This is a genomic window from Limnobacter alexandrii, assembly GCF_005871185.1.
Classification (GTDB): domain Bacteria; phylum Pseudomonadota; class Gammaproteobacteria; order Burkholderiales; family Burkholderiaceae_B; genus Limnobacter; species Limnobacter alexandrii.
Genome location: NZ_SWKN01000010.1, coordinates 57,180 through 170,622, shown reverse-complemented (window position 1 = coordinate 170,622; position 113,443 = coordinate 57,180). Strand labels below are relative to the sequence as shown.

Genomic DNA, 113,443 nt, shown 5'->3' with positions numbered 1-113,443 from the left:
GGGCTGGTCGCCATACGCCAGCGAGTACACAATGCCTGCTTCATCGGCCTTGCGTTTTAGCAAGGGGCCTGCAAGTGCGTCAGCCTCCACATTCACCATCACAATGTGTTTTTTGAATTCGCAACAGGCCAGCACATGGGCAATGCCCACAGCGGGGTTGCCAGTGGAATCGATGATGATGTCGACAAAAGGCGACTCAATCAGCTTCATGCCATCTTCAATGATTGCTGTATTGCCTTGTTTCGCAGCGTGTTCCAGGGTGGCTGAGTTGTAGGCCTCCTCTTTCCAGCCCACGTTTTTCAGCGCTGCACGCGCTCGATCGGGTGACAAATCTGCAATGCCCACCATCTGAATGCCGGGTGAACGTGGCACTTGGGAAAGATACATAGAGCCGAACTTGCCCGCACCGATCATGCCGACGCGCAGGGGCTTGCCCTCAGCAGCACGTTGCTGAAGCTTGGAGAATAAATTCATGAATGCCTTGTGAATAGGGTGAACGCGCTAAATGAATTCAGATTACCTCGAGTGCTGACGCCACAAAACCCGAACTATCCCTAATCACGGTTTGAGCATTTCCCACAACTCGAAGCCCACAGCCCGGGACAGTTTTTCCATGTTGTCCACCGAGATATTTCGCTCCCCGCGTTCAACCTGCCCAATGTAGGTGCGATGCAGTTCAGCGCGTTCGGCAAGAACTTCTTGGGAAATTCCCAGGCACTGACGGGCCTCGCGCAAACGGAGCGCGAAGACCAGACGAGATTGGAAAGGATGCAATTTGGAGTGCTTGGACCGGGATTTTGCCATGCACGAAAGGTTCTATTTCTGACCAATTTGGGTCTACAGACTTTAAGTAGCATGTGGTAAGTTAAAGGTTCATGGTTCCGTTCTGTTGGTCATGTCAAACCCACGCCAATATAGGCAATTCCAATGAAGCGCATTTTGATTCTTGAAGACCATCAACCCCTTGCTCAAGCGCTTGCAGACCTTCTGCACCATATGTACAAACCGGTATCCATTCAATTGTTTGAACGGCTTGAAGACCTGAAGGCGAATGGCCTGGACGCGGACCTCTTGATTTCTGATCTGCGCCTGCCAGACTCTGATGCCATCGACACCGCACATTTTTTACTTGAACACGCCCAATCCATTCAGATTGTTTGTCACTCTGCCGCGCGACGTGAGGGCTTGCTCCTGAGCAGAATGAGCCTGGGCTTGATCATGTTTCTCGAGAAAGGTGAAGACCAGGATTGGGCGAAAGAATTGATGAGCCTGCAGGTTTGAGACGGGCCTGACTGCCCGCCCTGTGTTACTTGGCTGCTTTCTCAATGGCCTTGTTCAGCATTTCCACATTCGGCTCACCCGAGAAAAACTGATCACCGACCAACATGGATGGCACGGCCTGAATACCCACGCGTTGCGCAAGTTGAAGGTCTGCATCGTGCCGGGCATTCGCCTCAGGGGAATTCACGAATTCATCCAGCCCAGCAGGGTTCAAACCCAGGTTTTTCAGAATACTTTTCAACACTTCATCTTCACCGATGTTCTGGTCTTGCTGGAAGAAGGCCTTCATCACTGATGTGGCGTAAGCATTGCCCTTGCCCTGCTGCTTGGCATACTGCAAACCCAAAAATGCTTTGCGTGTGTAGGGCTGTGGCGACACCGTGGGCAGTTTGATGGGTACACCAAGACGCTCTGCCATGGGGTAGACCGACGCTTTCCATACACGCGGCAGGTATTCATCTTCAGGCTTTAAGGTGGGGGTAGGAAAAGGGCGCAACTCAAACGGCATCCACTCCAGTTCAACATTCGATCCTTCAATGGCTTTCTCGATGATGGTTTCACCAAGCAGGCAGAACGGACACACGAAATCGGTCCAAACCTGAATTTTGACGGGTTTGGGATTGGGGGTAGACATGGGGTACCTCTCTGTAAAACAGCTTTGTAGATTTTAGCCGAGAGACACCCAGAGGAACGCTTGACTTCACCCCGCTGAACCAATACTGGCTGAGGGTCACTCAATCTCACAGTTGAACGACAAAACTGATCGAGATTTGCGGCTTATCGCAAATTTACTTCCAACTTGAAAAATATCCGCAACTTACGTACACTTTAGATGAAAGCTGTTTTTGTTGAACTACCGCCGTTTCAACGCCAGAGAAGTAGTTATCTGACTGACGATGAATTCAAATTGCTGCAAACGTTTTTACTCACCAGCCCAGAGGCCGGAGTAATCGTTCAAGGCACTGGCGGTTTACGCAAATTGCGCTATGCAGACTCAAAGCGTAACAAGGGTAAACGAGGCGGCTTGCGAATAATCTATTTCTGGTGGGCGGAAAAGAGTCAATTCTGGCTCTTTACCTGTTACAACAAAAACGAGATGAATGATCTAACTGCTCCCGAGAAGGCTATTCTCAAGGCGATGTTAAAAGCGGAACTCGAGGTGAGAAAATGAGCAAACGAAGTTTATTTGCTGAGCTACAAGAAGGGCTTGAATCGCTGGCAAAGGAGCGAGCAGGCAAAAAGACTTTACGTACCCACAAAGTCGAATCTCAATCTACGCTGAATATCAGCGCCGGAGAGTTAGTGGCCCTGCGTGAAAGTCTGAATCTGTCCCGTCCCGTCTTTGCGAGTTATTTGCGAACCAATCCTAGAACCCTGGAAAATTGGGAACAGGGGCGTGCAAAACCAAATGCGCAAGCAACATTGCTGATTCGGTTGGTTGAAAAATTCCCGGACACTGTCGATAAATTGGCTGAAGTATAAAAAACCATGCCACTCCTGCGCGCCGCTTACGCGTCACTGGTAGTGTCAATTCTCCCGGCTTTTCGCTCACAGGCGAAAAGCTTCGAATCCCCCACGCAAAGTCCACTGGGACTTTGCTTCTCCGCCGCCCTGAAATGAAAAAAGCCCTGAACCAAGTTCAGGGCTTTTTAGAATTTCTGGCGGAGAGAGGGGGATTCGAACCCCCGATAGGCTATTAAGCTAATGACGGAATAGTCTTTTTTATCAATATATCAATAGCTTAGCGTTTTATTTTTCCTATTCATTGTCAGATGCAAAGCAGAAAAAAGCCTTTTAAATCAATGACGGTGTTTTCTGAATAGGAAAGTTTTTGACAGCTTTCGCCGCGATCGACTAGCATTCAATACTGTTCATTTGATCAGTATTTTTGTGGCTAACGATTTCCAAATTTTCAATGGTCAAGACTATTGGAAGGACCGCCCTGGTACCTGCCAGTTCTGCACCCACGCCCGACCTCAATTCAACAGCAGGGAATACGGCGGCGAACAGTTGCTGAACTCATGGTGGTGCGATCTACACAAGTACAGCACAGTCAATCATGGCTGCCCCTGGTACATGCGCGAACCAGGCATTGAGGGGTAGGAACTTTCGAACCAGCAACTGCACTCAGTTTGTGACCACCCGTCAGATGGTCATGGAGGCCAACCGAAACCCATACTCAGTTGGTCTCCGCCCAAACTACTTTCATCTGCCCTGACGCAATAGCGCCTCACCACCACCAGCGGCAACACACATCGACGTCCAAGTTTTTAAGTCATAGTTTTGAACATTGAACTTTTGATAATCAAGCTCGCAGTGCGCTCGAACATCCAAACCACGCCACAATCCAACGTTCAAGTCAGCAAAAATAAAAGCCAAGCCAGCACACAGAACTACAACCATCAAATAGCTGGATTTCATCCAATAAAACATCCAATCTCTCATTTTTAGCACAACGGTTAGTCGATCACCTATCTAATGTTGCTTAGATCAAATCAAAAAGCAATAAATTGAGCAAGTCATTCAGCAGTACTGGCGTCGGTCAGCGCGTTGGCTGAACGCCATAAAATTTCTTGATGGGCAGTCCAAGACTCGAGGTACTCTCAACATCCCCATCGCCGAAAGTACCCTGGTAAAAACCTTTACCCAATAGTGAAGATGGAAACTCGGAAGGTTTTTCCATGATCGCCATAAAAAAATCTCTGGCTACGCAGTAACTTATAAAATCAGCCACTTCTAAAAGAAAGTGTGAGCCTGGACGCACAAAAGACGGCTCAAGGACAGCCGAACCCGAAGAAAGCCAACAGAATAAACGTGTGTACTGCAAACCCAAAAATCGCTCCGAAGCCCATCCTTCAATTTTATCTCCGAGGCTAGTATCTTGAATATTATCGAAGATCCACCTAACACTTTTATCTTGCCTTCTAAGCTCCACTAGAGTGCCCAATATAGACTCAGAAAATAATGTTTCCTTCTGATGCTTTAAAAGCGATTGCCTCTGACCTTTTTCCTCGGGATCTACAAAACAACTTGAAAAATTAAAAGACACTAAATGAGGGCGAGCCTCCCTCACCACTTTAGCAAATCGCTTTGCGTATTCTATTTTTTCTTTTTTAGAGGAAAGATTAAATTGATTGGACTCAGGTTTACTGTCCCAAATCCTGGTGAAATGATGTGCCCAAGACTCCGGATCATCATTTGGTCGGATCAGCCTCTTAAGATTCATAACCTGTTTGCGCACTCGATCATGTTTGGAAGCATGCAAACCAACAAGGGTAATGCAGTAAAAATTTAGTGGCCTCGAAGAGTATTTAATTGCAGGCTGGGTGATATATCTACCTGCCTCATCCCCATACAACGACCAGCGATTGTGGTTTGGCAAAACAGGGATCTTGACCTCAAAAACTTTATTACAAACTAATGATGAACAAGTTAGGGGAAAGCTGACAGGAGCCCAGTAACAATTTCCATCATTAGATTTTATGGGAAATTTAGGAAACTGCAATTTTTCAAGCCAAGGTATTTCAGTCTCACAATTACAAAATGGACAAACTTTTTTCAACCCGATTAGTTCTTCAGGTATTAGCCCAGGATGTGATCTGTGCGGTCGTTTACTAATATTTTTCATTAAAAGTTAATACCTTGGAACGAATAGCGCAATAATACACAGTCAGTTCACGAACACCCTAGAATTTAATTCAAGTGTATGGCTGCCCTACACTGCGCAGTCACTTCATCGGCTTTTCGTGCGAGCTGTCGAAGATCCGCTTCAACTCGTTCTGGAAGTACAACGGTTGGGGCAGTTCCTTTTGCAATGCTGGGTTCATCTGGGGAGCCGGTGGGCACGGGATCTGGATCACAGACTGACCGGGGGAGGCGCAGGCGGTCAGTGCGAGTAAGCTCACGGTACCGGCTGTCGACTTTAGCCATTTCGGTAAGGTATACATCAATCACCTCTTTATCTCGTTTGCGTTGGGCCACGATCTTGGCCTGGTAGTTTTCAAAGGCCTTGGCCAACTGGGTGGTGTGTTGCTCCTGCAGCTCCAACTTTTCCTTAGCAGCGGCACCATCTTCCACTTTCACGCCGGCGTAAAAACCCAGCAGCAAAAGCGCAACGGGTATGGCCATGAACACCACGGCCGTGAACGAGCTGGGCAGCTTCATGATGTGACCACCTCAGCAGGTTCAGGTAAGGGCATGGGTTTTAAGCACAGCGACCGCTCAGCCTCTCGACGGTTGGCCAAGCCCTGAACCCGTTTCCCGCCTGCATAGACCCAGCGGCGAAGCTCATTGCAAGCCCCGGTGTAATCGCCCTGGTTCAGCTTTCGAACCAGTGTGCTGCCACAGTAAGCACCCACCCCCACGTTGTAGGTGAAGGAAACCATCGCATCGTACTGGTTCTGGTTGAGCGGCACTTTGGTGCACTTGAGCACACCCTGACCGTGTTGGGTCAGTTCCTGCACCAGCAGCTGATCGCACTCGGCCTTGGTGTACACCTTGCCAGGCACAATGCCGGGGCCTGTGTAACCCTGACACACGGTGAGCACTCCAACAATGTCGCGGTAAGGCACATACTCAGTGCCCTCCCACATGGCCACGGTGCCCACCAGCGTGGCCGAGGCAGCTAACACCGCCCCACCCGCCTTCTGTTTGAAAGTCAGCGACTTTTTCATTTGTCGGAAATCGCTTCAGTGGTGATGGCACGCAGCACCAGGAATGCGCCACCCAAAGCAGTGACAATTAAGCCAACGTTTTCACCACCCAAGGTGGTCACAAACGCTTTGGTTTGATACTCCACCACGCCAAGAATCATGGTGAACACAGCAGCCTTCACCGTGCGCGAGCGCCAGTACTTCTTCAAGGTATCAATCATTTTGATTGCTCCATAAAAAAAGGCCCCGAAGGGCCTTTACTTGGTTTTGCTGCGGCGTGCAGCGTTGGGTTTTGGTAGTTGGGGCGATGCAGGCGGCTTTGTTGCAGCTGGCTGATCAGCTCCGCTTGGTGCATTTTTCTTTTGGTTCTTGGCAGCTTCTCGAGCTTGGTCTTGAGCTTGAATCTGACCGGTGATTTTGGCGTAAATTGGCTGGGTCACCACCATAGGTTGCGGTACGGTGGCAATCATATCGACCAAAAACTGTACTTCCCGAGGCTCAAGGCCGCCGAGTGTGTACGTGATTTTTTCTGGCATTGCTTCGTTTTGAGCTTGAGTCATTTCGCGGTTTCCTTTTCAGGGTTGAGGGAATGGGTACTGCTGTGGATAAAACAGGTTTGAGTCAGGCTGAAGCTGACTCCAATGCGGCCACACGGGCAATAATTTGCTGAATCAAATCGTCAGCCTGAACCTTGGCTGCCTCAAGGCTTTCAATGCGCTGCTGGCATTCTTGAGTGGTGCGGTGATACTGCATGGACACAACTGAGTACTTTACCGACTTGGTGAATTCGCCGTTTGGCTCCCACTCTGTGTACTCCTCATCGACCATCACCTCGTCGTAGATCACTTCACCAGTCTCTTCATCGACCACGGGGCTTTCGTTTTCATCGAGACGAACGATCTGCACTGGCACTTGGCGAACTTTGGTCACCTCAACAAGATCAGGAGACTCATCTACAACACCCGGGGAAATGGCTGCTGCTTCTTCCGCATTGAGGCCAAGCATTTTGAAAGTGTGCTCTGTATCCGATTTCAGGTAGTACTCAATCCAGTTGTACTGCTTGGTTTTTTCCCAAGTTGAGGATTTGGGACCAATGATGTCTTTGAGCTTGGGGTCAGAAATCGCACCGTAGCTGTTGTTGGTGTTCTGTACGTTGCCGTTGGCAAGGACTTGGTAAACCACAGTGGTATTGTTGCTAGTACCTCGAAACAACTGCCCCGCTGCTGCAGTTGGTAAGTCTGCGACATAGCAATATGACCCAACTGCTGTGGATGTGGAACTTGATACAACGACTGGTGCCGCCGCATTGTTTAAAAAGAGATGCTGTGCTGCTGTACTGAGATCCGTAGCATTATTTCCAATATAGCTGCCGGTGTTCGATGCTTTAACGTAGCCCGCTGAACTGATTCGCGCGCGTTCAATGCTGTTGTTGATAAATTCCAATGTTGGCGCCGGCCCGGCGTTATTCCTACTAATAATTGAAGCTGTGTTTGTTGCGCCGATAAAAAACCGCAATCCAATATTTGAAGCCGAGTTACCACCCTGATCGTTGTAAAAATCAACATTGGTACTTCCGGCAACGGAACCAGTAAACCTTGCTATAGCTGTTGCAGCGCCCCCATTAACTACCAATCGACCACCGGCATCAGTCGTAGTACCGACCAGCAAATTCCCGCCTTGCGTGACCATCATTGCTTGAGTAAACGTAATCGGGTTTCCTGCTGTGCCGGAGGGAGCATTGAACCACCTATGGGCACCTCCAAATTGCTGATAAGCGGTTGCGAAAGTGGAGTTGATGTAGACTCCGTTGCTAGCTGTACCGGCAGGGTCGCCCGAAAAATACAAGTTGTCACTTAGATATACACCGCTGCCTCCCGTTCTCCCAGAAAGGGATGCAACATTAGCCACCTGAACCGCTCTAACCAAACCACTCCAGGCATTCGGATTCACCCCAAAGCCTATGTGGCCTACTGTATCTTTTACTAGTTGCCCACTCCCAATATTGATCACCCCAGTCCCACCTGTGAGGGTTCCCTGATATTGCAGAGCTCCCGTCACAATCAAACTGTTAACGGTCCCGCCATTCACGCTAGCGGTTTGCCATGTAGTGCCATTCCACACCCGGGTCTCTAAGGCTGCGGTATTGAAGTACATCGCCCCAACCAACAGCGCATTCCCGTCATTGTCAACGGTCGGGTTGGACGCCTTCGGGCCCAGGTAGCGATCATCAAACTGGTCATACAGCGTGGCTGCCGAGGCAGCACTGCTTGCTGCGCTCGATGCGCTGGAGGAGGCTGCAGATGCACTGCCAGCAGCGGCACTCGCACTTGCCGCAGCGTTACTCACTTGCCCAACCACAAACCCGGCCACTGCAACGGTTTGCTGCAGAGTTGGAACAAAGCGGGTCAGGTAGCCGCCGTTACGCAGGCCCGTGGTTGGGTCTGTGTCATCAGACACCACCAAGCCACTGCCGCCCAGTTCAATCGGGAAGGTTACAGTTGCCATTAAATTTGCTCCTTGATTTCAAAGGCTGTTGCTGTTTTGTCGAAGTACGGCACTTCAATGGGAGAGAGCTGGCGAAGACGGCCGAGAAATGACCGGCGCAGCACATTGATTACGTCGTCTTGGTCCCACATGTAGAACACATCACGCGTGGTCAGTTGCTTGCGCATCAAGTCAAACGCTACCTGCCAACCTTCAGCGTCTTCCATATACGGCAGGCTGAAGCGCGCAACGCGGGGGGCTGGTCGTTCTTCAAAAAACTCAGCGCCACCAATCGATTCATCAATCAAATCGCGCGGCTCGTAACCCATTGATGCACCGGTGTCCATGTTGATCACGGGTGTCCAGGCGGGCCCAATGAACAAACGACCAGCTTGCAAGTACTCTGCAGGGTTGCCACTGTCCATTACATCCAGCTTCCAGTAGCGATCTGTAATTTGCTGATCAAGCACCAATACCAATGTGGCTGCTAGACCCTCTCGCTCTTCAGCACTTATGGTCAAATCCCAAAAATTGCCGCTGTCCCAGTCTTCAGACACCTCACTGAACAGCACACGAAATACTTCCTGCTCGCCCGAGTCATATTGCAAACTGGTCAGGCCTGCATCGCTGTACATGCGAAACCGAAAGCGGGCTCCAGTGGTGAAGTTGTGATTTACCAAGGCCACCAGCTTCACTGGCCTAAGCTTGCCGAAATCACCAATCACCGAGAAGGAACCATCTGCCGCATTTGTGGTTCGGGCAAATCTTTTAACTCGCCGATTTTGAAGGTTGGCCAATGGTAATGAGGCAGACCAACTGCCACCGCTCAGCGTGCATTCGTCGCCACGGTTTGGATAAGCCAATATGCAATTACCCACATCAACCCCACAAAGTTAAAGAAGCGCGATTCACCTGGGCGTCAAGCTCCAGGCCAATCACCACAAAATTTTTCGGGTTCAGGCCAAACCGGTAATAATCCACAGCCAAGGTCACACCAATATCAAGCTGATTGATTAAGCCCTCATCCAGTCGAACGCGCACATCAAACACCTCGCGTCGCACGCTGTACAAAGCCAACAATCGGTCGGCCTCATCTTCTGCATCGGTGGAATCAATCAGGTGGGTGGTACGGTTCAGTTCCGGCGCCAGTTTGTGCTTATTCAACACGCTCAGGTCTTCGGCAACCACCTTGCGGTATTCAAGCTGCAGCTCAGCCAACCTGCTTTCTGCAACACTGGCCGCCAGCGTGCTTTGGTCTTGCAGGGTGTAGTTGCGCTGATAATCCAGATTCACGCGGTACACAGGAATGCCCTGCTCGGTATCACGGCTAGTCACCTTTTCGATTTCAAGAATGTTCACTTCATCCAGCGTGGCAATGGGCGTGCCAGGTGCCTCCAGTCGCCCTACCCTGAATTTGCCAAAACGGTCAAAACCGTAATAACCACCTACCGAAGCTGCAATCTCATCCATGCATTCAGTGCCAGGTCTATCTGCATCAATGAACAGCTCACACTCAGCTGAATTTACAAAGTCCAGCGCATCAATCGACACATCATCAATATCGCCAACATCAATATTCAGTTGCAGGGCCATGCGCCTTAATATTTGCCCTGCAGTGTTATCCGCAGCCGTAGCAATTTCCACGGCATCGCAAGTAAGCACCCCCACAGGCCTTGACCCCAAACGGAAGTAGCCACCAAAGCGGCGATACTGCCCGGCACTGGGTGGCGTGCTCAGCATGGTGGCTTCGTCGGGGTAGTCCGCGCCTTGCGCCAATGCCACGCCTTGGTCGTACACATCGGGAATACTGGCAATCGTGTTGCTGGCCACCTGATAAATAAACAGGGTTGGGTTTACAGTTACCGGGATCACGTTGAACACCTTGCCGTACACCAAGGGCTTCACGCGCCCTTTAATGTCCAGCCCATTGCCTTCAAGCCCACCTGTGCCCGCGTAGCGAACTGTTTGAATCGGCTCACGCAACTCTGCTTGCCTGTCGCGTACACGAATGGTCAGGTCTCGCTGGGTCACCTCAACCGAATCCATGGTGCCCACCAAAGCCTCAACAAAAGCGCTGTAAGGGTCGGTGTCTTCCCCCACCAGCAAGCGCAGCTGCTGCCCATCAAACCCATAATCGGCCAGTTCATCCAGTTCACCGTCTTGATTGGCCAATACCAACTCACCAATTCCCACCTGGCTTTCGCCATAGGTGGTACCGGGCCTGAACATATCGCGGCGCACCAAGGCGGGTTGCTTTAACCGTGCTTCATAGTGCGCATTCGCAGGCGTTTCCGATGGCTTTGTGGTGTATCCCTTGTCGGAATACCTCAACACCTCCGTGGTACCCAGCGCATCCACCTTGGCCGTTATTTCAACCAGGTAGACCCTCACTTCACGGCCTCAAGACTCAGCTTTTTGCGCAGCATGCGGTTTTCATCAATCAGCATGTCGATCTGCTTGCTTTGCTGCATCATGCCGGCAGTCAGCACACGCACCTGGGCGGCAGTGTCGCGAGCAATCATATCGAGGCGCTCCTCAATACCGCGCGTATCGAATGGACGGAACATGTCATTCAGGCGATTGTTGGGAATAATGCGGCTGGCACCCGTCAATTCAATTTCAGGGCCCCGCTCGCCCACCATGCGAATACCACCACCAAACATGCCGCCGTTGGCAAAGCCCGGAATGGGATTGCCTTGGATGGCCGCAAGCACTGCTTCAAGGCGAGTACTGGTGGCCATTTTGCTTTCATTGATTGCAGCAACAATCAGCGCTTCCGCACTTTTGGTGTTGGCCTCAATCAATTCCAGTGTGGTGTCGATGGTGTCAAGCAGGCCCAGCGATTCCATCTGGTAATTTTTGGGCTGCAGGCTTTCCAATCGATCGGCAACAGTGAGCGCCTGGCTCAGAATTGCTTCCTTGATCGCCTGGAACTGCGGGCCGCTGGCGTACACCTCGGCAGCCTTCTGCAAGATTGGATCGATCAAGCTGGTAATGGTGTTTCCATAACCAGCAAGGCTTTCACCACTTGCGCCCTGTGCTGAGGCAAACGCCTGCGCAAAATCAGCCTGCAGGCTTTGCAACTGCTGAACAGCGTTCATGTCGCCAAATCGAACCTGGTCAACTGCACCTCGCAGCCCACTGGCACTGCTGCCCATTAACTGGGCCAAACGCTCTTGCGCTTCGTAGTACTTCACCGTTTCTTCACGCAGGCGTGAAAGTCGGGTTACCGCCTTGCCAGCATCAACCACAAATTCTGAAATTTGGTCAGCAAACGCTTCCTGAGCTTTCACCCGCTCCATTTCGGCTTTCGCCTCAGTGTCTGCAGCCAACTTCACAAGCCGGTCGATATCACCTTGCGCTGTTGTAGGGTTTGCTTCCAACGCCTTGCGGTAATCGTTGATTGTCTTGGCAGCAGCAGCGCCCAAAGCATTGGAACCATTTGCACCACCGATCAATACCCTATCGACAATGTTCACTACATCGCTTGTGTAGCGAACGTTGTAATCACGAACAAACTTCACAAGGCCATTTTCAAGCTCTTCAAGCCGGTTATTGAACTTGGCACCGCCTTGTGGAAGGTTCAGCAAGTACCCGCCTTGATAACTACGAACTTCCTGATTTTTCATGTCAAACGCAGCACGCGCATTGGTCGACTTCAACAACAAGTCGGCCTGCTTCTGGGCGATGGCACTTAGCTCGGCATTGCGCATGGCCTGTTTGGCCTGCGCCTGGGCGGCGAAGTTGTCTGCTTGCCCGGCCAACGAATCTGCCAAGGTGTAATCCAATGTGGGCAAAGCCCCCAAAGCCGACGCCTGCGCAATCTCAGCCCGAATTTGCGCCGCAGTCATTACACCCGGGCCGGTACCGCTGATGGTGGCGCGAGCATTGCTCACAGCCAAGCGCTCAGACTCAATGCCGGCGAACAATTCTTGGGTCTTGGCCAGCACAGCCCCCAGCATTTCAACTTCAGCCTGGTAGCGCTGGAAGATCAAATCCGACAATTGGCTTTCCAGGGCAATCCGCTGGCTGGGGTCGGTGGTCGATGCCAACTGATTGTTCAGCGCCACCATTTGGTTGGCCACCTGCTGCAGCGTGGTTTGTGTCTGCCCGCCCAGAATTGCAAGGTACTGCTCAGTCTTGGTTCTTGTGTTGTCGAATGCCGCTTGCAGCTGGTCTTGCGCATTCACCAACTGGGCAAACTGCTCAGCCAAGTCCAACAGGCCAAGGTAAGTGTTGCGGCCAGAATCGGTGGTGCGGTCTTGCGCCAGAATCAACGCCTTGAACTGGTCGATGTTGCTGGGCATTTGTTGGCCAAGCTGCAGAAACTGGGTGTTCAAGTTCCTTTGCGCAGCCGCCAGCTTTTCTGTGTCGGTACCGAATAACGCTGTGAAACGAGCCTGTGCCTCGATCAATTTGTTGGCGGTTTCAAGCACCGCCTCCAATTCTTTAATGCTGGCAGTGGCCACATTTACTGAGGCAAACAAGCTGCGGAATTCAACATCCAAATTGCTGTTGGCCAAGGCTGCTACCAGGTTACGCTTGGCGTAATCCTCAAGCGCAGCCTGCAGTTCTTCGCTGCTGCGGCCAATGCCACCACGGCCCAGCGCTGCGACCAACTGGCCATCGATGTAAGTGCTGAAGTACGCATCGCTTGGGCTGTCGCCGCCCACATCGGTTTTCACACGAATGTAGCTGGCAATATCGTTCGGTAAGCCACCAAGAGTTTCAACAATTTGGCGGTACTGGGCTTCAAAGGCTTGGCCGAAGGTGGCAATGGTGCCGTCATAATCCGCTTCGCCACGGAAGCGGGCCTCAGTGCCCACGTTCATGCCAGTGCGGGTGTCGAAGGTACCGAATGCGTTGCGACCGCCACCACCACCGAAGCCAAAAACCTTGTCAACAAAGCCACCAACAATGTTGCCCAAAGTTGCGCCAATAGTGCCACCCAGCGCGTAACCCACGCCGGTACCAATTGCGGTCACGTAGCGGCCATCCTTCAAAGCATCGAAGGCCGACAAGGCGGTGAAGGCCACACCAGCCGCTTGGCTCAACTGGCCGAGCGTCTCTGCGTTGTTGAAAACCGAGGTGCCGAAATCGCGAAGGAAACCGCCCTGAGCAGCCAGATCAAACCCAAAGTCGCTGATCAAGCTGGTGAACTCTGCGGCTGAGTTTGCAGTCAACAGGCTTGCGCCCTCGGTCAGCGCGGAATATGCCGATTTGATTGCGCCTACCGGGTCCGAAAGGAAACTGTTACCCGCCCCACCAAGGCCACCAAACCCGCCCATTTCAGCTGCGTTGGCCGTACCGGCACCAGCCACACCCAAAAACCCACCAATGCCGCTGGTGATGTACTGCACCGGGATTTTGACCAACAGTGATTTGGCGTAGTTTTTCAGGTAATCAAAGAAGCTTTCAACCAAGCCCTTGCCGTTGTCGAAACCGCGAATCAGCGCATCGGTCAGGCCGGTGGATATGTCCGCGAAAATCTTGTTGAACGATTCCTGAACAGTGGCCGCTTGGTCGACCACAGCCTTCTTGTCGTAGTAGCCTTCTTTGGCGGCTTTCAGGTCGCGCAGCGCATTGATTTCTTCTTGATAAGCCGCGAGCAGTTGCGCATTACCGCCATCGAGCATTGCCCTTGCTGAGGCCTGCTGCACGGTTGCAATTTGATCATCAAGCTTAGCCAGCTCAAGGCGGCGAAGCTCTTTTTCGTTGGCACCGTAGGCGAATGTCTGTTCACGCACCTGACGTACTTGCTCACGAATGGATTCAGCGTTTTCAAACTGCTGTGCAATGTTTTGTCGTGACAGCGTTTCGGCCTCCATCAACGCGTCATTCATTGCTTTTTGCTTCTTTGCCAATTCGTCTAAGGCATTTATCTGCTCCTTCGTAAGCTTTATTACCTTACCAGCAGGTTTATCTGAATTTTTCCAACTTTCTTCAAGAACTTTAAGTTCTTGAGCTATATCTTCCCAAGCTGATGAATCAGCAACAGCCTCAATTTCTCGCCGCGTACCCGCGATATTGGCCTGGACTGCTGCCAGCTGGTCTCCGAGATTCTTACCTCCAGTAAAACCAACAAAATCAGCACCGTTCTCAGCAATCTTTGCTTGCAACTCAGCTTGCGTTTGCAAAAGTCGATTCAATCGTTCCATGGGCTGCTGTGCTTTTTTACTGGCACTATCGATGTAACCAATCGCAGCTGCAGCAGCCACAATAGTCGCAACAATTGGCCCAAAAGTTAAAAGCGCGGGAAGGAGTCTGGTTGTTGCAGTTGTTGCAACCACATTCATTATTGAATTCAACGCAAGGAAACCACCAACCACAGCCCCGCCAGCAAAGAATGGCTCCAGCACTGGCATGATTGTTCCAATTTGCTTGATTGATTCCGCAACGCTGGTAATGCCGCCTGCTACAGCACTCGATGCACCATAGGTGTTGTCCAACTCACCCACCGTTTGCATTAATGCATCTTTAAATACCTGAGTAGAACCAGAAATAGTCACAAAGCCCTGAGCTTGATCGCGCAGCTGAGCAAGCAAACGATCATCGCCAAATGCCTGGGTAAGCACTTCGGTGGTCAATTTACCCTCGGCAGCCATTTCCTTTAACGCGCCAGTGGGTACGCCAAGCGATTCTGCCAATGCACGCAACAAGTTGGGAGCCGATTCGCTAATGGCACGAAATTCCTCACCAGCCAGTCGGCCTGAGCCAAATGCCTGGGCAAGCTGCAACATGGCTGATGCTGACTCCGCTGCGTTAGCTCCCTGCACCTTCAAGGCCAGCGAAACGACTTCAGCAACATCGCCGGTTTCCGCTTGCAGCTCTTTGTTGTCCCGCAACGAATTGTTTAAACGTGAATACAAAGTTCCAACTGCTGATAGCGAACCTTGACTACGCTCAGCAATTTCAATTGATCGCTGATAAGCCTGACGGTATGCGCTTTGGGTGTCAGTCGCCAATTCCAACTGAGCAGTGAATTTTGTGTACTCATCGGTCATTTGTCCCACAGCTCGTATCGTTTGAACCGACACAAAGCCAGAGGCAATTCCACTTACCACATTCATTGCGCGCTGAACACGGCGCTCAATCTGCGCCATACCACGGTCAACAGTCGAACGTAACTGGTTTACATCCCTTTGCAACCGAACTACATCGGCGGCCATTTTGATTTGCAACTCAGCAACAGTGGTCATTTACGCTTACTCGCCTTTATCAAAGCCTTAAACTCAACTCGCAATTTGCGGCTGAGCCAGCCTCGATCAAAAATCAGGGTTGGACTTCCATACGGTGCGGGACAGTCTTTTTCACGCCCAGCCACTAGCTGGTTGCAGTAGTCTCTCGACGCTCGAAGCAAAACCTTGAACTCCCATGGGTTCAATGGTGTTGCTGACATTTCAGACCACGCTTTTACTTCTGTAGGGGAAAACGCTGTTGGCCCATCCATAGAGCGACCAGATTGGCCAAGTTCGTCCCAAATACATATCAGGTATTTTTCTTGGCCAATTGGTGGCATCAGTGGCTTCCCACCCAGGTCAATAATGTTTTGACCCCGGGTCTTACCCTTTAGGTGCTCTGGGCAGGAGTGAAACCAGGCAACTTGCCTGGCATACAACCTTATTGCGTCTTCCCGCCCTTGAAAAAATTTTCAAGCTTCTGTAAACCAGTTCGTGCCTGGTTAGCCATGTAAAGCAATCTGCGAGTGCTGTACACGCCCTTTGGCCCACCAGGGAAGGGGAAGTTATGAATTTCCTTTGTCACATCAACCAAAAATTGAAGGTTGGCTGCCTCTTCTGCCTCGGCTTGCAGATCAGGATCAGGTTTGTCCTGAACCTGCATTGACTTCAAGTAGGTTTCACTGGCAAAACGATTTAGCTTTGCAGATGCGCGTGCATGCTGCTCTGTGGCTGGTCCAAACAATTCAATTCGAACCGGTTTGCCTTTAAAAACCATGGGGGTCTTTTTACCATCCGGCAAGTGAATATCGATCATGGCAGTTTCTTCTAGGTAGAACTGCTCAAAATCATCCACCTGTAGTTCAGTGTTGCTTGGTACATCCAATTTTTCTTTACTCATCACTTTTTCCTTCGCGGTTAAAATGCCCGTGCCCCGCGCTGCCCCACCGCGAAAGTGGGGTCAAGCGCAGGGTCGGTGCCGGGTTGCCATTACTGGCGAAAGTTAAAATCAGGCTGCAGGAATTTCTACGATGCCTACACCACCAGCGGTGGTGGTTAGGGACAACATGCAACTTGCATTAGTCATGGAATCCACATTGGAAAGAACCGTCTTGAATGACATCACCTTGGCTGCAAAACAATACGCATCGCCGTTTTGCAAAGTCACTTGAAAGTACGCATCGTCATCCAAGTTCAAAGCGGTTTTCATGTCAATCTGGCCAAGGTCTTCGTTATCCAGGGCCATTTGCAAACTCATTTGCCCTTCGTTGAATGAACCTTTGAACTTTTGAGTTCCACGTGTGGCCACTGGGTTATGAGTAACCTCGTTGTACTCTCGGCCAAATTCACCAAAATCAGTGATTTCACCCACCACTGGTTTGGCAGGAGGGCCATCGAACAATGTGCCGTAGCCAGCGGCATCAAATGTTGCTGGCGCTACCAGCGAAATTTGCAGAGTAGCCCCTGCGGTGGTCTGTTTACCCATGATTGCTTCCTCTCAGAAAATAAAAAACCCGCAGGGCGCGGGCATAAAAAAAGCCACCCGAAGGTGGCTGAATGCTTGAAGAAAAAACCTACTCGTAATACCAAACTATGTAATCAATGGGCTGGGTGTAAATAGATGCATCATCGAGGTCCGGTTCTATCGGGCCAACGTTATCCAGTCGCGAACTTACCACCTTGTTTTGCCCAACCATCACTTGGTGCTTAAAGTCCATCAACTGCCTTATGGCAGCAGCAATCAATTCAACGTCTGTAATTTTCAACGCCATGGGATTGAACTGCACCCGGAACCTCGCCAACTGCGGCCCATTTTTGTAATCCACATTGGGCTGTGGTTTACCAGTGATAATTTGATAAACCAGCGCTGGGTAAGTCGAACCCTGCTTTAATCTGCCCAATGCCTTACGTGAACCGACGATGTCAGTAATGCTGGAATCTTGTAACCAAGTGGCAATGAGGCGTTGAGGGGTCATATTTTTTTCACCTTCATGGCTTCTTTTTCTATGCGCAACTTCAGGTAATCACGAACAGCAAACAATGCTTGTTCCATGCCGCTATCGGCAGCTGGCCGCATGTATGGGGCAGGTTTTACCCCAGGGTGAATTATTGCCGTAAAGCTTCGCTCACCCATCTTTAATGCCTTTTTGCGGCGTGCTCGAATTTTGTAAGGTGCGCCCACAGTACTACCTGAACCCTGGTAATAGCTTGCTGTGCCGTATTCAACCCAGTGGGCGTAATAAGCAAACCGGTCACCTGCGGTAAGTACCGCGCTTGCAACGCCATTTTTGCCACTCGTTTTAATTTTCAAGCTTCGACGTAGATCGTCCATCACCGGTGAAATATTGGCCAAGGCCAGTTGCTGAAAAACCTTTTGGCCAGCACGCAACCCACCGCGCAAAATATTGCGCTCTATGTTGGCGGGCAGTTGCTGAAGCATTTTATTCAGCTCGGCCAAGCCAGCGATTTTTACCTCACTTGCCATCAACGGAACCCTCAACACACGCCAGAATCAGAAATCTGTGAGCCTCTTCGTGATCACGGCAACCAACAATGTTGAATATTCGGCTTCCGTATTTAACCCTCATTGCTGCCACCACCTTGGGGTCGCTCAAGCTGGCGCGGTAACGAATCGCAATCGTGTGCGTCACATTGCCTGTCATTGCCATAGCCTGAACCTGCTCGCGAACATTAACTGGCTTTACATTTGCCCACACCCTGCAAAACAACGACCAATCACCAGTGTCCTGCCCGTAAATGTCTTCAGCTTCACTCAGCGATTCGATACTTATTCGCCTATCAAGGCGCCCAATTTCTATCATCACAATCTCATGTTGATTCTGTGGGGCGTCATCAAGAAAACCGAGCCCATTGGTAACTCCAATTGACCGCCCGATCTTGCTGTGTGAATCACATCCTGTCGGTTTTCATACAAGTGCCCAATGATCAAAAGCATCGCTTGCTTCAGCGTTTTAGGAATTGGAATGACATCATCAAACCCGGCATCAAATAGCACAGTGACCGCATTTTCTTGGCTTTTGGTTTTTGGCCAACTGCCCACGGCTGGATACAACCGTGCAGGCCTGCTCACGTTGTCCAAGCGATACTGCCCACTGCTTAGAAGCTGAATGTCACCGTTTTCATCCACATAGCTCACTTCAGTTATTGCCGTAACTGGCCACACCTGAAGGTCAATATAGGAGCAGGGAAACTCATCCAGAGAAAAGCTGTGATCACGGTTAACCAAGCTCAACCCGGTAAAGTTTTCGGCATGCTCACGCGCCGCCGATATCAACACACTCACCAAGGCATCGTCTGGGTGCAACGCTTGTTCGCCCTCAAGCTCTGCATCCAGTTTTAAATGCAAGCGTGCCAAGCTCAGGGTCAAAGGTTCTTGACCCTCTGTTGGCTCAAGCTTCAAAACATGCTTGGCCATGTTTTTATAACTCAGGGTCTGGGTTTACTGGTGGAGTTTCAGGCTTTTCTTCCTTGCCTTTCGATTCGCTCTTACCCGCCTGCTTAGCCCATTTTTCCTGCGTGGCCACTTTAATCAAGTCTTCGTCTTCGGTTTCGATTACCTGGTCTTTTGAAAACTCTTCAATTCGCACACCAGCATGCGCCCAAGAAAAACCTTTCAGTGCAACAAGCTTCATGATTTACTCCAATAAAAAAGGCCCCACTTAAGGGGCCTTTGTTAAACATCAAATTAAGCTGCTGCAATTTTTAACAGCTTGATTGCCTGGGTGTTACGCAGTTTTCCACCTACGCGCTTGCGCACATAGAATTTCACAAAACCAGGCGCAGTGATCTCGTCGCGTGTAATGCGCATGCCAACACGGTCGGCGATCAAGTAACCCTCACGGAAGTCACCAAACGCCAAGGGGAAAGAATTGGCAGCCACGGCTGGCATGTCTTCAGCTTCGGTAATTGGGTAGCCCATGAAAGTAGGAGGCTGGCCAGCAGCTACAGCGGGTTGCCACAGGTAATGCCCATCAACTGTTTTGTACTTGCGCAAGGTTGCCAACACCAGCTTGTTGGTTACCCAACGCGCATTATTGCGGTAGCGGGCACGCAGGCTGTAAACCAGGTCATAGAACAAATCGGGATCGGTTGGCATTGCTGCAGCTTGAGCAGAAGCAACATACTGCAAAGTGCCAAAAGCACGCGCAGCGTCAGCTGTTGCCACTGGCGCAGGGCCAGCCAAGAAGCCTGTGGGCTTTTTAGTACCATCCCCAGCAACAAAGGCTGCACCCTCACCTTGGGTGATGGCTTCAACAGCGGACATGATCAACCAGTTTTCAACATCGAAGAACAAATCATCAAGCGATTCTTCAGAAGCTTGAGGCTTTGCGCTGGCCATACCAAAGGTAGGGGCAACTTCAGCCAGGTCAGGTGTATTGGTTTGATTTCGGGTATCGGTCTCACCCACCCACTCAAACCCAGATCCGTTCACATCAAACAATTCTTTGTAGTCCGGGCTACCCACTGTGCGCACAGTTGCAATCTGACGAATTGGGCTGATATCAACAGACAAACGCGCAATTTGCCGCTCAATTACTTCAGGCAATGCAAAACCACCGGCAGAACCTGTGCCAGTTACGGTTTGTGCAGCACGTGTTTCCCAGCCATCATCGCCACCAAAGGCAGCATCCTGAACCTTCTTCAATTCCTTGGAACGCTGCTGCAAAGCCATGCGGCGCTCGGGGTCAGAGGGGTTACGCATCCAGCTCATGAATGCATTGCGATATTCAGCAGCTTCGCGGCTTTCACCGTCTTGTTTCTTGCCGTCCATGGCACCAGGACGTGCCAGTTTAAGCTCAACTTTTTCCAGTCGGCCTTTGGCCTCATTCAAGCCGTCAATTACGGCATCAATTTTGGCCAACTTCGCATCCAGATCTTCGGTACCTTTACCAGCCTTCACGGCTTCAAGGCGAGCATCGTTTGTTTTCTTGTATTCCTCAAAGGCATTGGCAATTTTGTCCAATGCTTCGCCAACAGACTTAATTGAGGGTTCATCACGCTTTTCGTACGCACCAGCCACAAGTTGAGCTTTTGCAGCGAACGCAGCCATGTGCAAGGCCATGACGGCCATAATCGAATTTTTCATCATAGTTTCCTTAGTTTTTGAGAAGATTGATCAGCCGGTCAGCTGACTTCATTACCGTTGGAATTGATTCAGCAGACTCTCTCCGCGATTCACCCATACGCATCACGCGCGACACAAAAGCTGTCGCATCTTGTTTGCTAAACCCGGCATCACGCAGGATTCGCTCAGCACCCTTTGGAGTCGCCAGATCATCTGACGACTTCACATTTGTCACTCTCGACTTACCATTGGCGGGGAATGTCACCAGAGACACTTCCCACAAATCAATTTCAGTCAACACCCGAACGTCGGTGTCACGGTCGTAAGTGGCCTGCTTGGTCATAAAGCCAATGGACAAGCCGTTAATGGCACCCATCTTCAACAAGGAATAGGCCTCCTTGCCCTTGACGGTATCCAAAGCCAACTGGCCTTTAATGCGCAGCCCTTTGGCGTCTTCGACCATTTCAGTCCAAATTCCGATTGGATAATCCGAACTGTGCTGCCAAAGCATTGCGGGCATGGTTCCAGCGTCGCGATGCTCTTTGAGCGATTGAAGAAACGCTCCGGGTGCAATCACATCGTCATAGCTGTCACGAAAGTTGAAAACCGAACCGTATCCTTCCACCGTGCCATCATCACCAGCCACTTTGATTTCAAGCGCGAAGGAACGAACCTCCCGCCCACCACCCGTGTCCTTTTTCTCAGGCGCACTCATCGGGCTTGCTGGCCAAACCGGCTTGTTTGGGTTCTTTGTAGCCTGGCGTTCAGCTGGGTTTTTCGTCTTCGTTTTCATCATTGCTTCCTTGAGTCTGGCTGCTGGACATATTCATTGGCTTTAGGTACTCATCACCACCAGGGCGCGGGTCTCTGCCCTCTTCATCGCGGTATTCATTGGCATTAAGCAAGCCCATTTCAATCATCGTTCGAGCGTACAAAGCGCGGTCTTTAATAGAACCGGCGCGCATGTAACGTGTATCGAACTCGGTAAATAAAGGGCCGGCACCATCTAAAAGCATTTCGTCAAAACGCTGGGCCCAAGCTGCATGCCATGGGGCAAGGCAGTGAATAAGGTGCGCAGAGAAAAAAGCTTCAGAACTGGCAAATGTGGCAGATTTGTCCGAGTGCCCCACCATGATTGGAAACACGCCGTAGGATCGGCAAATTTCCTCAACCTGCAATCTGCGCGTCTCAACGTGCTGAGCATCAACACCGGATATCGCGGTGGACAACCACTTTGCTCCCTTGTCGAGAATTAACGGGGTACCAACTTTTGATGGCCCAGATTTCTTGTCAATCCACTCTGTAAGCCGCTGATGTTGCTCAGCAGTTAAAGTGCCATCTACTGAGTAAACACCGCTGGTACGTAAGCCATTTTTATGCATGGCTGACTGGCTTTTCTCAGTTGCAATGGCCAGGCCGATTGCGTGCCGCGCAAGATGAACAGCGTTCAGGCTGGAGCACCAATCCCACTGAACACCATTTAACAAAAACACATCATCGGGCTCAAATTCACCAATTAGCCCAAACTCATCCCAGCAGCGGTACCGCAATTCATAGCGGCCAACCTTGGTAACATCCCAGCGTCCTGGTTGTACCGGAATCAATTCTCGAACTCGACGATTGTCGCCGCGCACCTTAATTGAAAGGCCGGTACCCGTTAAGGCTGCATGAATGGTCATTTGTCTGCGCCATTCAAAACTGGTTTGCCATTCATTGGGGCGGCGCGAGAGCAAACGATACTCAGGAATATTGGTGGCCTTTTCCCGCGTCATGTCAGACTTTTCTCTGAACACATGAAGCTTTGGAGTAGCGCAACCATCGGCAATGATTTTCACGCAGGCCAACACAGTTGAAACTTGCAATGCGGTTTTGTCATTCACCGCAACACCAGCCACCATGCGCTCGCCTGTGCCATCAATCAAATCAGCAATCTGATCGTAGGTAAGCTCGCGGGCTTTGCTCTCAAAAGCCTTTGAAAGAAGTCCCATTAACGCTCACCTTTCGCAATCAATACACCAGCGACCAAACAAAAGGCACCCATACACATCAGGCCCAGCCGGTCATCGAACAGATAAACCCCGTAACTGAGCAGAGAAGCGCCGCCCAACAAAAACGCATCGGACACATAAGCCTTAAACACCCGAACAACAACGTTCATTTGTCGCGTTCCTTTTTGTTTTTGGAAGCGGACCATTCACGAATAATCTTGTCGCGAATAATCACGAAAATTTGAAATGCCAAATAAATCAGCGTTCCTATGTAGACCCAGTCCTGCATGGTCACGCCCCCTGCGGTTAGGCCAGACACAGTCAATGGCGGGGCAACTTTAAGCGATGCGCTTACAACCTCTTCTTTCATGCTGAATTTTTGTGATGTCATGTCAATAAGCCCGCCTGGAGCGGGGTGAGTTGATCAGCTATCCCAGAACGAAACTTCCGAATCCTGTTGGGCTGTAATGGAAACCCCTGCAGCCATAATTCCCGCGACAATTCCGTCGCAACGGCCAGTTGCCTTTTCCTTTGCAACTTTTCTATTTCCGGCTGGGTCGCTCATCACAACAGCATTGGCCGCGCACCAGGTCATAACCGGATTACCCCTATGTGCCAACTCACCACCAATCAAGCGACGCTCGTATTCATCCACAGCCGGGGCCATGTCTTTAAAACCCTGGCCGAAGGGCTGCAAAGGCAAATCAATGCCTTCCTGCTCGCAAATCATGACAAAGTCTTCAATTCGCCAACGGTCAAAAGCCAAGGCTTTCAAGTCATAGATAGAAGCAATTTCAGCGGCTCTTCGAGCCACCGCAAGTTTGTTGATTGCCTTACCAGGCAGCGCTTCAAGGTGCCCCTCTTGCCTCCAGCGGGTATAAGGCACGCGATCTTTGTCACCCTTTTCATGCAAGCCATCACCTGGCAGCCAAAACCACTCCAATTGCCGCCAGCGCGGGTCATTTTCTGTTGGTTCAAAATGCAGTACCAAGGCGGTTAAATCTTGGGTGCTGGACAAATCCAGCCCGCCGTAGCACTTGCGGCCACGCAGGCTTTCTACATCAAAGTCGCTGTCTTTACAGGCAAACCAAACATCGCCACTTATCCACGGCGATGAAGCCTCTACCCACTGGCAAAAGTTAAGTCTTCGAACAATGCTTTCCTTGCTGGGCATGCCACGCGCCTGCGAAACCTGCTCGCGCAAGTACCTCAGGCCTGGTAAACCAAACCTCAAACTCGGGTTGGCCTTGTACCAGCACTTCTCGTCTTTAAATGGATCGTCGCCTTCATCCAGCGAGCAGATGAATGCAAAAAACGTATCGTCTTGCAGGCTACCGGCGCTAACCTTGGCACCGTACTCGTGATAATCCCAACACACTGTTTGCTTGTTGGTACCGCTGTTTGTGATCGCGAGCTGCAAAGCCTGCCTTCGGCTTTTCTGCCCAGCCTTCAGCATTTCAATGACATAAGCATCCTTGTGCTCATGCAATTCATCCAAAAGCGAAATGTGTGGGCGCGGCCCAGACTGACCATCATCAGACGCTATCGGCTTAAAAAAACTACGTGTCTGCAGCCAGGCCAAATTCCAAACATTCAGACCAGTGCCCGATTTTGTGATTCGAGCAGACAGCTCCGGCGAATGATCAACCATGGCCACGGCATCGCGAAACAAAACCATGGCCTGGTCTTTTTTGGTCGCCGCTGCATAAATTTCAGCGCCCGCCTCACCATCGGCCATTAACCCATACAAGCCTATGCCAGCAGCCAGTGGCGATTTACCTGAACCCTTAGCAGTTTCAACGTAAGCAACGCGAAATCGACGGTAGCCATCGGGGCCCATCCAACCAAACAGCGAGCCAACAATGAAGCACTGCCAGTCAAGCAATTCGTAAGGCTTGCCTTCGTACTCGCCCCCATTTAATCGCAGCACATCAGCAAAAAAGCCAATCGCCCTGCTTGCAGAATCCGTATCAAACTTCAGCCCACGGAGGTGGCCTGTATCAAGGTCTTTCAGGTGGCGACTGCACGCTGCGCGAACATGGGGACCAGCAACAATTTTTCCAGCAACAACTTTTTGGGCAAAGGCGGACGCAGGATCACGTCTGGAAGTACTTGCCTGCTTTGCTTTGCGAGTTGTCATTCGGGAATAAACTGCCTTGCGGGTTCACCGCGATTCGAGTGCGCGCAGCTGGGGACATTCCAAACTGCTGAAAAATCACCATGGCTTGCTTAAATGTCATTGATTGAATCAATGCCCACGGGTTGATGTGTTCTCCAACAACCACTTCTTTGCCTTCATCGTTCAGTTCAACTTTCGACTTGATCAAGTCTTCGCCTGTTTTGGCCACCGCTGCCCGATACTGCGCAATCGCCACGCAGCCCATGGCCAGCGCCTGGACATCAACCTCGGTCAATAGTTTTGCGCGCGAAAGTTGCGGCGCCACTTCTTCCCACACCAACTTGGCACGGGCAGGCAGCCATTGCGGCGCGGTGAGGTCAAACAGATAATCTGGATCGGGTTCTTGCTTGGTGGTGGCGCGCTTGCCGCGATTACCTTCCACAAGTTTCAATGCGGATGGCTTGGGTGGTCTACCTGCCATATCCTTCTCCAATTCCTGAGGGGGTACCCCCTATTCATTTCGCGGTTGTGCAAATAAAGGTTCGGGATCGGTCTACAGCCGAGAGGTCTTAGAGATTGAACCCGCCCCCCCTGCCTACTGCTTGTTCCAATGATGGCCGGGATCAAACGGCAACCCACTTTCATCGCACCCAACCAAAACGCCCGACTTTTCAAGCCGCTGCTTGTGCCTGTCATGGCATGGTTTGCAAACCGCCTGATGATTCTTTGGATCCCAAAACAGCGATTGATTACCCTTGTGAGGAATAATGTGGTCAACAACTGTGGCCTGTACAACGCCACCAATTGCCAGGTGCATTTGGCACAGTGGATGCTCTCGAAGAAAGGTGAGCCGATACTTTTGCCAAGCCCTGCCATAACCTCGCGCTGCGGCTGACTTTCTTTCTTCATGCATAACCGATTCCAAAAAAGAAAACCCCGCAGAGCTAGGCTTTACGGGGTTTTCAACACTTTGCTTCAGCTTGCGAAAACAACTTCAAGGAGGAGGAGACAAAGCTTTCGCGAAGCATAGCTGATTTAATCACAAAGTGTATTAATCGCCGAAACTCTTTTTTTCCCATCGCGGGAAAAACTTTCTTTTCTTGCCCGCATATTGGACCACCAAACTTCAACGCCACGGCACAAGTCATCAACCCGTACAGGCACAGTGGTGGTGCTGCAGCTCAGCTTTTTTGCGCACTGACGAATACTTAAGCCCTCTACATACCAGGCCATGGCTATGCGCTGAAGCTCAATGGGTAGCGACCGCACAGCATCATCGATACGGCTGGCATCTACATCGTCAATCGGAATAATGCAGCCTGCCTCGGCCCGCTCACTTCGGCCCATCAACCCGGCCAGTTGACTGTTGCGAAAGCCCAGCCCGCCTTCCTTGCCCTTGCGCATCCATTCGCCCCAGTTCTTCAGCTTTTCATCAAAGTGGTTCGCCCGCAAAATTTCTCCCCCTTCTGTTTTCTTAAATAATTCGTTTAATCACCTGCTTGGTTTAAAACCATTTGCCTCGATGGAAGTGAGGGAGTAAAGCGGCATAGCTCCCCCAAACCCGCACGGCAAGTTGCAGGTTCAGGCGTGCCGCTTAAAAAATCGTTTGCCCGTCAGTCGGTCGGTCGATTTGCGGGTAATGGCAGCGTGTTGGCTCCATTACTGGTCCAGACTTTTGGAGGCAAAACCCTCCCCGCGCGCGCTCTGGACCTTCGCCCCCACGCTTGCACCTTGCGCTCTTTTTAGTGCGTACACCCGCTGGAAAAATGTGTCGAGCCCGTAAAGCCAGCAGGCGGTTTGGCTGCGGCTTACATACGGCCTCCATGGCTTTGCTGCATTCCCTTGCCTTTCAGCAAGGCTCGTGCATGCGCCAGGGCGGCGCTGCCTGCATCAGTACGCACCTTCTCAGCAGGGCCAACTATGCGCGGTACAGCTGGCGGCAAAGCGGGCAGAACGCCCTCCTCTTGCTGGGTAAGGCAATCGTGATAAATACCTGTGAATTGCGCCTTGGCAGCAACCCAGGTGGATTGAGCCAGTGCGGCCATGCCAAAGCGCTGTGCTGTCCAGTACTCCACAGCACCGGGCCATGGCGTTGCATGGTCATGCAGGTGCCTGGCTGCAAGGCTTGCGCACTGCATGAATGTGGTTTCAATGCTTTGAGTGGGTCGGCACAACTGGATGAATTCGGGGCGGGACACTGGGAATGTGCATTCCTCCTTAATGCGCCTTGCACCCGTTTTAATCTCATCAATGGTTAACTTGTGCAGGTCGCTGCACCACTCGTTTTTCATTTGAGCAACATCAAGGCCGGCCCACTTCGATGAGAATGCAGAGCCCCATATGTTGATCATCCGGTCGAACAACCAGTCGACCACGTAGCGCATTCCCACAGGGCTGCGCTTTAGGTGCTCAATCAGTTCATTGGCTGGGCATATGCGTGTGGCGTCGTGTTGCTGCAAAAACATGATGTGCAGTTGCGACATGCTCACCTTTCCTTCCCTACGCCTGGTGCGCACAGAGCGGCTCAATTCCTTATTCAGCCAGTTGGTCATAAACCGTTCATACCGGCTTTTAACTGCACCAGGATTGGCCTGCAAATAGGCTGTGGCTTTGGCTACTTCCCTATCAATGGCAACACCAGGGTATGCACGCTTCCATGCAGCCAGCTTTTCAGGGGACAGGTTGGTGAACTGTTCACCATCCCACCCCACCAAGCGGCCAGCATCGACGGCGATCTGTGTTTCAATTTCCTTGCGCAGGCTTTCAGCGCGGGAACGCCCGTAGATTTCTTCAAACTCTTCAAGGGCCTCGCGCCGGTCATTGTCGGGCAACGCTTTAATTTGCTGCACCAGCTGCGCTTGCGCTTCGCGATCAACAGCATCGCTCATGCAGCCTCCTTGTCCTTATTGCGCTCCCACCACTGCGGTGTGGCATACAAGGCAACTGGCTTGCGGCAATGAGCAAAACGTTCTTTCTTTAAAACCAAAACCCGCTCGGCATATCTCAAACGATTAATCAGTTTGTCAGCAGCCTTATATTCAATGCCCAAATCACGTGCAGCTGCTGCCAAGGTGGCCGGTTTGGCATCAAGGTAGTCAATCAACTTTTTTGCGTGATCTGAAAGCGGGCGAGCCATGGGTTATCCCCTGCCCTTGCGGATTTTGGCGGTAATAGCTTTTCCTTTGCCGTGAAGGTCAACAACCCGCTGCTTTAGCTGATCGTTCATGTGAGCGACAACAGCGCGCAATTGGTTGGCCTGCTGCACCATTTCACACAAGTGCTCATCGATTTCACGAAGTTCGTTATCGGTTACCCGGCTGTCAGCCACAGCGTCTGATACCGAAGTAAGGTATCCAGAAAACTCTTTAACCGTATCTGCAATGCTGGCCAGTACGTTTTCTTCTTCAGCCTGGTCAACCTTGATAGCCACATGGCCAAGTTCACGGGCCATGCTGTGAAGAATTCGATAATCTTGCGATAAAGCCTGTATGTCAGTGGCCTTTTCAATGCTTAAGTGAAACTTTCCCACATTGTTTGGGTTCACCTGGTGGCTCAATGTCATGCCATTTACGCCCATGCGAATACCCAAGGCCATGGCACCGCCTGGGTAATCGTGAACCGTGTGGTAAGCCGCATCGCGAACCGACAAGCCATGGTTTACATCGTCGATATTCATTTACTCCCCTCCAAAACTTAAAAAAACTTAAACGCGATGCATCAACACCAACTTCTTCAAAGAAGAATCAATCGAAAGCAAAATTTCTCGATCGCTTGGTTTTGATTCCTGTTTAATAAACTGCGCCAACTGATTGGGGTCATTGCGGATAAGCTCAAGTTGTTCAATTTGGCGTGTAAGCGCGGCACATTGCTCAAGCAAGGCTTGTCTGATTTTCAGGAAATTAAATTCCTGCTGAAGCTCAGTGAAAGTTATTTCCTTTCGTTTTCTGCTTTGATTATTTGGAACTTGATCTGACATCAATATCTCCCTTGGTTTGAAGCTGACATTCAAAAGTGCTTGAGCCAAACTGAGCCCATGCAAAACTTAAAAAAGGCGGTAACTCCATGGCACACTGGGAACACCACACCCCTCAATGCACACAAGGAGCTACCTGTGAACGATTCAGAAAAATATTTAGCCTTGTTAGATTTAATGGAAAAGCAGAACATTCGGCTGCTCGCCCAGGTATCGGCTTTACAAGTACTGACGACCTTCATAGCTATGCAGGTTCCTCGGTTAAACGCTGTCATTGCCGGGCTACAAATACACCTCGAATCCATCGAAGAAGACGATTCCAAGGCCGATTACGCTGCCTCTCTTCGCGCATTAATCGACACATTGAACGCTGGAGCTCAAGATGGGAATCACGATACTTAAGCCCTTGTTCTCGTAGCCTAGAATTCATCAAATCAATCCTTGAGCGGAATTCCAAATCAGATTGGGTTGGCTTTTTCAAACATTTAATTGTTGGCTCAAGCGCTGGAACAAACCTTTCTGCGTATCGCTTAGCCATGCTTAGCCTCTTTTTTCTGGAGGGTCTTGATGAGAGCTTCGATTTCTGGATTAACCTGGATTCGATATGAAAGGACTGAATCACCCTGCATTTCCGGCTCAGCCATGACCATCACGTCAGAAATGCAGTTGAATCTTTTTCGAAACTCAATTTTTTCTTCGGGAAACAACTCGAAAAGTCGCGTCAGCTCTTTGAGAGTCGAAATAACCGCCTCTTCATCCAACTGCGGCTTTAGCTTCAGATCTAAATCAGCCATGCCCTACCCCTTGAATGTTGATGAACTCTTTTGCGGAGCTGAGACTTTCTCCCTCGGGCAAATTGGGCACCACGGCGGACAGCCAGTAGGCAAACAAGCCGTTCTCGACCTCGCCGGTGTTGATGAGTTTTGCGTAGCCAATTGGCTGCCCGCTGGATGTGAAATCGGTAACCAATTGAACCCACACGCAGTGCAGGTCGCAACGCAACCAGAACCACAGGCCCATGCTGGCGGTTCCATCAGGCTCGATAACAAATGCGGACTTGGCCGGGCTAAAAATCGAAATCAAGGCTTGACTAGACAAGTGAGGAACTCCTTTCCGGTGGATCCATGGCGACATTTTTCAACTCTGGCCAAATTAAATGCCACTCGTTAGGAAACAACTCCTTTCGAGATGAAATGCCCTTGCTTTCACACATCGCAGCCAGACAGATGAGCCGGTCTTTTGGGATGCCGTTCGATCTCCACTCAGAAACAGAGGGTGGACGAATTCCAAAAAAACTGGCTACTACGGTCGTTCCACCTAGTTCATCAATAATTTTGTCTGGGCTCATTTGATGATTTCAATATTTGAACACCCACAAATATTAGGCATGCCTATCATTTATGTCAAGGGCATACCTAATCCTACATACGTTAGGATTACCTAATGAAATCACTAGCAGAGCGTTTGGAACAAGCCAGGCTTGGCCCTCCAAGGAAAACAAAAAAATCAATAGCTGACGCCGTAGGTATTAGCACGCCATCGGTAAATGACTGGTTTTCTGGCAAAACTAAAACCATTGAAGCCAGCAACTTGATAAAAGCTGCACGATTTTTAAATGTGACGCCTGATTGGCTGGCAACCGGAAGAGGCCCAATGCGGCTGGGCACTGAACATATTGATCCAATCAACCACGTACACCAAGATCTAACACAAAACCTTATTAAGGCTAGCTGTGCCGAGCATTCGGGAAAAATAGAAATACCGGTTCTCGCAGCGATGCCGTCCATGGGGGGCGGTGAGCCATTAAATTACGATGGCGATCAGATAATCGATGTCCTACCAGTGAGTCGATATTGGTTAGAGCGCAACGTAAAGGCCAGGCCAGACAACCTAAGAGTAATCACTGGAGCTGGGGACAGCATGCAGCCAACTTTTTTAGATGGCGATTTGCTTTTAGTTGATGTTTCAAAATCCAAAATAGACATTGACGGGGTCTATGTACTGAGTGCACATGAGCGGCTTTTTATTAAAAGAGTGCGACAACGAATGGATGGCAGCTTTGAAGTCAGCAGCGATAATCCAACAGTTAAAACCGTAGACGTGCTTAATGGGAATCACGAGGTTACCGTGCACGGTCGGGTGGTATGGGCGTGGAACGGTCGAGCACTTTAGAGGACTTCATGTTGAAAAAAACACTTGTTTTTATTGGATTCGCTTTTTGGATAAATGCAGCTTTGGCTCAAAGTGCTTCCGAAGATTTTAAAAAATTACAAAGCATGCTTTCTAGCACGAATGTGCACAGTCGAGATGCAATAACCGCTCAGGCAATGCTTGTCAGAGATAGGTACCCTGGAACTGAAGAGGGCGGGAAAGCTGCCAACATCGCCAATTTGCTTCTGCAAGGAAGTAGCATCGAAAGCATATTAAATCCAGTTGCCAATGTTAGACCTGCACCGTCCAAAAATAGCCTAGAGCTTTACTACCAAGATCCAATTACAGATTCAAAATTCTACAGACACAAAGATGTGCCAAGCCTTTTCTATGCCCTTGAAATCAAACTTGAAACAGTAAACGGAAAACCTAAGTTTTATCTCAGCACAGGATATACCGGCGAAAGCTGGATTTTTTTTAAAGAAATTCACGCTAGATGCGGAGAGAAAACTTTTGTACTTTCTTTACCTTACAAGGACGCATACCGAGACGTCGGCAGAGGTAGTGTTTATGAATCGATTGACGTTCCCCTTAGCGGCAAAGCTAGGGAATTGGCTACCTGCATTTCAAAAAACCCCGATAAGAAAGTGGTAAGACTAAGTGGCAAATACTCTGAAACAACGCATATCAGCGATGACGCAGCGCATGCCTTAGCTGACATGCTCTATTTGCAAAAAAATTGGAAAAAGATCAATCTCGATTAATCTTTTGACAAAACTAAAATATTAGGCTTACCTATTGACTTTAAAGTAAGGCATGCCTAATAATCTGTCTCACATCAACGCATGTGAGACATCGATGCCTTCAAACCAACTTAAAAACTGGCTTTCAGACTGCGCCTTTGCAGAACTGAAGGCAGCCAACACCATTGCAACCAACGGCATTCGTACGCTCACAGTGCAGCAGCGCCAGCGCTTGGCCGAGCAGTGCGTGCACGAAATGCCAGCAGACGGAACCATCGGGTATTCATTTCGCCGCCAGGAAGCGATCAACCGCATGGAAGCCATGCGCCGCATTTACCTACGCGACACCATCCGGCACCTGAAGCACTGCCACAAGCTGATTCAAATGACGCTCAACTTGATGAGCGACGAACAGAAAACGGCTTGGGCTGTAGCCAATGAACGCAGCGGAATTGTTGGGCCAAGGCACACAAGGTCGCATGAACGCTTGGCCGTACTGGCGAAGTTTGAAGAACTGAAGCCCACCCTCTACCCCGAGAAGGTGGCTGCATGAAGATCAAGAGAGTCACCGTGATTTTTTACGTTTTGGTAATGGGCTTTGCCATTGGCTACTGGGCTGGGCAAGAGAATGCCCAGGTAGAGGGGAAAGTGCAGACAGTGAGACTGAGCAAATGAATGATGCTGCCCTATTGTCTGGAAATCCGAACCTTTTCAGGAAGCGTGTAGAGATAAATCAAGAGGTACTTGGTCAGCAGCGCCATTTGCTCGACTTCATGAACCTCGGGCTTTTCAAGGTCATGCAAACCATCGTTGCCAATCAAACGAACATCGTGGGCCCAGTCTTTCAAAGACTCAGTAATTTTGCCTTGCGAAAAAAGCTTATCGATTCTCTTTTCAAGCTTGAAAGCCTCTACGTCAGGAGTGTGCACCTTGAGAGCCAACTCAAGGGCCTTACGGTAACTGGCCGATGCAGACTCGAGTCTTTTATCAGCGCGATTGTCTTCAGCTTCTTTGAAAAGTTCAGCCACTCGATCAGGGATGTGCTCAGGAACATCAACCGGATTCACTTGTGGCAAAACCCCCCTAATTTTCACCAGAGGATCAAGATAAATCGCGCCCGGAATGAAATGCACATTCTCGTAGTTAGCGTGTGTAGTGGAGTAAGAAACAAAAATCTGACCACCACAGTTGGCACATCTAAAGATCGCATCAACGTGAATTTTATCTGTGAACCTTTCATTCTTAGAACAAGCAGTTGCCATGAAAAGGCAGCTACGGGTTTTGCAATGCGGGCAGTCATGTTGAAAGGTGGCGGCCATGTTTGAAGTCTCTCGTGTTGACACAGGGCGTTTGATCGTAGCCCAAGATAAGACCATTCGCCAAGCCCTCAATTTTGGGCATGGGCCAGAATATTTATTACGGTACTACCAAGCACTCACAGATGAACATCGACTTGAATTTGTTGCCGCACTAGCAGCGATGGTAAGTCTTGAGCACCAGCGCAATAAGGTCAAACCGATAGCGGGTGAGTCATGATCAAGCCCAAAAAGCCATTGCCCCACCCAAAGTGCCCACCCTGCAACCAAAACTGTAATCAAAGCGACACCTGCCCTGGCCGCCTTGAGCGCGAACAAAACCTGCGCAGCCTTGACCGCGAACTTAGTTTTGCACTGGCCATTGTGATGCTGGTGTGGGGTGGGTTTGCTGTGTTTGTGAAATCGAATCTTGATGAGGAGAAACCATGCGAACCCCTTCAATCACAGTCAGCGGATACACAAACCCACAGCACACCGATGTGCAAGCCACTTGGCGCAAGTTCGGATGGAAACCGCAAAGCGAATTGAAGGCGGGCGTGAAAGTGATCGACATGCCTGTGAAGCTGCTGTTGATCAACTTTGAGCGCGCGCATGCGAACGACAAATACATTGGCCCGGTGCCAAGCAACGTGAAACCACTACACCGCAAAGGGGAAATCCATGGGATCTGAAAAGAAAAGCGAATCGGCCTGGAGCCAGCGCGACGAAACGAATTTCATCAACGGCTTGGGCTCGCACGCAATTGTCGAGGGCAATGTTGATGTGAACACCATCGAGACGCTGCTGAACCGCTACCGAATGGCGCTGTGCAAACGTGCGGCAAGTGGCGTGGCCGGTTTCAACATTGATGATGCATTGAATTTGGTGGACCGCCGCTTGAATGAGATTCGGGAATTGCGGGATCGAATCGAATGTTCTAGTGCAGAGTTGCGAGCCGCCTGATGAATGCCGCATTGCTTTTCGTTTCAACCTTCGTACTGGTGTTGGCCTTGGGCCTGCAAAGCCAGTTCGTTAACAACGGGCACCCCTTCATGGCCTTTGCAAATTCGCTGGTGATTGGTGCCAGCAACCTGGTGTTGTTCAAGCTTGCGCCCGATGCATCGGGCCTTGAAATTGCGGCCTATTTGCTGGGCGGGCCATTTGGAATTTGGACCAGCATGATTCTTTTCAAGCGCTACGCAGGCTGGGCCCGCAAGCGCAAATTGGGAGCATTCAATGAACAGACAAATGAGGCGTGAAGCCGCACGCGCCAAGCGCATGGAAATGAAGCCACGGCGCAACTGGGCCAAGATCAACCGCCCCATGCTGCACGAAGTTGAACAGGTGTTTGCACCCATCGACAGGTTTCTTCGCCAGTTGATTACAGGCTTTGTGTATTGCACCAAAGCTGGTGCACCCGTGTTCAGCGACATGGAAGGCGACCTGTACGAAGCCACGCCAGCTGTGCGCGGTTTTGTTTCAGCGTTTGAGCGGATTACCGCGCACTACCAACTTGAGATTGACCTGACCCCTGTGTTGAAGCTGTGTAACAAGCTGGACGCTGGCATGCCAGTGAACGAAGCGCATGTGGACCTGTGCCGCAGCCTGATCGACCAGTGCCGCACGGCCTACCGAAACATGGATGTGTACCAGGTGAAGTCGCTGGTGAACACCGAGCTGATTGACCTTGAGTTTAAACGCCTGAAACCAGAGCAAGCCATTCGGGCCGGTGCCCGAGCCGACGAAGCTCACATTTAAAACCCACTGTACGCGAGGCCCAAATTGGAAAAGCAAGAATTGAAAGAAATGACCATCGACACGGTGGGCACATCCCTGATGAAGCTGTTTATTCAACATGCACAAGATCTGAAAAAGCCTTGGGCACAAATGAGCAAGCACCAACAGGATGACACGCTCGATGCAATCCGCGCAGGCGTGCAGGAACATGTGAAACAGGCTGTCGAGCTGATTGCTGCCCGCGACCGCGTGCATGTGATCGGCACCTTAGAGCAAATCACAATCAAGAGCGGTGTTCGCGCAGGCGTAGTGATCGGCAAAAACTGCCCCGGCCTTTCTCGCCTTTTTGAATGCCAGGGCGAAGCTGTGGCTTTGGTGGTTGCCAATGCTGGTGAAGAACTGAAAGGCATCTTCGACATTAAAGGCCAAGACGATCAGCGTGGGCTTGACCTTGGCCATGAATACAAACCGAACTCGGACGGTGAAGGAATGGAAGGGGCAGCCGATTGTGCGGATGGTGCTGAAGGTGCCAGTGGCTTGCCTGACACAGACCTTGAAGACGAAGCCATGCCCGAGGAACTGACCGAGCTTTACGACCAAGCTGTTGCTGCGGTTATCGCTGAAGAACGGCCCTCAGTGAACTTCCTGCAAAAGCAGCTGGGCATTGGTTCAGAAAAGGCCAAAACACTGCTCGATTTCATGCAGATGAATGGCGTGGTGACCGCGCCTGATGAGCGCGGGTTTAGGCAACTGGTGGGTGCGGAGGCGACATGATGCTGGACCGGAAAGACCAAGCTGCATTGGATGACTTTATTAAACGCAGTGGTGCTCTACCCAAATCTGGCTTTGCGGAAACAGCCACTGAAGCATGGGCTGCCTGCTGCGAACACCGCGATCAAGTTCTTATGGAACTGCTTGTAAAAGCTCGTGTGCTGGATGCAATCACCGAGGTACTGAGTGACGAACGCAAGCAGCGTGTGAAGTCGCTGCTTGAAGACGCAAGGCAATTTGCGAAACACCAGGCGATTTGAATGAGCTCAATTGTGAAGCTACTTTTTCAGCTTTTTCTCCACTGCCTTTCTGGAGGGGCCGGCTTCCTTTTGGGCCTTTTTTACAGCGTCAACACTGACTTTGAGCTTTTTAGCAACGTAGTCAATTTCATGTTTTTGCTTGGAAACCAGCTTGGAATCCTGCTTCTTCTTTTTTGGATCATCGGCCATCAAAACACCCTTTCAATTCTGAAAACACGAGATTTAATCATGACGGGACTGTTTTTGGGCGTCAACCAGCGCGTGAGGTTTTATGCGTAGTATTTCACTGCAAAAGCACACTTTGTATCGCAGCAACCCGCAAGTCCCATTCAATTTCGATGAACTAATCATCGACAACTTTGCAGGTGGTGGCGGTGCCAGCATGGGCATTGAAATGGCTACTGGTCGGCAGGTGGATATTGCGATCAACCATGACATCGATGCGGTGCGCATGCACGAGGTGAACCACCCTCACACCAGACACTTCTGTGAATCGGTGTGGGATGTAGACCCGCTTGAAGTTTGTCAGGGGCGACCAGTTGGGCTTGCGTGGTTTTCGCCAGACTGCAAACACCACAGCAAAGCACGTGGTGGTAAGCCTGTTGAAAAGAACATCCGTGGGCTGGCTTGGGTGGTTCGGCGCTGGGTGGCCACGGTAAAACCTCGGATTGTCATGCTGGAGAACGTTGAGGAATTCCAAGACTGGGGGCCACTGTCACCCAGCCCCGAAGGTGACTTCTACCCATGCCCAAAGCGCAAAGGCCGCACCTTCAAAAACTTTGTAAAGATGCTCAAAAGCTACGGCTACCAGGCGGAATGGAAAGAACTGCGTGCATGCGACTACGGCACACCCACCATTCGCAAACGCCTGTTTCTGATTGCCCGATGCGATGGCATGCCAATTGTGTGGCCACAGCCCACCCATGGTGACGCCGCAAGCCCCGAAGTGAAGGCAGGCAAACTGGAACCATGGCGCACAGCGGCTGAGTGCATTGATTGGTCAGTGCCCTGCCCTTCAATCTTTGAACGAAAGAAGCCACTGGCCGATGCCACATGCAGGCGTATTGCGAAAGGAATTATGCGGTACGTGGTGAACAGCACCGAACCGTTCATTGTGAACACTGCCAATTCGAAAACTACCGGTCGGGGAAAAAACGCTTGGACTCTCAATGAACCACTACGCACGGTTACATCATCGCCCGGCTTTGCCGTAGCAGCCCCGACATTAATTCAGGTTGGATATGGCGAGAGAGAAGGCCAGTCGCCCCGCGTACCGGGTTTGGATAAACCATTGGGCACAATAGTGGCCAGTGGAGGCAAGCATGCGCTGGTCGGTGCGTTTATAGCCAAGCACTACACAGGCGTAGTTGGTAGCGATTTGAATGACCCTTTGGGCACGGTTACCGGCGTAGACCATCACAGTCTTATCACCGCATTCATGACCAAGTTCAACACCGGCAGCGTAGGGTTTGAATGCTATAGCCCAATGCACACCATTACGGCAGGTGGCGAGCAGGCCCGACCAGGTACGGCGATCACGCAAGGCGTTGTGGCAGTCAATTTAGTTCACCTTGGCCACGGCGAAGGTAAAAAAGGCGGAAAACGATTTAGTCATGGGGTTCGTGGCGTTGGCAAACCATTGAACACAGTGACTGCAAGCGGCGCGACCGCTGGCCTTGTCACCAGCCATATGGTGAAGCTGCGTGGCGACAACGTGGGCAGCGGGGCCGATGAACCTCTCCACACGATCAGCGCCCAAGGCACCCACCATGCCGAGGTGCGAGCGTTTTTGATCAAATACTACGGCACCGACCAAGACCCCGAGCTTTGCCAACCCTTACACACCATCACAACAAAGGATCGATTTGCCCTTGTAACAGTGCGCGGTGAACTGTACGCCATCGTCGACATCGGCTTGCGCATGCTGACCCCTCGCGAACTGTTTACAGCACAAGGTTTTCCTTTGGATTACGTGATTGAGCACGATGGCAAAGGAAAGATATTCACCAAAACCGCTCAGGTCGCCCGATGCGGCAACAGCGTTTGCCCACCACTGGCCGAGGCGTTAGTGCGGGCCAACTATGTGGAAATGAGAAAGGAGATTGCAGCGTGAACTTTTCATTAAAATCAGCGCTAGTTAAGAGAGCCAATTCGAGAAAAAAATTGATTGACTCTCGCAAGCATCGGATTTGGTCTCAGGTCTTTTTCGATTTTATCCAAAGCTCGGTCGCATTCCACGATCACATCGTGAAACATCTTACGCTGTTGCAGGTAGATCTTAAATACAAATTCATAACCCTGCTCTTCTTCGATAGCTTGCCCAACGGCGCTCTTAAGCATGATGAAACTTCTTTGAAGAGCTGTCCCCATCACGGCCATACCAGGCACTGGCAAGTCTGTCGCTCCTACGGAGCTCAAGAGTCTAATCTGAGATTCGACTACATGCTCAACCTCCTTCAATATTATTTCCGCCGACTCAGTTTGTTGATTTACTCCATAGGCCATTCTGAAAGCTTGACGACGCGACAAAACATCGCCCATAGCGATCACGTGAGTATGAATTTCCCTAATAGAGAGTTTAAAAATTCGCACTATGGCAAGGCCGTTTTCACGCCGATCCGCAGCTTTTTGAATTCTAGGCATGAACACAGCCAAAGCCAGTGCAATTACACTCGCTGCGGCTTGAACTACCGTTGCCCAATCCGATCCATTTTCCATGATTTCCTTTTTTGTTTAATACACGACAACAAATTAAACACCATCAGGAGGACAAGATGTTCCTGACTGAAGAAGAAGTGGAAACACTGACTGGCCGGAAGAACCCGAGCTCACAAGCAAAGCAACTGCGACAAATGGGAATAACCTACAAGGTCAACGGGCGTGGCAAACTGATCGTGGGCAGCGCCCACGTGGAAGCTGTGTTGGGTTGCGACCCCGCCAGCCGCGAGAAACGCAAGACCAGCCCTCGACTTGAATTGGTGAACTGACATGGCACCCAGAAAGCGCAATATTGAAAACCGTGGCCTGCCCAGCCGTTGGCGCATGAAAGGCAAGGCCTACTACTACCAGGTGCCCAAGGGTGCGGAGCATCACTGGGATCACAAAACGGAATTCAAACTCGGCAACAGCCTTGAAGAGGCGCACCGAACATTTGCGCTGAAAGTTGGCCAGTCAAACGGCAGCATCCAGACCGTTGCGCAGCTGCTGGACAAGTACTTGATTCGGGTGATGCCTGGCTTGGCAAAGACTACGCAGCGATCACAGCAACACTACTTAACAAGAATCCGCAAGGTGTTTGGCGACATGCTGATCAGCGATCTTGAGCCAATCAACTGCTACCAGTACCTGGACAAGCGAACTGCCAAGGTATCGGGCAAGCATGAAATTGCGATATTGAAATCAGCCCTGCAGTACGCAATTGGCTGGGGGGACATTCGCATGCATCCATTGAAGGATGTGAAGCTTAAGGTGGGCGTATCCAAGCGCGACCGCTATGTAACCGATGAAGAAATTCTGGCCCTATTGGCCCACGAAGACAGCAGCCACTACGGCACAAAAATGTGCAAGGCGTACATTAAGCTGAAGTTGCTCACAGGCTTGCGCAAGGCCGACATGCTGCGCCTTTCAATGAGCGACATTCGCGATGATGGCTTGTTCAGCCCGACTCACAAAAACGGCAAAGGTATTCTGTTTGAATGGACCCCGCTGCTGCGCGAGGCTGTTGATGAGGCATTGCAGGCCCGGCCAGCATTGAGCAAGTACTTGTTTTGTACCAGGCGCGGGCTGTGCATGGTGAACGAGGTTGGCCGTACTGGTGCCTTTGATAGCTTGTGGAAAGATTTTATTGCGCGGGTGAACGAGGAAGAGACGGTGGTGGAACACTTCACCGAGCATGATTTGAGGGGCAAGGTGGGTAGCGATGCTGAGTCTGATGAGCGTGCTGCCCAGCTTTTGGGGCACTCAACAACAGCGGTTACGAGGAAGCACTACAGGCGCAAAGTCGCGGTGATAAAACCTGCGAAATAATAACCAAAAGACAATCTTTTTCTTATTAAATAAAACTCCCGATAGTGCTTTGATGATTTGCTTTGTCTTTGTTTCTTTGTTTTACAACTCGCGCAAAAGCTCGAATTTGCAAAACCCAGCTTAATAATTTCAAACTAAGAAAAACTAAGATTGAATATATAAAACCACACAGAGCTGGCAGATATGGCAAAAAGTCGTCGCTTACAAGGGCCTTGAATGCCTGGCTATAGGTGATGTAAAAAATGATTCCAAACAATAAGGCAATCAAACCCATCACAATGACTTTTGGCCGAAGGGAGTTCATTAACACCCTTGCTCGTAACTGCTCTCTAGAACTTAGACCCTCAAGATCCTCAATGCCATCCATTTCTTTAATTAAAAAAATGGCACCTGCCCACATAGCCGCAACTATCAAAAGCAAAAAAGAAAGTGTTTCACCGTCAAAGATATCAGGCATATACTTTCCAGAGAGGTGGAATACCCCAGTTACGATCATCACTAGAAAAGCGCCCAGAAAAACCTGAATCATCCAGTAATTGCCCCATTCTTAGCCAACTCAGCTAACCAATCGTGCATCTGATCAAAAAGCAAACTTTCTACAACAAGTTTCCCAGACATCTGCACATTAAGAACAGAACTCAGCTTCAACTCATGACCCCTGACAATACTTCCATCAGTCAAAGTAAGCCTAGCCTCGTCCCCCTCCAAATCCCTAAGCGACAAGGCCAGATTGTCCAGTAGTTTAATTGCATCCAGTTCCTGCGACCTAGTTCTTTTAGGATATCTAATTTCAATCCAAACCTCTAGGTTCCCATCGAGGATACTATTTTCGAGTTGTAAATCTTTAAATGCACTTCCAGCGATATCCTTGATCATGCTGATCATAGGACCTGAAGGAATAAATTTTGTTAATGAATTTGTCTTTTGAGGATCTGGATTGGCTATTTGCGTTTCCTCAAGCAAGGGCTTTCCAATCTGAATACTTTTTACGTGACTTTTGCGAATTTTTTCTTTGGTTGCTTTTTGCGGCTCGTCGATTAAAGCAAAACCGACTGTCTTTGGAATTAACGAACAACAGTCCCTTAGAAACCAAGCCAGGTGATCTTCTAAGGCGGCAGCCCTCAAACCCAAGCCTTGCACAATCGCCACGTGATTATCAACCACCACAAAATAAAGACTCCCCACAGCTAATTGCTTACCTGTGGGCACAGACATTGCCTCCAGTGTTAGCGTTTGCGCTTTAGGATTCTTATCTAAAACCGCAGGAACCGCCTCGTCATCTACGAAGTTCAAGCGAGCGATGAGCGCTTTGTTTTTAGCTCCTTTATAAGAAATCAACCTAAATGATGAAGCACTTGGACCGTCAGCCTGCATTCGATCCTCAACCAGTAACTTACTCGACAAACCTCTGGTCAACATATCTTGCAAGGTTGTCTTCTGCGGTGCTGAAAACTCTGCGCGACGATACAAAACAGTTTTTTTTGAAGTGCTGTTAGACATTTATTATTTACATCCCGAACGATTTAAGCTTGCCCGATGATCTACACATAATCATCATCTGTCAACGCGCGGACAGGGACTCAAATTGGGGGGAACCAAACAATTACTTTAGGCAGCCAATGGTGTCTGATTGAACTTGAGAGTTGCATCAGAGAAAGGATATTTGTACTAAGAGTCGAGGCAAAAAACCTGCGAAATAGCAATTTGAATAGGAAAGAATTGCACTTATAGGAAATTGGATTTCTGAAACTGCCTTGAAACCCGCATGGATACTGTGGCGGAGAGAGGGGGATTCGAACCCCCGATAGGCTATTAACCTATACACGCTTTCCAGGCGTGCGACTTAAACCACTCATCCATCTCTCCGCGGTAAGCGCGAGAGTATAGCAAAGAATCACCCTGGGTATCCAGTGCATTCTCTGCGCTTTACACTTTTCCTTCCGATTCAGGCAAGCGGAGCACACGCATTACACCGGGCGCTTCATCCTTGCGACCACCCGCCAAAGAAGCCACAACCATGGCCAGCGCACTTAGGGGAATGGTAAACACCCCACTGGCCACACCGCTTAAACCACCAATTTGCACCGCATCAAGGTTAAACAGGGCCATGAACGATGAATTGGTCAGCGCCAAACAAAGGCTTGAACTGACGAAGCCGGTGCCCATGGCCCACAAGGCACCACGGCGTGTGGCACCGCTCCAGAAAATACCTGCTACCAGGGGCACAAACAGGCTTGAAGCCGCCAAAGCAAATGCAGAGCCCACCAGCACCACAATATTGCCGGGTTGCAAGCTGGTAATCCAGGCAGCCATCAAAGCGGCGCTCAGCAGCGCGATTTTCGACATGGTCACACGGCGTTGTGCCGTGGCTTCCGGGTCTAGCACACGGTAGTACAGGTCGTGCGAGAGACTGCCCGCAATCGCCAGCAACAGGCCGTCAGCGGTCGACAGTGCAGCAGCCAGGCCACCGGCTGCAATCAAGCCGGAAAGGAAGAACGGCATGCCTGCAATTTCAGGCGTAATCAGCACCAAAATATCGGGGCTCAAGCCAATTTCAGCGAATTGCACTACCCCGTCCTGATTCACATCCTGCAAGGTAGCCAAGCCGGGTGTAACCCTTGACCACGCAGCAATCCAGTTCGGAATTTCGTTGTAACTCAGGCCCACCAGGTTTTCATACACCACCACTTTGGCAATCACGCTCAGCCACGGCGAGGCCAAATAAATCACCAAAATACAGCCCAAGGCAAACACCACCGACCAACGGGTTTGGGATGCATTCGGCGTGGTGTAAAACCGCATAATGATGTGTGGCAACGCCACGGTTCCGCACATCAAAGTGAAAGCCACCGCCAGAAAACTGACCAAGGCCCGTGAATTCGACAAACCTGAATCATCTTTCACCGAGCCAAAATGCGGCACGCTGGCTTTGACCTTGTCCAGGTAACGTTGCTTTTCCTGACTCCATTTTCGCTTGGCGTCCTGAGGGTCTTTGGGGTAACTGGTCAGCACCCGCTCAGCCGCCTTGATTTCCTGAAAAGTCGAGCCATCGTATCGGGCCAATTCCAGATTCTTGCGACGCGCTTCATACCCTTCTGCCCAAGACGACGGCAGGGTATCAATCAACAACTGATAGCGGTCTGCCTCCCGCAGATAAACACTGCGAACTTCTGCCTCAGCAGGGTCTGCAAAAAACTTGCGCTCCTGCGCACGCACATATTCAGGAAAGCTGGTGGGCCCGCCATCCACAAACCGTTCACTGCTGCCTTTGCCCGTAAAACCGATCAAGGCCACCACGCTGACCATCATGGCCACAATCATGACAATGTATTGCGCAACCGCAGTCCAGGTTACCGCACGCATACCGCCCAAAAACGAGCACACCAAGATACCTGCAAGCCCGAAGAACACGCCAATGCCAAATTCAACGCCCGCAAAACGCGATGTGATCAAACCCACTGCATAAATTTGCGCAATCACATACACGAAAGAAATACTGACTGTGACCAGCACGCAAATCAACCGAACTGTTCTGCCCTTGTCAGCCCCCGCATAACGCGCCGCCAGAAAATCGCCCACCGAGAAAAACGCGAACTTGCGCAGGTAAGGCGCAATCAGCAAGGCGATCAAAACAAAACCGCCGGTCCAACCCACCAACAGCGCTAGTGCTTCAAACCCGCTGTAAAACAGCGTGCCTGCAACGCCAAGAAAGGAAGCTGCGCTCATCCAGTCGGCGGCTGTGGCCATGCCGTTGTACACCGCAGGCACCGTTCGCGAGGCCACAAAATACTCATGCATGTCCGAGGTGCGGCTGAGCAAGCCAATTACGGCATAAGCACCCAGCGTGACGAAGATGAAGAAATAACCGATCCACTGGCGGCCAATGCCATAGTCTTCCATGATGGCCGCACCGGCAATGCACACCAGAAAGCCGAAAGTAAGCACCGAGAAAAACCGGGTCAGGCTGAGCGTGAAACTCATAAGTGCACTCCAGTTGTCTCGATGCTTTCAAACGAAAAAAACCAGTCCACCGAAGTGGAACTGGTTCGAAGAAGAGGCCGGTTCAATTAAAGCGGTTTGCCCAATTGATCCAGAATAGCCGGGTTCTCCAGGGTTGAAGTGTCTTGCGTAATTTGCTCGCCCTTGGCCAGGCTGCGCAGCAAGCGGCGCATAATTTTGCCTGAACGGGTTTTCGGCAAATTGTCACCGAAGCGAATTTCCTTGGGCTTGGCAATCGGGCCAATGTCCTTGCCCACCCAGTTGCGCAAGTCCATGGCAAGTTTCTGCCCTGCTTCGCCAGTGGGGCGGTCGCCCTTCAACACCACAAAAGCCACAATCGCTTCACCGGTCACATCGTCTGGGCGGCCCACCACAGCAGCCTCGGCCACCAGTTCATTGGCCACCAGGGAGCTTTCAATTTCCATGGTACCCATGCGGTGTCCCGACACGTTCAACACATCATCGATACGGCCCATGATGGTGAAGTTGCCACTTGTCTTGTCTCGCACTGCACCGTCGCCAGCCAGGTAAAGCTTGCCACCCAATTCTTCCGGGAAGTAGCTTTTCTTGAAACGCTCGGGGTCGCCCCAAATGGTGCGGATCATGGAAGGCCATGGGCGCTTCACCACCAAAATACCACCCTGTCCATTGGGCAGGTCGCCACCCACTTCATCCACCACCGCAGCCATAATGCCAGGCAAAGGCAAGGTGCATGAGCCAGGCACCAATGGTGTTGCGCCGGGCAGCGGCGTAATCATGTGGCCACCTGTTTCTGTTTGCCAGAAGGTGTCTACGATTGGGCACTTCTCGCCACCCACATTCTTGTAGTACCACATCCAGGCTTCCGGGTTGATGGGCTCGCCCACCGAACCCATCAAGCGCAGGCTCGACAGGTCATAGCTCTTGGGATGAACTTTCTCGTCCGCCTCAGAGGCCTTGATCAATGAACGAATCGCTGTGGGTGCGGTGTAGAAAATGGTGGCGCTGTGGCGCTGAATCATTTCCCAGAAACGGCCAGCGTTGGGATAAGTGGGCACACCCTCAAACACAATTTGTGTCGCGCCTACTGCCAATGGGCCATAGGTAATGTAGGTGTGGCCGGTAATCCATCCAATGTCCGCCGTACACCAGAACACATCATTGGGCTTGATGTCGAAGGTCCATTTCATGGTCAACATGGCCCACAGCAGATAACCTGCCGAGCTGTGCTGCACGCCCTTGGGCTTGCCTGTCGAACCTGAAGTGTAAAGGATGAACAGTGGGTGTTCGGAATCCACCATTTCAGGGGCGCACACATCACTTTGCTTGTCAGCCAGTTCATGCAAATACACATCGCGGCCAGCTTGCATGCCCACATCGGCACCGGTGCGCTTGTACACAATCACATTTTTCACGGCCTCGCAGCCGCCCAGGCTCAGCGCCTCATCCACAATCGCCTTCAGCGGCAACTGCTTGCCACCACGCACTTGCTGGTCGGCGGTGAATACGGCCACTGCGCCGGTGTCCACGATACGGTCTTGCAAGGCTTTGGCTGAGAAGCCACCAAACACCACAGAATGCGTGGCGCCAATGCGCGCGCAAGCCTGCATGGCTGCAACGCCTTCCACACTCATGGGCATGTAAATGACCACGCGGTCGCCTTTTTTCACACCCAGGCTTTTCAGGCCATTGGCAATGCGGCTTACCTTGCCCAACAGTTCCTTGTAAGTCACCTTGGTCACTTCACCGCCGTCGGCTTCGAAAATCAGCGCAACCTTGTCGCCCAAGCCAGCATCCACATTCTTGTCCAGGCAGTTGGCCGACACGTTCAGCTCGCCGCCCGTGAACCATTTGTAAAACGGGGGGTTGGATTCATCCAAAACCTGGCTGTAGGCTTTGGCAAACTGCAGGTTCTCTTTGGCCAAACGTGCCCAGAAACCTTCGAAATCCGTTTCAGCTTCCTTGCACAAGGCCTTGTAAGCATCCATGCCGCCAATTGCAGCACTGCGCTGCCAGTCTGCACTGGGCTCAAACACACGCGTTTCGTGTGACACTGATTCGATCGATGACATCCTGTCCTCCAAGGGTTACTTAGTTTTCTATTAATTTATTTGCATAAACAATAGGCAAAAGCTCTTACTCTCACCTTACACCATGGCGCACCACAGCAATTCGCGTTCCAGCTTGGTGGGAGTAGCGCCAGCCTGACTTGGTTCTGCTATAGTTTGCGCCATCATCCGATCAACCATTGTTGCACTGCACACTTGTCACAAAATGGAACAACACAAAAAACTTCCCCCTCCTTTGGCGCGTCTCATTTTCATGAGCCGCTGGCTGCAACTACCCCTGTATTTGGGCCTGATCGTTGCGCAAGCCGTTTATGTGTACCACTTCCTGATTGAACTGTGGCACCTGGTCGGCGGCGCGATCGAACACACCTTGTCGGAAGCCGGCATCATGCTGATCGTGCTTGGGCTGATCGACGTGGTCATGATTTCCAACCTGCTGATCATGGTAATCGTGGGTGGCTATGAGACATTTATAAGCCGAATGCACCTGGAAAACCATCCCGATCAACCCGAGTGGCTGGACCACGTCAACGCGTCGGTGTTAAAAGTAAAACTGGCCATGGCAATTATCGGGATTTCGTCCATCCACCTGCTGAAAACGTTTATCAACGCTGAGCAGTACGACGAAAAAACCATCATTGCCCAAGCCTCGATTCACGTCATTTTCCTGCTGTCTGCTGTGGCAATTGCGTACTGCGATAAGCTGCTGAATGAATCAGCACATCCCAAAAGCCATCTAAAATAAACAGACAAGCACACCAACCGATCAGGAGCAGTTCATGACCACCATCAAGCAAGAAGACTTCATCAGTTCAATCGCTGATGCCTTCCAGTACATTTCCTATTACCACCCGCTTGATTACATTCAGGCCTTGGGCAAGGCGTATGAACGCGAGGAAAGTGCTGCTGCCAAAGACGCGATTGCTCAAATTTTGACCAACAGCCGCATGTGTGCGGAAGGCAAACGCCCAATTTGCCAGGACACTGGAATTTCTGTGGTTTTCTTGAAAGTGGGCATGAACGTGCGCTGGGAATCCACCATGAGCGTGACCGACATGGTCAATGAAGGCGTACGCCGCGCTTACCTGCACCCTGACAACAAGCTGCGTGCCTCTGTGTTGCTTGACCCCGCCGGCGCGCGCAAAAACAGCAAAGACAACACCCCGGCTGTGATTCACTATGAAATTGTGCCTGGCGACGATGTTGAAGTGATTTGCGCAGCCAAAGGTGGTGGTTCCGAGAACAAATCCAAAATGGTGATGCTCAACCCCTCCGATTCGATTGTGGACTGGGTATTGAAAACCGTGCCCACCATGGGCGCTGGCTGGTGCCCACCCGGTATTTTGGGCATTGGTATTGGCGGTACGCCCGAAAAGGCAATGTTGCTGGCCAAGGAAAGCCTGATGGCCCCCTGCGATATTCATGAATTGCTTGAACGTGGCCCCAGCAACCGCATCGAAGAACTGCGCCTGGAGCTGTACGACAAAGTGAACTCCTTGGGCATTGGCGCGCAAGGCCTGGGCGGCCTGACCACTGTGCTGGATGTGAAAATTCTGGATTACCCAACCCACGCCGCATCATTGCCAATTGCAATGATTCCGAACTGTGCGGCCACACGTCACGTGCATTTCCATTTGCATGGTGACGGCCCCGCCAAGCTGGAAGTGCCCAACTTGGCAGACTGGCCACAAGTCAGCTGGACAGCCGATACCGAAAAAAGCAAACGTGTGAATCTGGACACGCTTACGCCCGAGGAAGTTGCAAGCTGGAAGCCTGGTCAAACCCTGCTGCTGAACGGCAAAATGCTGACCGGGCGCGATGCCGCCCACAAGCGCATTGCTGACATGCTGCAAAAAGGTGAAAAACTGCCTGTGGATTTCACCAACCGCGTGATTTATTACGTGGGCCCGGTCGACCCCGTGCGCGACGAAGCCGTGGGCCCGGCTGGCCCCACCACGGCTACCCGCATGGACAAATTCACCCGCATGATGCTGGAAAAAACAGGCTTGATTGCCATGATCGGCAAGGCAGAGCGTGGCCCAGTCGCCATTGAAGCGATTCGCGACAACAAATCAGCGTATCTGATGGCCGTGGGTGGTGCTGCTTACCTGGTTTCGAAGGCGATTACCAATGCGAAGGTGGTGGGTTTCGAAGACCTGGGCATGGAGGCCATTTACGAGTTCGAGATCAAGGACATGCCAGTGACCGTTGCCGTGGACAGCACCGGTATTTCCGTGCACAACACCGGCCCCAAAGAATGGCAAGCCAAGATCGGAAAAATTCCGGTCAGTGTGGCCTAAGCCTGCAAACCTAAGTACCGCTGGTCTTGCGCCACCACCTTGGCAAGGCGCAGACCAGCACCGCAACAGTCAACAACACCGAAACTTCGAATCCGTGCAGGGTATCGCCCGCATAGCCACCTTCTGTGTCAGAGGCTGGCCAGCTTTCTACTGCCGCTTTCACTGTAGAATCAATTGAATCAATTGGCTGGGTGTAGCTAGGCACCAAGGCTGCCAATACCTCGGCATCGCTTAACTGCGTGGCCAAATCACCGAAAGTGCCCGAGAAATCTTCGGCTTGAATCGACTCTTTTCCAGACTTTATTTTTGCAACTCGCAAAGTACCTTCAGGGTGCTGAATACTCTTGGTTTCACTTAGCAAAAACGAAGCCCCGGCCACAGGGTCATGCCCCAGCCCCAACACCAGCTGGGCGCCCAACAAATCAGCCTCCAACTCCATTTCACGCATCAGCTTGGAATAGTCGCGCTTCATGTCAAACGACAACATGAACTCGTCAAACGTCGAATTCACGCCATACTGCTGCTGAATTTCAAGGGTTTTTTGAGGGTGTTTCAACACCAGGTGGCCGTATTCATGCGCAATCAGAAAAGCCAGTTGATCACTGTTCATGAATTGGATTCGATCAAGCCCGATGGTTAAATTCGCAGCGCCCTGTTCATCAATCCAGGTGCCAACCATGGTGCTGTTTTCAATGAAATGGACTTGCGTGGGTGCACCATCGAAAAAATGGTTGTCGAACAACACGCTGAGCTTGAGCACTTCCAGCGAATGATTTGCCATTCAGTAGCCCTCCCTGAAACGGCCAGTGACAAACCATTAAAACATGTTTTAAAACACAGCACAAAACTGAAACAAGCCCGATTTTACGGGCTTGTTTGAGTGCTTCACACCTGTTCCCTATTCAAACCATGGCGCTCTTGATTTGTGCAAGTGCAGTGGGGTCTTCAATCGTGGTCATGTCGCCAGGATCACGGCCCTCACACACGGCCTGAATCGAGCGGCGCAACAGTTTGCCTGAACGGGTTTTCGGCAATACGTTGACAAAGTAAACCCTTGCTGGCCTGGCCACTGCACCCAACTGTCCATCCACCACTTTCATGATTTCCGATTCCAGCGTTTTGGCTTGTGCGTCATCCACCGCATCAGCCGACTTCAAAATGGCAAACGCCACTGCAACCTGTCCTTTCACCTGGTCAGCCACACCCACCACGGCCACTTCCGCCACAGCCGGGTGCGAAGAAATACTTTCCTCGATTTCGCGAGTGCCCAAGCGGTGACCAGCCACGTTAATCACATCGTCGGTGCGACCAAGAATGAAGAAATATCCATCTTCGTCGCGAATACCCCAATCAAATGTGGAGTACACCTGCCGTGTCTTGAAGCTCGACCAATAGGTTTTCACAAAGCGCTCATCGTCGCCCCACACCGTTTGCATACAACCGGGTGGCAGTGGCCCCTCAATGGCAACCACACCCTTTTCATTGGCTTTGCAAGGCTGCGCTGTGTCTTCATTCAACACATTCACATTGAAACCGAACACGGGCACACCCGGGCTACCCAGCTTGCCCGGCATTTCTTCCACGCCACGCTGTACTGCCAAAATAGGCCAGCCCGTTTCGGTTTGCCAATAATTGTCCACAATCGGTTTTCCGATTGCGCTTGAGATCCAGTCCGACGTGGTTTCATCCAAAGGTTCGCCCGCCAAAAACAACGCTTTGAGCGAACTCAAATCATATTTGCTCAGGTACGCCGGGTCTTGCTTTTTCAGAACCCGAACGGCGGTAGGTGCCGAGAACAACACCGACACTTTGTGATCTTGAACAATCTTCCACCAAATGCCAGCGTCTGGCCGAATGGGCACGCCCTCGTACATCACCGTGGCCATGCCTGCAATCAAGGGGCCATAAATAATGTAGCTGTGCCCCACCACCCAGCCTATGTCGCTGGTGGCAAAAAACGTTTTCCCTTTTTCCCCCATGAAAATGTATTTCATGGACGCAGCCAATGCCACTGCGTATCCACCCACGTCGCGCTGCACACCTTTGGGTTTTCCTGTGGTGCCACTGGTGTACAAAATGTAACTGGTGTCAGTCGCCTGTAGCCAGGTCACGGGCACTTTCGCCGTGGCCAGTTCCTTTCGCAAGCTGGCGTAATCGTGATCGCGTCCGGCGACTGAAGTGAAAGGCACCAAGCCTCGGTTCACCATCAGCACATTGCCTGGCTTGTAACTTGAACGCTCAATGGCCTCATCCAACAGCGGTTTGTACGCCACCGCTTTGCCTGCGCGTGACCCCGCGTCGGCTGACACAATCACTTTCGGCTTCGCATCTTCAATTCGGGACGCCAAACTGTGCGATGCAAAACCGCCAAACACCACCGAATGAATGGCACCAATTCGTGCGCAGGCCAGTATCGCAAAGGTCGCTTCGGGAATCATTGGCATGTAAATCAACACCCTGTCGCCTTTTTTAACACCCATTTTTTGCAGCATCGCGGCTGCTATCTGCACCTCTTGGTGCAATTGGCGAAAGGTGTACACCTTTTCCTGATCCACTTCCGTGGACACGTAAATGAGGGCTGGCTTGTCGCCCAACTGGTCCAGGTGCCGGTCTACAGCGTTGTAACACAGGTTGGTTTCTCCACCCACGTACCAGGCAGCGAAAGGCGGTTTGCTGTCATCCAGCACCTTCTCAAACGGCTTTTGCCAATGAATCAAATCCGCCTGTCGGGCCCAAAAACCCTTGGGATTGCGAATGGATTCATCATACAAATTCTGATAAGTCCCGTTGGACTGGTACTTCGCTTGCTCAACCACAGCACTGTCTCCTCATTCTTGTTGCACTCAATGTAGAAACTCGCGCTTACGACACTCTGACTACCAACAAATTTATTGTTAAACGAGAACACTTCTTGTTACATAAATGATTTCTATTTGCTAGACTATTGAAGTCAAAAGTAACCCAACCACTCTCAGGAAAGTCCTTATCACCATGAATAACACTTTCAAAAAACTGATTTCAGTTTCCATCGCCAGTTTGATTGGCTTCGGCGCCGTGGCCCAGGCCGATGACAAGGTCATCAACCTGTATTCAGCCCGCCATTACTCAACCGATGAGAAAATGTATGAAGACTTCACCAAGCAAACCGGCATTGCCATCAAGCGCCTTGAACTGGGTGATGAGGCCCTGCTGGAGCGCATGCGCAGTGAAGGTGCGCGCAGCCCTGCCGACGTGGTCTTGCTGGTGGATGCAGCCCGCCTCGCCACTGCGCAACAAGATGGTCTGTTTCAACCCGTGAAATCCAAGGTACTTGGCGACAGAATCCCCGCTCAATTCACCGGTGAAAACGGCCTGTGGTACGCATTCTCAGCTCGCAGCCGCGTCATTGTGTACAACAAGGCCAACGTTGACCCCAAATTGGCCCAGAACTACGAAGACTTGGCCAAACCAGCCTTGAAAGGCAAAGTATGCACCCGCACCGGCTCGCACCCCTACATGCTTTCATTGATGAGCAGCATGATCAGCCACTTGGGCGAGAAAGGCGCTGAAACCTGGGCACAAGGCGTTGTGGCCAATATGGCACGCAGCCCCAAGGGTGGCGATACTGACCAAATTCGCGCAGTGGCCTCCGGTGAATGTGGCGTGGCCTTGAGCAACAGCTACTACTGGGTTCGCCTGCTGAACTCCTCCAAACCCGAAGACAAGGAAGTGGTGTCCAAGGTTGGTTTCATTTGGCCAAACCAAAGCAGCTATGGCGTTCACATGAACGTGTCTGGCGGCGCTGTGGCCAAAAATGCCCCCAATCGCGAAGGCGCCATCAAGTTTCTGGAATACCTGGCCAGCGACTCGGCCCAGAAGTACTTCGCCAACGGCAACAATGAATGGCCCACAGTTCCCGGCGTGAAGGTAGACAACCCTGCTTTGGAGTCCTTGGGCCCCTTCAAGCAAGACGTTACACCTGCCAAAACCTTGGCTGCCAACACAGCCTTGTCACAGCAAATCATGGACCGCGTGGGCTACAAGTAAGGCAAATCTGCAACTTACCTACAGTCCCTCTGTAAAAAAGCCCCACACTTTTTGTGGGGCTTTTTTTGTTCACAAAACTGAAAGAAGCTTGTTACACTTCAAAACGTCAATGTAACCGGCTAGTAAATTGGTGAAAAAAGCGAACGACAACAATAAAAACGCAGCGCCTACCCTCGAGACCAAACGCCTGGGCACACGAAAGGTGCCCAAAGAACAACGAATGAGTCAAATTCTGGATGTTGCTGGCTCAGTGTTTTCTCGCCACGGATTCCACTCCACCAGCATGGAGCAAATCGCCGAAGGCGCAGGTGTCACCAAGCCGCTGCTCTACCGCTACTTTGGCTCCAAAGACGCGCTTTACCTCGCCACCATTACACAGGTCGGCAATCACCTCATGTCAGGTTTAAGCTTGCTGATGGCCAACCCCAATCCAAAAGAGCGACTGAAACTGATCATGCTCAGCTTCTTGACGTTTGTAGAACGCCACAGGGATGGTTGGTCGGTGTTGTACAACGAAGCATTGACCAGTGTGGGTCCGGTTGGCGAGAAGGTGGCCTTTTTCCGAAACAGCTTTATTGAAGCCTCGGCCAAAACCATCGAAGAACTCAACGACCCACCCAAAGGCAAGAATGGTGACAAGGCAGGCATTCAGGCCGTTGCCCTGGCCAACATCATGGTAGGGGCGGTTGAAGCGGGTGCCAGGTGGTGGATTCAACACCCGGAAATTCCGATTCGGGACATGCAGAAAATGATCGAAACCAGTTTGATGCCGGGACTTTCCGCGCGATAGCGGTTGTTTCAAAGTTGGATTTGTCGATTGCTTAATGGCATCTGCCAAGTCGCATGCCCTCCCCCGCCTGAAAGCCTGCCCGTAGTTAGTGGAGTGCCAAGGCTTTGCAGCAGCGTTGCATCATTGCGCCGATTCAAGATCAAGTCGCCCGGTTTGATTCGCAGCGAGGGGCGGATCCGCGAGGATCCGATGCGAACACACTTTTGTGTTTCGCATGCCCCAAGCCAGAGTCAAGAAGGGGAATTCGACTTGATTAAGGCGCAATGAGTAACGCGATGCGAAGCCGACACACCGCACCAATCAACTTACAATACTTCCCACCATCAGCACTTTCGAATCACGCTCAGCCAGCACCTCAAACTTCGAAGCACCATCCGCTGTTACGTGCTTCACCGAAATGCCAGACGGCAAAAACACCGGCTGCTTAAACGACAAATCAAACTTGCTTGCGTGCACACCCAAAGCAGCTTCAACAATGCTCAAAGTTTTTGCAGCAGTCCACATGCCATGCACAATCGCTTGCTTGAAACCAAACATTTTCGCGGTTTGCGCGTACAAGTGAATCGGGTTGTAATCGTTCGACACCTTGGCGTATTTACGGCCTTGGTTCTCGGGTACTGTCACAGCAGCATATTGCGCACCAACCGCACTCAATGGCTCAACAGGTGCTGGCTTGGTTGCCGGCTTTGGCATTCCTTTCACACGGCACAAAATGGTCATCACGCTGCTCCAGTGCACTTCTTCACCCACCAAAAACTGCGTGTGCACATCAAATTCCAGGCCCAGTGAAATGCTGCGGGTTTCACCCACAGTCACCACCACATCGTAGGGCACACCGTATTCCAGCGGCTTGCTACATTCAATTGAATTGTGCAAGTGAACCATGCCCAACATCGGCATGGGGTGCTCTGGACGGCTGAGCAAATACATGTGCAATGGGGAAGCCACCACCTGCGGTGCTGTCAAGGAAATTTCATCTTCCTTGAAACCACACACCGCGTTGTACTGGCGCACCCACTCACGGTCGATAAACACTTTCTTCACCCGTGCACCCAGGCGGGCCGCCTGCGTGTCGGGTTTTGGTTTTTTGTTGGACGTGGTGGCAGCCTTCAGCAGCAGCGCCTTGCCATTTGGAAATTCAGACAGCTCGAAAAATTTCGCCGCTGCTTTCAGGGTGTCATTCACGCTCATGATTTCACTTCTCGATAATTGCAGTTACACCGATACCACCGGCTGCACAAATGGAGATCAAGCCTTTGCCGCTGCCTTTCTCATTCAGCAGTTTGGCCAGTGTCGCAATAATGCGGCCGCCTGTGGCTGCGAATGGATGACCCACCGCCAAGGAACCACCTTTCACGTTCAGCTTGCTGCGGTCAATTGAACCCAGCGCGGCATCCAGACCCAGTTTTTCCTTGCAGAACTTGGGATCTTCCCAAGACTTCAATGTACACAAAACCTGCGCGGCAAACGCTTCATGAATTTCATAAAAATCGAAGTCTTGCAGCTTCATGTTGGCTTTCTTCAACATGCGTGGCACCGCGTAGGCCGGGGCCATCAACAAACCTTCTTTGCCCGACACGAAATCAACACCAATCGTTTCGCTGAATGTGAGGTAAGCCAATGGCTGAATGCCACGTGCCTTTGCCCAGTCTTCAGAAGCCAACAACACGGCAGACGCGCCGTCGGTCAACGGTGTGGAGTTACCGGCAGTCATGGTGCCCTTGCCGCTCTTGCGGTCAAACGCGGGCTTCAACCCTTGCAGGCGTTCTACTGAAGAATCGGCGCGCAAGTTGTTGTCGCGGGTCAAACCATTGAAAGGTACCACCAGGTCATCAAAGAAACCTTCTTCGTAGGCCTTGGCGGCTTTCAAGTGGCTGCTTACAGCCAACTCATCCTGCTCTTCGCGGGTAATGCCCCAGGTTTGCGCCATCACTTCACAGTGCGCACCCATGCTCATTTTTGTACGGGGTTCAGCGTTGGCAGGTGGCAGTGGTGCCAGGTGCTTCGGGCGAATTTTCAGCAGGGCAGCCAATTTGCCTTTGGTGTCGCGGGCGCGGTTGGCTTCCAGCAAAATTTTGCGCAGGCCTTCGCTCACTGCGATTGGTGCATCGGTGGTGGTGTCTACACCACCAGCCATGCCCACTTCAATTTGACCCAAGGCAATTTTGTTGGCCACAACGATTGCAGCTTCCAAACCAGTGCCACACGCCTGCTGAATATCAAATGCAGGTGTCATTGGGCTCAGGCCTGAACTCAATACAGATTCACGGCACAGGGAAAAATCGCGGCTGTGCTTCACTACAGCACCAGCAACCACATCGCCCAGTTCTTCACCGTGCAACTGGAATTTGTCGACCACGCCACGGAATGCTGCAGTCAGCATGTCCTGGTTGGATTTACCAATGTAGGCTGTGTTTGAACGTGCAAATGGAATGCGTGAACCGCCAATAATGGCAACGCGACGACCGTGTTTCATAGTTTTCTCCAGATAATTTTTTAATTGCGGGCAGCGTATTCAATTGATAAATAAATTACGCACCCACCAGGTTTTGTCCGCACACACGCAGCGTGGCGCCGTTTACACCCGCAGCCAAGGGGCTGGCCATGAAGGTCACTGCTTCAGCAATGTCCACTGGCAAACCGCCCTGCGACAGGCTGGACAAACGACGTGCCACTTCGCGGGTTACCACAGGAATAGCCGCTGTCATTTGAGTTTCGATAAAGCCAGGCGCAATCGCGTTAATTGAAATGCCCTTGCCTTCCAGTTGCTTGGCCATGGCATCCACATAACCAATCACGGCGCTCTTTGTAGCGGCGTAGTTGGTTTGGCCTGCGTTGCCGGCAATGCCACCAATCGATGAAATACACACAATGCGGGCATTCGCACCGAAGGCATCGCCTGCCAACAATTGGTCGTTACAACGAACAATCGCACCCAGGTTCACATCCAGCACCATGTCCCACAGGTGGGCGGCCATGTTGCGCATCATTTTGTCTCGGGTAATACCAGCGTTGTGAACGATGATGTCGATCTTGCCGCCCTTATTGGCCACTGCGTCAGCCGCAACTGCAGCCAGCTTCTTGCCGGCGTCTGCATCGGTAATGTCCAAGGGGCAGGCAATACCGCCAATGCTGCTCATGGTGGTACCCAACACGCTCTCGTCCGCGGGGCGGTCCACACCAATCACGGTTGCACCTTCACGGGCCAACACTTCGGCAATGGCCGCACCAATGCCGCGTGCAGCGCCGGTGACCACGGCCAGCTTGCCGGTCAATGGCTTTTCGGAAAACGCAGCAACTTTCACACCCTTGGGTGCGCCAACCACGGGCAACACCTGGCCGGTTACGAATGCTGAATGGGGACTCAGGAAAAAGCGCAATGCACCTTCAATGCCATTTTCTGCGCCGGTTTTTACCTGAATCAAATTGGCGGTTGTGCCATTCTTGCCGCTTTCTTTTGCAAGGCTGCGAATGAAACCGGGCAATGACGATTGGGCTGTTTCAGCCAAGGCGTCTTTGCAATCACCGCGTGTGCGACCAATCACCACAATGCGGCTGTTCGATGGCACTTTGCGCAGGCGTGGGTTGAAGAAGTCGTACAACAAACGCAGGTCAGCCACATTGGCAGCGGCTGTTACATCAAGCACATACACGTTCTCGGGCACGCCGTTGTCGGCCTGAGAAATGCTCACTTCCACTTTGGCTTTTGCAGCAGCTTGCTTAATGCCATCCAGACCCGCCAAATCGGCTGACACTTTAATGGACGCGCCCATGGCATTCAAACCCTTCACCACCGCGGTGGCAACCGGGCCAAATGCGCTGGCACCCACCAAAGCATTGGCACTGGCCAACGATTTTTCAGCATAGCCAGCTTTGGCGCGCTTCAACTGTGGGGGCACGGGCAGGCCCAGTGCGGCGGCAATTTGTTTACCTGTGGAGGTGTGAACAAATTCAAGAATTTTGTCGGCCATGAGTCTCGTCCTTCTTATAGGGGGAATGTCTTTTTTCAGGGCTTAGCATAGCCCAGCAAGACAATGTTACTGTTGCGTAACTTGCGAGTGTATAGAAACTTGACCAGAAAATCGTAGAGGGTCGTCTCTAACCCGGAAAGGTTAAAGGTGTGTCGCCGGGTTGCCAAGGGGTGTACTTCACCATGGCTTGTTCCAGCACAGGCGATGCCAAAAAAGCGCTGAGCCACAACTTGAGCGCATCGTAGCCCGCTACAGCATCAAACCAGGCCTCGTCGGCAATTCGAAACTGGCGCACGAAAGGCAAAATTGCATAGTCTGCGAAGCTGGGCCTGTTGCCAAATAGCCATGGGCCTTGTTGCGCCAGTGCTTCATCCCACAGGGTCAGAATTTTCTCACACGCCGCGCGGTGCTCGAGAGGATCGCAGGTGTCGGTGTCCGTGTGGTATCTGTGCGGGTACTTGTAGCGGTCAAGGTTGCGTTTGAACTCGCCGTCGAGCAACGCGATCCATTCATCGCACTGTTGCTGCTGTTCGGCTGTCAACACCAACCAGCTTGCTGGAAAATTCTGACCCACTGCCCAGCACATTACATCCAGGCTTTCATCAATCACTGTACCGTCTTGCAACCAAAGCACCGGCACCGTGCCCTTCGGTGAAATTTCAAGCATGTGAGCAGGTTTTGCACGCAACACCAGTTCGCGTACTTCGACCTTCAAACCAGCAGCCACGATGGCCAACCTTGCGCGCATGGCATAGGGGCAGCGGCGAAAGGTGTACAGCACAGGCAAACCCAGTTGGTGCTCCACCCTATTTACTCCGCATGCGTTTCTTTGGTGGGCATTTCTTTGGGTGGCATCTTGCGGCCAATGTGCTTTTCATTGCGCATTTTGGCCAACTGAATTTGCTTTTGGCGCTCGCCAAAACGCTGCTTTTGATCATCCGTCAATGAATCATAGCAATGCGGACAACCCACGCCCTGAATGTATTTTTCGCTTTGCTTTTCTTCATCCGTGATCGGCATGCGGCAAGCGTGGCACAGGTCGTAATGCCCCACCTGCAAACCGTGGGTCACTGACACCCGCTGGTCAAACACAAAACACTCGCCTTTCCACAAGCTTTGTTCTTCCGGAATTTCTTCCAGGTATTTCAAAATGCCGCCTTCAAGGTGGTAAACCTCGTCGAAACCCTGTTCCAGCATGTACGCAGTCGACTTCTCGCAGCGAATACCACCCGTACAAAACATGGCAATTTTCTTGGGTCGCTGCTCGGCAGGCAGGCTTTTCAAATTCTTTTCAACCCATTCCGGGAATTCACGGAATGTGGTGGTGGCTGGGTCGACTGCGCCCTCAAAAGTACCAATTGCGTACTCGTAATTGTTGCGGGTATCAATCACCAAGGTGTCCGGGTCTTGAATCAGGGCATTCCAGTCGGCAGGTTTTACATAACGGCCCACCAGGCGCTTGGGGTCGATACCGTCTTTGCCCATGGTGACAATCTCGCGCTTCAACTTCACTTTCATCCGCGTGAAGGCCTGTTCGGGTGCAATCGAATACTTGGGTGCCAAATCGGCAAACCGGGCGTCGCTCCACAAGTAATTCATCAATGCAACAATGCCTTCACGTGGCGCACTCACAGTGCCGTTGATCCCCTCTTTGGCCAACAACAAAGTACCCAGCACGCCGTTGCTCGTGCACACCGCTTCAAGACTTGGCTTGATCTCTTCAAAATCGGGCAGGCTGACAAACTTGTACAAGGCAGCGACTACGATTTGGTCAGATTGTGGAATGGTGTCTTCAGTCATCGCCATGGCAATTCTTTCTGTTGATTTAACTTAGCCCGCTATTGTAACCGAGCCCCGGGTTTTACCCAATCAAGCAAAAAGCCAAAGCGACACGGGCTTTGGTAAACTGCTTGCAGCACCGCGATTTGCGGCAGCAATACCCACAAAAAGAACACACAACATGAATGCCTTCTGGATTTTGGTCCTTTTGATTTTGATCTCTGGCTTTTTTGCCTTGTCAGAAATGGCGCTGGCCTCCAGCCGCCGCTCCAAACTACAAGCCATGGCCAATGCAGGCAACCCAAAAGCCCGAATTGCCCTGCAAATCATGGACAACCCAAGCCGCCTTCTGGCCGCCACACAAACCGGCATTACGGCTGCCGCACTTCTCATGGGTATTTATGGAGAATCCGCGCTCACAGCCACCTTTCAGCAGGTCATCGATCAATATGTCCCCGCGCTGACCGATTGGGCCAATGTCATTTCATTCACCGTGACCATTGCCTTGGTTACCGGTTTTTCAATTATTTTTGGTGAAATTGTTCCCAAGCGTCTGGCGATTGCCAACCCGGAACAAGTTGCTGCATTCTGCGCCCCCTTCATGTCGGTATTCCTGAAGCTGCTCAGCCCCGCCATCGCCTTGTTGTCCAAGGGCTCTGATTTGGTGCTCAGTTTCATCCCGTTCAAAGCCGCACCGGCCGTCAGCACTATCGAAGAAATACAGGCTTTTCTGGACGAAGGCGCAAAAACAGGCATGCTGGCCCCCGAAGAACGCCACCTCATGAGCAATGTGCTGCGCTTGGAAGACCGACGCCTGGCCTCGGTCATGACACCGGTCAGCGACATCGCCTATCTTGATCTGCACGCGCCGCGCGAGGACAACCTGCGCTTGCTGCGCGAAGCGCCCCACTCCATGCTGCCCATTTGCAAAGGCAGTTTGCAGCAAGTCATCGGCGTGGCAGAAAGCCACGACATTCTTCAAGCCGCCATGGAAGGCGACATCGACTTCGCGGAAATTCCGCTACAAAACGCGCTGTTTGTGCCAGCTTCGCTCACGCTGGTTGATTTGCTGCGCACATTCCGTCAGCAGAAAAAAACATTTGCATTTGTGGTCAGCGAATTCGGCATGACCGAGGGCATTGTGACCATCGACGATGTTTTATCAAGCGTGGTAGGCGATATGATGCCCATGATGGACACCCCCGAAGAAGCACTGGCCGTAAAACGCGAAGATGGTTCCTGGTTACTCGATGGTTTGCTGCCCATCGATGAAATGAAAATCAAATTGGGCATACGCGACTTGCCCCAAGAAGATTTGGGCAACTTTCATACGGTGGGTGGCTTCGTGTTGGCTTCCCTGGGTCGAATTCCGAAGAAAACCGAGAAATTCGACTGGAACAACTGGCGTTTTGAGGTGGTCGACGTCGACCGAAACAGGGTGGACCAGGTACTGGCCACTCCCAAACAGCCGGGCTAATTCAACACCAGAAATTCAAACCCTGGGGTTCAAGCCCTGGGGTTCAAACCTTTAGGCATTGGAAAAGCAATGTTTTCCTCCACGCCTTCCATGTTACGAACCGACAAAGCACCCCACTCTTTCAAGCGCTTCACCACACCCTGAACCAAGTGCTCCGGGGCTGAGGCACCTGCTGTCAAGCCAATGTGTTTCACACCCTCAAACCAGCTTTTCTCCAGGCTGTCGGCATTCTCAATCAACTTGGCTGGCACGCCCAGTTTCTCTGCCACCTCGCGCAAGCGATTGGAATTGGAGCTGCTGGGGCTACCCACCACCAAAACCAAATCAACCTGGCGAGCCATGAATTTCACGGCATCCTGGCGATTTTGCGTGGCATAACAAATGTCCGCCTTCTTGGGCTCGCGAATGTCGGGATACTTCGCTTTCAGCGCCGCGATCACTTTGGAGGCATCATCCACACTCAAAGTGGTTTGAGTAACGAACGCCAGTTGCGTACCCGCTGCAATGTCCAGTTTGGCCACATCGTCCTCGGTTTCAACCAGATAAATACCGTCCTTCACCTGCCCCATGGTGCCTTCTACCTCAGGGTGGCCTTCATGGCCAATCATGATGATTTCACAACCCTGCGCACGCATTTTGCTCACTTCCACATGCACCTTGGTCACCAACGGGCAAGTGGCATCAAAGACCTTCAAGCCCAGGCTTTCCGCTTGGGTGCGAACGTCTTGCGACACACCATGGGCAGAAAAAACAACTGTGGAGCCAGTGGGTACATCTTCCAGTTCATCCACAAAAATTGCACCCTTGCCACGCAGGTCCTCGACCACCGTTTTGTTGTGCACAATTTCATGCTTCACGTAAATGGGCGAACCGAACTGCTGAAGCGCGCGTTCCACAATTTCAATGGCGCGGTCTACACCGGCACAAAAACCGCGCGGTTGGGCCAGGCTAATTTCCATACTCACCTCACAGCACCCCAATCAACTGCACTTCAAAGGTCAGTGCCTTGCCTGCCAAGGGGTGGTTAAAGTCGAACAAAATGTCATCTTCACGCTCTTCCACCACGGTGCCAGCAAACTGGCCACCATCGGGTGCGGGAAAATGCACAAACTCACCAGGCTCAAACGTGGTGCCTTCTTCAGCGTACTTCGACAACAATGCCTTGCTCACGGGGCGGTACAAATCGGGATTGGTGTCGCCGTAACCGCTACCGGCAGGCAAAGTAAATATGTCACGCTGCCCGGCCTGCATGCCGAACAGGCAACGCTCAAGCCCCTCAGCCAATTGGCCTGCACCAATGCTCAAGGTTGCGGGTTTGTCCTCGAAAGTGGACACAATCACCTGCTGGCTGTCAGCCAAGCGAATGCGGTAATGCAGGGTCACAAACGAAGATTCGTTCACCACGGGCTTGGGCTGTACTGCGTCAGTCATTTCAACATCCTGAATTCATTTCAAAAACGGCTCTATTCTACGCCTTTGGAAGCACTCAGGCAGCCCGACACGGGCGCGAATGGTTCGAGTTCAAGCTCACATTGTGGTAATAACATTCATGTGATTACTAAATATTCGCATTCAAAAACGAACCAAGGAGTTTGAACGCCATGACCTTCAACACAGAGAACCATCCCGGGGTCAGCCCCACGGCACCTGCGGCCACGCAAGGGTTTGTCTTGAACCACAGCATGTTGCGGGTGAAAGACCCCGCAGTATCACTTGATTTTTATACCCGTGTGTTGGGCATGCGGGTGCTCCGGAAACTGGACTTTCCCGAAATGAAGTTCTCGCTCTATTTTCTGGCCAGAGTCAATGAAACTGATGCAATCCCCGAAGATGAAGGCGCCCGTACGGCCTGGACATTCAGCCAGGCGGGCATTCTGGAATTGACCCACAACTGGGGCACAGAAAACGATCCCGAATTCAAGTACCACGATGGAAACCAGCAACCACAAGGGTTCGGACACATTTGTTTTTCGGTCCCCGATCTGGCAGCCGCAGTGCGCTGGTTTGACGAAAACCAGGTTTCGTATGTGAAACGCCCTGAGCAAGGCAAGATGAAGGATGTCGCCTTCATCAAAGACCCTGATGGTTACTGGATCGAGATTGTGCAGCCCTCCTTGTTGCACAAATTGGGAACTTGAACTGGCTGAAGGCCACTTAGTGGCTTTCCAACTCAATTCTTCATGAGCATACAAAGCTGGCCCAAACACGACCGCCCACGCGAGCGGCTGATCAAGCAGGGGGCACAAGCGCTTTCCGATGCCGAGTTACTTGCCATATTCCTTCGCACAGGCCTGCCTGGCAAAAGTGCAGTCGACTTGGCCCGTGAAATGATCACGCAGTTCGGTGGCTTACAAAACCTGAATCGTGTTTCGCTGGCGGAATGGGTTCAAATTCGTGGCCTTGGCGAAGCCAAATATGCGCAACTTCGTGCCTGCCTTGAAATGGCGAAACGCTGCCTGAATCATGAATTACGCGAGACACCCAACTCGCTGAGCACGCCTGACCAGTTTGAACAATTTGTGCGGGCTCAAATAGGCCTAAGCGACGTTGAAAACTTTTTGGTCATTGCCCTGGACAGCCAACTTAAAGTGCTTGACCACAAAATACTGTCCAGTGGAACGGTCAACAAAACCGCTGTTTTCCCGCGTGAAGTGCTTAAATTCGCCATACAAACCAATGCGCCACGCCTCATGGTGGCCCACAATCATCCCAGCGACTGCTGCACCCCCAGCAGCGCGGACGACCGCCTGACACGCGAGCTTTCAGCCGCCTTGGCCCTTGTTGATATAGACTTGGTCGACCATTTGGTTGTTGGTCCCACCTGTGGGTATTCGTACAGACTCAACAATCGCCCACCTTTTTGATTTTTTCCGCAAAAAAGGCTGGGCAAAACAATCGTAATTGGTTACAATCTTGGACTTCGCCGCAAATCCATGGCTTTTCAATTTATGCCGTGTGGTTTTGCAGATACACTAATTTGCTGAATTTTTTGGGGTCATCATGGCTCGCGTATGTCAAGTAACGGGTAAGCGCCCGATGGTTGGAAACAAAGTTTCCCACGCCAACAACAAAACAAAACGTCGTTTCCTGCCTAACTTGCAGTCACGCAAGTTCTGGGTTGAAAGCGAAAACCGCTGGGTTCGCCTGCGTCTAACAAACAACGCCCTGCGCACAATCGACAAGAATGGCATTGATGCCGTTTTGGCCGATCTTCGTGCACGTGGCGAAATCTAAGCAGGAGTAAATCATGGCTAAAGGTGGTCGCGAAAAAATCAAACTCGAATCTTCTGCTGGTACTGGTCACTTCTACACCACGACCAAGAACAAGCGCACGAAGCCCGAGAAAATTGAAATCATGAAATACGATCCAGTGGTTCGTAAGCATGTGTCATACAAAGAAACCAAGTTGAAGTAATTCAAACTACTTCGCTGTTTCTACAGAAACCCGCTACTGAAATTCAGAGCGGGTTTTTTGTTGGCCAGTGCTTCGGCGAGGCTTAATAGTTGATGTAGATGTGGCTTGGGTGATTTGCGGCAGCGTTGCATCATCCTGCCGATTCAAGATCAAGTCGCCCGCTTGATTCGCAGCGAGGGGCGATTGCGAAGCAAGCGATGCGAAGACGCTTTGGCGTTTCGCATGCCCTAAGCCAGAATCAAAAGCGGGGAATTCGACTTGGATCTTGGCAGGATGGGTAACGCTGCTGCAAAACACCACCTGCAAGCTACCCACAAAAAAAGCCGCTGATTCTCATCAGCGGCTTTCACAAATTGAACCAAGTTTCAAATTACGCCGCGTAACGACGAATCCGGATCGACATGTCTTCCAGCCAGCGAATACCGCTTTGCTCAGCACGCTCGCACCAGGCTTGCAGCTGAACCAGCATTTGCTCGCGGCTCAAATTGGTTTTTTCCCAAATCTGGCGAAGCTCAGTGCGCATTTCAACCAAAGTGTTGATCATCTTGGACTGGGCACACAATTGGGCCAACTCGGCACGCTGCACATCGCACAGCTTGCTCTCGTCGATCGACAGAAGCTTGGTGCCCTTGGACAACACCTTGCGCTCTTGAGCATTCGCCGCTTTTTGCTTCAAAGCAGCCACTTCAGAACGGAAAGCCTTGCGCATGGAACTGGCATAGCGCGCCATCACGTCGTAACGGTGGTTCACAACAGCCTGCACAGTCGTCAAGCTAAGTACTGGCTTGCTTTCAGAGGAAAACTTCGGCGATTCAGCCACTTTTTTCACCTTGGCCAGGCCAAGGAAACTGAAAATCTTGATGTACATCCAGCCAATGTCGAACTCATACCACTTGTTGCTCAACTTGGCCGACGTGGCGTGCGTGTGGTGGTTGTTGTGCAGCTCTTCACCGCCAATCAGGATACCGAGGGGTGAAATATTGCGGCTGGCGTCGGGGCAATCAAAATTGCGGTACCCCCAGTAGTGACCAATGCCGTTGATCACACCAGCGGCCAATACAGGGATCCACAACATTTGAATGGCCCAAATGCTCACACCGGGGAATCCAAACAAAATGAAACTAAGAACCAAGGTGAAACCCACGCCTTGCCATGGGAAACGCTCGTACACCTGAAACTCCAGCCAGTCACTGGGTGTGCCATGGCTGTACTTGGCTAGCGTTTCCTTGTTCTTAGATTCAGCACGGTACAACTCGGCACCACGCCAGAATACGGTTTTCAGGCCACGGGTTTGCGGGCTGTGGGGATCATCGGGTGTTTCACATTTGGCGTGGTGCTTGCGGTGGATGGCAGCCCAGGCGCGGGTGCTCATGCCGGTGGTCAACCACAACCAGGCGCGGAAAAAATGCGCCAACGCTGGGTGCACTTCCAGGGCACGGTGGGCCTGGCAGCGGTGCAGGTACACGGTGACCGCCACAATGGTGATGTGGGTCACAATCAGGGTGTAAATCACCATTTGGCCAATGCTGGCACCGGTAATGCCCGAGGTCAAAAATTCAATCATATTCACTAACTCTCAACAGGTCGTATTTCAAAGGTTACGGCCATCTCAATTTGCTTCTGAAGGAGCCGTATCATATTTTCAGTGTACAAGTGTACTTTTAAAGCCGGAACACATTTGGAATTTATATTCAGTTCAGGCTTTGGAACGTTGTAACACTGCTGCAAAGAAGCCATCGGATTCACCATCCTCAGGCCACAATCGAAGCATGTCGTCAGTCGTGTTCGCCTTGGCAGGCCGTTCTCCGGGGTTCAACACTTCAGTCCAGCGGCGAAGCCGGAATTCCGGGTGACTTTCCAAGAACGCATTGACAATGTCTTCATTTTCATCACGAAGAACACTGCATGTGATGTAAACAAGCCGACCATCGGGCTTTACCAACTTGGCTGCATGCTCGATGATGGATTTTTGCTTCGCGGTCAATTCTGCCAGACTCTGCAAGTTCTGTCTAAATTTAAGATCCGGGTTACGCCTTAAGGTTCCCATGCCGCTGCAAGGCACATCGGTCACCACACGGTCGGCCTTGCCGAAGTATTTGTTCAGGCGCGGGTCGGCTTCGTCGTTGATCACCATGGTGTAAAAGTTGCTCAAACCCGAGCGTGCTGCACGGGGCTTGAACTTCACCAAACGCTTCTCGGAAGTATCCAGTGCAACAATGCGGCCCGTGTTTTTCATCTGTGCACCGATCGCCAGGGTTTTTCCACCGGCACCAGCACAAAAGTCGATCACCAGGTCGCCGCGGCGCGGCGCCACAAGGCGGCTAACCCACTGGCTACCAGCGTCTTGTACTTCGAAATAACCCTCTTGGAACACTTCCGTTTTGCCCACGATTGGCTTGCCCACTGCGCGCAAACCTTCTGGCAAGCCCTCAATGGGGTTCACTTGAATACCCATATTGGTGAGTGCAGCCAGCAAATCAGTGGTGCTGGCCTTTACGGTATTCACGCGCAAATCCAGTGGTGCCGCACTGAGTACTGCTTGCGAAAACGACTCGGCGCGCGCCTGCCCGAACTGTTCGGCCAGCTTGGTGTAAAACCACTCTGGCAAACAAGTGCGTGCTTCCACACCCAGGTCATCTGCAGATATATTGATCACCCGGCTAAGCCATTCATTGTCAGCCTGTTTGCCAGCGGACCAGATTTGCTCGGGCGCCCCTGACCACAGCAAAGCCAGCTTGGCTTGGCGAACCACTGAGGGGCCTTCACCAGACTGTGCCAGGTGGTTGATCCGGTAGCGATAGCGCAACCAGCAATACACGGCCTCTGCCACCATGGGGCGGTCTCGCCCACCCAGCTCGGGATGGTCTTTGAAAAAACGGGAAATCGCCGCATCTGCCGGGCCTTCAAACTGGGCCAGCAAATCAATCAGCTGAGCCACAGTGCTCACCAGGCCATAACGCGATTGGGCGCCCTGGCGCTCTACCTTGGTTTCGCGCCGTTTTACTGGTTTTCTAAAGGGCGTGTTTTTAGTGGAGCCGACCATATTCTTGTATTTCCTGATTATTGAATTGCGTGAACCAGGGCTGAGGCCAAAGTGCCTTGCAGTTTCCCGTCCACCATTTTAATTTGCCCGCTGGCCAGCGCCGCCACAGCGCGGGGATAGATTTGATGCTCAAGGCCCAACACGCGAGTCGCCAGGCTGTCTGCCGTGTCTTCGGGCATCACCTTCAGCAGCGCCTGATCCACAATTGGGCCATGGTCCAGCTCAGGCGTTACCAAGTGAACAGTGACCCCGTGCACCCGCACACCGGCATCCAAAGCCTGCTGGTGGGTTTTCAGGCCCGGGAATGCTGGCAACAGCGAGGGGTGAATATTCACCAAACGCCCCAAGTACCGATTCACAAACCCCTCGGTCAGTACGCGCATGAAACCAGCCAGCACCACCCATTCCGGCTGATATTGATCGATCAAACCAGCCAAGGCCGCATCAAAGTCCTCGCGACTCGCATATTCAGTGTGGTCCAGAATGGCCGTATCAAGCCCTGCTGATTGCGCCAAAGCCAAACCAGCCGCGGCTGGGCGGTTGGAAATGACTGCACGAATTTGGTAGGCCCCGGTCTGTTTGGCGTGATCGATCAGGGCATTCAAGTTTGAACCTCGCCCCGAGATCAAAATGACGACGGAAGGTGTGGAATTTTGCATGGCGCGAGTTTATCACTGTGCGGGCGAAAAAGCCCTATTTTTCACCATACTGGCCTTATAATGACCGGTTGTTTTGCAACCACTAAAGAGCCGACACACTCGGTATGAAAATCATTCGCCGCCCCCGGCCACATACATTTGCCAAGGGCACTGCGCTCACCATTGGAAACTTCGACGGCGTTCACTCCGGCCATGCCGAGTTGTTCCGCCGGGTTGTGTCTGCGGCACGCGCACAAGGGTTGGTGCCCACTGTGGTTACACTGCAACCTCACCCGAAGGAATTTTTCAACCCGGCTTTCAAGCTTGACCGCATTTCAACGCTGCGCGACCGAATTATCGAGATGAAGCGCTGCGGCATTGAGCAAGTGTGCATTTTGCCGTTTGACAAGCACATGGCCAGCTTAAGCCCCGAGGCTTTTGTTCAGGAAGTATTGCTGAATCAGTTGAATGCCAAACAAGTGTGGGTGGGCGACGACTTTCGCTTCGGTGCCAAACGCGCCGGCGACTTCACCTCCCTGAAAGGCTTGGGTGAAACACACGGATTCACAGTCAACGACTTGGCCGAAGTTCAAAGCAATGGCAGCCGGGTTTCCAGTTCCAATATTCGTGAAGCCCTGAAGGCTGGCGACATTGCAAAAGCCACGCACATGCTTGGGCACCCACTGGTTTATTCCGGGCACATTGTTCACGGCAAAAAACTGGGCCGCACGCTGGGCTTTCCCACCATGAACCTGCGCATTGCAGGGCGAGCCAGCGCACTCACCGGTATTCTGGCCGTTTGGGTGCATGGTTTGGAGAAACACCCGCTGCCCGCAGTGGCCAGCATGGGTGTGCGCCCCACAGTTGAACAATCCGATCAAATTTTGCTGGAAACATTCATTCCAGACTGGCAAGGCAATGCCTACGGCAAGCTGCTGCGCATCGAGGTGTTGGCGCACATTCGCCCGGAACAACACTTCGATTCACTCGATACGATGGTTGAGCAAATGCACAAAGACACGGCGCAGGCCATGACTTTGCTGGCCACCAACCAACCCCAGATTTCATATACAGGCTGTTAACCCAAGATGGATTACAAAAATACACTGAACCTGCCCGACACCCCCTTCCCCATGCGCGGCAACCTGCCAGCGCGGGAACCAAACTGGGTTGAACAATGGTGCAAGGAAGACTTGTACAAGGCGATTCGCCAATCCAAAGCAGGCAAACCCAAGTTTGTACTGCACGACGGCCCACCCTATGCCAACGGCGATATTCACATTGGCCATGCGGTGAATAAAATCCTTAAAGACATCATTGTGAAATGCCGCTGCCTGGCTGGTTACGATGCGCGCTATGTACCGGGCTGGGACTGCCACGGCATGCCGATTGAAATTCAAATTGAAAAAACCATCGGCAAAGGCAAACCCACCCTGGAAGTACAAGAAAAAAGCCGGGCGTACGCCGCTGAACAAATTGAACGTCAGAAAAAAGACTTTATTCGCTTGGGCGTGTTGGCCGATTGGGACAACCCTTACAAAACCATGAATTTTGGCAACGAGGCAGACGAGTTGCGAGCCTTGGGCAAAATCATGGAAAAGGGCTATGTGTTCCGTGGCCTGAAGCCCGTGAACTGGTGCTTTGATTGTGGCTCAGCCCTGGCTGAAGCCGAGGTTGAATACAAGGACAAACAAGACATCGCAGTGGATGTGGGTTTTGCTTTCAATGCAGAGAGCCTCGAAAAACTTGCAGCCGCTTTCAATGTGCCACTGGCCACCCTGCAAGCCAAGCCTGGCCAATTGGTGATCTGGACCACAACCCCGTGGACTTTGCCTGCCAACCAGGCGCTGAACATGCACCCAGAACTGGTGTACAGCCTCGTGGACGTAGGCAGCAAATATTTGCTGCTGGCCCAAGAACGTGTGAAGCCCTGCCTTGAAAGTTATGAACTGGAAGGCTCTGAAATCGCCACCGCCAAGGGTGCGGCGCTTGAAGGCATTGCCTTTAAGCACCCCTTCTACGACCGCTTAAGCCCCGTGTATTTGGCCGACTATGTGAGCACCGAAACAGGCACCGGCATTGTGCATTGTTCGCCGGCTTACGGTGTAGACGACTTCTTGACCAGCAAAGCTTATGGCCTGAAAGACGCTGACATCATCAACCCGGTGACGGGCAATGGTGTGTATGCCGACTCTTTGCCCTTTTTCGGCGGATTGCACATTTGGAAAGCCAACCCGCTGATCGTTGAAAAAATGATTGAAACGGGAACGCTGGTTAAACAGGTGAAATTCGGTCACAGCTACATGCACTGCTGGCGCCACAAAACCCCCATCATCTACCGCGCCACTTCTCAGTGGTTTGCGGGCATGGATGTGCAAGCCAACGATGGCAGCGGAAGCTTGCGGGAAAAAGCACTGGCTGGCGTTGAGGCCACCGAATTTTTTCCGGCCTGGGGCAAAGCGCGCCTGCATGCGATGATCGCCAACCGACCAGACTGGACCCTGTCACGTCAACGCCAATGGGGCGTGCCCATGGCCTTTCTTGTGCACCGCGAAACTGGCGAACTGCACCCGCGCACACCCGAGCTGATCGAGACCATTGCGCAACTGATCGAAAAGCAAGGCATTGAAGCCTGGCAGCACGTCACCGTTGAAGAATTGATCGGTGAGGAAGCCAAGGACTACATCAAGAACCCGGATACACTCGATGTGTGGTTCGACTCGGGTACCACGCACGAAACCGTGCTGCGTGGCAGCCATGCCGATGAAAGCCACTTCCCTGCCGACCTGTACCTGGAAGGCTCTGACCAACACCGTGGCTGGTTCCATTCTTCACTGCTGACCAGTTGCATGATCAACGGCGTACCACCTTACAAAGCCCTGCTCACCCACGGTTTTGTGGTGGATGGCCAGGGTCGCAAAATGAGCAAATCCGTGGGCAACGTGATTGCGCCACAACAGGTGTCCGACAAAATGGGTGCCGAGATTTTGCGCCTTTGGGTGGCCAGCACTGATTACTCTGGCGAACTGACCATTTCCGACGAAATCTTAAAGCGTGTTGTTGAAAGCTACCGTCGCATTCGCAACACCCTGCGCTTTTTGCTGGCCAATATTTCAGATTTCGACTTCGCCACTGAAGCGGTTCCCACCGAGGAACTGGCCGAAGTAGACCAGTACGCACTCACGCTGCTTGCGAAATTACAAAGCGAGTGCGAAGCGCATTACGCAAAGTACGAGTTCCACCCCATCGTCAGCAAACTGCAAATTTTCTGTTCGGAAGATTTGGGCGCGTTTTACCTCGACGTGTTGAAAGACCGCTTGTACACCACTGGCGAGAATTCCAAGGCACGCCGCAGCGCGCAAACAGCGCTGTATCACATTACACATTCGCTACTGCGCCTCATGGCGCCTATTCTCAGCTTCACAGCCGAAGAGGCTCGTGAAGTGATGGGCAATGTGGAGCCATCCATTTTCTGCAATGAGTTTTACAAAGTACCCGCCGTGGCCAAGGCAGACGAACTGGGCACCAAATGGGCCGAACTGTTGGCGCTGCGCGCACGCGTGGTGAAAGAACTGGAAAACCTGCGCACCGATGGCAAAATTGGCTCATCCTTGCAAGGCACAGCCACACTTCATTTGCCAGCCAACCTTTACACTGCGGCCGCCAGTCTGGGCGACGATCTGAAGTTTCTGTTCATTGTTTCCAACATAGAAATTGCCCAAGCGGCCGAGGAGAAAATTGAAGTGGGTATTGCAGTAGGCGAGAAGTGCGAACGTTGCTGGCATGTGCGGCCCGACACAGGTGCCAACCCCGAACACCCCGGCATTTGTGGTCGCTGTGTAAGCAATCTGTTTGGCGAAGGCGAGGTGCGCAATCATGTCTAAACCCATGCCCAGAAAACCAGCGAAGGCAACCACAGCATTGAAGCCTCCACGAAAATCCATTCTTCCCTGGATCGGTTTTTCATTGCTGCTCATCTTGATCGATCAAATTACCAAGCTGTGGGTTCAATCTCGCCTTGATTTGGGCGCAGTCGTTGAAGTGACCAGCTTCTTCAATCTGGTTTATGTGCTCAACCCTGGCGCTGCATTCAGCTTTCTGGCCGACCAGGCGGGTTGGCAAAAGCACTTTCTTTCCGCTGTCGCGGTTATTGCGTCGATTGTCATTCTGTTCATGATGCGGTCATCGAGCCATCGCAAATTCGCGATGTTCTGCCTGGCATGCATTTTGGGCGGGGCAATTGGTAACTTGATTGACCGCGTTGCACACGGTGCAGTCATCGACTTCCTCGATTTTTATGTTGGCAATTACCACTGGCCAGCATTCAACGTGGCCGACATTGCAATTACCATGGGGGCAATCGGTCTGATTATTGATGAGCTGTTCTTCAACAAAGAACACAAAGCCGCCAAACCCGAAAAAAGCCAATAAGGTTTATAGCCCATGCGCCCAGTCGAATTGCCACAGCTTCCCGGTTTAAACCAACTGCGTGTGGTGTTGGGCGTGTGTGGCGGCATTGCGGCCTACAAGTCTGCAGAACTGGTGCGCCTGTTGATGAAACAGGGCTGCACAGTGCAGGTGGTCATGACTGAATCGGCAACCCAGTTCATCGCCCCGCTCACCTTTCAAGCACTTTCAGGCAAATCAGTGCACGTGTCGCAATGGCCTTCAGAATACAGTGCTCAAGGCAACGCCGACCGCGGCATGCCGCACATCGACATCAGTCGTAACGCCGATTTTTTGTTGATCGCGCCCTGCACTGCCAATTCACTGGCCAAATACGCACACGGGTTCGCTGACAACCTGCTGGACAACCTGGTGTTGGCCCGCAACTGCCCCATGGCCATAGCGCCAGCCATGAATGTTGAAATGTGGAACAACCCAGCCACACAGCGCAATGTTAGCCGGTTAGAAAATGATGGTGTGCATGTATTTGGTCCAGCGGCAGGCGAACAAGCCTGTGGCGAAGTGGGCAGTGGCCGCATGCTGGAACCCTTTGAAGTAGTGCTTGAGCTGGCCCGTGCAGTCAACCCCAAACCATTGGCTGGCAAGAAAGTATTGTTAACGGCTGGGCCCACATTTGAAGCCATCGACCCGGTGCGCGGCATCACCAACCGCTCCAGCGGAAAAATGGGATACGCCCTTGCACAGGCTGCCTGGTTCATGGGTGCTGAAGTCAATTTGGTCAGCGGCCCCACCGCCCTGCCCGCCCCCTATGGCGTGCGCATATTGTCTGTTCAATCGGCCAAACAGATGCATGCCGCTGTGTTCAGCCAAATTGAACAACAAGACCTGTTCATTGGTGTCGCCGCCGTGGCTGACTACGGGATCAAAAACCCCAGTGCGCAAAAGCAGAAAAAACAGCAAGATCAAGCTGCGGGTTTGCACATGGAATTCGAATTGAACCCAGACATACTGGCTGACGTTGGTGAGTTTGCAAGCACACGCACAAAGCCGCTGACCGTAGTGGGCTTCGCCGCGGAAACCGAAAATCTTGATGAATACGCGAGCCGCAAGCTGGACAGCAAAAAAGCCCAATTCATTGTTGGCAATCTTGCACAGCATGCACTGGGTGCCGACCACACCGAACTGACCATTTACAGCAAGAAACTGACACCCGAACACTTGGGCAGCATGGACAAGCTACAAGCTGCACAGGCCGCGCTGGCTTTTATTTCCAAACATTCCTGAACCCACACAAGCCATGAAAATTCAAGTTGAACTGAAAGTACTCGACCCACGAATGCAAGAACAACTGCCAGCCTATGGCACGCCCGGCAGCGCGGGCATTGACCTGCGTGCCTGCCTAAATGAGGCCTTGACCCTGCAACCAGGCCAGGCCGAACTCGTGCCCACTGGGCTTTCCATGTACATTGGCGACCCCAATTACTGTGCCACCATTTTGCCCCGCTCAGGTTTAGGACATAAAAAAGGCCTGGTGCTCGGCAACCTCGTGGGGCTGATCGATTCAGACTATCAAGGCCCGCTGATGGTCTCAGCCTGGAACCGCAGCCAAGTGCCCGTGACCATTGAGCCGATGGAACGAATTGCTCAGTTGGTCATATTGCCTGTCGCACATGCTGACTTCAAAGTGGTCAGCGACTTCACACCCAGTGAGCGTGGTGAAGGTGGTTTCGGCAGCACCGGAACCCGCTAAGGTTATCTGCACCGAAGGAACCTATTCATGCGGTTGTGCCACTGAGTGTCATTGTGAATTCTCAGGAAAACAATGGACTCAGGAGGCAGCAGGCCAGCCGCGAATAAAGGCAACACATGGTGGGTTCATTCAATCAAATACCTGCGTCCCTGCTCTGAAAAAACCCTCCGATATTTTTGGTTGATACTCTGCGCCATTCTGGCCATTGTGGCTGTATTCAACTACAGCAAAGTCCATCAAATTCAAGGTGATCTGGCCAAACGAAGATTGCTTGAAGTGTCCTTTCAAGACCTGATCGTGCAAAGCACAGCCTTGCATCACCTGGGCAACCAGCACACCTACGAAACCAAACTTGGCCTGGAAACGCGTGGCTATGGCTCGCCGCAAGAGTTGCTCAATCAACTCGCCGCCAGGTTGGCGGTGATCGAAGCCATCAACACCCACAACAAGCTGACTGAATCAGCAGCAAGCCTGCGCGAACATTTAATCGCGATGGATCAACAACTCGCAACACTTGGCAAACCCAACGCCCAAAGCATCGAACTCTGGTTTGTCGAGCTTGGAATATTCAATGCCACGTTGAAACAAAACGCTCAAGACAGCGATCAAAAAATCAATGAATTACAACGCAACAACTTAATACTCACATTGCTCGTACTGATTCACTCTGTGGGTTTTGTTGGCCTGACATTGTGGCGGCAATCCACCTTGCGCAGGCGGTTTGCGGTGGAGTTGCTACACCTTGGCAACCAGGCTCGCAGCGACGCGCTCACGGGTTTACTCAACCGCCGTGGCTGGCAAGAACTGAGTGACGCATACTTGAGAAAAATGAAAAGAGAAAATCAGTTGCACGGCAGTGTGGCCATCATTGACATTGATTACTTCAAGCAATACAACGACACCTATGGTCACGAGGCGGGCGATATTCGTCTTCGCGAGTTTGCTGAAACGCTTCGAACCAACTTCAGGCCAGGCGATCTGATTGCCCGTATCGGAGGCGAAGAATTCGCAGTACTTCTACCCCACTGCACTGCCGACGACACGCAAAGAATTGTGGACAGAATTCGGCTTAACGGCAATTGCAAAGTAGGGTTTTCAGCTGGAATTTGCGACATCGCCCACACTGGAAGCATTGAGCGCACCATGGCGCAAGCCGACCATGCACTGTACCAAGCCAAGAACAAGGGCAGAAATCGAAGTTGCCTTGGCAAGGTAAACGCATAAAATCCCAAGCCACCAAATGCAAAAAAGCCTGAGTATCCACGAAGGAAATACTCAGGCTCGGGTCTGGCTTACTGCCAATCGTTAACGATTAATCGATCGCAACCTCAGTGCCGCTTTCTGACTCCTGACCGGAAGAACCCTCATCGAAAGTCAGTGACACCTGGTCGTTTTCTACATCGTGATCTACTGTTACCTTGCCGCCGCTCACCAGTTTGCCGAACAACAACTCGTCAGCCAAGGCTTTGCGGATGGTGTCTTGAATCAGGCGTTGCATGGGGCGAGCACCCATCAAGGGATCGAAGCCTTTCTTGGCCAGGTGCTTGCGCAACTCATCGGTGAACACCGCATCCACTTTCTTCTGATGCAGTTGCTCTTCAAGCTCCATCAGGAACTTGTCGACCACGCGAAGAATAATTTCTTCGTCCAGCGCACGGAAGGAAATCACTGAATCGAGACGGTTGCGGAATTCCGGGCTGAACATGCGCTTGATGTCTTCCATCTCGTCGCCCTGCACCTTCGATTCCATGAAGCCAATACCACGCTTGGTCAAAGCCTCTGCCCCCGCATTGGTGGTCATAATGATGATTACATTGCGGAAATCTGCCTTGCGACCGTTGTTGTCGGTCAGCGTGCCGTTGTCCATCACCTGAAGCAGGATATTGAATACATCGGGATGCGCTTTTTCAATTTCGTCGAGCAGCAACACGCAATGCGGCTTCTTGGTGATGGCTTCGGTCAACAGACCGCCCTGATCAAACCCAACATAACCGGGGGGCGCACCAATCAAGCGGGAAACCGCGTGGCGTTCCATGTATTCCGACATGTCAAAACGCAGCATTTCAATGCCGAGAATAAAGGCCAACTGCTTGGCCACCTCGGTTTTGCCCACACCGGTGGGGCCGCTGAACAGGAATGAACCAATTGGCTTGTCTGCCTTACCCAATCCCGCGCGCGACATTTTGATCGCATTGGCCAGTGCTTCAATGGCCGGGTCTTGACCAAACACAGTGGCCTTCAAATCGCGATCAAGCGTGGCCAGCTTATTGCGGTCGTCAGTGTTGACGGACTGCGGCGGAATGCGGGCAATTTTTGAGACGATGTCTTCAATATCGCCTTTGGTAATTGTTTTGCGCTGTTTGCTTTTTGGCAAAATGCGCTGCGCAGCACCTGCTTCATCGATCACGTCAATGGCCTTGTCGGGCAAATGGCGATCATTGATGAACTTGGCCGACAACTCAGCAGCAGCCGAAATAGCAGCGCTGGAGTATTTCACACCATGGTGATCTTCGAATCTGCTTTTCAAACCACGCAGAATTTCAATGGTTTGTTCCACAGTGGGTTCAGACACATCAATTTTCTGGAAACGACGAGAAAGCGCATGGTCTTTCTCGAAAATGCCACGGTACTCGGTAAAGGTGGTTGCGCCGATACACTTAAGCTGCCCTGAAGACAAGGCAGGCTTGAGCAGGTTGGATGCATCCAGTGTGCCGCCCGAGGCAGAGCCAGCGCCAATCAGGGTGTGAATTTCGTCAATGAACAACACCGAATCCGGATTGGCTTTGAGCTGCTTCAACACCGCTTTCAAGCGCTGTTCGAAATCGCCGCGATACTTGGTACCGGCCAACAACGCCCCCATGTCCAGGGAATGCACCTGGGCTGAGCCAAGAATTTCAGGCACATCGCCTTGCACAATTCTCCAGGCCAAACCCTCGGCAATCGCCGTTTTGCCCACACCTGCTTCACCCACCAACAGGGGATTGTTTTTCCGGCGACGGCAAAGTACTTGAATTACACGCTCTACCTCTTGCTCTCGACCAATCAGCGGATCAATTTTTCCTTCCTTGGCCAGTGCGTTCAAATTCTGGGTGTACTGGTCAAGTGGTGACTGTTTGTCGCCCACGGTTTGAGTGGACTCTGCTTCCTGTTCCTGATTCTCGTTTTGAGAATTCTCGGGCTTCGGTGCTGGTGCCTGCGGTGTTTTGGTGATCCCGTGTGAAATGTAATTCACCACATCCAGGCGGGTAATGCCCTGCTGGTGCAGGTAGTAAACCGCATGGGAGTCTTTTTCACCAAAAATGGCCACCAACACATTGGCGCCCGTCACTTCTTTCTTGCCATTTGATGTGCTTTGAACATGCATGATGGCGCGCTGAATGACCCGCTGAAAACCCAGGGTGGGCTGCGTATCAACTTCATCCTGGCCAGACACCACCGGGGTGTTGTCCTTGATGAAGTTCTGCAGGTTCTTGCGAATTTCCTCAACATCGGCGGAGCATGAACGTAGCACCTCGGCCGCTGAAGGATTGTCCAGCAAGGCCAATAGCAGGTGCTCTACCGTGATGAATTCATGCTTTTGCTGACGCGCGTCAACAAATGCCATGTGCAAACTTACTTCCAACTCTTGCGCAATCATGTTTCCTCCATCACGCACTGCAGCGGGTGTTGATGCTGCTTTGCGAATCCGCATACCATTTCGACCTTTGTCGAGGCGATGTCCTTGGGATATACCCCACAGACCCCTTTTCCCTCTCGATGCACTTTCAGCATGATCTGGGTGGCCTGTTCCCTTCCCTTTCCAAAAAACTTCTGCAAAACAATCACGACGAACTCCATGGGGGTGTAGTCATCGTTCAAGAGCACGACTTGATACATCGGGGGCAGCTTCGCTTTTTGCGTCTGCGATTCCAGTACTGTTGATGGATTGTTTTGCGAACTCATAACTTCATTGTAATCACTTCTAAGGGGCACGCAACAAGGATTAGAGAGCAATACACTGCCTTTATTCAAGGCTAGAAATTTTTCCTGAAAATTCAATCGGGAACATCTCAAAAATTATGCAAACCCGCTCTCAAATTTGCAATCGAATCCCCTTGGGGTCAATCACCCGAAAAGCCTGAATTATTTAAATGTAGACAACCCCTGTCTATTACAAGGGGTAAACCCTTAAAAAATGTATCTATTGTATGGTTGACCACGGATCAAACACGTCAAAGAATAGAAGGCAAGCTGGTTCAGACTGGCGAGTTGTCGGAAAGTTCGTGCGTTCCGATCGAAGTATTGTTTTTTGAAGGAGGTTTCGCGATGGCGACCGGCACCGTAAAATGGTTCAATGATGCAAAGGGTTTTGGTTTTATCACTCCAGATCAAGGGAGCGATGAACTGTTCGCCCACTTTTCAGCAATCCAGGCATCTGGATTCCGCACACTCAAAGAAGGTCAGAAAGTGACTTTTGAAGTGGTGGATGGACCAAAAGGTAAGCAGGCTCAGAACATCTCTGTGATGGACGCAACCAGCGCCGCCTGATAAGTAAAATAATCAAACCACCGATTAAGAAAAAAGCCGGCCCCAAGCCGGCTTTTTTCTTGGGGCAAACAAATATTGCCTTACATGTGGTCGATCATCACTTGACCGAAACCGGAGCAGCTCACCTGTGTGGCACCGTCCATCAGACGCGCAAAGTCATAGGTCACTTTCTTGGAAGAAATGGATTTCTCCATGGAAGTGATGATGAGATCGGCCGCTTCAACCCAACCCATGTGACGCAGCATCATTTCCGCCGACAGAATTTGTGAACCTGGGTTCACGTAGTCTTTGCCAGCGTACTTGGGTGCAGTGCCATGAGTGGCTTCAAACATCGCGATTGAATCGGACAGGTTTGCGCCTGGCGCAATACCAATACCGCCCACCTGGGCTGCCAATGCATCAGAAATGTAGTCGCCGTTCAAATTCATGGTGGCAATCACACTGTATTCAGCTGGACGCAGCAGAATCTGCTGCAGGAAGGCATCAGCGATTACATCTTTGATCACGATGTCGCCGTGCGCAGCCTTGATCTTCATCCAGGGGCCGCCGTCGAGCAATTCGGCACCAAATTCGTTCTTGGCCAAAGCATACGACCAAGCTGCAAATGCGCCCTCGGTGTACTTCATGATGTTGCCTTTGTGAACAATAGTCACTGAAGGCTTTTTGTTGTCGATGGCGTACTGAATGGCCTTGCGGAACAGGCGCTCGGTGCCCTCTTTGGAAATAGGCTTGATGCCAATACCGGAAGTTTCGGGGAAGCGAATCTTGCTCACGCCCATTTCCTCACGCAAAAACTTGATCAGCTTTTTGGCTTTGTCAGTTTCTGCTTCGTATTCAATACCCGCATAGATGTCTTCCGAGTTTTCACGGAAAATCACCATGTCGGTTTTGTGGGGCTCTTTGACCGGGCTTGGCACGCCGGCAAAGTAACGCACAGGGCGCAGGCAAACATACAAGTCCAGTTGCTGACGCAAAGCCACGTTGATGGAACGAATACCGCCGCCCACTGGCGTGGTCAAAGGGCCTTTGACAGACACCACATATTCTTTCAACACTTCCAGGGTTTCTTCGGGCAGCCACACGTCGGGGCCGTACACCTTGGTGGACTTCTCACCCGCGTAAATTTCCATCCAGCTGATCTTGCGCTTGCCGCCATATGCCTTGGCCACAGCAGCGTCGACCACGTCGATCATCACTGGTGTAATGTCAAAGCCAGTGCCATCGCCTTCGATGTATGGAATGATGGGTTGATCGGGTACGCTCAACGAGTAATCACTATTGACCGTGATTTTTTCGCCGACTGATGGGACTTTAATATGTTGGTACATGGTCTCTCCGCTGCTTCTCTGGTGTGTTAGAGGGAACACTCTAGTGTATCCCTTCACTACGAAAATCACAATTATTTCGCAATATGAAATTGCATTCCTTATTGCGCCAAGACGTATAATAACGCCATCTTCTTTCAGTTCTCTGACAGGAACCAGTTTTCATGCACTTTGATCTCATCAAGAAATACCGCAGCGCTTTTGTTATGGCTGTGGCGACAGCGGCGCTGGGCTTGGCTGCCTGCGCAAGCAATGCAGCCGGACCGGCGCAAGCGCGATTGCCAACTGTGCAAATTCGAGTGGGTGAACATGCCGTGAAAGCGGAGCTGGCCAACACCGTTCTAAGCCGTCAAATCGGGCTGATGAACCGAAAAGAACTGGGCAAGAACTCGGGTATGTTGTTTGTATTCAAACGCAGTGAAACACAGTGCATGTGGATGAAGAACACACTGATTGATCTGGATGTCGCCTTTGCTGACGTCAACGGCACAATTCTGAATATCGAACACATGAAAGCAGGAACTGCCGACATTCACTGCTCGGCTGGCGATGCCAAACTGGCGCTGGAAATGAACCGGGACTGGTTTTCGACACTGGGCATTAAGGCAGGTGAACAGCTGCACATACCCCAACAGGCCATGGAAACCCTGGAATAGCAAACAAAAAACCGGCCCTGAGTTGCGCAATCTGCACAAGCCAGGGCCGGTTGTCGCATTCAGATTTCGAACAGATCAGCCTTCAAAATTCTTGGATGCAAATTCCCAGTTCACTAGGTTCCAGAATGTTTCAATGTACTTGGGGCGGGCATTGCGATAGTCGATGTAGTAAGCGTGCTCCCACAGGTCGCAGGTCAACAGCGGCTTGTCCTGGGTAGTCAAGGGTGTTGCCGCATTGCTGGTGTTTACAATGTCGACTGAACCGTCGGCTTTTTTCACCAACCATGTCCAGCTGGAACCGAAGTTACCGATGGCGCTTTTGGTAAAAGCTTCCTTGAATGCATCAAAGCTGCCAAATTTGGCATTGATGGCATCCGCCAACTTGCCTGTGGGCGCACCGCCACCATTGGGTGACAGGCAGTGCCAATAGAACGTGTGGTTCCAGATTTGCGCCGCATTGTTGAACACGCCGCCTGTCGACTTCTTGACGATGTCTTCCAGGCTGGAGTTTTCAAACTCGGTGCCTTTGACCAGGTTGTTCAGGTTGGTCACATAAGCAGCGTGGTGCTTGCCGTAGTGGTATTCCAGTGTTTCTTTGGAAATATGGGGAGCAAGCGCGTCCATCGCGTAGGGCAATTCGGGCAGTGTGTGTTGCATATCAGTATCCTCTCTCACTTCAATCAATACGAAAACTTCAGCTTGGGGCAAAACCCAGCATTTCAACCCCTTTGATTCTATCTTGAATTTTTGACGTCCTCATTGAAGGGTCCGCGCAGCTCCGTTTTCTCGCGCACATTCACTAAAATTTCACCGTCTGCCAGCGTGGCGCGCAAGGCATCGCCTGTTTTCACATCCGTCACGGAGCGAACCACCGTGCTTCCGTGCTGCGGCTGCAAGAATGCGTAACCACGCTCAAGGGTTCGTTGAGGGGAAACTGCCTCAACCACCGAGCCGAGACGACCCAGGCGGGAATCGAATGCGGCAATATTCTTTCGCTGTGCTGAAAGAAGTGCGTTTTCAAGAAACTGGGCGCCTCGGTTCGCAGAACTTTGAGCTGCGCCCATTTCAAGCGACATGGCGTCCCACAAGGCCTGAACAGAATTGGTTTGTTGCGCAAGGCCGCGCTCAACCAGCCTCGGCAGGCGGCCAGCAGCCGCGCCCAAACGTGATTCAAGTGAATTCAGGTAGGCCGTGGGTGTCAGCAAACCAAGTTCTGCTCGATCCACACGTTGAACCCACATTTGGGCACGGTGGCGCAGGGCCTTGCGCAAGCCTGTGTGCAAACCTTGGATCTCGGCCAGCAATTCACGCGTGGGCCTGCTGATCAACTCAGCAGCCGCAGTTGGCGTTGCTGCGCGCAGGTCTGCGGCAAACTCGGCCAAGGTCACATCGGTTTCATGGCCGACACCAACCACGATCGGTGTTTTACAAGTTGCCACGGCGCGAACAACCGCCTCAACGTTGAAACTCCAAAGATCCTCCAGGCTGCCGCCCCCGCGGCACAGCACCAACGCTTCATGGCCAGCGGCATCGGCTTTTCGCACGGCCTCAATAATTTGGGCTGCGGCCTGCTCGCCCTGAACCGCCGTGTGGTAAACAGCGTACTGCACATGGGGTGCACGCCTGGCCAAGGCCTGTTTGACATCGGCAAGTGCTGCAGCCTGCAGGGATGTAATCACCCCAAGATTGAATACCACAGAGGGAAGTGGGCGCTTGCGTGCGGAGTCGAACAAACCTTCCTGGGTCAATTTGTTTTTCAGTTGCAAATACTGCTCATGCAAATTGCCCTGCCCGGCCTTCTTGATCACATCAACGATCAACTGCAACTCGCCCCGTTGTTCATACATGGCCAGTTGGGCAAGCACCTCGACTTTGTCACCCACTGCGGGAAAAAATCCTGCAAGAACATTGCGTTGACGAAACATCACGGCCTTCATTTGTGCAGCCTCGTCTTTCAGGGCCAAATACCAATGCCCGGAAGAAGCGCGGGTAAAGGACGCCACCTCGCCCTGAATCCGGATTGAACCAAATTCATTTCGCAGGTGATCATTGAGGTGCCGCGCAAGCTGGCTGACCGAGAAAACTGTTTTTAAGTCAATCATTTATCGACCAAATTGGCAAAAAACCGGAACATTTCCACAGGCGCTAACAAAAAGCTACTTTCTGTGCAACATGCCTGAAATACAAGAAAATAAACACAAGCCACTGATATAAAAAGGAAAAAACAACAAAATACGGTACACAAAAAGTTCATTTTTCTCACAAGCAACTGATTATTCGGAATTTTGAGAGGCTTTTCCCCAAAGTTATCCACAATGAACAAATATGTCGGCTTTTGCGTAATTTGTGTAATGTTGGTTTTTTCGCTAGAGTCGCTGTCTTACTGAATAGGAGTCTACTTGTGTGGTCAATCATTTCTGCGGCGGGCTGGCCAATTTGGCCTTTGATTTTTGGCTCGGTGGTCGCATTGGCAATCGTGTTGGAGCGCGTTTGGGCCCTGCGTAAAAAAGAATTGATCCCCGAGAACCTGGTGACCGACGTTTGCAAAACCCTGCCCCAATTCAAAGACCGGCAAAACATTGCTCGACTGGAAGCTCATAGCGCGCTCGGCAGCCTTATGGCTGCTGGGCTTTCCGCGTTCTACAAAAACGAGGACATTGAAACCGCAATGCAGGACAAATCAGTCGGGATTCAAAACACGCTTGAAAAACACCTGGACGTGTTATCCATGATTGCCAGCGCAGCGCCTTTGATGGGATTGTTGGGCACCGTGATCGGGATGATCGAGATTTTTGCCGTTCAAGGCTCTGGGGCCCAAACGCCAGAAGCCATTGCGGCCGGTATTGCGGTTGCCCTGTACAACACAGCCTTCGGCCTGATCGTGGCCATTCCAGCCCTGGTCGCCTATCGACTGTTCCGGATCCGGATCAACAGCCTGCTCGAAGACATGGGAAACTCACTGAAACCTTTTGAAGACCTGCTGAAACAACACGCCAACTCGCGCAAAGCAGGCTAAGGGGCGGGGCATTGAGAATCAAGCGAACAACAAGCATTGAAGCACCCGACATCAATCTTATTCCGCTGATTGATGTGCTTTTGGTCATTGTCATCTTTTTGGTGGTGTCCACGACATTCATGCAACCCAGCCAGTTGGAAGTTGACCTGCCGGGCACGCAAAGCGCCAGCGAAGACACCACGCCACCGGAGGCACTTCGAATTCGGGTGGGGCGAGATGGGAACTACGCACTGGGCTCGCAAAGTGTATTGACCGAAACCCAGCTGCGCACCGAACTGAGCAAGGTTTTGTTAACCAAACCCGCAGGCGAAGAACGCAGAGCTGTTGTTGAAGCCGACGCAGCCGCCACACACCAGTCTGTGGTACTGGTGATGGACATGCTGGCCTCCCTGGGCGTTGCCAGGGTGTCAATTGCCACCGCAGGTGGCAAGGCCCCATGACTACCAGAGATCGCAAAGCGCGAATCGAATCGGCCTTGCTTCAAATTTGGTACGGCGGGCAAACGCCGGGGCTTTTCACAGGCTTGACTCTGAAGGCACTTGAGGCTGTTTACAAGGGCCTGCGTTGGGCCTCGGGGCAAAACCGCAAGACGCGTGCTGCAAAAAAGACATGCCTGCCACCTGTGTTGGTCGTCGGCAACCTGATTGCCGGGGGTGCAGGAAAAACGCCCATCGTGATGGCAGTTTGCCAACATGTGGCGGCACGAGCAGGCAAGGTAGGCATCGTCAGCCGTGGTTATGGACGACGATCAACAAACACCCCGATATTGATTGATCCGGCCCACAGTTCGCCAGACGCTGGCGATGCAGGCGACGAGCCCCTTTTTTTAAGCCGTGAAACCGGTTGCCCGGTGGCGGTTTGTGCAGACCGAAACCAGGCAGTGCAACTTCTCTTGACGCACTATCCGGATTTGGATCTGATTGTTTCTGACGACGGTCTGCAACACCACCGCCTTGCCCGGCAAATTGAATGGGTTGTGTTTGATCGACGCGCCCATGGCAACGGCCGCATGTTGCCTGCGGGGCCGCTGCGCGAACCACTTTCCAGGCTCAACACGGTCGAAGCTGTGTTGTGCTCCAATATTTCTCCCGAAGCCCTGAGCAAGGCCCTGAACTGGCCATGCGGAGACGACTGGCACGCCATAGAAGTGCAATTGGTCGGCTTCAGGCAACTGAGCTCCGAACATGTCCTGACCATTGAACAAGCCAGGGAACAATGGAAATCACTGACCTTGGCAGCCTTCACCGGCATTGCTGACCCAAACAAACTATTTGATGCAATTCAATCTGCAGGCCTGAATCTTGATGCAAGCCGGGGCCTTCCGGACCATTTCAACTACCCGGACGACTTTTGCACGCAGTTCAACCAACAGGTGCTGATCACAAGCGGCAAAGATGCCGTAAAATTGAATGATTCAAACCCCAAAGTGTGGGTGGCCGAGATCAGCGTTAAATTGCCCCCTGCCCTGACACAAGCCCTAGAGGATTGCATTGGACCCACAATTGATTGACATTCTGGTTTGCCCCATTTGCAAAGGGCCACTTGAAAAGCGCCCAAGCGACGGCTATCTGGTGTGCAAGGCAGACAAACTTGCGTTTCCCGTGCGGGATGGTATTCCCATCATGCTGGTGGACCAGGCTGAACCCATTTCAACCTCCAACAGCTAAGCTTCCATGTTCAAAGCCGTGATCCCGGCCCGCCACGCGTCGACTCGCCTGCCCGGCAAGCCTTTGCTCGACATTGCAGGCAAACCCATGGTTGTTCGCGTGGCCGAACAGGCCTTGAAGTCGGGTGCCGACGAAGTCTTGGTGGCCACTGACCACCCGGACATTGAATCGGTGTGCAAAACCCATGGTTTGCAGGTCGTAATGACCCGCGGTGACTGGCCAACGGGCACCGACCGGATTGCAGAAGTGGCACAAATCAGAGGCTGGACCGACGACACGGTGGTGGTGAATGTACAGGGCGATGAACCCCTGATTGACCCCGCATTGATTGACCTGGTGGCCAAAGCCTTGCTGGACGATGCGCAAGACATTGCGACTTGCGGGCATTCAATTGACAACTGGGAAGAATTCAAAAACCCGAATGTGGTCAAAATTGCCATGCGTGAAGACGGTGAAGCGCTTTACTTCTCCCGGGCACCCATTCCTTACCCGCGGGATGCTTACGCTAATGAATCCTGGCCCACCGGTGCGCCAGTGGGCCAACTGGGCATTCGCCACATTGGCCTGTACGCCTACCGCGCCCGCTTTCTCAAGGTCTATCAAACACTGCCCCCAGCCCGAATTGAAGTGCTTGAATCACTTGAACAACTCAGGGCGCTGGCCAATGGCTTTCGTATAAAAGTGTGTATGATTCAGGATGCCCCGCTTCCCGGGGTAGACACTGTACAAGACCTGGAAAAAGTCAGGGCATTGTTCGGGTCTCGTTAAGGCTGAACGACCATGAAGAAATATTCGAGCCTGCCCGTGGGTAAGTTTGCTGCAAGTTGACGCACCCATAATCGCAAAGGCCTCGAATAAGAAAAAACGGCCAAAAATATTGCCTGTTGTAAACGACGCATCTTGTACAACAGGCCAGCGGATTTAAAACTCTTGAGGCGACTATGCGTTTAATTCTATTGGGAGCGCCCGGTGCTGGCAAAGGCACGCAGGCGACATTCATCAAGGAAAAGTTTGGTATTCCCCAAATTTCCACTGGCGACATGCTGCGTGCTGCTGTAAAAGCGGGCACGCCCTTGGGCATCGAGGCCAAGAAAGTCATGGACAGTGGTGGCCTGGTTTCAGACGAGATCATCATCAACCTCGTGAAAGAGCGCTTGAAAGAATCCGACTGCGCCAATGGCTATTTGTTTGATGGTTTTCCCCGCACCATTCCACAAGCCGAGGCCATGAAAGAGGCTGGCGTGAAAATTGACTTCGTGCTGGAAATTGATGTGCCCCACGATGCAATCATCGATCGCATGAGCGGCCGCCGTACTCACCCGGCATCAGGTCGCACTTATCACGTTAAATTCAACCCGCCCAAACAGGAAGGCATTGATGACGTGACGGGCGAGCCTTTGGTTCAGCGTGACGACGACAAGGAAGAAACAGTCAAGAAACGCCTGGACGTGTACGAGAAGCAGACACGCCCCTTGGTGGATTACTACGGCCAATGGGCTGCAACGGGCGATGCCAGTGCACCGCAATACCGCAAAATTGCAGGTGTTGGCAGCGTGGAAGAAATCAAAAGCCGTGCTTTTGATGCATTGAAGTAAAAGTAATGCACGGCTGCAGCACCGTTCAAAGGTGCTGCAAGCTTGCACAACACACCGCTCACGCAGCAGGCTTGCGAATCAAGCGTTTCGGGTTTAATCCCATTGCAGCGAGCACTGCAAAGTAAAGCACACCACACACCCCAATTACGCCAAGCACAGCACCCACACGCACAAGCGGGGTGGAAGCCATACCCAGCCAGTCAAACTGCTGATTCATGAACCACAGGGCGATGCCCATGGCCATTGCAGCCACCGACACCTTGACGAAATAAAGCCCCCACCCGCTTGAAGGCGTGTACAAGCCACGCCTGCGAAGGCCCCAATACAACACAGTGGCGTTGAGCACTGCGCCTGCACTGATGCTCAGCGGCAAACCGGCATGGCCCAACCAAGGCACCGTAAACACGTTCATCAACTGAGTAGCCAACACAACCAGTATCCCGATTTTCACTGGGGTACGAATGTCTTGCTTGGCATAAAAACCGGGGGCCAGAATTTTGACCAAGACCAAGCCCGCCAGCCCCAGGCTGTAGGCAATCACGGCCTGGCTGGTCATCGCGACGTCATTGGCATCAAAGCGCCCATAGTGAAACAGCAAGGCCACCAAGGCATCCGAAAACAAACCCATGCCCACGGCAGCAGGCAAAACCAGCACCACCGTCAAACGCAAGCCCCAGTCCATCAAACGTGAATACTCTTCATGGCTGCGTGTGGCCGCAGCAGAAAGTGAGGGCAGCAACACAGTACCCAAGGCCACGCCGAGCAAAGCGGTGGGAAATTCCATCAAGCGATCCCCATACGAGATCCAGGACACACTGCCCTGCTCCAAGTGCGACGCAATATTGGTGTTGATGATCAAGCTGATCTGCGCCACCGACACAGCAAGCGTTGCTGGCACCATGTTCTTCAACACGCGACGAACCCTTTCATCCGCCCAAGCGGCTTTGATTGCACCCAGACCTGCAAACGGATTGATCCAGCAATCGGTTCGGGCCAGGCCGTACCAAAGCACAGCAACCTGCAGCAAACCACCCACCATCACGGCAATGGCAAACGCTTTCACAGCCTGATCAAAATAAGGTGCCAAAAGCAATGCACCAGCAATAAAACTGATGTTCAGCAGCACAGGGGCAAAAGCGGGTAATGCAAATGAGCGAAAGGTATTCAACAAGCCCGAGGCCAGGGCCACCATGGATATGAGAAGAATGTAGGGAAACATCCACTGCGTGAGCAGCACAGTCAACTCAAACTGCTCACTGCCCCGCTCAAGCCCGCTGGCCATGCCCACGACGACCCAACTGCCGCCCAGCACGCCCGCTACAACAATGAGCAACAGGGCAAGAAACAAGAGAGAACTGACTCGCCGGGCCAGATCAACAGCCGCTGACTTGCCCTCGGTGGCATTGGTCTGGGACAAAATGGGAATGAAGGCCTGCGAAAAAGCGCCTTCTGCAAAAAGGCGACGCAAGAGGTTGGGAATTCGAAAGGCGATAAAAAAAGCGTCCGATTCAGCCCCCGCCCCCAAGAGGCGCGCGGTGATTGTCTCTCGGATAAGTCCTGTTATCCGGGAAAGCATGGTCATTGCACTGACCGCAGCGGCCGATTTCAATAAATTCATATAGTGATTGTGAAAGGGCTAGTATTTTGTTAAAATTGCGGGTTTTCGAATTCTACACCCCTTGGAGCCTCAGCAATATGGCCAACTCAGCACAGGCGCGCAAGCGCGCAAAACAAGCCGCCAAAGCGAATGCGCACAATTCAGCCATTCGCTCAGCGATGAGAACCGCAGTGAAAAAAGTACGCGCTGCTGTTGAAGCAGGCGACAAAGCAGCCGCACAGGCAGTTTATCGCGAAACAACAAGCATTCTGGACCGCGTGGCAGACAAAGACCTGATCCACAAGAACAAAGCTTCACGCAACAAGTCACGCTTGTCAGCACTTGTAAAAGGCATGGCCGCTTAAATTTGCGACCGCGAAAGCCACACCGGCTTTTTGCTTCACGACCAGTACGCTTCACATGAAAAAGCCCCTTGATTGAAAGGGGCTTTTTGTGTTGTCTTCGCCAAACTACTCTGGATCGGGTAGCAAACAGGCATCGAGTAATTGCAAATCGTTGTCTCTTGCAAAATTCAATACAAACGTCATGGCCATGGGTTCAATGTCGCGCAAGCGCTCATCGATCACCACGCACTTCACGTTGTTCATCAAAATGGGTTTGGCGTAGGGGCTGTAGGCCAGGTGTTGCTGGCTTTGCTGGCGACCGGGCGGGCGGTAACAGGACAACACGCCACAAAGGCGCTCTGCCCAGTCTGAAGGACGAAAAGGCCGTCCGCCTGACGTGAGGCCTAGAATAAAGAATTCCTTGGGCTTGACCTTGGGTGGTTCAGCCATAACCGAATAGCTCCTGAGGTGTACTCGCACCCCGACATGTAATTTTGTGTGTATTGTCGGGGTTGATTCTTACAGCGTGCTGAAGAACCGGCGGGTGCTGACTTAAGCTCGATCGATACGAGCGTAGGCTGAGTGGTTGTGAATGGATTCGAAGTTTTCAGCTTCCACTGTGTACTGACCCACTTGCGAGAACTTGTTCATGGCAATGGCCACATCACGCACCAAATCTTCAACAAACTTGGGGTTGTCATAAGCACGCTCTGTCACGTACTTTTCATCTGGGCGCTTGAGCAAACCATACAGTTCACAAGAAGCCTGCTGCTCGATTGCGGAAATGAACTGCGCAATGTCAACGTCTTCCTTCAACTGTACGCGGGCAGTCACATGTGAACGCTGGTTGTGCGCGCCGTATTCCGAAATTTTCTTGGAACAGGGGCACAGGCTGGTCACAGGCACAACGACTGTCAAATAGATGTCTTGCCCTGCCTCAGTGGCAGAGCCCTCAAGGGTCAACTGGTAATCCATCAGGCTGGAAACACCGCTGATTGGGGCCACCTTGGACAAAAAGTAAGGCAGTTCCATTTTAATGCGACCCGAGGGTGCATCCAGGCGCTGCAGCATTTCCACCAGCATGGCGCGGAAACCGCTGACTGTCAGCACATTGCCTTGGGCTTCTTCAAGCAGGGCGATGAAACGAGACATGTGCGTGCCTTTTTGATCGGCAGGCAGAAACACGGTCATTTCGAACTCGGCCACGGAGGGCATCGGCTTTTGGCCTTGAAGCTCAATCAGAACTGGATATTTGACAGAACGAATACCCACCGATTGGATTGCAATGTGGCGGGTGTCGATGGTGCTTTGGACATCGGGAATGGCCTGGTCAATTGAGTTGGTGGCCACGGCATTCTCCAAGCCTTTGTCACGTGTATTCATAACTTCCTCATGTGTTCGCGGCGCGCCCTGCTACATGGCGCACCACATTGGTGTGGCGATCAAAGAGCTCGCCATAGTGCTGCTTGATGGACGTTTCTATGCCTTGGGCGTCCAGTCCAAGATTCTTGAGCAGGAGAGCGGGGTCTCCGTGGTCGATGAATTCATCGGGCAAGCCGAGTTGCAAAACTGCGTTGTTAAAGCCTTGGGCGTGCAAATGTTCAGTCACTGCCGAACCGGCGCCACCCATGATACAGCCCTCTTCGACAGTCACAAAGCTGTAGCGCTGCTCAGCAAACCGTTGTAACAATTCTGCATCAATTGGCTTGACCCAGCGCATGTCTACCACGGTGGCACCCAGCGCGCGGCCAGCCTCAAGGCTTGGTTCACACATGGAGCCAAATGCCAAAATTACAAGTTTATGTTCAGATTCATCGGGCGAATAACGCACAATTGCCTTGCCAATTTCGAGCGCATCGAGAGATTCGTCGGCCACAACACCAGGCCCCATGCCGCGCGGGTAGCGTACCGAGGCGCAACCGGGGTAATGGTAAGCCGTTGTCAGCAGTTTGCGGCATTCATCTTCGTTCGAGGGCGCTGCGATCACCATATTGGGAATACAGCGCAGGTAAGCAATGTCGTAATTACCGGCATGCGTGGCACCATCGGCACCCACCAGACCAGCGCGATCCAGCGCAAAGGTGACATCCAGGTTTTGCAAGGCCACGTCGTGAATCAGTTGGTCGTAGGCACGCTGCAAGAAGGTGGAATAAATGGCCACCACGGGCTTCATGCCTTCGCAGGCCAAACCAGCCGCAAAGGTGACTGCGTGTTGCTCGGCAATGCCCACGTCAAAATATCGCGACGGGAAACGGCGCTCGAACTCAACCATGCCGGAACCTTCACGCATGGCCGGGGTAATGCCCACCAGTTTGCGATCGGATTGCGCCATGTCGCACAGCCATTTGCCAAAAACTTGGGTGTAGGTGGGTGGCTTGGGCGTGGTCGATTTTTGAATGCCAATGCTGGGATCAAATTTGCCGGGGCCGTGGTAAAGCACTGGGTCTTGCTCGGCCAGCTTGTAGCCTGCGCCCTTCTTGGTAATGACATGCAGGAAAATCGGGCCTTTCATGGCGCGCAGGTTCTGCAAGGTTGGCACCAAGGCGTCCAGATCATGACCGTCAATCGGGCCGTAGTAGTTAAAACCAAACTCTTCGAACAGGGTGGCCGGGCTCATCATGCCCTTCACGTGTTCTTCAAGCCGGTGCGCCAGTTCATACAAGGGTGGGGCCACGCCCAAAATGCCCTTGCCCACTTCTTTCACGTTGTTCAACATGCGACCCGACAACAACTTGGCCAGGTACTTGTTCAGTGCACCCACGGGCGGGGAAATCGACATGTCGTTGTCGTTCAGGATGACCAGCAAATCGATGTCTGGGGTAACACCCGCGTTGTTCAGGGCCTCGAAGGCCATGCCTGCGGTCATGGAGCCGTCGCCGATCACAGCGATGTGCTTGCGGTTCACACCCAAGTTACGGGAGGCCACCGCCATGCCCAAGGCGGCCGAGATGGAAGTGCTGGAGTGCGCCGTACCAAAAGCATCGTATTCAGATTCCGAACGCTTCGGGAAGCCAGAGATTCCGCCGTATTGGCGCAAACCAGGCATGGCTTCGCGCCGCCCAGTCAAAATTTTGTGCGGGTAAGTTTGGTGGCCTACGTCCCACACCACCCGGTCGTTTGGCGTGTTGAACACATAATGCAAGGCCACGGTTAATTCGACTGTGCCCAGGTTGGATGACAAATGCCCGCCGGTTTTGGCGACTTGCTCGACAATGTAATTGCGCAACTCGTCGGCCAGCTTCGGGAGCTGGTTTTCGGACAGTCGCCGCAAGTCTGCGGGGCAATCAATTTTTTTCAGCAGATCGGTCATGATTTCCGGTTTGTAATCAGTTCTACAAGGGTTTCCAGCGGAGCACGGTGTGGCGCAGCAATCACCTCACAGGCGGTGAAGGCCTGATCCCGAAGCTGGGCCAAAAGCGCTTTTGCTTCGCCCAAGCCCATCAAACTCACCATGGTGGGCTTGTTGTTCAGTGCATCTTTGCCCGATGTTTTACCGAGCACCTCGCTGGTGGACTCCACGTCTAATATGTCGTCTATTACCTGATATGCCAAGCCCAAACAATGGGCATAGGCCTCTAATCCATTCTTTTCAACGGCTGTAATGCCGGGATTGCTGACATACCCCATGCGAACCGAGGCTTTGATCAAATCGCCTGTTTTTCGCGCATGCATATTGGCAAGCGACTGCAAATCCATGGGTTTGCCCACATGCGCCAGGTCGATGGCCTGCCCGGCAGCCATGCCTTGCAAACCAGCTGCGCTGGCCAAGGCCGCAATTTGCTGCATGCGAACCTGCACACTGCCCTGGCTTGATTCAGCCAGCCACTGAAACGCGGCAGTTTGCAGCGCGTCACCTGCTAGCAAGGCAAAAGCCTCGCCAAATTTCACGTGACAGGTCGGTTTGCCACGGCGAAGCACATCGTTGTCCATGCTGGGCAAATCGTCGTGCACCAGGGAATAGGCATGCATGGCCTCGATGGCACAGGCCGCATCGCTTAACTGACTGGTGGCAGTTTGCACCGCATGGCCCACTGCAAACACCAGCATGGCGCGCAAGCGTTTGCCGCCATCCAGCAAGGCATACTCCATCGCGTCATTCAGCTCGCTGGAGGGACCTTTGGACTGATTGAGTTTCTCAGACAATACCGCCTCGAAACCCGCGCGGGTCTCATCAAACCAGTTCAAATGAATGGGTTGGGCGAAATTCACTGCTCACCTTCTTCCGCGGGTTTGTTCAAGGTTTGTTCAATCTCGGTCACCTCTTTGCGAACCTGGCTCAAGCGGTCCCTACAATACTTCACCAGGTAAGCACCCCGTTTGTAATCGGTCAACAATTGATCCAAGCCCAGATTCTGGGAATCCATGGTATCGACCAATGCCTCCAGTTCGGCCACCGCTTCTTCGAAAGAGGCCGGCACGGCGTGGTCGGATTGTGCAGTTGCTGTTTTTGATTTGCTTGGGCTCATTGTGCTGCTGTGCGTGATGCAAAGTCCTCCATTTTACTGCGAGTTTGCCCAAAGGCGAAAAGTCTTTGGCCGGAATGCAGACTAAAGGGTACAATCCCACTTTCTCTTTTTGTTCAACAGGTTAATTTGCATCAGTGTCGATCAGGGACACTGCTGGAGGAGGTCCCCGGGATCATGTCCGATTTGAGTGATTTGTCCAAAGTGTCACATGCTGTGACACAGTCAAGTTTGCAGCCCCATGTTTCAGCGTATTTCGATGAACATGTTTTGAAGGATGAAATCCAACTACTCTATCGAGACGGACCGGGTTACGTCGGCCACGCCAATTGGGTGCCCGAGCGCGGCGACTGGAGGTCACTTCCGTGGGAAGGCGATGGTCGCATTCTGGTGAACAATGGCTCTGAAATCGAGCTTTTGTCCAATGTATGTCGCCACCGTCAAGCCATCATGCTCAAAGGCCATGGCAATTCCAGCAATATTGTTTGTCCGCTTCACCGCTGGACCTATGATTTGAAAGGCGAGTTGCTGGGCGCGCCCCATTTTGCGCAGCAACCTTGCACCAAGCTGCAGTCCTACCCGCTTCAAAACTGGCGTGGCCTGCTGTTTAATTCCGGTCGCAATGTGCTGGATGAATTGAAAAACGTGCCCTTTCTTGAGGAAATCGATTTTTCAAATTTTCAGCTTGATTCCGTAAAAACCAATGTGTTGCCTTACAACTGGAAAACCTTCATTGAGGTTTATCTGGAGGACTACCACGTTGAACCCTTTCACCCTGGCCTGGGCCAATTTGTCAGCTGCTCCGATTTGCAGTGGTATTACGGGGACAACTGGAGCGTGCAATCCGTTGGTGTGAAAGCGGGCCTGCGTCGCCCTGGCACGCCGGTTTATCGCCAGTGGCACGACGCTGTGAAGAAGTTCAGCAACGGCGTTGAACCCAAGTACGGCGCAATCTGGTTTTGCATGTACCCCAACATCATGGTGGAGTGGTACCCGCATGTGCTGGTTGTTTCAACACTGCACCCAAAAGGTTCTCAGGAAACGCTGAACGTGGTTGAGTTTTACTACCCCGAGGAAATTCGTCTGTTTGAACGGGAATTTGTAGAGGCAGAACAGGCCGCCTACATGGAGACCGCTGTTGAAGACGACGAAATTGCTGAACGGATGGACGAAGGCCGCAAAGTGTTGATGGAACGTGGGGAACATGACGCCGGCCCCTACCAAAGCCCGATGGAAGACGGTATGGCGCATTTTCACGCCTGGTATGGCGCGCAAATGAACCCTACCCACCAACAATCGGGGAAACTGAAAAAAACCTTCTGACAGGCAAAACCGCGCATCGTCAAAATCAATATCGCGATTTCTATTTTTGTTTAATCTTTTTCTGGTACATTGATTGGACAAAAATAAAACTCTGGATATATTTAAATGATGCGTGGCTCCAATTCTTTGGACGGGCCCGTTGTACGTAGTGGCGGCCCCGCCTACCAGCAAATCAGTGAAGTGCTCACCCTGGAAATTTTCAGACAAATCTGGAAAGTGGGTGAGCCGTTGCCCAATGAAAAAAAACTTTCAGATCGCTTCAAGGTGTCAATTGGCACCATTCGCCGTGCAATCGAAGCCTTGGAGAGATCAGGACTGGTCACAAAAATGCAGGGCCTGGGTACTTTTGTCACCCAAAAGGCCCTTCCCTCCCCGGTGTACGATCGTGCAGATCCCTTCAAGCTGAACGACCATTGGGCCACTGAATATGCAGGCACTGAGGTAAAAACCGAGTTAATCAGCCTGGAAAGCATTCAGGCCAACACCGAAGAATCTCGAGCGTTGGGCGTTGCCTTGGGCGATGCGATCTGGTTGATTGAAGTTCGACACATGCTGCATACACAACTGATTGCCTATGAGCAGTTGTGCCTTTCAAAGAAAGTTTTTCCCAAACTGAGCATTGAAATGCTGCAGAAATCAGCGGGCAACCTGTACCGTTTGGCGTCCGAGGTTTTTCAAATGCGAATTGGTCAAATGACCGATGAAGTCTCGGTAACGTCGATGGAACCGAGAATCGCCAGCTTGTTCAACAAAATTCCGGATGCGCCCAGTTTGCGTGTATTTCGCATTACCCATTCGATGGACAACACGCCCTTGGAGAAGCGCGAGGTGTGGCTTGACCCCAGCTTTGCACACTACAAAGCAACGCCTGAATTGTCCTGAGCATCCGCTTAAGCCTGCAAGCCGAGCTACAATCAGCCCCCATGCAAGCACTCTGGATGTTAATGGCCTGTCTGTGTTTCGGCACCATGGGCCTGATGATCAAACTCGCCGGAACCCATGTCACACTGGGAGAAATTGTGCTGTTTCGCGGTGCAGTACCAGTGGTTGGAATCACCATATGGGCACTGATTCAAGGCCTTAGCCTCAAAAGCCCGGTGGCCATGCTGCACTTAAGGCGAAACATCGCGGGCATTATTGCCATGTGGTGCGGCTTTTATGCCACCACGCAATTGCCCCTGGCTACAGCCACCACACTGATGTACACCTCACCCCTGTTTATCGCCCTGATATTGTGGCTTTGGTTTGGACAATCCAGAAACTGGCTGGAACAACTGGCCATTGCCATTGGATTCGGTGGGGTTGTTGCCGTACTTCAACCCGTGATTGCAAGTGACCAGCTTTCAACAGCACTGATTGGCTTGGGTGCCGGCGCTGTGTCAGCGATCGCATACTTGCAGCTAAAAAGTCTGGGCCAAGCGAAAGAACCCGAGTGGCGTACCGTGCTGTATTTCGCGGGCACCGCTACAGTCACTTCCTTGCTGTATTTATTGGGTTTTGGCGAATTTGCTGTGTTCAGCTCGACCGGTTCCGGGTGGCCACTTTTGTGGTTATTGGCCTTGGGATTTTTTGGTGGCGCTGGCAATCTGGCGCTGACACGCTCATTTGGAAGTGGCTCAACATGGCTTTCAGCAGCGTTGCAATACTGCACCATCCTGGTTTCCACGTTTTATGGCATCACGGTGCTGGGCGACATTCCGAGCAGCACCACCTGGATTGGTGTGCTGTTGATTATTGCCTGCGGAGGAATTTCCTCTTATGCAACCCACAAGCGCAAGCTGAGCAAGGTTTAGCCTGCTCAGTGATGGTGATGCAGTATTTCAGCCAGCAAAGCAACCAAGGTAACGCCACCACCAATGCACATTAATTGCACAAGGCTTTCCTTGATTTTCACGCGCTGCTGCATTTGGGGAATAAGGTCGGCAACCGCAACATAAATGAAGCTGGCTGCGGCAAACACCAAGGCGTAAGGCAACAAGGCTTGCAGTTCTGTAAACAGGGTGTAGCCCAGACCGGCGCCCAGCACAGCGGCCAAACCAGCCACCGACATGAGTTGCAAAGCCTTTTTGCGCGCGATACCCGCATTCACCAACACCAGGTAATCGCCGGTTTGCTGAGGAATTTCATGCAACACCACACTCAGCGTGGTGACCAAACCCAACTCAAAATCAACCAAAAACGCACTGGCTACCAACAAACCATCGGCGAAGTTGTGTATTGAATCACCCACCACAATCAACAATCCACCTCGCCTTGCCTCCCGTTTGTCGAAACCGTGGTGGTGGTCATGCCCATCATGCTCATGGTGGTGGCTGTGGCGAAAAATCGAAAACTTTTCCAGCACAAAGAAAAACAGCAAACCCGCCAACAACAGGGCAAACAGGTTGTGATGATCCATCCCCTTGTCCAGCGCCTCTGGCAGCAAATGCAAAAGCGATGCACCAAGCAACACGCCTGCCGACACACTCACCATGGGCTCGAGTGAGCGGGCGATGTGTCGGGCAGTTAACAGGGCGGATGCAAAAATGGCCAAGGCCGTGCCCAAGGCAGCGGCCAGGAGAACAAGCGGTAAACTGGATTGCACGATTGATTGGGTCCGAGATTAGATCAGGTTCTTGCCCCGCAAGAACTCAAGCGCCTGATTGTACGCCTGTTTCGCCGCAGTGGAATTGTAGGTGGGGCGATAATCGGCGTGGAAACCATGCTGAACCTTGTCAAACACAGTGATGCTGCTGGCCTTGGCGAACGGATTGGCCTGGGCCGCAGCCAGGGCGTTTCGCATTTGTTCAACCGTGTCCAGCGGAATGGAGCTGTCCTCTGAACCATACAAACCCAATACAGGGGCCTTCAATTGGGCCGCCACATCCACCGGGTGTGTGGGCGTTAATTCTGTTTTTGCCCCCACCAGGCGGCCGTACCAGGCCACGCCTGCTTTCACGGCTGGCTGGTGAGCCGCGTACAACCAGGTGATTCGCCCACCCCAGCAAAAGCCAGTCACTGCGAGCTTCTCGATATCCGCACCCTCAGTGCCTGCGAATTCCACACACTTGTCCAGATCAGCCATCACCTGTTTGTCGTCCATTTTTGAAATGACGTTTTCCAGAATGGCGGCCACCGTGGCATATTGCCCGGGCTCGGAATGTCGAAAGAAGATTTCAGGCGACAAAGCATAGAACCCGGCTTGCGCAAAGCGCCTGCAAACGTCCTCAATGTATGCATGCACTCCAAAAATTTCGGGCACCACCAAAATTAAAGGTGCGTTTTTTTTGCCCTTCGGGTAAGCGCGGTAAGCAAACATGTCGTCATCGCCCACATCCACGAACACACGGCCTTCTTCAAGACCGTCACTTGATGTGGTGATGGCTTGGGCCAACACCGGAGAAGCCGCAACGGCGAAACCTCCCACCGTAAACCCCTTCAGAAGCATGCGACGGCTCATGGGCAACTTTCCGCCGCCAGTCAATGCTTCAAGATGTTCCTGATGTTCTGTTTTTTTGGTGTCGCTCATGCCTTCTCTCCTGCTGTTTTAGTGGGCTTCTTCCCAATTGTTGCCAACGCCACAACCCACTTCCAGCGGGACTCGCAACTTGGCTACCTGAGTCATGATTTCAGGAACACGTTTCTGGATCAATTCGAGTTCACCCTTGGGTACTTCAAAAATAACTTCATCGTGTACCTGCATGATCATCTTCGTTTGCAATTTTTCTGCCTTCAACCATGCCGACAATTCAACCATGGCCATTTTGATCAGGTCCGCAGAGGTACCCTGCATGGGCGCATTAATCGCAGCCCGCTCGGCACCTGCCCTGCGCGGGCCATTCGGGCTTTTGATTTCAGGCAGCCACAACCTGCGGCCAAACACGGTTTGCACAAAACCGTCTTCTTTGGCCTGTGCACGGACATTGTCCATGAACTTCGCCACACCGGGATATCGGGCAAAGTAGCGGTCGATGTACAGCTTGGCCGCCTCGCGGGTAATGCCCAGGTTGCCAGCCAAACCGAATGCACTCATGCCATAAATAAGGCCAAAGTTGATTACCTTGGCAGTTCTGCGATGGTCGGATGTCACCTCGTTCAAACCCACACCAAAAATTTCAGACGCGGTGGCACTGTGAATATCCAGCCCCTCGTTGAAGGCGTGAATCAGCGCCTCATCGCCTGAAATGTGCGCCATGATGCGCAACTCAATTTGAGAATAGTCAGCAGACACCAACACACAACCGGGCGCGGCAATGAATGCTTCTCGAACCCGACGCCCCTCAGCGGTGCGCACGGGAATGTTTTGCAAGTTGGGATCATTGCTGGCCAAACGGCCTGTAACAGCCACCGCCTGCGCGTAATTGGTGTGCACGCGCCCTGTGCGTGCATTCACCATGCGGGGCAGTTTGTCGGTGTACGTGCTTTTCAATTTGGCCAGTGACCGGTGTTCAAGCAGTTTGGCAGGCAAGGGATAATCGTCAGCGAGTTTGCTGAGCACTTCTTCATCCGTAGAAGGCGCACCACTGGCTGTTTTTTTCACCACGGGCAAACCGAGTTTGTCGAACAACAACTCTCCAATTTGTTTGGGTGAGTTCAGGTTGAAACTGCCGCCCGCGAGTTCAAACGCCTGTTCCTCGATCAGCTTCAACTTGTCGGCAATTTCCGCGCTTTGGGCCTCAAGCTTGTCGGAATCGATCAACACGCCATTGCGCTCTACTTCAAACAACACTTGTCCGAAAGGCAGTTCAACATCGCGATACAACTTGGCGAGCTCTGGCACTTTGTCCAGTTCAGCCCTTAAGGTGTGGGCCAGACGAAGCGTTACTTCGGCGTCTTCAGCAGCGTATTTCGTGGCGGTGTCAATGGGCACCTGGTCAAATGTAATTTGGCTTGCGCCCTTGCCCGCCACTTCTTCGTACTTGATGGTGTTGTAGTTCAACCAGCGCAGGGCCAAGGCGTCCATGCCATGCGGCTTGTGTGCTTCCAGAATGTAACTGGCCAGCATGGTGTCCTCGAACAGGCCTTTCACCCACACATCATGATTGGCTAGCACATGCAAATCGTATTTGGCATTTTGGGCAATTTTGGGTGAAGCATCATCTTCAAACCAGGGTTTCAAAAACGCCAACACATCGGCCAACGGCAATTGCGGCTCAGCGGTCAAGTCTTGGTGCGTCAATGGCACGTAATAGCCCACGCCCGGCTTCACTGAAAAGGAAAGACCCACAATGCGCGCGTTCATGGGCTCCAGCGAATCGGTTTCAGTGTCAAAAGCAACCGGCGTTTTGCTGGCCGCAGCGGCCTTTAATTCTGCGAGCAAAGAATCCAGCTGTGCCTGCGTTTGCACACACACTGTCTCAATTGAATCAACCGCCTGTGTGGGCGCATCAAACAGACTCATGGAACTGCCATCGGGCGGACCTTCGACTTTCGGTTTAGCGGCCACTTCATCTTCAGCAACACCGCCCAGCGCTCGAAACCAGGTTTTGAACTCAAAACGTTGGAACAACTGCTTCAACATATCCTTGTTTTCAGGATTTGCTTTCAGTTGCTCCTCGATGTGGCGGCGTAACTCGAATTCACAGTCAGTTTTGATGGTGACCAGACTTTTGCCGGTGGGTAACCACTCCAGCGCTTTTTGCAAGTTCTCGCCCACCTTGCCGCCAATTTTGTCGGCATTGGCCACCACGCCATCCAGCGTTTTGTATTCTGCCAGCCACTTTGCTGCAGTTTTTGGCCCCACTTTTTCCACACCAGGCACATTGTCCACGGTGTCGCCCACCAAGGTCAGGTAATCCACAATTTGCTCGGGATACACGCCGAACTTTTCAAATACAGCATCACGGGTCATCACCGCATTTTTCATGGTGTCGACCAGGCGAACTTTGTCGTTCACCAACTGCGCCATGTCTTTGTCGCCTGTGGACACAATCACCTCATCGAAACCCTGCTCCAGCGCAACTTGTGCCAGGGTGCCGATCACATCGTCAGCCTCAATTCCCGGCTCCATCACAATGGGCCAACCCATGGCGCGGGTCACGTCATGTATGTGGGGAATCTGGGCAGCGAGGTCTTCCGGCATGCTGGCCCTGTTCGCTTTGTATTCGGGGTAAATGTCGTCGCGAAAGGTTTTGCCCGGCGCATCGAACACACAGGCGATACAATTGGAAGTGATATCGTCAGTGTTGTAATCTGCACGCAGGCGTCGAAGCATGTTGACCATGCCATAAATGGCACCAGTGGGCTCGCCAGCGCGGTTGCGCAAATCGGGCATGGCATGAAAGGCACGGTACAGGTAGCTCGACCCATCAACCAGGAGTAATCGCTTCATATGACAACCAAAAATAAGAATATTCCGACATTGCGCCACCTTCCCTCCAAAGAGCAATCCACCGCAGTGAAGGCCCGAGAGTCGTGGCATGTGTTGGGAATTATGGCAGAGTTCATTGAGGCGACCGAGAAGCTGTCGGCAATTCGCCCTTCGGTGTCCATTTTTGGCAGCGCCCGAACACCTGCGGACCACCCCTACTACGCGCTTACCGAGAACATTGCCCGCGCATTGTCTGATTCAGGCTTCGCGGTGATTAGCGGCGGTGGCCCCGGCATTATGGAAGCTGCCAACAAAGGGGCCTATGCGGGCGAATCGCCCAGCGTCGGGTTGAATATTGAACTGCCCTTTGAACAAAGCGGTAACGCCTATCAAGACATCTCGCTCACGTTTCGCCACTTTTTTGCCCGCAAGGTGGCTTTTGCAAAATACGCCAGTGCCTATGTGGTGATGCCGGGTGGCTTTGGAACGCTCGACGAGATGTTTGAAGCGCTCACGCTGATTCAAACCAACAAGGGGCGACGTATTCCGATCATTTTGGTGGGCTCAAAGTTTTGGGCAGGCCTGATTGACTGGGTTAAAAGCCATTTGTTGGGCGAAGGCATGATCAGCCCGGGCGACATGGACCTGTTTGAAATCGTCGAAACCCCGGAAGAAGTTCTGAAGTGCATATTCCACTTCTACGAAAAACGCACCTTCAACCCCTCAGACAGTGAAACAGAGAAGCTGCTGGACTTATAAAGCAGGGTTAAACACAGGTAAAATCCGGGGTGCTCACGACCCTACTCAGGACTTTGAATGGCTGTTTTTACACGCATTACCCAAACTGAACTGCAAGAATGGCTCCACGGCCGCGATTGTGGTGAATTGCTTTCCTTCGAAGGCATTGAGTCGGGCATTGAAAACACCAATTATTTTGTGAACACGAGCACAGGGCGGTTTGTACTCACCTTGTTTGAAAAGCTCAAGGCTGAAGACTTGCCGTTTTACCTGGGCCTGATGCAACACCTGGCGAAAAAAGGCCTCGCAGTGCCAGGGCCCATCCCAAACGCCAAAGGCGAGCTGTTTAACCCGCTGAACGGCAAACCTGCCACACTGGTGAATTGCCTGAGCGGAAAATCAGTGGACCGCCCCAACACTGCACAATGCGAACAAATAGGCCGTTTTTGCGCGCAAGCCCATTTGGCTGTAGCTGACTTTAAGGGCAACACCCCAAACCCACGTGGACTGGCCTGGATCGAAAGTGCCATGCACGAGCTGGAATCCCATTTACCTGACCAGGTTCGAGCGCTGTTGCACAACGAGGTCAACCACCAAAAGGCTGTTGCCGAACGCCACGCTTACAAAATGCTGCCCAAAGGCGCAGTTCATGCTGACCTTTTTCGGGACAACGCACTGATGAAGGGTGATGCGCTGGGTGGGGTAATCGATTTCTATTTTGCAGGCGTAGACACCTTCCTGTTTGACCTGGCGGTGACTGCGAACGATTGGTGTATCGATGTGTCCAACGACGGCCAAAGCCAGGGAGAACTTCAGCTTGACTCGCTTGCAGCCCTGTTAAAGGGTTATCAGGACATACGCCCATTGAACAACCACGAATGCGATTTGTGGCAGGACATGCTTCGAGCCGCCGGGCTGCGCTTCTGGACTTCACGCCTTTATGACTATTACATGCCGCGTGATGCTGAAGTGTTGAATGTCAAAGACCCCAAACATTTTGAGAGGATACTTGTGGCTCGACGCTCGGGAATTCCCGCGATACAACACCTTAATCTAGGAAGTGCATAAATTGGCCAACTACGTTCACACTTGCCCGCCCAGCGCCGGCTGGAATTGGCTGATGCAAGGCACTCAGCTTTTTCGCAGCAAGCCAGGAGAGATGTTTTTGTTCGGGAACACCTACCTGTTCATCATCCTGTTTGTGGGCATTCTGATTCCGTTTCTGGGTGCTGCAATTGTCGCGATGGCATCGCCTGCACTGGGTTTCGGCATCATGCTGGCTGGCAAAATGGGGCAAAAGGGTCTTCGGGTCAGCCCCAGCGTGTTGTTCAACGCATTCACGCAGGAACACAGACGTCACCTGAACTCCCTGATTATGCTGGGCGCTATTTACACCGCGGCATTTGCCTTGATCAAACTGTTTGCACACTTGGTATTGGGAGCTCAGCCAACAGTGTCAATGGAAGACCTGCAGAAAGCTGATCCTGCTGCTAACGCGGCTTTCATGGAATACATGGTTCTCTACATGATGTTTGTCGGTCTGGCCAGTATTCCTGTCTTGCTTGCATTCTGGTTTGCACCGGTGCTGGTCATTTGGCACAACATGAAACCCATGCAGGCCTTGTTTTCAAGCTGGGTTGCGGTTTGGCGCAACAAGGCCAGCTTCTTCATTTATGGCATGGGCTGGTTGGTTTTGGGCCTGGGTTTTTCATCGGTATTCGTGGTTATTTTCACGATGATGGGTTTGCCAGCAGCATTCGTGAGTGCCCTGAACATGATGTGTGTGGCTTTGGTAATGGCTGTCACACTTTGCACGTTCTACCCCACCTACCAAGCTGTGTTTGAGCACGGTCCAGCGGTGTGATGAGCTCATTCGGTTTGGGTTCCGCTTTCTCAACTGCTGGTTAAATGCCCAATCGGCTTGGATTTCAATCTCTCGCCTGAAAACCTGTCTATCCCTTGCTGAACCTCACGATGCCTGAGAACGACCCTCCTAAAAAGCGGGTCGGGCACGTTCTCTGTCGCCCATGCCGGGCGACACCGGCCCTGCTCGGCACGCAAGGGCAGGTTTTCTTGAAGGCGAGGCGATCGAAACACCGCCGCCGATTGGGCGTTGAACCCAGCGGTGATGCAGAGCTGAACTTGCAATGGGTCGCGCACGCGAGGTTTAAGCCAACTCGGCAGTGGGATTGCTTGGGACGCACTTCAAGAAAACCGCCCCGTTTGAGTTTAGTCGCAGCGTTCGGCGTTACGCCGACACCGAGACTCGGCCCGCCCTTTTGCCGAGCGAGGTGAGCAAGAATAAAGTCAAAAAGGGATCAAGCGGTTTTCAGTGCGGCACAAGTAACCCATGCCGAGTTGGCAAGAAACCACGGCGGTGCCTCTCCGCGTTCAACTCATCAATTCCGCTCAAGCTTCGCCAAACTCAGCATCAGCCACTTCATGCCCTGGCGACCAAAGTTGATTTGAATTCTTTGGTCATCACCCTCACCCTCATAAGCCACCACCACACCGCTACCGAACTTGGCATGCGCCACGCCAGTGCCAATGTCGTAAGGGCGTTTGGCAACCTTGTTGCTGTAGCCCATATTCAGGGTTTTGTTCTGCCCCCACACTTTGGAATCAAGTGCGTCCCAACCCTGGCTGGCAATGTGCGCGCGCTTGGGTGTTAACCACTTCAACACTTCCTCGGGCAATTCGTCCAGAAAGCGTGAGCGCAGGTGGTACCGAATTTGCCCATGCAGCATGCGTTGTTGTGCATGGCTTAAAAACAGCTGCTCCCGTGCGCGGGTAATGGCCACATACATCAAGCGGCGCTCTTCTTCCACGGCTTCCACACTGGTGCCGTCGCCACCTTCTACAGAATTGCCAATGCTGTTTTCATGTGGAAAAAGTCCTTCTTCCAGGCCAGTCACAAACACGCACTTGAATTCAAGCCCTTTGGCAGAGTGGGCTGTCATCAATTGAATGGCTTCCTGACCTGCCGCTGCCGCGTTGTCGCCCGCCTCAAGCGAGGCATGAGACAGAAAATCGGCCAGCGGCGTAATCAGCTTTTCCTCATCCACCATGGTGGCTGCGGCATCCTGGTAATACCCTTCTGCAATGGCAAAAGAGGCTGCCGCGTTCACCAATTCTTTCAGGTTTTCTACACGGTCTTCACCGTCTTTGTCGGCCTGAAAATGCGCCACCAAACCCGATTCATTGATTACCTTGTCCACCAAATCAGCAAGGCTTAGCCCTCGGGTCTCAAACCGCATACGCTCAATCAAATCTGCGAATTTTTTCAAACCGGCTTGTGCCCTACCTTCCATACGATGAATGGCGCGGTACAGCGAAGTACCCTGTGCTGTGGAAATGTCCTGAAGTTGCTCTACGCTGCGAGCACCGATTCCCCGTGCAGGAAAGTTCACAACACGTGAAAAAGAATTGTCGTCGTCCGCATTGTCCATCAAACGCAAGTAAGCCAGTGCATGCTTGATTTCCGCGCGCTCGAAGAATCGCAAACCACCATACACACGATACGGCATGCCGGCATTGAACAAAGCCTGTTCCACCACGCGTGATTGCGCATTGGAACGGTACAGAATTGCGATGTCCGAACGACTGTAACCCTCTTCCAGCACCAGCTTTTTGATTCGGTCGATGATGAAAGCCGCTTCATCCTGATCACTGGTGGCTTCATACACCCGGATTGCTTCACCCTCGCCAGCTTCGGTCCACAACTCCTTGCCCAAACGGGCCTTGTTGTGCGCAATCAGCACGTTGGCGGCTTTCAGTACATTGCCAACTGAACGGTAGTTTTGTTCAAGCTTGATGCGGTTTTGTACAGCAAAATCATTTTCAAACTGCACCATGTTCGCCACGCGTGCGCCGCGAAATGCGTAAATGGACTGGTCATCATCACCCACCGCGAAAATGCAGCCTTGTGGCCCAGCCAAACGCTTCAACCAGTTGTATTGCAAACTGTTGGTGTCTTGAAACTCGTCGACCAGAATGTATTTGAAGCGAGCCTGGTAATGTTCCCGCAGCGCCGGGTTGGCACCCAGCAACTCAAATGAACGCAACAACAGCTCTGCGAAATCCACGACACCTTCGCGCTGGCACTGGGCCTCGTAGGCTTCATACAGGCGCACCATCATTCGGTGGTATTCGTCATGCGCATCAACGTCTTTGGGACGCAAGCCCTGGTCTTTCGCAGAGCCGATAAAGTAGCTTAGTTGCTTGGGTGGAAATTTCTCAGCATCAATGCCCAACACTTTGTACATGCGCTTGATGGCCGACAGCTGGTCTTGCATGTCCAGAATTTGAAACGCCTGTGGCAAGCCAGCCTCTTTCCAGTGAGCCCGCAACATGCGGTTGCAAAGCCCGTGGAAAGTACCCACCCACATGCTGCGGGTGTTGATAGGCAACATGCTTGAAATGCGGTGAAGCATTTCCTTGGCCGCTTTGTTGGTAAACGTGACCGCCAACACACCGTTGGGCCCGACCTGCCCGGTTTGGATCAACCATGCAATTCTCGCAGTCAGCACCTTGGTTTTACCGCTGCCGGCCCCAGCCAGAATCAGTGCTGATTCACGGGGCAAGGTGACGGCTGCCAGTTGTTCAGGGTTCAGGCTATCAAGTAAAGACACGGCTTCTCACATCAAAAATGGGTTTTGCTGTTGATTTTAACAGTGATTGCCCCACCTGCCCTGCCCGTAAAAAACGAAAAAGCCCGATATAATGACCGATTGGCTTGCCGCACCCGGCATGGCCCCGCCCGCATTCAAAATTCACACCCAAGTTTCAACGCACCATGTTCGACAAATACGCCGCCCAAGACATTGAAAACGCCGTTCAAGGCCAATGGAAAGAATCGGACGCCTACAAAGCCGAAGCCTTCGCCAAAGACGCTAGCGGCAAGCTAAAGCCTAAGTATTACTGCGTTTCAATGCTGCCATATCCAAGCGGCAAGCTTCACATGGGCCATGTGCGCAATTACACCATCAACGACGTGATGATTCGCCAGAAACGCATGAAGGGCTACAACACCCTGATGCCCATGGGTTGGGACGCATTCGGCATGCCTGCCGAAAACGCTGCCATGGCCAACGGCAAACCGCCCGCCGCATGGACCTACAGCAACATCGACTACATGAAGAAGCAGATGGAATCGATGGGCCTGGCCATTGACTGGTCCAAGGAAGTGGCCACCTGCAAGCCCGATTACTACAAGTGGAACCAGTGGCTGTTTTTGAAAATGCTTGAAAAGGGCATTGTGTACAAAAAAACAGGCACGGTGAACTGGGATCCGATTGATCAAACCGTATTGGCCAATGAACAGGTGATCGACGGCAAAGGCTGGCGTTCAGGCGCTGTGGTCGAAAAGCGCGACATTCCCATGTACTACATGGCGATTACCGATTACGCCGATGTGCTGCTCGACGATTTGAACGGCTTGCAGTGGCCCGACCGCGTCAAAGTGATGCAGGAAAACTGGATTGGCAAATCCACAGGCGTGCGTTTTGCTTTTCCGCATGAAATCAAAAACGCTGCGGGTGAACTGGTTCAAGACGGCAAAATGTATGTGTTCACCACGCGTGCCGACACCATCATGGGCGTGACCTTCTGCGCTGTGGCCGCTGAACACCCGCTGGCCACACTGGCCGCTGAAAACAATCCTGAACTTCAAGCATTCATCGCTGAATGCAAGGCAGGCGGCGTGGCCGAGGCCGACATGGCCACCATGGAAAAGAAAGGCATGCCCACTGGCTTGAACGTAACCCACCCCCTGACCGGTGCAAGCGTGCCCGTGTGGGTGGGCAACTATGTGCTGATGAGCTACGGCGATGGCGCAGTGATGGGCGTGCCTGCACACGACGAACGCGATTTTGCATTCGCCTTGAAGTACGGCATTGCCATCAAGCAAGTGATTGGCGTGCAAGGCGAAGTATTCAACAACGCCGAGTGGGCCGAGTGGTACGGCGACAAAGAGCGCGGTGTTTGCGTGGCCAGCGGCCCGCTGGATGGTTTGAATTACTCCGCAGCTGTCGACAAGGTGGCCGAGCTTCTCGCATCCAAAGGCCTGGGTGAAAAACGCATTCAGTTCCGCCTGCGCGATTGGGGTATTTCGCGCCAGCGCTATTGGGGCACACCAATCCCAATGATTTATTGCGACACCTGCGGCGATGTACCCGTGCCAGAAGCAGACCTTCCTGTGGTGCTGCCAGAAGACCTGGTGCCGGATGGCAGCGGCAACCCGCTGGCCAAAAGTGCTGCATTCTACGAATGCAAATGCCCCAAGTGCGGCAGTTTGGCGCGCCGTGAAACCGACACCATGGACACCTTTGTGGATTCCAGCTGGTATTTCACCCGTTATGTTTGCAACGATGCAAACACCATGACAGATGAACGCAGCGATTACTGGATGCCCATGGACCAGTACATCGGCGGCATTGAACACGCCATTTTGCACCTGCTGTACAGCCGCTTCTGGACCAAGGTCATGAACGACCTGGGCCTGGTGAAATTCCGTGAACCTGCCACCGCCCTGCTCACCCAAGGCATGGTGCTGAACGACACCTATTTCACCGAAGAAGCCAACGGCAAAAAAACCTGGATCAATCCGGCCGATGTGGCTGTTGAATTCGACGACAAGGGCCGCCCGCTATCTGCCAAACTCAGCAGCACAGGCACCCCAGTGCACATTGGTGGCGTTGAGAAAATGTCGAAGTCCAAAAACAATGGCATCGACCCACAGGCGCTGATCGACCAGTACGGTGCCGACACAGCCCGCTTGTTCACCATGTTTGCTGCGCCGCCCGAGCAAAGCCTGGAGTGGAGCGATTCCGGCGTGGAGGGCGCACACCGCTTCCTGAAACGCTTGTATCAGTTGGCCTTGAATCAGCAAGAAGCAATCAAGGCGCAACCCGCCTTGAACCCAGCGGAATTGAGCAAGGCGGCACAAAACGCCCGTCGCGATGTGCATGAAATTTTGAAGCAAGCCAACTTCGATTACGACCGTCACCAATACAACACCGTGGTGTCTGCCGGCATGAAGATGCTGAACACACTGGATGCATTCGCAAGCGAAGCCAATGCGCCCGCCGACCAGGCAGTGCTGGCCGAAGGCCTGAGCATTCTGTTGCGCGTGCTGTACCCGATTGTGCCGCACATCACCTGCCACCTGTGGAGCAGCCTGAATTACAGCGCTGCGCACGGCGACCTGCTGGATGCGCCTTGGCCTGAGGTTGATGAAAAGGCGCTTGTACGTTCTGAACTCACATTGATGGTACAGGTGAACGGCAAACTGCGTGGCAGCATTGAAGTGCTTGCCGATGCCGACAAAGCCAGCATCGAGGCCTCCGCCTTGGCCAGTGAAGCCGCGCAAAAGTTCATGGAAGGCAAACCCGCGAAGAAAGTGATCGTGGTACCCGGCAAACTGGTCAACATCGTTGTTTAAGATCGACCTCAACTACAAGCGAGTCTTTATGAAACGGTTCATTCAAACCATTGCCCTGCTGGCTACTACACTGGCATTGACCGCTTGCGGCTTTCAGTTGCGTGGCCAGTACAACTTCGATTTTGAGAAAATCGAATTGCGCGGCATGGAAAATTCCGAAATGAATCGCAACATGGACTTGCAGCTTCAAATTCTGAACCTGAAAGTGAACCCACCTGAAGGTGCGCCCCTGAAGCTGAATTTGTTGGGTGAAACGCGAGACCGCAGCATTGTTACATTCAGTGCCACTGGTCGAGCCCGAGAAGTTCGCATTACCTACGAACTGCTCTACAGTGTGGTGGACAAAAACGGCGATTTCCTCATTGCCACCAGCCAGTTAAGCCAGCGCCGCGAACTGACCTACACCGACGATCAAATTCTGGGCAAGGAAGCCGAAGAAAACCAGCTTTATACCGAAATGCAGCGTGATATCGCTCGCCAAATTACCGGGCGACTCAGTGCACTGCAACTGGGCAATGCAAAAACCACTGGGCAAACCGCAAAGTGAAACAGATTGCGCTCGACACCTGGTTAAACGACGGCGCAAACATTGCCTTGCCACAACTGTTGTGCGTGTTTACCGACGAACCGCTTTTTGCGACCCAAGCCGCCGACCTGTATCGTCAGCGACTGAAAAAACAAACCGATTACCAGCGACAAATTGTTGAAGTAGACCGGCAATTTGATCCACAAGAATTCCTGTCGCTGTTTGCTGAAGCATCGTTGTTTGGCGACGTTTCACTGGTTGATTTGCGAATTAATCAACCCAAACTCAGCAAAGAAGCCGCAGAGGCCTTGGGTAAGGCAGCCCAATGGATTGCTGCGGGCGACACAGGGCATTACCTGCTGGTGAATGCCCCGAAGCTGAACAAGACCCAGGAAAAAAGCGCTGGGTTTGCCGAATTGCTGGCCAAAGGCACTGAAATAGCCTGCCGCCCAGTGGGTGCAGACGCGCTGCCAGGCTGGATAGCGCAAGCCGCAAAACGCAAAGGCGTGCAGTTAAGCCGCGAAACCTGCACATGGTTGGCCGAGAAAACCGAAGGCAACCTGTTGGTAGCCCATCAAACCATCGAAAAGCTGGCGCTGGAGCACCAAGGGGCAGTTGATATTGAACAGGTTCAAGGCATGGTTGCCAATTCTGCACGCTTTAATGTGTTCGATTTGGGTGGCAGCTTGCTGGCGGGCGATACCAAACGAATTACCCGAATGATGGAAGGGCTTGAAGCCGAGGGCGAAGCCCCCACCTTGGTACTTTGGGCTTTGCAGGAAGAAATTCGTGCCATTCGCGACACACAGCAGGCCATGCGGCGAGGAATGTCTTTGTCGGATGCCTGCCGACAAAATAGAATTTGGGGACAGCGGCAAAATCACATTGCTGCGGCCCTGAAACGCCACAACCCCGGCAGCCTTCAAAAACTGACCGCATGGTGTTATGCGGCCGAGAAAACCATCAAGGGCATGAAACAGGGCAACCCCTGGACCCTGTTTGAGATCATCGGTTTGGGCGTGGCGGGCATTGAACCGCCCGAATTGTGGAACAGTTGAATCAATCGTACCGAACATAAGTACCGAGCAAGCAATATGAGCATTGAAGAACAAATTTTGGCCATTGGCAAAAAAGCCCGCGCAGCCGCTGTTTACATGGCCAAGGCCAACACGCATGCCAAAAACACGGCGCTGCTTGAAACCGCCAGGCTGATTCGGGCGAACCAGGCAGCGCTGACCAAGGCCAACGAAGAAGACATGGCGCAGGCCAAAGCCAACGGCCTTGACGCAGCCTTGCTTGATCGCCTCGCATTGAGCGACAAGGCCATTGAAACCATGGCTGAAGGCCTGGAACAAATTGCCCAGCTGCCCGACCCGATTGGCGAGATGACTGACTTTAAAAACCGCCCCTCAGGTATTCAGGTAGGCAAAATGCGCGTTCCCTTGGGTGTCATCGGCATCATTTACGAAAGCCGCCCAAACGTGACCGTCGATGCTGCCGGTTTGTGCATCAAATCAGGCAACAGCACCATTTTGCGCGGTGGCTCAGAAGCATTCCGCTGCAACCAGGCTTTGGCTGCAATCGTGGCACAGGGTTTGGAGGCAGCAGGCTTGCCAGCTGAAGCCGTACAGGTGATCGACACCACCGACCGGGCTGCCGTCGGCACCTTGATCACCATGACCGAATACGTGGACGTGATCGTGCCACGCGGCGGCAAAGGCCTGATCGAACGAATTTCCCGCGACGCCAAGGTGCCCGTCATCAAGCACCTGGATGGTATTTGCCATGTGTTCATTGATGAGTCAGCAAACCTAACCCATGCGGTGAATATTGCCGAGAATGCGAAAACCCACCGCTACGGCACCTGCAACACCATGGAAACACTATTGGTTCACACCCATGTGGCCAAGCCCGCCTTGGCGGAACTTGCGCAGCGTTATGCGGCCAAAGGTGTAGAGCTTCGAGGCTGCAAGCGAACCATGGCTTTGTTACCTGCGGTGAAAGCGGCCACAGAGGAAGACTGGAACACCGAGTATTTGGCACCGATTTTGTCGATCAAAGTGGTCGACAGCCTTGACGAAGCGATTGCGCACATCAACCAGTACGGCTCGCACCACACCGACAGCATCGTGACTGAAAACCACAGCCACGCCATGCGCTTTGTTCGGGAAGTGGACTCGGCCTCGGTCATGGTGAATGCGTCGACTCGCTTTGCAGACGGATTCGAATATGGTTTGGGCGCTGAAATCGGTATTTCAACTGACAAAATTCACGCCCGCGGCCCGGTTGGGCTTGAAGGCCTGACCAGCCAAAAGTACGTGGTGTTTGGCCACGGCGAAACAAGAAACTAATTGATTCAAAACTCACTGGAGCAGTACATGGACGGTTACCTTTGGGTGAAAGCCTTTCACATTTTGTTTGTTGCATCCTGGTTTGCAGGTTTGTTTTACCTGCCCCGCATTTTCGTGAACCTGGCCATGGAAACCGAGCCCGCGGCCACGGCACGTTTGCTGGAAATGGCAAAAAAGCTGTACAAGTTCATGACGCTTTTGGCCATTCCAGCACTGCTGTTGGGCTTCGCGCTGGTGGGCGTGTACCAAATTGGTGTGGGTGGGCAAAGCGGTTGGTTGCACGCCAAAATTCTGATTGTGTTTGTCATCGCTGGCTACCACTACAGCTGTGGCCGCATTTTGCGCAAGTTTGAAGCAGGCCAAAACACACGCAGCCACAAGTATTACCGTTGGTTCAATGAAGTACCTGTGGTGCTCATGGCCATTGCCATCATTTTGGTGGTTGTTAAACCGTTCTAATTTTTTATAAAGCAATTCATGCCCAACTCAAGTCAACACAATTCCACCAAGCAAAGTGTGTTCAAGTGCTTTGCAAGCTGCCCGCGAGGCCTGGAAGAAATTCTGGTGGCTGAACTGGAAACCATGGGCGCTCAAAAAACCCGTGCGGTCACAGGTGGATGTACCTTCGAAGCCAGTTGGCGCCAAGCCACGCGCATGACTTACTGGAGCCGCTTTGCAGGCCGTATCGGGCTTGAATTGGCACGGGGTGAATGTACCAACGAAGAACAGTTTTACAACATTGCCAAGTCAGTGGACTGGTACAACTGGTTCAAGCTGTCCAACACTTTCCGCGTTGATCTGAACAACCTTGGCGCGGACATTCAAAGCGTTCGTTTCACGCAGCTTCGCTTGAAAGACGCCGTGTGCGATGCATTCCTGGAACGATTCGACGAACGTCCGAACGTCAGTGTTGAGTCACCAGATGTTCGAATTTTCGCGGCCATCAATCCCACAGAAGCCATGGTGTACATCGACCTAGCTGGTGAAAACCTGTTCAAGCGTGGCTGGCGCGAAGAAGCGGGCGTTGCACCACTGAAAGAAAACCTGGCCGCAGGCCTGTGGCACATTGCGCGCCAAAGCGAAGCGGGAAAAAACGCCAATGTATTCCTCGATCCGTTTTGCGGCAGCGGTACCTTGGTCATCGAGTCACTTTCGCAGCTGTGCGACCGTGCCCCGGGCCTGGAACGCCCCTTCGCATTTGAAAACCTGAAACCCTTCACCCCGGAATGGGGCAAGGAACTTCAGGAAGACGCCAACCGACGCTTCAATGCAGGGCTGGACAAAGCACTCAACACACCTTACTTCCAATGGTATGCCAGCGACATCACCGAACTGTTGATCGACATTGCCCAAGAAAACCTGGTGCGTGCCGGCTTTGAAGAATTGTTGGGCGCCGGTATTGTTCAATTTGCACAGCGCGATGCGCTCACGGTTGAACCACCCGCCCCCACCGGCATCGTGTTCAGCAACCCGCCTTACGGTGAACGTGTGCGCGCGAAAGGTGCCGATGTGCCGGAGGACGAGGCCTATGAACGCCTGTTCAAAGCCTACGGCGATCATTTGAAAATGAATTTTTCCGGCTGGACAGCATTTCTATTCTCTGGCGATCTGGAAATCAAGAAAACACTGGGCTTAAGCCCCAAGCGCAAGCGTCCCTTGTTCAATGGGCCGATTGAATGCCGTCTGTTCGAAATTCCATTGACCCGTGGTGTATATCGACCACGAGCCAATGCCGAACATTCACCTGAAGAAAACTGATTTATTCTGCCAACAACTTGGCAATGTCCGCCTTCAAATCGGCAGGCTTGGTGGTGGGGGCGTAGCGGTCGTATACCTCACCATTTTTGCGAACCAGAAACTTGGTGAAATTCCACTTGATGGCCTCGGTGCCCAAAATGCCCTTGGCTTGGGAAGTCAGGTACTTGAACAAAGGATGTGCGTCGTTGCCCTTCACATCCACTTTTTCAGCCATCAAAAAATCCACGCCATAGTTCTTTTGGCAAAAACTCGCAATCACGTCTTCAGTGCCAGGCTCTTGCCCGCCAAACTGGTTGCACGGAAACCCGATAATCACTAAACCCTTCTGGCCCAATTCTTTGTGCAGTTCTTGTAAACCCTCGTACTGCGGCGTAAAACCGCATTTGCTGGCGGTGTTCACAATCAACAACACCTTGCCTTGAAAATCAGCCAGGCTCAGC

General features: G+C 52.2%; 123 protein-coding genes and 1 tRNA gene (2 of these 124 only partly in view). 53 read left to right on the top strand and 71 right to left on the bottom strand.

The window, feature by feature from the left end:
- Both FCS97_RS13940 and FCS97_RS13935 read right to left on the bottom strand, forming a co-directional pair.
- On the bottom strand, nt 1–474 hold the 5' portion of the coding sequence (locus FCS97_RS13940) for an NAD(P)H-dependent oxidoreductase (RefSeq protein ID WP_138519038.1). 861 nt of this gene lie to the left of the window's left edge; 474 of the gene's 1,335 nt are visible here — the first part of the coding sequence; its start codon is at nt 472–474; its stop codon lies beyond the left edge, outside the window.
- A gap of 84 nt (nt 475–558) precedes the next feature.
- The gene (locus FCS97_RS13935; protein ID WP_138519037.1) at nt 559–804 is read right to left on the bottom strand and encodes a helix-turn-helix domain-containing protein; all 246 of its coding nucleotides are present in this window, start codon (nt 802–804) and stop codon (nt 559–561) included.
- A gap of 123 nt (nt 805–927) precedes the next feature.
- Between FCS97_RS13935 and FCS97_RS13930 the strand changes: the two genes are divergently transcribed.
- A complete protein-coding gene (locus FCS97_RS13930) occupies nt 928–1,281 on the top strand; it encodes a response regulator (protein ID WP_138519036.1) in 354 nt (117 codons plus the stop codon).
- Nucleotides 1,282–1,306: 25 nt separating this feature from the next.
- Here FCS97_RS13930 and FCS97_RS13925 read toward each other — a convergent pair whose 3' ends face one another.
- Entirely contained in the window at nt 1,307–1,915 is a 609-nt protein-coding gene (locus tag FCS97_RS13925) for a DsbA family oxidoreductase (RefSeq protein ID WP_138519035.1), read from the bottom strand.
- Between the two features lie 198 nt (nt 1,916–2,113).
- Between FCS97_RS13925 and FCS97_RS13920 the strand changes: the two genes are divergently transcribed.
- A complete protein-coding gene (locus FCS97_RS13920) occupies nt 2,114–2,452 on the top strand; it encodes a toxin (protein ID WP_138519034.1) in 339 nt (112 codons plus the stop codon).
- Complete coding sequence (locus tag FCS97_RS13915) at nt 2,449–2,763, top strand: helix-turn-helix domain-containing protein (protein WP_138519033.1); 315 nt, start codon at nt 2,449–2,451, stop codon at nt 2,761–2,763. Before FCS97_RS13920 ends, FCS97_RS13915 begins: the two co-directional genes overlap by 4 nt.
- A gap of 723 nt (nt 2,764–3,486) precedes the next feature.
- Here FCS97_RS13915 and FCS97_RS13910 read toward each other — a convergent pair.
- From FCS97_RS13910 to FCS97_RS13770, 30 genes are all read right to left on the bottom strand, one after another.
- Complete coding sequence (locus tag FCS97_RS13910) at nt 3,487–3,702, bottom strand: hypothetical protein (RefSeq protein WP_138519032.1); 216 nt, start codon at nt 3,700–3,702, stop codon at nt 3,487–3,489.
- A gap of 121 nt (nt 3,703–3,823) precedes the next feature.
- Nucleotides 3,824–4,909 carry a hypothetical protein gene (locus FCS97_RS13905; RefSeq protein WP_138519031.1) on the bottom strand — a complete coding sequence of 362 codons (1,086 nt, stop codon included), beginning with the start codon at nt 4,907–4,909 and terminating at the stop codon, nt 3,824–3,826.
- A gap of 65 nt (nt 4,910–4,974) precedes the next feature.
- A complete protein-coding gene (locus FCS97_RS13900; RefSeq protein ID WP_138519030.1) occupies nt 4,975–5,445 on the bottom strand; it encodes a hypothetical protein in 471 nt (156 codons plus the stop codon).
- Entirely contained in the window at nt 5,442–5,954 is a 513-nt protein-coding gene (locus FCS97_RS13895) for a lysozyme (protein ID WP_138519029.1), read from the bottom strand. The genes FCS97_RS13900 and FCS97_RS13895 overlap by 4 nt, the downstream gene beginning before the upstream one ends.
- Entirely contained in the window at nt 5,951–6,154 is a 204-nt protein-coding gene (locus tag FCS97_RS13890; RefSeq protein WP_138519028.1) for a hypothetical protein, read from the bottom strand. The genes FCS97_RS13895 and FCS97_RS13890 overlap by 4 nt, the downstream gene beginning before the upstream one ends.
- Before the next feature lie 36 nt (nt 6,155–6,190).
- Nucleotides 6,191–6,493 carry a hypothetical protein gene (locus tag FCS97_RS13885; RefSeq protein WP_138519027.1) on the bottom strand — a complete coding sequence of 101 codons (303 nt, stop codon included), beginning with the start codon at nt 6,491–6,493 and terminating at the stop codon, nt 6,191–6,193.
- Between the two features lie 61 nt (nt 6,494–6,554).
- A complete protein-coding gene (locus FCS97_RS13880) occupies nt 6,555–8,438 on the bottom strand; it encodes a hypothetical protein (protein ID WP_138519026.1) in 1,884 nt (627 codons plus the stop codon).
- Complete coding sequence (locus FCS97_RS13875; RefSeq protein WP_138519025.1) at nt 8,438–9,295, bottom strand: hypothetical protein; 858 nt, start codon at nt 9,293–9,295, stop codon at nt 8,438–8,440. Before FCS97_RS13875 ends, FCS97_RS13880 begins: the two co-directional genes overlap by 1 nt.
- 1 nt (nt 9,296) lies before the next feature.
- Nucleotides 9,297–10,808, bottom strand: coding sequence for a hypothetical protein (locus FCS97_RS13870; protein WP_138519024.1), 1,512 nt, complete (start codon nt 10,806–10,808; stop codon nt 9,297–9,299).
- Entirely contained in the window at nt 10,805–15,616 is a 4,812-nt protein-coding gene (locus tag FCS97_RS13865; RefSeq protein ID WP_138519023.1) for a tape measure protein, read from the bottom strand. The genes FCS97_RS13870 and FCS97_RS13865 overlap by 4 nt, the downstream gene beginning before the upstream one ends.
- Before the next feature lie 421 nt (nt 15,617–16,037).
- A complete protein-coding gene (locus tag FCS97_RS13860) occupies nt 16,038–16,451 on the bottom strand; it encodes a hypothetical protein (protein WP_138519022.1) in 414 nt (137 codons plus the stop codon).
- A gap of 153 nt (nt 16,452–16,604) precedes the next feature.
- Nucleotides 16,605–17,081 carry a hypothetical protein gene (locus FCS97_RS13855; RefSeq protein WP_138519021.1) on the bottom strand — a complete coding sequence of 159 codons (477 nt, stop codon included), beginning with the start codon at nt 17,079–17,081 and terminating at the stop codon, nt 16,605–16,607.
- Between the two features lie 88 nt (nt 17,082–17,169).
- The gene (locus FCS97_RS13850) at nt 17,170–17,571 is read right to left on the bottom strand and encodes a hypothetical protein (protein ID WP_138519020.1); all 402 of its coding nucleotides are present in this window, start codon (nt 17,569–17,571) and stop codon (nt 17,170–17,172) included.
- Nucleotides 17,568–18,080, bottom strand: a complete 513-nt coding sequence (locus FCS97_RS13845) for an HK97 gp10 family phage protein (RefSeq protein ID WP_138519019.1) — start codon at nt 18,078–18,080, stop codon at nt 17,568–17,570. Before FCS97_RS13845 ends, FCS97_RS13850 begins: the two co-directional genes overlap by 4 nt.
- Nucleotides 18,070–18,417, bottom strand: a complete 348-nt coding sequence (locus FCS97_RS13840; protein WP_138519018.1) for a phage head closure protein — start codon at nt 18,415–18,417, stop codon at nt 18,070–18,072. The genes FCS97_RS13845 and FCS97_RS13840 overlap by 11 nt, the downstream gene beginning before the upstream one ends.
- Nucleotides 18,417–19,031 (bottom strand): head-tail connector protein, encoded by a 615-nt coding sequence (locus tag FCS97_RS13835; protein WP_138519017.1) that lies wholly within the window; start codon nt 19,029–19,031, stop codon nt 18,417–18,419. Before FCS97_RS13835 ends, FCS97_RS13840 begins: the two co-directional genes overlap by 1 nt.
- Before the next feature lie 4 nt (nt 19,032–19,035).
- Entirely contained in the window at nt 19,036–19,248 is a 213-nt protein-coding gene (locus FCS97_RS13830) for a hypothetical protein (RefSeq protein WP_138519016.1), read from the bottom strand.
- Nucleotides 19,249–19,301: 53 nt separating this feature from the next.
- On the bottom strand, nt 19,302–20,702 hold the full coding sequence (locus FCS97_RS13825) for a phage major capsid protein (RefSeq protein ID WP_138519015.1): 1,401 nt from the start codon (nt 20,700–20,702) through the stop codon (nt 19,302–19,304).
- A gap of 10 nt (nt 20,703–20,712) precedes the next feature.
- Nucleotides 20,713–21,474, bottom strand: coding sequence for an HK97 family phage prohead protease (locus tag FCS97_RS13820; RefSeq protein ID WP_246066377.1), 762 nt, complete (start codon nt 21,472–21,474; stop codon nt 20,713–20,715).
- Nucleotides 21,446–22,669 (bottom strand): phage portal protein, encoded by a 1,224-nt coding sequence (locus tag FCS97_RS13815; RefSeq protein WP_138519014.1) that lies wholly within the window; start codon nt 22,667–22,669, stop codon nt 21,446–21,448. Before FCS97_RS13815 ends, FCS97_RS13820 begins: the two co-directional genes overlap by 29 nt.
- Nucleotides 22,669–22,839 carry a hypothetical protein gene (locus FCS97_RS16560; protein WP_171035321.1) on the bottom strand — a complete coding sequence of 57 codons (171 nt, stop codon included), beginning with the start codon at nt 22,837–22,839 and terminating at the stop codon, nt 22,669–22,671. The genes FCS97_RS13815 and FCS97_RS16560 overlap by 1 nt, the downstream gene beginning before the upstream one ends.
- Nucleotides 22,836–23,060 (bottom strand): hypothetical protein, encoded by a 225-nt coding sequence (locus tag FCS97_RS13810; RefSeq protein ID WP_212746493.1) that lies wholly within the window; start codon nt 23,058–23,060, stop codon nt 22,836–22,838. Before FCS97_RS13810 ends, FCS97_RS16560 begins: the two co-directional genes overlap by 4 nt.
- Before the next feature lie 33 nt (nt 23,061–23,093).
- Entirely contained in the window at nt 23,094–24,809 is a 1,716-nt protein-coding gene (locus FCS97_RS13805) for a terminase large subunit (protein WP_138519013.1), read from the bottom strand.
- Nucleotides 24,766–25,269, bottom strand: a complete 504-nt coding sequence (locus FCS97_RS13800) for a phage terminase small subunit P27 family (protein WP_138519012.1) — start codon at nt 25,267–25,269, stop codon at nt 24,766–24,768. Before FCS97_RS13800 ends, FCS97_RS13805 begins: the two co-directional genes overlap by 44 nt.
- Nucleotides 25,270–25,383: 114 nt before the next feature.
- Nucleotides 25,384–25,605: an HNH endonuclease signature motif containing protein gene (locus FCS97_RS13795; protein WP_246066388.1), complete on the bottom strand. Its 222-nt coding sequence runs from the start codon at nt 25,603–25,605 to the stop codon at nt 25,384–25,386.
- Nucleotides 25,606–25,823: 218 nt separating this feature from the next.
- Nucleotides 25,824–26,240: an antiterminator Q family protein gene (locus FCS97_RS13790; RefSeq protein ID WP_138519010.1), complete on the bottom strand. Its 417-nt coding sequence runs from the start codon at nt 26,238–26,240 to the stop codon at nt 25,824–25,826.
- A 356-nt stretch (nt 26,241–26,596) separates the two neighbouring features.
- Nucleotides 26,597–27,676: a hypothetical protein gene (locus FCS97_RS13785; RefSeq protein WP_138519009.1), complete on the bottom strand. Its 1,080-nt coding sequence runs from the start codon at nt 27,674–27,676 to the stop codon at nt 26,597–26,599.
- Nucleotides 27,673–27,924 (bottom strand): hypothetical protein, encoded by a 252-nt coding sequence (locus FCS97_RS13780; RefSeq protein ID WP_138519008.1) that lies wholly within the window; start codon nt 27,922–27,924, stop codon nt 27,673–27,675. The genes FCS97_RS13785 and FCS97_RS13780 overlap by 4 nt, the downstream gene beginning before the upstream one ends.
- 3 nt (nt 27,925–27,927) lie before the next feature.
- On the bottom strand, nt 27,928–28,464 hold the full coding sequence (locus tag FCS97_RS13775; RefSeq protein ID WP_138519007.1) for a phage regulatory CII family protein: 537 nt from the start codon (nt 28,462–28,464) through the stop codon (nt 27,928–27,930).
- A 27-nt stretch (nt 28,465–28,491) separates the two neighbouring features.
- Nucleotides 28,492–28,764 (bottom strand): hypothetical protein, encoded by a 273-nt coding sequence (locus FCS97_RS13770; protein ID WP_138519006.1) that lies wholly within the window; start codon nt 28,762–28,764, stop codon nt 28,492–28,494.
- 135 nt (nt 28,765–28,899) lie between these two features.
- Between FCS97_RS13770 and FCS97_RS13765 the strand changes: the two genes are divergently transcribed.
- Complete coding sequence (locus FCS97_RS13765) at nt 28,900–29,163, top strand: hypothetical protein (protein ID WP_138519005.1); 264 nt, start codon at nt 28,900–28,902, stop codon at nt 29,161–29,163.
- A gap of 128 nt (nt 29,164–29,291) precedes the next feature.
- Here FCS97_RS13765 and FCS97_RS13760 read toward each other — a convergent pair whose 3' ends face one another.
- Together FCS97_RS13760 and FCS97_RS13755 are read right to left on the bottom strand one after the other, a co-directional pair.
- The gene (locus tag FCS97_RS13760) at nt 29,292–29,555 is read right to left on the bottom strand and encodes a hypothetical protein (RefSeq protein WP_138519004.1); all 264 of its coding nucleotides are present in this window, start codon (nt 29,553–29,555) and stop codon (nt 29,292–29,294) included.
- Nucleotides 29,548–29,859, bottom strand: coding sequence for a hypothetical protein (locus tag FCS97_RS13755; RefSeq protein ID WP_138519003.1), 312 nt, complete (start codon nt 29,857–29,859; stop codon nt 29,548–29,550). Before FCS97_RS13755 ends, FCS97_RS13760 begins: the two co-directional genes overlap by 8 nt.
- A 345-nt stretch (nt 29,860–30,204) precedes the next feature.
- Here FCS97_RS13755 and FCS97_RS13745 point away from each other — a divergent pair, with 345 nt between their 5' ends.
- The 3 genes from FCS97_RS13745 to FCS97_RS13735 all read left to right on the top strand — a co-directional run bounded on the left by FCS97_RS13745 (nt 30,205) and on the right by FCS97_RS13735 (nt 32,208).
- A complete protein-coding gene (locus FCS97_RS13745; protein ID WP_138519001.1) occupies nt 30,205–30,933 on the top strand; it encodes a LexA family transcriptional regulator in 729 nt (242 codons plus the stop codon).
- A gap of 8 nt (nt 30,934–30,941) precedes the next feature.
- Nucleotides 30,942–31,676: a hypothetical protein gene (locus FCS97_RS13740; protein WP_138519000.1), complete on the top strand. Its 735-nt coding sequence runs from the start codon at nt 30,942–30,944 to the stop codon at nt 31,674–31,676.
- A 94-nt stretch (nt 31,677–31,770) separates the two neighbouring features.
- Nucleotides 31,771–32,208, top strand: coding sequence for a hypothetical protein (locus FCS97_RS13735; RefSeq protein WP_138518999.1), 438 nt, complete (start codon nt 31,771–31,773; stop codon nt 32,206–32,208).
- Between the two features lie 133 nt (nt 32,209–32,341).
- On the opposite strand, the gene FCS97_RS13730 is transcribed toward FCS97_RS13735, so the two are convergent.
- Nucleotides 32,342–32,974, bottom strand: coding sequence for a DUF4145 domain-containing protein (locus tag FCS97_RS13730; protein ID WP_246066363.1), 633 nt, complete (start codon nt 32,972–32,974; stop codon nt 32,342–32,344).
- On the opposite strand from FCS97_RS13730, the gene FCS97_RS13725 reads away from it, so the two are divergent.
- The 7 genes from FCS97_RS13725 to FCS97_RS13695 all read left to right on the top strand — a co-directional run bounded on the left by FCS97_RS13725 (nt 32,973) and on the right by FCS97_RS13695 (nt 35,718).
- Nucleotides 32,973–33,191, top strand: coding sequence for a hypothetical protein (locus tag FCS97_RS13725; protein WP_138518998.1), 219 nt, complete (start codon nt 32,973–32,975; stop codon nt 33,189–33,191). The two genes, FCS97_RS13730 and FCS97_RS13725, sit on opposite strands and share 2 nt — an antisense overlap.
- Before the next feature lie 205 nt (nt 33,192–33,396).
- Complete coding sequence (locus FCS97_RS13720; RefSeq protein WP_138518997.1) at nt 33,397–33,642, top strand: hypothetical protein; 246 nt, start codon at nt 33,397–33,399, stop codon at nt 33,640–33,642.
- Entirely contained in the window at nt 33,632–33,913 is a 282-nt protein-coding gene (locus FCS97_RS13715; RefSeq protein WP_138518996.1) for a hypothetical protein, read from the top strand. Before FCS97_RS13720 ends, FCS97_RS13715 begins: the two co-directional genes overlap by 11 nt.
- Nucleotides 33,913–34,209 carry a hypothetical protein gene (locus tag FCS97_RS13710; protein ID WP_138518995.1) on the top strand — a complete coding sequence of 99 codons (297 nt, stop codon included), beginning with the start codon at nt 33,913–33,915 and terminating at the stop codon, nt 34,207–34,209. The genes FCS97_RS13715 and FCS97_RS13710 overlap by 1 nt, the downstream gene beginning before the upstream one ends.
- Entirely contained in the window at nt 34,187–34,708 is a 522-nt protein-coding gene (locus tag FCS97_RS13705; RefSeq protein WP_138518994.1) for a hypothetical protein, read from the top strand. The genes FCS97_RS13710 and FCS97_RS13705 overlap by 23 nt, the downstream gene beginning before the upstream one ends.
- A 24-nt stretch (nt 34,709–34,732) precedes the next feature.
- Nucleotides 34,733–35,461, top strand: coding sequence for a DNA translocase FtsK (locus tag FCS97_RS13700; RefSeq protein ID WP_138518993.1), 729 nt, complete (start codon nt 34,733–34,735; stop codon nt 35,459–35,461).
- The gene (locus FCS97_RS13695; RefSeq protein WP_138518992.1) at nt 35,458–35,718 is read left to right on the top strand and encodes a hypothetical protein; all 261 of its coding nucleotides are present in this window, start codon (nt 35,458–35,460) and stop codon (nt 35,716–35,718) included. Before FCS97_RS13700 ends, FCS97_RS13695 begins: the two co-directional genes overlap by 4 nt.
- Nucleotides 35,719–35,736: 18 nt before the next feature.
- Here the strand turns inward: FCS97_RS13695 and FCS97_RS13690 are convergent, their stop codons facing one another.
- On the bottom strand, nt 35,737–35,907 hold the full coding sequence (locus FCS97_RS13690) for a DUF3606 domain-containing protein (protein WP_138518991.1): 171 nt from the start codon (nt 35,905–35,907) through the stop codon (nt 35,737–35,739).
- A gap of 82 nt (nt 35,908–35,989) precedes the next feature.
- Here FCS97_RS13690 and FCS97_RS13685 point away from each other — a divergent pair, with 82 nt between their 5' ends.
- A complete protein-coding gene (locus FCS97_RS13685) occupies nt 35,990–37,831 on the top strand; it encodes a DNA cytosine methyltransferase (protein ID WP_138518990.1) in 1,842 nt (613 codons plus the stop codon).
- 20 nt (nt 37,832–37,851) lie between these two features.
- On the opposite strand, the gene FCS97_RS13680 is transcribed toward FCS97_RS13685, so the two are convergent.
- Entirely contained in the window at nt 37,852–38,436 is a 585-nt protein-coding gene (locus FCS97_RS13680; protein WP_138518989.1) for a hypothetical protein, read from the bottom strand.
- A gap of 56 nt (nt 38,437–38,492) precedes the next feature.
- Here FCS97_RS13680 and FCS97_RS13675 point away from each other — a divergent pair, with 56 nt between their 5' ends.
- Both FCS97_RS13675 and FCS97_RS13670 read left to right on the top strand, forming a co-directional pair.
- Nucleotides 38,493–38,705: a DUF4224 domain-containing protein gene (locus FCS97_RS13675; protein ID WP_138518988.1), complete on the top strand. Its 213-nt coding sequence runs from the start codon at nt 38,493–38,495 to the stop codon at nt 38,703–38,705.
- Between the two features lies 1 nt (nt 38,706).
- The gene (locus FCS97_RS13670) at nt 38,707–39,744 is read left to right on the top strand and encodes a tyrosine-type recombinase/integrase (RefSeq protein ID WP_138518987.1); all 1,038 of its coding nucleotides are present in this window, start codon (nt 38,707–38,709) and stop codon (nt 39,742–39,744) included.
- Nucleotides 39,745–39,769: 25 nt separating this feature from the next.
- Here the strand turns inward: FCS97_RS13670 and FCS97_RS13665 are convergent, their stop codons facing one another.
- From FCS97_RS13665 to acs, 5 genes are all read right to left on the bottom strand, one after another.
- On the bottom strand, nt 39,770–40,201 hold the full coding sequence (locus FCS97_RS13665; RefSeq protein WP_138518986.1) for a hypothetical protein: 432 nt from the start codon (nt 40,199–40,201) through the stop codon (nt 39,770–39,772).
- A 68-nt stretch (nt 40,202–40,269) separates the two neighbouring features.
- Nucleotides 40,270–41,244 (bottom strand): hypothetical protein, encoded by a 975-nt coding sequence (locus tag FCS97_RS13660; protein WP_138518985.1) that lies wholly within the window; start codon nt 41,242–41,244, stop codon nt 40,270–40,272.
- Between the two features lie 275 nt (nt 41,245–41,519).
- Nucleotides 41,520–41,610 (bottom strand) — tRNA-Ser (locus FCS97_RS13655).
- A 60-nt stretch (nt 41,611–41,670) separates the two neighbouring features.
- A complete protein-coding gene (locus FCS97_RS13650) occupies nt 41,671–43,725 on the bottom strand; it encodes a VC_2705 family sodium/solute symporter (protein ID WP_138518984.1) in 2,055 nt (684 codons plus the stop codon).
- Nucleotides 43,726–43,811: 86 nt separating this feature from the next.
- Entirely contained in the window at nt 43,812–45,794 is a 1,983-nt protein-coding gene (gene acs / locus FCS97_RS13645) for an acetate--CoA ligase (protein ID WP_138518983.1), read from the bottom strand.
- A 202-nt stretch (nt 45,795–45,996) separates the two neighbouring features.
- Here acs and FCS97_RS13640 point away from each other — a divergent pair, with 202 nt between their 5' ends.
- The gene (locus tag FCS97_RS13640) at nt 45,997–46,536 is read left to right on the top strand and encodes a TIGR00645 family protein (protein WP_138518982.1); all 540 of its coding nucleotides are present in this window, start codon (nt 45,997–45,999) and stop codon (nt 46,534–46,536) included.
- Between the two features lie 34 nt (nt 46,537–46,570).
- Entirely contained in the window at nt 46,571–48,091 is a 1,521-nt protein-coding gene (locus FCS97_RS13635) for a fumarate hydratase (RefSeq protein ID WP_138518981.1), read from the top strand.
- Nucleotides 48,092–48,101: 10 nt separating this feature from the next.
- Here FCS97_RS13635 and FCS97_RS13630 read toward each other — a convergent pair whose 3' ends face one another.
- Both FCS97_RS13630 and FCS97_RS13625 read right to left on the bottom strand, forming a co-directional pair.
- Nucleotides 48,102–48,872 carry a M48 family metalloprotease gene (locus FCS97_RS13630; protein ID WP_138518980.1) on the bottom strand — a complete coding sequence of 257 codons (771 nt, stop codon included), beginning with the start codon at nt 48,870–48,872 and terminating at the stop codon, nt 48,102–48,104.
- A 121-nt stretch (nt 48,873–48,993) separates the two neighbouring features.
- The gene (locus FCS97_RS13625; RefSeq protein WP_138518979.1) at nt 48,994–50,907 is read right to left on the bottom strand and encodes a propionate--CoA ligase; all 1,914 of its coding nucleotides are present in this window, start codon (nt 50,905–50,907) and stop codon (nt 48,994–48,996) included.
- 175 nt (nt 50,908–51,082) lie between these two features.
- On the opposite strand from FCS97_RS13625, the gene FCS97_RS13620 reads away from it, so the two are divergent.
- Nucleotides 51,083–52,117 (top strand): extracellular solute-binding protein, encoded by a 1,035-nt coding sequence (locus FCS97_RS13620; RefSeq protein WP_138518978.1) that lies wholly within the window; start codon nt 51,083–51,085, stop codon nt 52,115–52,117.
- 130 nt (nt 52,118–52,247) lie between these two features.
- Complete coding sequence (locus FCS97_RS13615; protein WP_138518977.1) at nt 52,248–52,907, top strand: TetR/AcrR family transcriptional regulator; 660 nt, start codon at nt 52,248–52,250, stop codon at nt 52,905–52,907.
- A gap of 300 nt (nt 52,908–53,207) precedes the next feature.
- Here the strand turns inward: FCS97_RS13615 and FCS97_RS13610 are convergent, their stop codons facing one another.
- The 5 genes from FCS97_RS13610 to trhO all read right to left on the bottom strand — a co-directional run bounded on the left by FCS97_RS13610 (nt 53,208) and on the right by trhO (nt 58,684).
- Nucleotides 53,208–54,098: a MaoC family dehydratase gene (locus FCS97_RS13610; protein WP_138518976.1), complete on the bottom strand. Its 891-nt coding sequence runs from the start codon at nt 54,096–54,098 to the stop codon at nt 53,208–53,210.
- 4 nt (nt 54,099–54,102) lie between these two features.
- Nucleotides 54,103–55,383, bottom strand: coding sequence for an acetyl-CoA C-acetyltransferase (locus tag FCS97_RS13605; RefSeq protein ID WP_138518975.1), 1,281 nt, complete (start codon nt 55,381–55,383; stop codon nt 54,103–54,105).
- Between the two features lie 55 nt (nt 55,384–55,438).
- A complete protein-coding gene (locus FCS97_RS13600) occupies nt 55,439–56,878 on the bottom strand; it encodes a 3-oxoacyl-ACP reductase (protein ID WP_138518974.1) in 1,440 nt (479 codons plus the stop codon).
- Between the two features lie 127 nt (nt 56,879–57,005).
- Nucleotides 57,006–57,683 carry a glutathione S-transferase gene (locus FCS97_RS13595; RefSeq protein ID WP_138518973.1) on the bottom strand — a complete coding sequence of 226 codons (678 nt, stop codon included), beginning with the start codon at nt 57,681–57,683 and terminating at the stop codon, nt 57,006–57,008.
- 5 nt (nt 57,684–57,688) lie between these two features.
- Nucleotides 57,689–58,684 carry an oxygen-dependent tRNA uridine(34) hydroxylase TrhO gene (gene trhO, locus FCS97_RS13590; RefSeq protein ID WP_138518972.1) on the bottom strand — a complete coding sequence of 332 codons (996 nt, stop codon included), beginning with the start codon at nt 58,682–58,684 and terminating at the stop codon, nt 57,689–57,691.
- 154 nt (nt 58,685–58,838) lie between these two features.
- Here trhO and FCS97_RS13585 point away from each other — a divergent pair, with 154 nt between their 5' ends.
- Nucleotides 58,839–60,134, top strand: a complete 1,296-nt coding sequence (locus tag FCS97_RS13585; RefSeq protein ID WP_138518971.1) for a hemolysin family protein — start codon at nt 58,839–58,841, stop codon at nt 60,132–60,134.
- 29 nt (nt 60,135–60,163) lie between these two features.
- Here the strand turns inward: FCS97_RS13585 and ispH are convergent, their stop codons facing one another.
- Nucleotides 60,164–61,093 carry a 4-hydroxy-3-methylbut-2-enyl diphosphate reductase gene (gene ispH / locus FCS97_RS13580; protein WP_138518970.1) on the bottom strand — a complete coding sequence of 310 codons (930 nt, stop codon included), beginning with the start codon at nt 61,091–61,093 and terminating at the stop codon, nt 60,164–60,166.
- A 7-nt stretch (nt 61,094–61,100) separates the two neighbouring features.
- A complete protein-coding gene (locus FCS97_RS13575; protein WP_138518969.1) occupies nt 61,101–61,565 on the bottom strand; it encodes an FKBP-type peptidyl-prolyl cis-trans isomerase in 465 nt (154 codons plus the stop codon).
- 170 nt (nt 61,566–61,735) lie between these two features.
- Between FCS97_RS13575 and gloA the strand changes: the two genes are divergently transcribed.
- The 4 genes from gloA (at nt 61,736) to rpmG (ending at nt 63,549) form a co-directional block, all read left to right on the top strand.
- Complete coding sequence (gloA, locus tag FCS97_RS13570) at nt 61,736–62,272, top strand: lactoylglutathione lyase (RefSeq protein ID WP_138518968.1); 537 nt, start codon at nt 61,736–61,738, stop codon at nt 62,270–62,272.
- 42 nt (nt 62,273–62,314) lie between these two features.
- Entirely contained in the window at nt 62,315–62,998 is a 684-nt protein-coding gene (gene radC, locus FCS97_RS13565; protein WP_138518967.1) for a RadC family protein, read from the top strand.
- A gap of 136 nt (nt 62,999–63,134) precedes the next feature.
- Nucleotides 63,135–63,368, top strand: a complete 234-nt coding sequence (gene rpmB, locus FCS97_RS13560) for a 50S ribosomal protein L28 (RefSeq protein WP_008253404.1) — start codon at nt 63,135–63,137, stop codon at nt 63,366–63,368.
- A 13-nt stretch (nt 63,369–63,381) separates the two neighbouring features.
- On the top strand, nt 63,382–63,549 hold the full coding sequence (gene rpmG, locus FCS97_RS13555; protein WP_008253405.1) for a 50S ribosomal protein L33: 168 nt from the start codon (nt 63,382–63,384) through the stop codon (nt 63,547–63,549).
- Nucleotides 63,550–63,919: 370 nt separating this feature from the next.
- Here the strand turns inward: rpmG and FCS97_RS13550 are convergent, their stop codons facing one another.
- The 3 genes from FCS97_RS13550 to purN form a co-directional block, all read right to left on the bottom strand.
- A complete protein-coding gene (locus tag FCS97_RS13550; RefSeq protein WP_138518966.1) occupies nt 63,920–65,113 on the bottom strand; it encodes a DesA family fatty acid desaturase in 1,194 nt (397 codons plus the stop codon).
- A 132-nt stretch (nt 65,114–65,245) separates the two neighbouring features.
- Nucleotides 65,246–66,592, bottom strand: coding sequence for an RsmB/NOP family class I SAM-dependent RNA methyltransferase (locus FCS97_RS13545; RefSeq protein ID WP_138518965.1), 1,347 nt, complete (start codon nt 66,590–66,592; stop codon nt 65,246–65,248).
- Between the two features lie 17 nt (nt 66,593–66,609).
- Nucleotides 66,610–67,251 carry a phosphoribosylglycinamide formyltransferase gene (gene purN / locus FCS97_RS13540; protein ID WP_138518964.1) on the bottom strand — a complete coding sequence of 214 codons (642 nt, stop codon included), beginning with the start codon at nt 67,249–67,251 and terminating at the stop codon, nt 66,610–66,612.
- A gap of 104 nt (nt 67,252–67,355) precedes the next feature.
- Here purN and FCS97_RS13535 point away from each other — a divergent pair, with 104 nt between their 5' ends.
- The 6 genes from FCS97_RS13535 (at nt 67,356) to FCS97_RS13510 (ending at nt 74,611) form a co-directional block, all read left to right on the top strand.
- Entirely contained in the window at nt 67,356–68,312 is a 957-nt protein-coding gene (locus FCS97_RS13535) for a bifunctional riboflavin kinase/FAD synthetase (RefSeq protein WP_138518963.1), read from the top strand.
- Between the two features lie 6 nt (nt 68,313–68,318).
- Nucleotides 68,319–71,114, top strand: coding sequence for an isoleucine--tRNA ligase (ileS, locus tag FCS97_RS13530; RefSeq protein WP_138518962.1), 2,796 nt, complete (start codon nt 68,319–68,321; stop codon nt 71,112–71,114).
- A gap of 4 nt (nt 71,115–71,118) precedes the next feature.
- Nucleotides 71,119–71,661: a signal peptidase II gene (lspA, locus tag FCS97_RS13525; protein ID WP_138519137.1), complete on the top strand. Its 543-nt coding sequence runs from the start codon at nt 71,119–71,121 to the stop codon at nt 71,659–71,661.
- A gap of 12 nt (nt 71,662–71,673) precedes the next feature.
- On the top strand, nt 71,674–72,921 hold the full coding sequence (coaBC, locus tag FCS97_RS13520; protein ID WP_138518961.1) for a bifunctional phosphopantothenoylcysteine decarboxylase/phosphopantothenate--cysteine ligase CoaBC: 1,248 nt from the start codon (nt 71,674–71,676) through the stop codon (nt 72,919–72,921).
- Nucleotides 72,922–72,934: 13 nt separating this feature from the next.
- Nucleotides 72,935–73,387 (top strand): dUTP diphosphatase, encoded by a 453-nt coding sequence (gene dut / locus FCS97_RS13515; protein WP_171035320.1) that lies wholly within the window; start codon nt 72,935–72,937, stop codon nt 73,385–73,387.
- A gap of 72 nt (nt 73,388–73,459) precedes the next feature.
- Nucleotides 73,460–74,611, top strand: coding sequence for a GGDEF domain-containing protein (locus FCS97_RS13510; protein WP_138518960.1), 1,152 nt, complete (start codon nt 73,460–73,462; stop codon nt 74,609–74,611).
- Between the two features lie 88 nt (nt 74,612–74,699).
- Here FCS97_RS13510 and clpA read toward each other — a convergent pair whose 3' ends face one another.
- The gene (gene clpA, locus FCS97_RS13505) at nt 74,700–77,024 is read right to left on the bottom strand and encodes an ATP-dependent Clp protease ATP-binding subunit ClpA (protein WP_138519135.1); all 2,325 of its coding nucleotides are present in this window, start codon (nt 77,022–77,024) and stop codon (nt 74,700–74,702) included.
- The gene (gene clpS, locus FCS97_RS13500; protein WP_040513552.1) at nt 77,021–77,329 is read right to left on the bottom strand and encodes an ATP-dependent Clp protease adapter ClpS; all 309 of its coding nucleotides are present in this window, start codon (nt 77,327–77,329) and stop codon (nt 77,021–77,023) included. Before clpS ends, clpA begins: the two co-directional genes overlap by 4 nt.
- 363 nt (nt 77,330–77,692) lie before the next feature.
- On the opposite strand from clpS, the gene FCS97_RS13495 reads away from it, so the two are divergent.
- Nucleotides 77,693–77,914 (top strand): cold-shock protein, encoded by a 222-nt coding sequence (locus tag FCS97_RS13495; RefSeq protein ID WP_008252332.1) that lies wholly within the window; start codon nt 77,693–77,695, stop codon nt 77,912–77,914.
- An 80-nt stretch (nt 77,915–77,994) separates the two neighbouring features.
- Here FCS97_RS13495 and icd read toward each other — a convergent pair whose 3' ends face one another.
- On the bottom strand, nt 77,995–79,242 hold the full coding sequence (gene icd, locus FCS97_RS13490) for an NADP-dependent isocitrate dehydrogenase (protein WP_138518959.1): 1,248 nt from the start codon (nt 79,240–79,242) through the stop codon (nt 77,995–77,997).
- A gap of 161 nt (nt 79,243–79,403) precedes the next feature.
- Here icd and FCS97_RS13485 point away from each other — a divergent pair, with 161 nt between their 5' ends.
- Nucleotides 79,404–79,895: a DUF192 domain-containing protein gene (locus tag FCS97_RS13485; protein ID WP_246066362.1), complete on the top strand. Its 492-nt coding sequence runs from the start codon at nt 79,404–79,406 to the stop codon at nt 79,893–79,895.
- Nucleotides 79,896–79,970: 75 nt separating this feature from the next.
- Here the strand turns inward: FCS97_RS13485 and sodB are convergent, their stop codons facing one another.
- Both sodB and xseA read right to left on the bottom strand, forming a co-directional pair.
- Complete coding sequence (gene sodB, locus FCS97_RS13480) at nt 79,971–80,552, bottom strand: superoxide dismutase [Fe] (RefSeq protein ID WP_138518958.1); 582 nt, start codon at nt 80,550–80,552, stop codon at nt 79,971–79,973.
- A 77-nt stretch (nt 80,553–80,629) separates the two neighbouring features.
- Nucleotides 80,630–81,997 (bottom strand): exodeoxyribonuclease VII large subunit, encoded by a 1,368-nt coding sequence (gene xseA, locus FCS97_RS13475; protein WP_138518957.1) that lies wholly within the window; start codon nt 81,995–81,997, stop codon nt 80,630–80,632.
- Between the two features lie 299 nt (nt 81,998–82,296).
- Here xseA and FCS97_RS13470 point away from each other — a divergent pair, with 299 nt between their 5' ends.
- The 6 genes from FCS97_RS13470 to adk all read left to right on the top strand — a co-directional run bounded on the left by FCS97_RS13470 (nt 82,297) and on the right by adk (nt 86,173).
- Nucleotides 82,297–82,911, top strand: coding sequence for a MotA/TolQ/ExbB proton channel family protein (locus FCS97_RS13470; RefSeq protein WP_138518956.1), 615 nt, complete (start codon nt 82,297–82,299; stop codon nt 82,909–82,911).
- Nucleotides 82,912–82,922: 11 nt separating this feature from the next.
- Entirely contained in the window at nt 82,923–83,351 is a 429-nt protein-coding gene (locus tag FCS97_RS13465) for an ExbD/TolR family protein (RefSeq protein ID WP_138518955.1), read from the top strand.
- A complete protein-coding gene (gene lpxK / locus FCS97_RS13460; RefSeq protein WP_138518954.1) occupies nt 83,348–84,421 on the top strand; it encodes a tetraacyldisaccharide 4'-kinase in 1,074 nt (357 codons plus the stop codon). Before FCS97_RS13465 ends, lpxK begins: the two co-directional genes overlap by 4 nt.
- A complete protein-coding gene (locus FCS97_RS13455) occupies nt 84,402–84,578 on the top strand; it encodes a Trm112 family protein (RefSeq protein WP_138518953.1) in 177 nt (58 codons plus the stop codon). The genes lpxK and FCS97_RS13455 overlap by 20 nt, the downstream gene beginning before the upstream one ends.
- A 6-nt stretch (nt 84,579–84,584) precedes the next feature.
- Nucleotides 84,585–85,346, top strand: a complete 762-nt coding sequence (gene kdsB, locus FCS97_RS13450; protein ID WP_138518952.1) for a 3-deoxy-manno-octulosonate cytidylyltransferase — start codon at nt 84,585–84,587, stop codon at nt 85,344–85,346.
- 173 nt (nt 85,347–85,519) lie between these two features.
- Nucleotides 85,520–86,173, top strand: coding sequence for an adenylate kinase (gene adk / locus FCS97_RS13445; protein WP_138518951.1), 654 nt, complete (start codon nt 85,520–85,522; stop codon nt 86,171–86,173).
- 58 nt (nt 86,174–86,231) lie between these two features.
- Here the strand turns inward: adk and murJ are convergent, their stop codons facing one another.
- Nucleotides 86,232–87,791, bottom strand: a complete 1,560-nt coding sequence (gene murJ / locus FCS97_RS13440) for a murein biosynthesis integral membrane protein MurJ (protein WP_138518950.1) — start codon at nt 87,789–87,791, stop codon at nt 86,232–86,234.
- A gap of 77 nt (nt 87,792–87,868) precedes the next feature.
- Here murJ and rpsT point away from each other — a divergent pair, with 77 nt between their 5' ends.
- Complete coding sequence (gene rpsT / locus FCS97_RS13435) at nt 87,869–88,135, top strand: 30S ribosomal protein S20 (protein WP_105029612.1); 267 nt, start codon at nt 87,869–87,871, stop codon at nt 88,133–88,135.
- 105 nt (nt 88,136–88,240) lie between these two features.
- Here the strand turns inward: rpsT and FCS97_RS13430 are convergent, their stop codons facing one another.
- From FCS97_RS13430 to xseB, 5 genes are all read right to left on the bottom strand, one after another.
- Nucleotides 88,241–88,564: a DUF3579 domain-containing protein gene (locus FCS97_RS13430; protein WP_138518949.1), complete on the bottom strand. Its 324-nt coding sequence runs from the start codon at nt 88,562–88,564 to the stop codon at nt 88,241–88,243.
- 102 nt (nt 88,565–88,666) lie between these two features.
- On the bottom strand, nt 88,667–89,497 hold the full coding sequence (gene folE2 / locus FCS97_RS13425) for a GTP cyclohydrolase FolE2 (protein WP_138518948.1): 831 nt from the start codon (nt 89,495–89,497) through the stop codon (nt 88,667–88,669).
- 7 nt (nt 89,498–89,504) lie between these two features.
- Nucleotides 89,505–91,427, bottom strand: a complete 1,923-nt coding sequence (gene dxs / locus FCS97_RS13420) for a 1-deoxy-D-xylulose-5-phosphate synthase (protein WP_138518947.1) — start codon at nt 91,425–91,427, stop codon at nt 89,505–89,507.
- Entirely contained in the window at nt 91,421–92,323 is a 903-nt protein-coding gene (locus FCS97_RS13415) for a polyprenyl synthetase family protein (protein WP_138518946.1), read from the bottom strand. The genes dxs and FCS97_RS13415 overlap by 7 nt, the downstream gene beginning before the upstream one ends.
- Nucleotides 92,320–92,580: an exodeoxyribonuclease VII small subunit gene (gene xseB, locus FCS97_RS13410; protein WP_138518945.1), complete on the bottom strand. Its 261-nt coding sequence runs from the start codon at nt 92,578–92,580 to the stop codon at nt 92,320–92,322. The genes FCS97_RS13415 and xseB overlap by 4 nt, the downstream gene beginning before the upstream one ends.
- 183 nt (nt 92,581–92,763) lie before the next feature.
- Here xseB and FCS97_RS13405 point away from each other — a divergent pair, with 183 nt between their 5' ends.
- The 3 genes from FCS97_RS13405 to FCS97_RS13395 all read left to right on the top strand — a co-directional run bounded on the left by FCS97_RS13405 (nt 92,764) and on the right by FCS97_RS13395 (nt 95,693).
- The gene (locus tag FCS97_RS13405; RefSeq protein ID WP_425460750.1) at nt 92,764–93,900 is read left to right on the top strand and encodes an aromatic ring-hydroxylating oxygenase subunit alpha; all 1,137 of its coding nucleotides are present in this window, start codon (nt 92,764–92,766) and stop codon (nt 93,898–93,900) included.
- A gap of 105 nt (nt 93,901–94,005) precedes the next feature.
- Nucleotides 94,006–94,782 (top strand): GntR family transcriptional regulator, encoded by a 777-nt coding sequence (locus FCS97_RS13400; RefSeq protein WP_138518943.1) that lies wholly within the window; start codon nt 94,006–94,008, stop codon nt 94,780–94,782.
- Between the two features lie 41 nt (nt 94,783–94,823).
- Nucleotides 94,824–95,693 (top strand): DMT family transporter, encoded by an 870-nt coding sequence (locus FCS97_RS13395; protein WP_138518942.1) that lies wholly within the window; start codon nt 94,824–94,826, stop codon nt 95,691–95,693.
- Between the two features lie 5 nt (nt 95,694–95,698).
- On the opposite strand, the gene FCS97_RS13390 is transcribed toward FCS97_RS13395, so the two are convergent.
- From FCS97_RS13390 to polA, 3 genes are read right to left on the bottom strand one after another with little or no spacing between them, the layout of a single operon-like run.
- On the bottom strand, nt 95,699–96,484 hold the full coding sequence (locus FCS97_RS13390) for a ZIP family metal transporter (protein ID WP_138518941.1): 786 nt from the start codon (nt 96,482–96,484) through the stop codon (nt 95,699–95,701).
- A gap of 18 nt (nt 96,485–96,502) precedes the next feature.
- Nucleotides 96,503–97,408: a dienelactone hydrolase family protein gene (locus FCS97_RS13385; RefSeq protein ID WP_138518940.1), complete on the bottom strand. Its 906-nt coding sequence runs from the start codon at nt 97,406–97,408 to the stop codon at nt 96,503–96,505.
- An 18-nt stretch (nt 97,409–97,426) separates the two neighbouring features.
- Complete coding sequence (polA, locus tag FCS97_RS13380; RefSeq protein WP_138518939.1) at nt 97,427–100,210, bottom strand: DNA polymerase I; 2,784 nt, start codon at nt 100,208–100,210, stop codon at nt 97,427–97,429.
- Between polA and FCS97_RS13375 the strand changes: the two genes are divergently transcribed.
- From FCS97_RS13375 to FCS97_RS13365, 3 genes are read left to right on the top strand one after another with little or no spacing between them, the layout of a single operon-like run.
- Complete coding sequence (locus FCS97_RS13375) at nt 100,211–100,948, top strand: LOG family protein (protein ID WP_138518938.1); 738 nt, start codon at nt 100,211–100,213, stop codon at nt 100,946–100,948.
- Nucleotides 100,949–101,005: 57 nt separating this feature from the next.
- Entirely contained in the window at nt 101,006–101,995 is a 990-nt protein-coding gene (locus FCS97_RS13370) for a homoserine kinase (RefSeq protein ID WP_138518937.1), read from the top strand.
- Between the two features lies 1 nt (nt 101,996).
- Entirely contained in the window at nt 101,997–102,791 is a 795-nt protein-coding gene (locus tag FCS97_RS13365) for a BPSS1780 family membrane protein (RefSeq protein ID WP_138518936.1), read from the top strand.
- Between the two features lie 535 nt (nt 102,792–103,326).
- Here FCS97_RS13365 and FCS97_RS13360 read toward each other — a convergent pair.
- A complete protein-coding gene (locus FCS97_RS13360) occupies nt 103,327–105,558 on the bottom strand; it encodes a UvrD-helicase domain-containing protein (RefSeq protein WP_138518935.1) in 2,232 nt (743 codons plus the stop codon).
- 164 nt (nt 105,559–105,722) lie between these two features.
- Between FCS97_RS13360 and leuS the strand changes: the two genes are divergently transcribed.
- Genes leuS through FCS97_RS13330 form a run of 6 tightly spaced genes read left to right on the top strand, consistent with a single transcriptional unit; the run spans nt 105,723 to nt 113,003 of the window.
- On the top strand, nt 105,723–108,368 hold the full coding sequence (leuS, locus tag FCS97_RS13355) for a leucine--tRNA ligase (protein ID WP_138518934.1): 2,646 nt from the start codon (nt 105,723–105,725) through the stop codon (nt 108,366–108,368).
- A 28-nt stretch (nt 108,369–108,396) separates the two neighbouring features.
- Entirely contained in the window at nt 108,397–108,915 is a 519-nt protein-coding gene (locus FCS97_RS13350) for an LPS-assembly lipoprotein LptE (protein ID WP_138518933.1), read from the top strand.
- Nucleotides 108,912–109,952: a DNA polymerase III subunit delta gene (gene holA / locus FCS97_RS13345; protein WP_138518932.1), complete on the top strand. Its 1,041-nt coding sequence runs from the start codon at nt 108,912–108,914 to the stop codon at nt 109,950–109,952. Before FCS97_RS13350 ends, holA begins: the two co-directional genes overlap by 4 nt.
- Before the next feature lie 36 nt (nt 109,953–109,988).
- The gene (locus FCS97_RS13340; RefSeq protein WP_138518931.1) at nt 109,989–111,245 is read left to right on the top strand and encodes a glutamate-5-semialdehyde dehydrogenase; all 1,257 of its coding nucleotides are present in this window, start codon (nt 109,989–109,991) and stop codon (nt 111,243–111,245) included.
- A 27-nt stretch (nt 111,246–111,272) separates the two neighbouring features.
- Nucleotides 111,273–111,704: a CopD family protein gene (locus FCS97_RS13335; RefSeq protein ID WP_138518930.1), complete on the top strand. Its 432-nt coding sequence runs from the start codon at nt 111,273–111,275 to the stop codon at nt 111,702–111,704.
- Between the two features lie 18 nt (nt 111,705–111,722).
- Complete coding sequence (locus tag FCS97_RS13330; protein ID WP_138518929.1) at nt 111,723–113,003, top strand: THUMP domain-containing class I SAM-dependent RNA methyltransferase; 1,281 nt, start codon at nt 111,723–111,725, stop codon at nt 113,001–113,003.
- 1 nt (nt 113,004) lies between these two features.
- Here FCS97_RS13330 and FCS97_RS13325 read toward each other — a convergent pair whose 3' ends face one another.
- Nucleotides 113,005–113,443: the 3' portion of a glutathione peroxidase gene (locus tag FCS97_RS13325; RefSeq protein WP_138518928.1), read on the bottom strand. It continues 50 nt past the right edge of the window; the window shows 439 of its 489 coding nt (coding positions 51–489); the start codon falls outside the window, past its right edge — the gene reads right to left on this strand; the stop codon is at nt 113,005–113,007.

Coding starts and splice junctions, on each gene's coding strand:
- FCS97_RS13925 (WP_138519035.1), bottom strand. CDS start 1,915: ATGTCTACCCCCAATCCCAAACCCGTCAAAATTCAGGTTTGGACCGAT.
- FCS97_RS13835 (WP_138519017.1), bottom strand. CDS start 19,031: ATGGCCAAGCATGTTTTGAAGCTTGAGCCAACAGAGGGTCAAGAACCT.
- FCS97_RS13620 (WP_138518978.1), top strand. CDS start 51,083: ATGAATAACACTTTCAAAAAACTGATTTCAGTTTCCATCGCCAGTTTG.
- FCS97_RS13880 (WP_138519026.1), bottom strand. CDS start 8,438: ATGGCAACTGTAACCTTCCCGATTGAACTGGGCGGCAGTGGCTTGGTG.
- ileS (WP_138518962.1), top strand. CDS start 68,319: ATGGATTACAAAAATACACTGAACCTGCCCGACACCCCCTTCCCCATG.
- polA (WP_138518939.1), bottom strand. CDS start 100,210: ATGAAGCGATTACTCCTGGTTGATGGGTCGAGCTACCTGTACCGTGCC.
- FCS97_RS13330 (WP_138518929.1), top strand. CDS start 111,723: ATGCCCAACTCAAGTCAACACAATTCCACCAAGCAAAGTGTGTTCAAG.
- rpmB (WP_008253404.1), top strand. CDS start 63,135: ATGGCTCGCGTATGTCAAGTAACGGGTAAGCGCCCGATGGTTGGAAAC.
- FCS97_RS13855 (WP_138519021.1), bottom strand. CDS start 17,081: ATGGGTAAACAGACCACCGCAGGGGCTACTCTGCAAATTTCGCTGGTA.
- FCS97_RS13820 (WP_246066377.1), bottom strand. CDS start 21,474: ATGAAAACGAAGACGAAAAACCCAGCTGAACGCCAGGCTACAAAGAAC.
- rpmG (WP_008253405.1), top strand. CDS start 63,382: ATGGCTAAAGGTGGTCGCGAAAAAATCAAACTCGAATCTTCTGCTGGT.
- FCS97_RS13740 (WP_138519000.1), top strand. CDS start 30,942: ATGTTGAAAAAAACACTTGTTTTTATTGGATTCGCTTTTTGGATAAAT.
- FCS97_RS13715 (WP_138518996.1), top strand. CDS start 33,632: ATGGGATCTGAAAAGAAAAGCGAATCGGCCTGGAGCCAGCGCGACGAA.
- FCS97_RS13605 (WP_138518975.1), bottom strand. CDS start 55,383: ATGAAACACGGTCGTCGCGTTGCCATTATTGGCGGTTCACGCATTCCA.
- FCS97_RS13890 (WP_138519028.1), bottom strand. CDS start 6,154: ATGATTGATACCTTGAAGAAGTACTGGCGCTCGCGCACGGTGAAGGCT.
- FCS97_RS13745 (WP_138519001.1), top strand. CDS start 30,205: ATGAAATCACTAGCAGAGCGTTTGGAACAAGCCAGGCTTGGCCCTCCA.
- FCS97_RS13535 (WP_138518963.1), top strand. CDS start 67,356: ATGAAAATCATTCGCCGCCCCCGGCCACATACATTTGCCAAGGGCACT.
- xseA (WP_138518957.1), bottom strand. CDS start 81,997: ATGATTGACTTAAAAACAGTTTTCTCGGTCAGCCAGCTTGCGCGGCAC.
- FCS97_RS13760 (WP_138519004.1), bottom strand. CDS start 29,555: ATGGCTGATTTAGATCTGAAGCTAAAGCCGCAGTTGGATGAAGAGGCG.
- dut (WP_171035320.1), top strand. CDS start 72,935: ATGAAAATTCAAGTTGAACTGAAAGTACTCGACCCACGAATGCAAGAA.
- FCS97_RS13845 (WP_138519019.1), bottom strand. CDS start 18,080: ATGGCAAGTGAGGTAAAAATCGCTGGCTTGGCCGAGCTGAATAAAATG.
- leuS (WP_138518934.1), top strand. CDS start 105,723: ATGTTCGACAAATACGCCGCCCAAGACATTGAAAACGCCGTTCAAGGC.
- FCS97_RS13725 (WP_138518998.1), top strand. CDS start 32,973: ATGTTTGAAGTCTCTCGTGTTGACACAGGGCGTTTGATCGTAGCCCAA.
- FCS97_RS13650 (WP_138518984.1), bottom strand. CDS start 43,725: ATGAGTTTCACGCTCAGCCTGACCCGGTTTTTCTCGGTGCTTACTTTC.
- FCS97_RS13430 (WP_138518949.1), bottom strand. CDS start 88,564: ATGGCTGAACCACCCAAGGTCAAGCCCAAGGAATTCTTTATTCTAGGC.
- FCS97_RS13935 (WP_138519037.1), bottom strand. CDS start 804: ATGGCAAAATCCCGGTCCAAGCACTCCAAATTGCATCCTTTCCAATCT.
- FCS97_RS13635 (WP_138518981.1), top strand. CDS start 46,571: ATGACCACCATCAAGCAAGAAGACTTCATCAGTTCAATCGCTGATGCC.
- FCS97_RS13630 (WP_138518980.1), bottom strand. CDS start 48,872: ATGGCAAATCATTCGCTGGAAGTGCTCAAGCTCAGCGTGTTGTTCGAC.
- icd (WP_138518959.1), bottom strand. CDS start 79,242: ATGTACCAACATATTAAAGTCCCATCAGTCGGCGAAAAAATCACGGTC.
- FCS97_RS13915 (WP_138519033.1), top strand. CDS start 2,449: ATGAGCAAACGAAGTTTATTTGCTGAGCTACAAGAAGGGCTTGAATCG.
- FCS97_RS13485 (WP_246066362.1), top strand. CDS start 79,404: ATGCACTTTGATCTCATCAAGAAATACCGCAGCGCTTTTGTTATGGCT.
- FCS97_RS13670 (WP_138518987.1), top strand. CDS start 38,707: ATGGCACCCAGAAAGCGCAATATTGAAAACCGTGGCCTGCCCAGCCGT.
- FCS97_RS13800 (WP_138519012.1), bottom strand. CDS start 25,269: ATGGCAGGTAGACCACCCAAGCCATCCGCATTGAAACTTGTGGAAGGT.
- FCS97_RS13550 (WP_138518966.1), bottom strand. CDS start 65,113: ATGATTGAATTTTTGACCTCGGGCATTACCGGTGCCAGCATTGGCCAA.
- FCS97_RS13850 (WP_138519020.1), bottom strand. CDS start 17,571: ATGACCCCTCAACGCCTCATTGCCACTTGGTTACAAGATTCCAGCATT.
- FCS97_RS16560 (WP_171035321.1), bottom strand. CDS start 22,839: ATGAACGTTGTTGTTCGGGTGTTTAAGGCTTATGTGTCCGATGCGTTT.
- kdsB (WP_138518952.1), top strand. CDS start 84,585: ATGTTCAAAGCCGTGATCCCGGCCCGCCACGCGTCGACTCGCCTGCCC.
- trhO (WP_138518972.1), bottom strand. CDS start 58,684: ATGGCGATGACTGAAGACACCATTCCACAATCTGACCAAATCGTAGTC.
- FCS97_RS13730 (WP_246066363.1), bottom strand. CDS start 32,974: ATGGCCGCCACCTTTCAACATGACTGCCCGCATTGCAAAACCCGTAGC.
- FCS97_RS13830 (WP_138519016.1), bottom strand. CDS start 19,248: ATGAAGCTTGTTGCACTGAAAGGTTTTTCTTGGGCGCATGCTGGTGTG.
- FCS97_RS13600 (WP_138518974.1), bottom strand. CDS start 56,878: ATGGCCGACAAAATTCTTGAATTTGTTCACACCTCCACAGGTAAACAA.
- FCS97_RS13610 (WP_138518976.1), bottom strand. CDS start 54,098: ATGAGCGTGAATGACACCCTGAAAGCAGCGGCGAAATTTTTCGAGCTG.
- FCS97_RS13495 (WP_008252332.1), top strand. CDS start 77,693: ATGGCGACCGGCACCGTAAAATGGTTCAATGATGCAAAGGGTTTTGGT.
- FCS97_RS13695 (WP_138518992.1), top strand. CDS start 35,458: ATGATGCTGGACCGGAAAGACCAAGCTGCATTGGATGACTTTATTAAA.
- FCS97_RS13690 (WP_138518991.1), bottom strand. CDS start 35,907: ATGGCCGATGATCCAAAAAAGAAGAAGCAGGATTCCAAGCTGGTTTCC.
- lspA (WP_138519137.1), top strand. CDS start 71,119: ATGCCCAGAAAACCAGCGAAGGCAACCACAGCATTGAAGCCTCCACGA.
- FCS97_RS13585 (WP_138518971.1), top strand. CDS start 58,839: ATGAATGCCTTCTGGATTTTGGTCCTTTTGATTTTGATCTCTGGCTTT.
- FCS97_RS13775 (WP_138519007.1), bottom strand. CDS start 28,464: ATGAATATCGACGATGTAAACCATGGCTTGTCGGTTCGCGATGCGGCT.
- FCS97_RS13930 (WP_138519036.1), top strand. CDS start 928: ATGAAGCGCATTTTGATTCTTGAAGACCATCAACCCCTTGCTCAAGCG.
- FCS97_RS13685 (WP_138518990.1), top strand. CDS start 35,990: ATGCGTAGTATTTCACTGCAAAAGCACACTTTGTATCGCAGCAACCCG.
- FCS97_RS13770 (WP_138519006.1), bottom strand. CDS start 28,764: ATGTCAGATCAAGTTCCAAATAATCAAAGCAGAAAACGAAAGGAAATA.
- FCS97_RS13840 (WP_138519018.1), bottom strand. CDS start 18,417: ATGATAGAAATTGGGCGCCTTGATAGGCGAATAAGTATCGAATCGCTG.
- FCS97_RS13795 (WP_246066388.1), bottom strand. CDS start 25,605: ATGCACCTGGCAATTGGTGGCGTTGTACAGGCCACAGTTGTTGACCAC.
- rpsT (WP_105029612.1), top strand. CDS start 87,869: ATGGCCAACTCAGCACAGGCGCGCAAGCGCGCAAAACAAGCCGCCAAA.
- FCS97_RS13910 (WP_138519032.1), bottom strand. CDS start 3,702: ATGAAATCCAGCTATTTGATGGTTGTAGTTCTGTGTGCTGGCTTGGCT.
- FCS97_RS13735 (WP_138518999.1), top strand. CDS start 31,771: ATGCCTTCAAACCAACTTAAAAACTGGCTTTCAGACTGCGCCTTTGCA.
- FCS97_RS13660 (WP_138518985.1), bottom strand. CDS start 41,244: ATGTCTAACAGCACTTCAAAAAAAACTGTTTTGTATCGTCGCGCAGAG.
- FCS97_RS13545 (WP_138518965.1), bottom strand. CDS start 66,592: ATGGTCGGCTCCACTAAAAACACGCCCTTTAGAAAACCAGTAAAACGG.
- FCS97_RS13395 (WP_138518942.1), top strand. CDS start 94,824: ATGCAAGCACTCTGGATGTTAATGGCCTGTCTGTGTTTCGGCACCATG.
- FCS97_RS13785 (WP_138519009.1), bottom strand. CDS start 27,676: ATGAGCGATGCTGTTGATCGCGAAGCGCAAGCGCAGCTGGTGCAGCAA.
- FCS97_RS13805 (WP_138519013.1), bottom strand. CDS start 24,809: ATGACAACTCGCAAAGCAAAGCAGGCAAGTACTTCCAGACGTGATCCT.
- FCS97_RS13350 (WP_138518933.1), top strand. CDS start 108,397: ATGAAACGGTTCATTCAAACCATTGCCCTGCTGGCTACTACACTGGCA.
- FCS97_RS13865 (WP_138519023.1), bottom strand. CDS start 15,616: ATGACCACTGTTGCTGAGTTGCAAATCAAAATGGCCGCCGATGTAGTT.
- folE2 (WP_138518948.1), bottom strand. CDS start 89,497: ATGAATACACGTGACAAAGGCTTGGAGAATGCCGTGGCCACCAACTCA.
- FCS97_RS13905 (WP_138519031.1), bottom strand. CDS start 4,909: ATGAAAAATATTAGTAAACGACCGCACAGATCACATCCTGGGCTAATA.
- FCS97_RS13375 (WP_138518938.1), top strand. CDS start 100,211: ATGACAACCAAAAATAAGAATATTCCGACATTGCGCCACCTTCCCTCC.
- acs (WP_138518983.1), bottom strand. CDS start 45,794: ATGTCATCGATCGAATCAGTGTCACACGAAACGCGTGTGTTTGAGCCC.
- FCS97_RS13705 (WP_138518994.1), top strand. CDS start 34,187: ATGAACAGACAAATGAGGCGTGAAGCCGCACGCGCCAAGCGCATGGAA.
- gloA (WP_138518968.1), top strand. CDS start 61,736: ATGACCTTCAACACAGAGAACCATCCCGGGGTCAGCCCCACGGCACCT.
- purN (WP_138518964.1), bottom strand. CDS start 67,251: ATGCAAAATTCCACACCTTCCGTCGTCATTTTGATCTCGGGGCGAGGT.
- FCS97_RS13815 (WP_138519014.1), bottom strand. CDS start 22,669: ATGGGACTTCTTTCAAAGGCTTTTGAGAGCAAAGCCCGCGAGCTTACC.
- FCS97_RS13825 (WP_138519015.1), bottom strand. CDS start 20,702: ATGAAAAATTCGATTATGGCCGTCATGGCCTTGCACATGGCTGCGTTC.
- adk (WP_138518951.1), top strand. CDS start 85,520: ATGCGTTTAATTCTATTGGGAGCGCCCGGTGCTGGCAAAGGCACGCAG.
- FCS97_RS13400 (WP_138518943.1), top strand. CDS start 94,006: ATGATGCGTGGCTCCAATTCTTTGGACGGGCCCGTTGTACGTAGTGGC.
- FCS97_RS13885 (WP_138519027.1), bottom strand. CDS start 6,493: ATGACTCAAGCTCAAAACGAAGCAATGCCAGAAAAAATCACGTACACA.
- lpxK (WP_138518954.1), top strand. CDS start 83,348: ATGACTACCAGAGATCGCAAAGCGCGAATCGAATCGGCCTTGCTTCAA.
- FCS97_RS13665 (WP_138518986.1), bottom strand. CDS start 40,201: ATGCCTGATATCTTTGACGGTGAAACACTTTCTTTTTTGCTTTTGATA.
- FCS97_RS13895 (WP_138519029.1), bottom strand. CDS start 5,954: ATGAAAAAGTCGCTGACTTTCAAACAGAAGGCGGGTGGGGCGGTGTTA.
- FCS97_RS13385 (WP_138518940.1), bottom strand. CDS start 97,408: ATGAGCGACACCAAAAAAACAGAACATCAGGAACATCTTGAAGCATTG.
- murJ (WP_138518950.1), bottom strand. CDS start 87,791: ATGAATTTATTGAAATCGGCCGCTGCGGTCAGTGCAATGACCATGCTT.
- FCS97_RS13575 (WP_138518969.1), bottom strand. CDS start 61,565: ATGACTGACGCAGTACAGCCCAAGCCCGTGGTGAACGAATCTTCGTTT.
- FCS97_RS13640 (WP_138518982.1), top strand. CDS start 45,997: ATGGAACAACACAAAAAACTTCCCCCTCCTTTGGCGCGTCTCATTTTC.
- FCS97_RS13720 (WP_138518997.1), top strand. CDS start 33,397: ATGCGAACCCCTTCAATCACAGTCAGCGGATACACAAACCCACAGCAC.
- FCS97_RS13710 (WP_138518995.1), top strand. CDS start 33,913: ATGAATGCCGCATTGCTTTTCGTTTCAACCTTCGTACTGGTGTTGGCC.
- coaBC (WP_138518961.1), top strand. CDS start 71,674: ATGCGCCCAGTCGAATTGCCACAGCTTCCCGGTTTAAACCAACTGCGT.
- FCS97_RS13675 (WP_138518988.1), top strand. CDS start 38,493: ATGTTCCTGACTGAAGAAGAAGTGGAAACACTGACTGGCCGGAAGAAC.
- xseB (WP_138518945.1), bottom strand. CDS start 92,580: ATGAGCCCAAGCAAATCAAAAACAGCAACTGCACAATCCGACCACGCC.
- FCS97_RS13920 (WP_138519034.1), top strand. CDS start 2,114: ATGAAAGCTGTTTTTGTTGAACTACCGCCGTTTCAACGCCAGAGAAGT.
- FCS97_RS13510 (WP_138518960.1), top strand. CDS start 73,460: ATGGACTCAGGAGGCAGCAGGCCAGCCGCGAATAAAGGCAACACATGG.
- clpS (WP_040513552.1), bottom strand. CDS start 77,329: ATGAGTTCGCAAAACAATCCATCAACAGTACTGGAATCGCAGACGCAA.
- FCS97_RS13680 (WP_138518989.1), bottom strand. CDS start 38,436: ATGGAAAATGGATCGGATTGGGCAACGGTAGTTCAAGCCGCAGCGAGT.
- sodB (WP_138518958.1), bottom strand. CDS start 80,552: ATGCAACACACACTGCCCGAATTGCCCTACGCGATGGACGCGCTTGCT.
- FCS97_RS13335 (WP_138518930.1), top strand. CDS start 111,273: ATGGACGGTTACCTTTGGGTGAAAGCCTTTCACATTTTGTTTGTTGCA.
- FCS97_RS13370 (WP_138518937.1), top strand. CDS start 101,006: ATGGCTGTTTTTACACGCATTACCCAAACTGAACTGCAAGAATGGCTC.
- FCS97_RS13900 (WP_138519030.1), bottom strand. CDS start 5,445: ATGAAGCTGCCCAGCTCGTTCACGGCCGTGGTGTTCATGGCCATACCC.
- FCS97_RS13340 (WP_138518931.1), top strand. CDS start 109,989: ATGAGCATTGAAGAACAAATTTTGGCCATTGGCAAAAAAGCCCGCGCA.
- FCS97_RS13780 (WP_138519008.1), bottom strand. CDS start 27,924: ATGGCTCGCCCGCTTTCAGATCACGCAAAAAAGTTGATTGACTACCTT.
- ispH (WP_138518970.1), bottom strand. CDS start 61,093: ATGGAAATTAGCCTGGCCCAACCGCGCGGTTTTTGTGCCGGTGTAGAC.
- radC (WP_138518967.1), top strand. CDS start 62,315: ATGAGCATACAAAGCTGGCCCAAACACGACCGCCCACGCGAGCGGCTG.
- FCS97_RS13810 (WP_212746493.1), bottom strand. CDS start 23,060: ATGACATCACAAAAATTCAGCATGAAAGAAGAGGTTGTAAGCGCATCG.
- clpA (WP_138519135.1), bottom strand. CDS start 77,024: ATGATTGCGCAAGAGTTGGAAGTAAGTTTGCACATGGCATTTGTTGAC.